Consider the following 115,343-nt stretch of genomic DNA (forward strand, 5'->3'; position numbering starts at 1 on the left):
TGGAGAACGGTAACATGGATTTAACCAGACGATATCGACACCAAGCGATGCGATGTAATCTAGCTTGTCGATGACACCTCGCAAATCACCGATGCCGTCCCCATTCGAATCCTTAAAACTGCGCCAATAGACTTGATAGACGACTGCTTCTTTCCAGCTAGCTCGCTTCATCTCCTCACTCCTCTCCCTACTCTCTATTCCCGCTCCACATATCTGTACCTGTTTATTGGACGATTTTTTTGAATTTCAAAAAAGTTCTTTTCTTTTGACTGAATATTCGTTATCCTTGACGACAATACTACGAAGGAGGCACACATCCATGAAACATTTCGCTCCATCTATCGCCATCGATCGGCTTCCTGCTCCCGTTTTCGCTGAACTTGCGAACCGAATCGGTGCTGTGAAAGCTGCCGGACATGATGTCATCACCCTTGGTCAAGGAACACCCGATCAAACGACGCCCGTACATATTCTCGACGCCTTGAAACAGGCGATCGATGAGCCAACAAACCTTCAATATCCACCATTTCGTGGACATGATTTTTTAAAGCAAGCCGTCGCGAGCTTTTATGCGAACGAATTCGGCGTCACGATCGATCCGGCAACCGAGGTCGCAATTCTTCTCGGTAGTAAAGCCGGAATCGTCGCCTTACCACAAACGATCGTCAATCCTGGAGAAGGTGTCATCGTCCCGGATCCGGGGTACCCGGATTACCTGTCTGGAGCAGCACTTGCTGGTGCTTACCCGATTACGCTTCCATTGCTTGAGAAAAATAACTTCCTGCCGGATTACGATTTACTTGATACGACAGATGTCGAGCGCGCCCGGATGTTGTTCCTCAATTACCCGAGTAATCCGACAGGTGCGACAGCGACAGCAGAAGCCTTCGAACAGACAGTTGCCTTCGCGGATGCCCATGATATTTGTGTCGTCCATGATTTAGCCTACGGTGGCATCAGCTTTGATGGTCCCACACGAAGCTTCTTGCAGACGGAAGGGGCGAAAGATGTCGGAATCGAGTTGTTCTCACTCTCGAAACGCTTCAACATGTCTGGCTTCCGAATCGCTTTCGCGATCGGAAATCCGTCCGTCATCTCAAGCATCGAGACGTATCAGGAACATCTCTACGTCAGTGCCTTCACACCGATCCAACATGCAGCGACCGTTGCCCTGACGAGTGACCAAACATGTGTCCGTGAGTTAAGTAGCTTATATGAAACACGACGCGATGCATTGTTTACGAAACTCGATGCAATCGGCTGGAGTGGACCACGACCGGGCGGTTCCTTCTTCGTCTGGCTCCCCGTGCCGGAAGGATACACGTCCCAAAGCTTCACGGATCATCTGCTTGACGAAGCACACGTCGCCGTGACCCCTGGATCATTCTTTGGTGAATACGGCGAAGGATACGTGCGGATCAGCTTAATTGCTGACGTCGAACGGCTAGAGGAGGCCGTCGACCGAATCGGAACGCTCAACCTGTTCCGGACACCTGTTGCGGAATAATTCTGAAAAAACATTTGACAGATGGGAATCATTTCCGTTAAAGTAAATCCCAACAGCATAACTACTTATCGAGAGCGACCGAGGGATTAGGCCCAACGACGTCCGGCAACCACCTATCAGGAACGGTGCCACATCCTACAGAATGGATTCATTCTGAGAGATAAGTTACGAAATCTTACACTTTCGTCGCTTTTTTCTGGTTGCTCTGCTACTAGGAAAAAGCGACTTTTTTTTGTACAAGGAGATGAGCAAATGATTGAATTCAAACAGATTACGAAACGGTTCGTCCGAGACCGGACCCCGATTTTCGCATTACGGGATGTCGATTTGACGATTCAAAAAGGAGAAATCTTTGGGATCATCGGCGAATCCGGTGCCGGTAAGAGTACGTTACTTCGTCTGATCAACGGTCTCGAGCATCCGACACAAGGAACGGTCAAGGTCGACGGTGTCTCGCTCGGTGGGATGTCAAAAGCAGATTTGCGTCAACTTCGTTTGCGGACAGGAATGATCTTTCAGCATTTCCAATTGATCCAGTCGCGTAATGTCGCAGATAACATTGCTTTCGCACTGAAGGCTGCCGGCGTCAAACGAGCAGATTTTCCAGAACGGATCCGTGAACTCGTCTCACTCGTCGGACTCGAAGGATTCGAAACGAACTTCCCGAGTCAGTTGAGCGGCGGACAAAAACAGCGCGTTGGGATTGCCCGGGCACTCGCGAATGATCCAACCGTCTTGTTATGTGACGAAGCGACCTCTGCCCTTGATCCGGTCACGACGCTGCAGATTTTAGATTTGTTGAAAGATTTGAATGAACGACTCGGATTGACGATTGTCCTCATCACGCATGAGATCGATGTCGTCAAACAGATTTGCCATCGTGTCGCGGTCATGTCGCAAGGGGAAGTCGTCGAAGTCGCCTCTACATACGATTTGTTCAGTCAAGCCAAACATCCGGTGACACAACATTACGTCGACACGGCACTCCAGATCGAGCTACCGGAACGCATCTTGCAAGCGACACCGGGAAAGATCATCCGCCTGCAGTTCACGGGCGAGAAGACCGGTGAAAGTACGTTATCGGAAGCCATCCGTCGATACGATATCTCGGTCAGCATCCTGCACGGAAAAGTCGATTACATCCAAGACGTCGCTTTTGGTGTCTTAATCGTCAGCTTGACGGGATCCTCCGATCAAATCGCACCTGCCCTCGACTGGCTTGCGGCGGAACTTCATACACTCGAGGTGATTCAGGATGTGGCTTGATCGTATACAAACGATGTTACCCGAGTTGTTGAAGGCACTTGGTGAGACGGCGTGGATGGTTGGCATTTCGCTTGCCTTCGCATTGGTCGTCGGGATTCCACTCGGGATTCTCCTGTTCGTCACCGACCGCGGTTTATTCTTTCAAAACATTGCCATCCGACGTGTCCTTGACTTCGTCGTCAACATCGTCCGGTCCTTGCCGTTCATCATCTTGCTTGTTGCCCTCATTCCATTAACGAAATTCTTGCTTGATAATACGATTGGTCCGACAGCAGCATCCGTCAGCCTCAGTGTCGCAGCGATTCCGTTTCTCGCACGACTCGTCGAAACATCACTGCGTGAGATTCCACCTGGTTTGATCGAAGCAGCGGAAGCGTGCGGAGCGAAACCATTACGGATCATCGTCAGTATCCTTTTACCAGAAGCACTCCCTGGCATCATTCAGGGCATCACGCTAACGACGATCAGTTTGATCGGCTTCTCGGCGATGGCTGGGATCGTCGGCGGCGGAGGTGTCGGTGACCTCGCGATCCGCTTCGGCTATTATCGCTATGATAATCTCATCATGATCGTGACGATCGTCGTCCTCATCGTCATCGTCCAGAGCATTCAAGCACTCGGCAATCAACTAGCGCGAAAAACAGACAAGCGCTAATCATACATATAAAGGGAGAGTTGAATCATGAAAAAACGATATGCCTTTTTAGCGACAGCCTTACTCGGTGCAGGAATCCTCGCAGGATGCGGAGACAGCAGCGCTGATGAAAAAGACAAGACGATCAAGATTGGGGCGACAAGCGGTCCTTATAGCGACATGGTCAAACAAGCGATTCAACCGCAACTCGAAAAGAAAGGCTATAAAGTCGAAATCGTCGAATTCAGCGATTATATCCAACCAAACATCGCACTCGGTAGTGGCAATATCGATGCTAACTTATTCCAACACTCGATTTACCTGAAGACGTTCTCTAAAGAAAAGAAGCTCGACCTTAAAGGGCTCATCACTGTCCCGACGGCACCGATGGGACTGTATAGTAAAACGGCGAAGACACTTGACGACGTCAAGACAGGCGCTGAAGTCGCGACACCGAACGATCCAACGAACCAGGCACGCGCGCTGAACCTCTTGGCAGAACAAGGCTGGATCGAACTGAAGCCAGATGTCGATCCACTGACCGTCTCAGAGAAAGATATCGTCAAAAATCCGAAGAAACTCGTCATCAAGCCGCTTGAAGCAGCGCAACTGCCACGTGCCATCGAAAGCGTTGATGTCTCAGCAGTTCCAGGGAACTTCGCGCTTGCTGCGAAATTCGATTTACTCGATGCGTTAGCACTTGAGACGATGGACGAGCAATACCGGAACCTCATTGCTGTCCAAACGAAAGATGCAGACTCACAAGTCGCAAAAGACCTGAAGACAGCTGTCGAATCCGATGCATTCAACACAGTCATCGAAAAATCATTCAAAGGTTTCAGCAAACCAAATTGGGCAAACTGATTTTAAAAACGACCGGAATTCAAAAGAGATCATCTCTCATTGAATTTCGGTCGTTTTGTGTTAGAACCGATACCACATGAGTTCTTCATCATGATAGGTACCATCGATTTTCAACGCCCGCGGTTCAATCGCGTACGATTCGAAGCCAAGCGACCGATACAAGGCTTTAGCGGCTTCATTCGTCCGAACGACCGAGAGATGAACCTGCTCGATCCAAGGACGTTCCTCTAATGCCCGTAATGCCTCTTGTACCAATTGCTGTCCGACCTGCTGTTTTCTGATGCTTGGAGTGACGTACATCGCAAATAAATTGGCTCGATGTCGCATCTTGTCCAGCTCGGAGCAGACAACGGTGACGACCCCAACGAGTTGCGCTTCATGAAAGGCACCGAACGTCGCTGCCTGTTCGCTCTGAAATCGCGTAGCATACTGGTCGACCGGTCGATCTTTTTCCGCTTCATAATCGGAGCCGAACGCTTCCGGGTGATTCTGTAATGCTTCTAATCGCAATGCTTTATAGAGTACTGCATCTTCTGGATTCAATCGACGGATTTCCAATCGCCCCACCTCCTGCCTTTAGTTTAAAACAAACAATCTCATGAAAAAGAGAACGACATCGTGAAATGTCATCCTCTTTTTTACATACTTAAGGTGTTCGGAAATTAATCGTGAAGTACGGTGCGTTGTCTCGGAATGCCACACCGACATCGGCTTGCTTGTACTCTTTTTTCAAAATATTTTCTCGGTGTCCTTGTGAATTCATTAGACCCCAATGCGCGGCAAAGACGTTCGGATACCCCATCGAGAGGTTTTCACCAGCATAGCTGAACGTGATTCCTCCGCGTTTCATCCGGTCGAACGGATCACGACCTTGTGGATCTGTATGCGAGAAGAAATTATGTTTCGCCATGTTTTCGCTGTGACCACGGGTGACCGGCTTCAATGCTGTGTACGGTGCTAACGGATTCAACTTATAATCAGCGCGTTCCCAGTTCATCAAGCGAAGCATCAGTTTCTCATCCGTCGTCCGTAGCGCATTTGACGATGTACCGTAGAAGCCTTTTTTCTTCGCTTCGACGTCTTTTGGAATCGCAAGTGTCGCTTTGACTTTATTGCCGTCATGTTGATCGAAGAAGTACGTCACATAGTTGCCTTTCTTCTCATAAACGGCGGCATGGTCCAGATTCAGCATGTAGTTTGTGTTGCCTTTACGATAGGATTTCACTGCAGTCCAACCCTTTTTCTTCAAAGAGGATTCCGTATCCTTATTCAATACTGCACCTTGTGTCGTCACACCGTTTTTGAAACGATATTTTCCGTAGTCCTTACCATCCTTCGTTAAGGCGACGAATTCTTCCGTTGAAGTCCGTCTGACTTCCCAGTCATATCCGGGATACTCACTGCTATATCGATCAATCAGCTTGCCGCCACTTTTCGGGTAATCGGCTTCTGCCTGTTCCATTGGAATGTTTTCGTAGCCGAAAAAGGCTACCGCTGCTACTCCGATGATCAACCATTTTTTCATGTCGTCGTTTCGCCTCCTTTAATCTCATTACCTTTATTTTAAAAGAAATTGTTTCCCCCGAACAGTCATTGACTCTCATTTGTCTAAATCACATCTTCTGTCCACAAACCTGACACATTTCATGAGAACGCTCTTCCTTTAGTGAAATGCTTTCTTTTAAACGATTCTTGAAAACATTTAGTACAGAGACTAAAGTATATTCCCCTTTTCTTAAAATGTGTGAACATTCTTTTATTTCATTCTCAGCGAATTTTGGTTGCTCTCCGAATCTTGACTCGGTATCATTAAAATTCGTAAGCCAAACTTTCAATGCTTTTCCAAATAACATAATGATATGAAGGAGCTGACCTATGGTTTTACTGTATTTCATTTATGAATCCATTGCCTTTTTACCCATTCAACAATACTTATTCTCCGGCTGGATGATCCTTGTCGCCTTGACTGTATCCTTTAGCTTAGCCAATGCCCACGAAGATGTTCGTCTCAATCAACGACTTGGATTTGAAATACTCGTTCCAGGTTCCGGTATGTTGCTCTCAAAACAATTCATTCCTGGTCTCGCTATCATTCTATTATTGATCATCATTCACTTCACGTATATGTTCCGTGCCATCCCGTTACCCGTTGCCTTAATTTCCACACTCTCGATCAGTACACTCTCACTTCTTTTACTCTTTATCCCAGCACGCAAAAAAGCGGACCGCTAAGTCCGCTTTTTTTGATTTTATTGGTATTTCGTTGTTTCAGCTAGTTTGTATTTGTTCGACAATTCAAGCCAGATCGTTTTGCCTTTGATTGTCTTCACTTGAATGTATGGACGCCCTTGTGACACGCGAAGTGCGAGCAATTCGCCTTGTTGATCGGCGTGTGTTTCACTGGCTTTATCCCAGTTGCGACCCAATTTACGTTCAATGAAGATGTGTTTTCCTTTTTGAACAGCACGCCAGATACCGACTTCTGCCGTTCCTTTGACCGGTACTGCCGTTTGTGCACCTTGAATCGAGATGATCGCTGGATCGTGGTCACTCGCGCTACCGTCTGCTTCCATGTAATCCGAGTTGATGTTGACGATATCCGATGATGTATACGACTTCAAGTTATTCGAAATTAAGATATGGTCGAGTACTTGCGCATTTCCGTTGTAGACGTACGAGTAACGCTCAGATTTCGGAAGATCATCGACTGTGTTCCAGAGATTTTTCCCTTTCAGGATGTCTAACGTTTCTGAGAACTGGAAGTCGTTGAGGTCACCAAGAACGACGACATTCGAATCTTTGACTTCCGTCTTCAATTCAGAAACGAAGTTTTGGACGATGTTCGCAATCGCATGACGCTGGACTTCACTCTTACGAACGACCGGTTGGTTTTTCCCGAAGTCAGCTCCATCGCCACCTTTTGAGTTGAAGTGGTTGACGATGACATGATATGAATCACCATTGAAGAGGAATTCCGCGACGAGCGGTTTCCGCGAACTCGCGAAGTTCGGATCCGTCGGCTGAATGCGACCCGGGTTTTTCGTCAGCTTGCCATTTTCAACTGCCACGGCTTCCGTCGCTCCACCTTTTTCTCCTGGTGCGAGTGATACACGCGCTGGATTGTAGAGGAACCCGACACGGATGTTTCCGCCTGGTTGCCCGCCGTCCTTTTTATCTTCTGGTGCGATGTCCGTATACGCATACCGGACACCTGTTTTTGCTTCGATCGCTGCGATTAATGTCTCAAATGATTTCGAAGCGTCGACTGTGCCGCTATCCGTTGCGCCGTCGTTATCCTGCATCTCTGTCAAACCAACGATGTCTGGTGTCTTCAGGAATGTCGCGATGCCTTCCGAGACACGATCAACTTTTCCAGCATCCGCTGTCGAAGCAAAGTTCTCGACGTTGTATGAAGCGACAGTCAGGCGTGATTCACCCGTTTCGATGTTCGTCGGTTGACGTTCCGCTTCGCTCGTAACGAGTTTCGGAAGGTCTGCTGCTTTTGCGAGTACTTTGTAAGCCGAATAGTTGTAGCTCATGACACCCTCAATCGTTCCATCGAATGTGTCTCCGGCTTTCGCACGATACGATGAACTTCCCATCTCCACGAACAAGCGCTCCGGATTGACGTTGTCCTTCGTCAGAATCGGTGTGCCACGTTTCGTGTAGACCTTGTTTGCGTCTGTTTGTGTACGAACTGGGATCGTCCGGTTCGCTTGTGGTCCTGTGACGATCGCGTTCGGTAAAGCAACACGCATGCCTTCTAAGCTTTCATATAAATCGATCGCATCTTCTTCCGGGTCAAACTGAGCGAAAGAATCGTTATCGACGACTTGAGTCGGAATCAAGACGCCTTTATCACCAAGGACGATGCTCGCTGGTAACCCTTCGTTGAGCGCACCCTTTACGAGATTGACCGTACTGATTTCCGTAACGGCTAGATCCGTATCGAATTTATCGCTGTATCCGCCAAGGATCCATTCCTTGACGTAACCTGTCGTCGCGACCTTTTGTCCAACGGCAGCACCGTGGTTTTTCGCGTAGACGAGAATACCTTCTGATGTCCGGCTGTCGTTATCCGGATTTGGATCCTGCATGTAGAAGTTGTTCGCATCAACGACATACGTGACGACACCCGTCGTCCGGACGAGTTGATCTGCGTATGGTGATGTGTGCGCGACGCCTTGGATACTGCTGATTTTAGTGATTGGTGGTGCGATGTAGTACTTGAATGTCGAGACAGCTGACGTTTTCCCGTCCTTGACAGCAACTGCTTGAATCGTCACTTCGTCATTGATCGTAATCGGTGATGTGTAAACCGGACTGTCAACAGTCGGTGTCGTACCATCAACTGTATAATGGATCGTTCCTTCACCTGACAGTGTCACTTGATCCCCACGCTCGACCTCACCGACTGGAGTAGTCGTTGGTGCAACGAGAATATCGCCGGCTTCCGTCTGATGGCTACCGAGATTCGTCAGTGTATCGACAGGAAAGCTCGTCCACTGTGATGGTTCATACGTCTTAACACCTGATGTAACACCTGATTTCCGAACAAGTGTCGTGTCTTTTGCGAAATCAACGGATGAACCGATCGGTCCGATGATATCAAGGACAACGTCGCCCTTTTTTAATGCAACCGGATCATTTCCGTTGAAGTTCAACGAACCCGTCGTCATTTGCGCTTTTGCTTTGATGTCTGCATTCGCACTTGAATTCGCGATAACGAATGTTTTACCTGGATCTACTTTCCCCGATAATGTGATTTTGGACTCAGATGGTCCACCGTTCGTGTATTGAACGAGTGTATAGTCTGCTAAATCAATGATTTGCCCCGATCCATTGTATAGCTCGATTGCCTTGTTGTTACTTGTTCCTTCTATGTATTCAGACAAGATGACGCCTTCGCCTTCTGCCCCGACAAGACCCGCTTGTGGAAGGATTCCTGCAGTCAATACTCCGGCCAATGCCCACTTTCCAAACGTACTGCCGTATTTCATGATGTGACCCCCTATTGAATTTTCTGACACTTCTTTATAATATCAGATTATATTCAAAAGAGTGTATATTTTTCGTAAAAAAAGATACCATCCTTCGTAAATGAAAGAAATGGTATCGCTTACAATATTTTATTGTTCGTCTTTGTGACTTTCGTACCATTTTTCAGCTTGTGATGTCGCAATCGGAATAGCGCGTCCCTCTTCATACCCTTCTTCTAACAAAGCGTTCGCGATCTCAATCGCTTTTTTTCGAAGCGGTGGATCAAAGTTCTTGAATGAATCCGGATAGTTGTTCTCATTCCATGGCATGTCGTCACCCCCTTCTTTCCGCTTTACCCGAAAAAAGGCATAAAAAAAACGCCTCATCAGCGTGTCGTTGTTTTTAGTTGTCATGAGAATCGAGGATTACAGGTGATCAAAACACCTGAAACGACGAAAGCCCTACCTCTCTTTCGTTGTTACGGCTCCTTGGCCGCGCCAGCTGAATCAAGCATTTTAGCGAGAATCGTGATGCGTCTGCAACGGACGCATGATACTGGGATTTTTAGAAATAGCTCGGGAATGAGCGGAAAAGTATCGATTGGAAGGTTTATCTTGCTGGGTCGACTTCTTCCCGTAGTATGAAGAAGGACAAAATAAAAGCGATGACTTATGTCTGACTCATTTGTCAGTAGCGGTCTAAAAATCCTGACCTGTCGATTTAATTGTATGATATGGATTGAAGATTCTCACATGAGTGATCATCCCCGATTCATGACTTATATTAATTTATCATACTTTCTTTTATAAAGTCAATCTTTCTTTTGGAAAATCGTTTTTCCTCGTCTTGGAATCAGAGTTGCACCTGCTACAAAAGCCGAGTATCGTGAAGAGGACTCATTACTATAGAAGAAACGAGGGAAATCCATCATGTCGAATCGACTTATCCATGAAACGAGTCCCTATCTATTGCAACATGCCCACCACCCTGTCGATTGGTACCCCTGGGGTGAGGATGCCTTCACTGCCGCGCGTGAGACTGGTAAGCCAATCTTTTTATCAATCGGGTATTCGACGTGCCACTGGTGCCATGTGCTGGCACACGAAAGTTTCGAAGATGAAGAAACGGCACGACTCTTAAATGAACGCTATATCTCGATCAAAGTCGACCGAGAAGAACGTCCCGACATCGATCATTTGTACATGACGGCTGCTCAAGTCATGAACGGACAAGGCGGCTGGCCGCTGAGCGTCTTCATGACAGCGGATCAACAGCCATTTTATATCGGCACGTATTTTCCAAAAACGCCTCAGTTCAATCGTCCGAGTTTTCGTCAAGTGACACTCCAGCTCAGCGAACAATTCCGCCGTTCACCGGAGAAAATCGCACAAGTCGGTCAGAATATGTCGCAGACGCTTCGCGACGTATTGCAGCCTGCGACGTCTACCCGTACTTGGGATGAATCGATCATTCATGACACTTTCGATCAAGCGATGCGACAATTTGATCGTCAACATGGCGGATTCGGAGAGGCACCGAAGTTCCCGTCGCCTGCCCTGCTCCGTTTCTTGCTCGATTATTATCAGTTAGCGGAAGACGAGACGGCACTTCATATGGTCATGCGATCGCTGATCGCGATGCGTGACGGCGGGATGATGGATCAAGTCGGCTACGGTCTTTTCCGCTACACGGTCGATGCCAAGTGGGAAATTCCTCATTTCGAGAAGATGCTCTATGACAATGCCTGGTTTGCGACCCTATGCATCGAAACGTATCAAGCATCGGGTCAAACTCGCTTCCGTCGCTACGCAGAAGAAGTGCTGACGTTTGTAGAACAGGAATTGACCGCACCGGACGGCACCTTTTATGCTGCACTGGATGCAGATAGCGAAGGGGGCGAAGGACATTTTTATACGTTCACGGAGCGTGAGCTCACCGACTTACTCGGGCCAAACGCGCTGTTCCCCCGCTTCTATCATGCTTCAGCATCGGGAAACTTTGAGGGACGGAACGTCTTTTACCGGACAGGACGAACACTCGAGGCATTCGCGCGTTCCATTCACTTATCGCTTGCTGAAACAGCGTCGCAACTCGAACACGAGCGCCAAATTCTTCTTCGTGCGCGAAATGAACGCATGCGTCCATTCCGTGATGATAAACGGTTGACATCGTGGAATGCGATGATGATCTCGACGTTCGCTAAAGCCGGTCGTGTGTTTGGCGAACCGCATTATACGCATGTCGCAACGCGTGCAATGACGTCCCTCGAACGATTCGTTCGTACCGAACAGCACCTTGCTGTCCATTACCGCGATGGACAAGCGACCGGTCACGGTTTCCTCGATGACTATGCGTACATGATTGATGCACATCTTGAACTATTCCAGTCTACACACCACGCTCTCCATCTAAAGGAAGCTTTAGCTTTCGCAGATGTGCTGCAGGACCAGTTCCAGACAGCAGATGGTTATTTTTATCTGACGTCGTCACGCTCCGACAAACTACTTGTTCGTCCACTCGATCTGTATGATGGCGTCACACCTGCCGGAAATAGCATTGCCTTGAACGCCCTTTTCACGCTCAGTCGTCTTACTGGTCGTCTCGTTTACCAAGAGAGTGCTGAACGGGCTCTCGCAACTTTAATAGAGGAAGTCGAGCAACAACCGACTGGATTCGCCTCACTTGTCAGTACCTTCACCTACCGGCAGATGGAACCGAAGGAATTGATTATCTTGCTTCCGGAAGAAGTAGACATCCCGCTCGAAATCAAGCAACTGCAACAGTTACGCTTACCGGAAGTTGCTTTGTTGATCGGTACGAAGCGCGACCTTCTTCCGCACGTCCCACTGCTTGCGGAGTATCCAGAACCAGACGCACCAACGGCTTATCTCTGTCATGATTTTTCCTGCGAACGTCCGACGACGCGTTTAACGGAAATCCTCGCACGTCTCCATATCTAACCATATCCCCTCTTGTTTAAAAAAACAGGAGGGTTTTTCAAAAAACCAGACCCCTTTTTTCAAAATTATTCAATCTTTTGTTCATAAAAATCCGATATTGTCGATAGTAAGGATAGGCAATAGATTTTACAACTTAGACTTAGACATCCTAGAAGCCGATTCCGTCCATCCGGACGAATATCTACTAGGAGGAAAGATACTTTGAACACGACATCATTCTCGAAGACCTTGAAGGTGTTCGCAAGCTTTCTCATCGTTTTTAGCATCGTTTTGACATCTCTTCCGATGGCTGAAGCAGCAACGACGAAAGCGACGACCTACCGTCTGTCTACCGATAGTTATCTGTACGATAAGACGGCATCTTCTCGGAAACGCTTGTTGACGATCAAGACCGGAACTGTCGTTTCATCTACGTATGCTTCTGGCTCGTTCAGAAGGGTCACATATGCTGGAAAAACGGGATATGTCGCGTCGAAATACCTCACGCTGTATGAAAAGAAACAAACCGTTTCAGGACAGCGCTACCTCGTCCTCAAAAAGACACCGATCAAAAAGACAGCAGTGGATACTGCAACGACGATCGGCACGTTGAACGAAGAGGATGTGTACTACACGTCACAACGTGTGACGAATCCATATGGCGAGACATGGTACCGCGTCAAATATGACGGCAAGACAGGCTATGTCGCAGCTGGCGCAAAAGCGGTCGCGTATAAAAAGGTGACGAACACGATGTTAAAAACGATCGATGCTTACATCTTGCGTCAGTACGCTGGAACAGGTTATCCCAAAGTTCAGACCATTCCATCTGGAAAAGACGTCAAAGTCGTCGGTCGGATCGAAAAATGGGTCAGTATCCAGTACGATGGGAAGACAGGCTACATGCATCAAGATGCGTTCGCCTCTTCTGAAAAGCAAAATGTGACATTAATTCCACAAACACGGTATCAGACAAAAAGTGTGACACCACTTTACAGTCAAGCCGAGGCAAAACAAAGTCTAGCGAGTCTACCAAAAGGTACGGTCGTCACCTCGAATGCTAAGACGGCAATCTATCATCAAGTCACATATGCCGGAAAGACAGGGTATGTCTTATCCGCTACGTTGGCAGAATACACAGAAAAAACAAAGCTTCCGTCTTCACGCTTCTTGTTGACATCACCACTCGTCATCAAAACGACACCTGCTGCGAATGGAGAAGCACTTGCGACACTGAGTGCCGGAAACGTCTATTATACGAAAACACGTGTGACGAATCCGCTCGGCGAAACATGGCATCAAGTATCGAAGGAAGGTAAAATCGGATTCGTACCAGCCAATCAAGGGACAGCGATTGCATACGAAACTGAATCAAACCTCTCTTTAAAAACGACGGCATCGACGGCGATTCGTTCGTATGCTGGTCCATCGTATGCAACAGTACAAACGATTCCGAGCAATACCGTCATCAAAATTTCTGGACGGATCGGGAATTGGTACCGTGTCAGTTATAACGGTAAAACGGGATATGCCGCATCAAACACGTTTACGACACTTGCGACGAAACAAACGATTTCAGGCGCCCGCTTCGAACTGGAAAACACGGTTTCCATCAAATCTTCACCCGACGCACAAGCATCGACACTTGCAACACTGCAGAGCGGTGACATCTATTACACGACACAGCTCGTCACGTCAAACGGACAGCAATGGCATCGTGTCAGTAAGGATGGAAAGACGGGCTACATTCCTGTCAACCAAGGCAAGAGTGTGCAGTACCAATCGGACAGGATCGTCATGCAGACGACGGCTTCGACTCCACTTCGCTCGTATGCCGGAAACACTTACGCGACCGTTAAAACGATTCCTTCTGGTACAAGCATTACTGTCACTGGAATGATCGATGACTGGTATCGTGTGACGTACAGCGGGAAGACGGGTTATATCGCTTCACGTTACGCCAAGGAAAAAGTCATGACGCAATCGATTCCTTCTTCTTATTATCGCCTTGAACGTACCGTCGAAGTGAAAGCATCGCACCATGCGACAGCAGAAACCGTCGTTCGCCTTTCTTCTGGAGACGTCTACACGACGAATCAAGTCGTCACGAATGGTCATTCCGAGCAATGGCATCGCCTGACAGTCGATGGGAAGACCGGCTACGTTCAAATCAATCAAGGTTCACCGGTCACCTATGAGAGCGTTAATAACCACCGCTATCAAGCAACGACGGATACGACACTCCAGTCGGATGCCGGTTCAGCCTATGCGACAGTGACGAAGCTACCAAAAGCAGCCGTCGTTCAAGTAACAGGCAGTCTCGATCAGTGGTTAAAGATCAGCTACGCTGGGAAAAATGGCTATGTCTTAAAATCAACACTGACACCGTATACCGAAACGAAAAAGATCACAGGTGCACGCTTCTTGGCGAATGAATCGCTCGTCGTCAAACAAGCACCGGACGATCAAGCATCGAATGTCACGACACTCGCGTTCGGAAATGTCTATTACACTTCTGCTTTGATCACGTCGTACACGAACACGTCGTGGCATAAAGTAACGATCGACGGGAAAACGGGTTATATCCGTACCGGACAAAATACGTCATCGATCAAATATGAATCAAAGGACAAAATGTATGTACGGGCAACATCAGACGCTGCCTTACGGTCTTACGTTGGTAGCTCCTATAATGTCATCAAGACGATTCCGAAAAACCTCGTCGTTACTGTCTCCGGTCAAATCGGTGATTGGTATAAGATTTCTTATGATGGAAAAAGTGGGTACGCGTATAAGGGGGCGTTCGTGACGACTTCTTCGAAATTAAACGTCTATAACTCTGTCGCGACACCGTATACGTTCGATACCTTCATCAGCGCCCAGATGAAACTGAACCCACCACCACAAACGGATATCTATAAAGATAAATTGATGTATGTCAGTACGGGTTACGTCCGTCTCGGCGGCGCACTTGATCCAGTCAATGGAACAATTGCGACTGTCACAGCGACGACACCACTTAACATCCGCTCTGGTGCTTCGACGGCGAGTCACGTCTACGGTCAGTTCCAACCTGGTCGAATGATTCGCGTCTATCAATCAGTCAGTGGCTTCTATACGACAAAGCCACGTGTCTACACGAGTGCGACAAGTGGTTACTCAACGATCCAATGGTTGAATGCACTGGAAACGGACGTCCGTGATGTTGCCGATCCACTGAAAGTCGACCGCAACTCTTCTGCCTTCTATCAGTTCCTCGATCTCTCGAAAACGACAGGAGCATCGGCTGCGACACTCGATGGAATGTTGGCCAAAGTTACCGAAGGTAAAGGCATCTTCAATAAGTGCAGCAACGGTAGTTGTGGTCAAGCCTTTATCGATGCCGGTCAAAAATACAGCGTCAACGAAGCTTACTTGATCTCACACGCTTTACTTGAGACAGGCAATGGACAATCGACACTCGCAATGGGTGTGACATGGAATGGACGTAAAGTCTATAACATGTATGGAATCGGTGCGTATGATTATGATGCGATCAACACCGGCGCTGCTTATGCCTATAAAATGGGCTGGTTTACACCAGAAGCGGCAATCGTCGGTGGTGCTGAATTCATCAGCACGAAGTACATCCATAATGAATACGGACAAAACACGCTCTACAAGATGCGTTGGAGTCCGATGCGTCCTGGTAGCCATCAATACGCAACAGACATGGGATGGGCCGTTAAGCAAACGTCTCGGATCTATTCACTCTATCAACAGATGGATAGCTACACAGCTGTCTTTGATATTCCAGTCTTCGCTCGTTAAGGAGACGATGAACCAACGTCTTTAAATCAATGAATGTGTTTCAACATCAAAAAAAGGAAAGACCGTTCTGGTGATCCCACCGGAACGGTCTTTCCTTTTTCATTAGTAGCGAACGAGCAGGATCATCCTCAACTCCTGCAGGAAAAGAAAGCGCGCTCGACGCTTTCGACAGGGATAGGTAAGACCCGGTAGACCGCATGAAATGCGAGGATGTCGCAGCTTACCTCCCGCCTGCGGAAAGGGAGGATGACCAACTGACTCGTTCGTCTTATGAAACGATAGACTGATGATGTTGCGAAGAAAACCCCTGCATTTACGCGGAAGGGCTCCCCTAGCGTTCCATGTCATCGGCGACGATTTGGATATCGATTCCGCGGACATGACGCATGATTTCATTGATGATCGATCCGCGTCGGATTTCCTGCCAGCGGGTCCGCGCGGATTGACCGAGGACGATTTGCGTGATGCGATGATGTTTGGCAGCGGCGGTAATCGCTTGAGCAATCGAACGTTCGCCTTGAATCCGGATCAGCACTTCTGTTCCGAACAAGGCACCACTCTCCCGCACCATCGCAAGCACTTCCTTCTGTTTCGCATTCAATTGATTTTCCGCTGCCGGTAAAATCGTCAGAACATACAGTTCCGCCTTTAATCGACTTGCCATGCGAAATCCGCGATAGATCAACTTTCTCGCGTTATCATTAAGCTGGATGCAGACGAGAATCCGTTCCTGTAACGTCGCTGGGTCTTTTTCAATCAACAAACGTGATTGATAGACTTGATCGTCGACTTCGTCCGCGACTTGTCGTAACGATAACTCCCGTAAGCTCGCGAGATTCTGAAGCGAGAAGAACGAATTCAGACTCTGTTCAATCTTTTCTTTCTTGTAGATTTTCCCTTGCTCGAGTCTCTCCCGTAACGTTTGCGGCGTCACGTCGACGAGTAAGATTTCATCGGCCTCTCCGAGAAATGGATCCGGGATTCGCTCCCGGACCTCGACACCTGTCACTTCTTTGACTTTAAAGAGTAAGCTTTCGAAGTGCTGGATGTTGACGGCCGAGTAAACGTTGATCCCGGCGTCAAGGAGTGCCGCGACATCTTGATAGCGTTTTTTCCGTTCTGATCCGGGAGCATTCGTATGCGCCAGTTCATCGATCAGGACAATATCCGGGTGACGGGCAATGATCGCGTCCACGTTCACCTCAGGAAACACTTTCTCTTTATAGACGACTTCAAGGAACGGGACTTGTTCGAGCTGGCCGACCATCTCCGCCGTCTCTTTTCGACCGTGCGTCTCGATCAGACCGATGACGACATCCTTGCCTTCAAGCGTCAAGGTTCGTGCATCAGCAAGCATCTTATACGTTTTTCCGACACCGGGAGCTGAGCCGATATAAAGCTTCAGCTTTCCCCGTGTCATGATTTGCTCCGATCAAGTGCTAGGTTCAAAAGGAGGACATTGACGTAATCATGCGTCCCGGCTTCTTTCGTGATTAGCTTGCGTACCTCGTCATGCGATAGGTCGCGTGCGGTTGCGATACGCTTCGCTTGATCCAAAGCATAAGCGACTGAGATATGCGGATCGAAACCAGAACCGGATGTCACGAGGGCATCGTCCGGAAGCGAAGCGCCGTCCTCTCGATTCTGTTTCTGCAATGCCGCTATCTTCGTACCAAGCTCCGGGTTCGATGCTGCCAAGTTATCCCCAGCAGATGATCCCGCTAATTGATCGACCGCTGATGGGCGTCCGTGAAAATACTGTTTCGACGTGAACGGTTGGGCAATCAATTCCGATCCAATGAATTTTCCGTTTTCCTGTACGAGTGAACCGGCTGCTTTATCCGGTACAAGAATCTGACCGAACAGCGTCAACAAGGCGGGAAAGACGATCCCGCATAATGCTGTGATGAAGATCGTCACACGAATGGCTTGTTTCATGATTCGTTTTCTCCTTAAAGGATGCTTGCAAGCAAGACATCGATGATTTTAATCCCAATGAACGGTACGATGACACCGCCAAGACCGTAGATGAGTAAGTTACGTCCGAGCAATTGATCGGCTGTCATCGGTTTATACGAGACACCTTTCATCGCGAGCGGGATCAGCATCGGGATGATGATCGCGTTGAAGATTAGAGCCGACAAAATTGCTGTCGTCGGGGAATCGAGTCGCATGATGTTGAGTACTTCCATCTGCGGAATCGCGACCATGAACATCGCCGGGATGATCGCAAAATATTTCGCGACATCGTTTGCAATCGAGAACGTCGTCAACGCTCCCCGTGTCATCAAGAGCTGCTTTCCGATTTCGACGACTTCGATGATCTTCGTTGGGTTCGAATCAAGATCAATCATGTTCGCTGCTTCTTTCGCAGCTTGTGTCCCACTGTTCATCGCTAGACCTACGTCCGCTTGAGCGAGTGCTGGTGCATCATTCGTACCGTCCCCTGTCATGGCGACGAGGTGACCAGCTGCTTGTTCTTGCTGAATGACACGAATTTTATCTTCCGGTTTACATTCGGCGACGAAGTCATCAACGCCTGCTTCGCGAGCGATCGTTGCTGCCGTCAACGGGTTGTCGCCGGTACACATGATCGTTTTGATCCCCATCTCACGCAACCGATCAAACCGTTCCCGCATTCCTGGTTTGACGGTGTCTTTCAAGTAAATGACTCCAAGAATCGTCGCATCCATCGCAACGACAAGTGGGGTTCCACCTAAGCGTGAGACGGAATCGATCGTTTCTTGCAAATCATTCGGAATCGTTCCACCTTGTTCTGTCACCCATTCTTGGATCGCTTGTCCCGCTCCTTTACGCACCCGGCGACCATCCGTCAAATCAAGACCTGACATCCGTGTTTCCGCGCGAAACGGAATGATTTCTGCGCCATCTAACCACTGGCGCTCGACTGGCATGTCTCGTAGTTCTGCGAGTTCTAAGACGGATCGTCCTTCTGGTGTCTCATCGGCTAACGAAGCGATGATCGCCCCTTCGAATGCTTGCTCGGAAGAGCGTCCACCGACAGGCGTGATTTCCGACGCCATCCGGTTCCCGAACGTGATCGTTCCCGTTTTATCTAAGATGATCGTTTGGATATCCCCTGCTGCTTCGACCGCCTTCCCGCTCATCGCGATGACGTTAAAACGGGTGACACGGTCCATCCCGGCGATGCCGATCGCGGACAGCAAGCCACCGATCGTCGTCGGAATCAAACAGACGAGCAAAGCGATCAAGATTGGACCAGAAAGATTGAATCCAAGATAGTTCGTAAAGACTGGTAACGTCATGACGACGAGTAAGAAAATCAATGTCAAGCTCGTCAATAGTGTTGATAAAGCGAGCTCGTTCGGTGTCTTTTGACGGCTTGCGCCTTCGACGAGCGCGATCATCTGATCGAGGAACGATTCCCCTGGATTACTCGTGATCCGGATTTCAATCTCATCACTAACGACGAGTGTTCCACCGATGACCGATGAGAAATCACCGCCCGCTTCCTTGATGACTGGTGCCGATTCCCCTGTGATCGCCGATTCATCAATCGAAGCAAGACCTTTGATGATCTCACCGTCACCTGGTACATATTCACCGGCCCGGACGAAGACGATGTCGCCTTTCCGGAGTGTCGCGGACGAGACACTCTCAATCAATTGTCCGACACGTTTACGTGCCATGACGTCCGCTTTCGACGCTTTTAGCGAGTCTGCTTGTGCTTTCCCGCGTCCTTCGGCGATCGATTCTGCGAAGTTCGCGAACAAGACCGTCAAGAAGAGTATGATGCTGACCGTCAAGTTAAAACCACGCATCTCATCAATGAAGATCGTATAGCCGATTGCGAGCAAACAACCGATCCAGACGACGAACATGATTGGTTGTTTGATCATGTTGACGGGATTCATTTTTTTTAAGGCATCAATTGTCGCCTGGCGGACAATCGAGCCGTTGATTGCTGATTTGGATTGGTGTTCCGGCTGCCCATTCGGTTGGTGTTCGTCGGACGTCGGATGCATGATACGTTCCATCATATGCTTTTATCTCCTGTTCACATCGTCAGCCAGTCCGCGACCGGTCCAAGTACGAGCACTGGCAAGAATGTCAATGCACCGACGAGTACGACCGTACCGAGGAAGACTGTTCCGAAGAGTGGTGTGTCTGTTTTGAATGAAAACTCATCTTGCGGCACGGATGGCTTCGCCTTCAGCGAACCAACGATCGCAAGCATTAAAATCAATGGGATGTAACGTCCGAAAAATAACGCAAACGATGTCGAGACGTTCCAGTAGACATTCGCGTCCCCGAGCCCTTCAAATCCAGAACCATTATTGGCTGTCGCCGACGTGAATTCGTACAAGACTTGTGATAGCCCGTGATAGCCTGGATTCGAGATGCCAGCGACGCCTGGTGCAACGTACATGGAGATTGCCGTTCCGACGAGAATCAAGAATGGTGGCACGAGAAGTGCGATAGCGATCATCTTCACTTCGAACGTCTCGATTTTCTTACCAAGGAACGTTGGTGTCCGACCGATCAAGAGACCTGTCAGGAAGACTGCAACGAAAGCATAAAGCAAGACATTCAAGAATCCAGCGCCGGCACCGCCGTACACGACGTTCAGCATCATGTTGCCGAGCTGAATCAAACCAGCAAGCGGATGAAGCGAGTCATGCATCGCGTTGACGGCACCCGTCTCGGCTGCTGTCGTAATCGAGCTGTAGAGCGCTGTACCGACTTGACCGAAGCGTAATTCCTGACCGTGCGCGGTCGGGTTCGCAAATAAGCTACCTGCCATGCCGAATGTCATCATGACGAACAAAATCGTCATGACGCCAAGGAAAAGACGTCCTTGTTTCGCAGAACCGATGATTTTTCCATACGCGACAGGAAGTGACATCGGAATCAATAACATTAAGAACATCTGGATGAAGTTGACGAACTGATTCGGGTTCTCAAACGGATGTGCTCCGTTTGCTCCGAAGAAACCACCGCCGTTGTTACCAAGCTGTTTGATGACCTCAAACGCTGCGACCGGTCCACGGTAAATCAACTGCTTCGCCCCTTCAAGCGTCGTGACGCTGATTGCGCCACTAAACGTCTGTGGTACGCCGAGTAAAATCATCAACATCCCGAAGAACAATGAAATCGGAAGCAGGATGCGGAAGATGAAGCGAACGAAGTCGGCGTAGAAGTTACCGAGCGGTTTATTCGCAAGACCACGGATGACAGCGATACAGACCGTGAATGCCATCGTCGGTGCAACGAATAACATCGTTCCGAGGACGAACGTTTGTGAGAGATACGATAAAGCTTCACCCGAATAGTGTTGTTGATCGGTGTTCGTCATGAAGCTGATCGTCGTATGGAGCGCTGTCGACCAGTCAAGATTAGCGGCGCCGTTCGGATTGAGCGGTAGACTTCCTTGAAAGCGAAGCAACAAATACCCACCGATGAAAAACAGTAGATTGACGACTAATAGACTTTTTGAATAGCCGACCCACGATTGATCTTGTTTCTTTTCATCGACACCGAGTAACGATAGAAGGCGTCGTTCGACCTTACCGATTGTATCGACCCGACGATCTGCGATTGGTGCAAAGTACATCCCGATGTAGCGACCGAGCAAGACCGCTGCACAAAGTGCAATGACGAGTAGGATCCAAAATTGGATCAGGAATTGAGTCCACATGTTTTTCTTTTCTCCCTATGCGATTAGAATTTTTCTGGATAGATCAGACAATAACCGAGATACAAAAAGACGAGACATCCCATTGCTAGTAAAAACCACGTCATTTCCGGTCACCTGCTCTCCACTGGACACGTTCGATCAGTCGAATCATTCCGAACGTCGTACCGAAGAAGAAGACGAGCAGTACGATACTCCATAGTTCTCCCATTATGAAATTACCTCCCATATTATTCAATATTTTTACAATTAAGCACGACAAAAAGACGATGTGAGGCGAAAAACGGCCCCAGCATCGCCTTTATAACTTGGCATACTGAAAAAGAGTCGTTCCCTCCTAAAAACGCCTGCGAGGTTAGCTGTCGGATTCGGGCATACCTAGGATTTCGCCCTACCTTTCCCGTTCGGAAAGGATTCACCCCGTGTCACGTGTCGTGACGATTGGGTCCCCCGCTTCAATCATGAATTCGGCGTACTTTGAGATCGAAGCATTAACATGTTAGTGTTCGTTGATGAGATGGATATTACTCCGATTTTTTAAGGATGTAAATAGAAAAAATGAAAAAAAAATAGTCTGATTTTTTAATGACTTACTTTCGAAAAATAGTGTTTTTTGACTCTATGCTATAGAAGAAAAAAAACCACAGAAATCGATTCTTTCATCTAAAATGGAGGAGCTCCTTTTTAGATCGAATCGCTCTGCGGTTTCATAAGCAAATCAGAATTATGATTGCTGATTCATTTTGGCATGGACCGTCAAAGGAGCTAGCATCGTCACCCATAGGGCAACCACTCCAGAAACAAGAATCACAATATCGCGTTCGAATCCAAGCGTCAGTAAGGTAATACAACTTCCGACGAGGACGAGACAAAGCGTCGCGATCATGACGAACCGCGATTGTTTCAACATTTTTCTCATGTGGCATCTCTCCTTTCCTTCCATATTCCTTTTCATCGTAACAAAGATTGACATCAAATGCGTCGTTGATACTTGATTGTGATGTTTCTGTCATCACGCAAGTAATGATAGCAGACGACAGGAAAACGGATTTGTTACACTAGAGAAGTACTTAAAAAGGGGGAATTGATATGTTACAAGATCATTCATTTCAACGCGTCGACGGAACGTCGGCATCCTTAAGTGACTACCCAGCTCAAGCATGGCTGATCGTTAATACAGCCAGTAAATGCGGCTTGACGCCACAGTTCGAAGGACTGGAACAATTGCATCAAGACTATCGTTCGCAAGGATTGACCGTACTTGGTTTCCCATGTAATCAGTTCGCGAACCAAGACCCCGGAACGGACGAGGAGATTCAGTCGTTCTGCCAAGTCAACTACGGCGTGACGTTCCCCGTTTTCTCAAAAATCGATGTCAACGGTGAGCAAGCACATCCGTTATTCGAAGAACTGAAAGCACAAGCACCGACGACGGACGGTACAACAGACATCGAGTGGAATTTCACGAAATTCCTCGTGACTCGTGATGGAGAAGTGACGCGGTTCTCTCCAAAAACGAATCCAACGGATTTGACGGCAGCGATCGAACGATTGCTCGTTCAAGTCTAAAAGGTAAGCTTCCCTCCTTCTCCCTTGAAGGAACGGAAGCTTATTTTTATGTTGTCCCCGGCTCAAGGTGACGACTGATCATCTCTTCCGCCAATCGTTTGACATCATCGATATCGCGCATTTCCGTGAACGGATGCCCCCAGACGATCAGCTCTTCGATTTCTTCAATCGGTTGCGTCGTGTATCGTGTACCATCGGCGACGAACTCTTGCGCAATCGTCGATTCAAAGGCAGCATACTTTAGGAGCCACGGTTTCTCACTCAAGATTTTGTGGGCATGCTTCACCTGCTTGAACGTCACATCGCCGACGAGGACGACGGGATCGAATCGTTCATGGAGAGGATGCGTATATTGAACAGAGATCAGTAATCCATGTTGGTTCGTTTTTTCCTGTTGTCGGACATACGTCCGCGTTAGGAAATGTGGAACGAGTGACTCAGCACTCTCTTTCGTCTGATGGATGCTCAAACCATGTTCCGTTTGGACGACATCCGGTAGGACTGGTTCGTATCCACGGTTCGCTAATTGTTGATCGAGCTCTTTGAATAACAGCAAAGTATGTTCGACAAGCGCTCGGACTTGGCGAAACGATAATTGGATCGATTGATTGATCATAGGATGACCTACTTTCTCTAAAAGTATGGCAATATACAGTTATTTACCCAAACTTTTCCGACTTCATCCCTGTTTCAGTGAAAGTTCCTCGAGCCATTTACGTGTTTGCTCCTGTAGGCGCGTTTTCGTCTGTTCCGGGTCGAGTGTGATCGGCTGATCGACATGAATCGATCGACAATCAAGTGCCTGCGGGATGTTTTCTTCGACGATTCCTGCAAGGATCAGACAAGGAACGCCAGCTGTTCTCGCCATCCGCGTGACCTCACCTGGCAACTTACCGATTTGGCTTTGACGGTCGACCCGTCCTTCCCCTGTCCAGACATAATCCGCTTGTTGCATCCGCTCTGCTACACGAAGGTGTTGCAAGATCGTCGATGCGCCCGGAACGATCCGTCCACCAAGCGCATACACGGCTCCACCGAGTCCGCCGGCTGCCCCTGCTCCTTTGACGCCCTCTAATCCAAGTAACTTTCCGATCTGTTCGAGTCGTTGATCGAGTTTTGTGATGTCATCCGCAAGTAGCCCTTTTTGTGGACCAAACAGATAAGCCGGACCATCTAGACCATGATAGGGAGCTGTCACATCTACGAGGGCTTCCAGCTGAACCGGATACGTTGAACAATGAATGGTCTGCGTCTCAAGTAATGGATTCGTATGGAACAAAATCGGCTTACCCGAGGCATCTTGAAGACGACAACCGACTTCCGCGAGTAATCCAAGTCCCCCATCCGTCGTACCTGTCCCCCCTAACGCCAGTCGGATACGTGTTATTCCTTGATCGCGTAACTGTTCCATCAAACGCCCGACACCACGCGTATTCACTCGAACAGGATCATCTCCGCTTTGTCGCATCGGCAGTCCACAAATACGCGCGACTTCGATGACGGCGTCTGAATCTTTTACGGCATACTGTACTTCACACGGACGACCTGCTAGATCAATCGTCACGGCCGTCTTTTCCTCATATCCAAGCGCGAGATAGACTTCAATCGTTCCTTCCCCACCGTCCGCGACAGGTGAGGAATCGATGATCGCAGTTAGTTCATGTGCCAGTATTCCAGAAGCGACGGCTTCTGCTGCCTCCTTCGAAGAAATACTACCTTTGAACGCATCCATTAAAATCAAGTGACGTGCCATCTGTAAGCTCTCCCTTCAAAAATCTCATATCAAGTTTTGATTGCGTTTCCAATTAATGTTACGATGATACTAATTTCAAATTACCATTACCTTATCTGACATTTCATTTTACATACACAGGAGGTCTTATCCCATGGAACGCTGTTCGTTATGTGGAACACCACTTCGTCAACACGATACGACTTGTTCGCATTGCCAACATCCTGTTATCAAGAAAGAACAACTCGCCGAACCACCCACTTCGTCCACTTCACGGACTTGGCTCATCAGTACCTGCCTTTTGCTCTTTCTCGTCGGAGGAGCCGGTTTCCTGTGGTATTCGCTACAAGATCCCGTTTCCCCTGAAGCGGGTCAGACACCCAGCGTCGAAGCACTCGCGCTTTCGGAATGGTCCGATGAACAAACAGCGTACAATCAAACGTACTCGAAAGACCGTCCTCCAACGTCCTATGATGTCCTTCGCTTCGTCCGTCAATATACTCGGACGATTCCGGAGCTTGCGACATTCTCGAAGAAATACGATTCCATCGAGACGTTTTCTGCGATCCAGTTCACGACTTTGAACGTCTTTGAATCAGAGTTCAAGCATCTCCATCGTATAACGAATGCCGTTGATGCCCCTGTCGCTCCAAGTGTTCTCGCCGTGACATTCCAAAAATTCACGTCAAAGGGAGTTACGTATCATTTACGTACACAAGAAACGTACCAAATTGCGACAGCAAACGGTTCAGAGCCTGTGACGTACCGCGTCCATTATCGTCTGAAAGTACATACGGATCATCTTCAAATCATTGATGTCAATCGAACGGAGGTGACTTCATGAAACGAGTGCTCCTTTGTCTGCCTCTTTGTCTTTTGATGGCGTGTTCGCCAGAAACATCTAGGATTCAAGAACAGCTCGAGCAGCAAACCTACACCCGTGCCGTTGAACGATCGGAACAAGATATCGATGAACCGGCTGCTCGGCTGATGGTTCAGCTTGAACGACAGCTTGCTGGTTATCAACTGCGTGATGTCTTAAAAACAGCGGAAGCAATCGAACGTCTTCAACTCACAACGGATCATCCTGTTCGAAAAAGGGCAGAAGCCATTGCCCTCAGTGCAAAAGAGATGTTGCAGCAAGTCAAACAGTTCGAAGGTACGTATGAAGTCGAACGAAGTATACTCGAAGACGAGCCGTTCGACGGAACCGGACGTATTCATGTGTCTTTTGACGAGCAGGACACATTCATCGCGATGATTCGCTTTGAGCAGTTCGGTCTCCCGGACGCACTGCGAAACGACGAAGAGATCATTCGTTTTGAACCGGATTTATCTGCTCGTATCAACTTATCCGAAGGACAAGTCAGTTACCGCTTCGCCCGCTCGACACTTCGTGTGACGTTCGAAGGACCGAGCGGTAAGCGGATTTATCAACTCAAACAACTATCAAAGAAGTAAATGCTAAAATGCCGCTCCACTCTGAGAGAATCTCCTCGAGTGAAGCGGCATTTTTGACGATTCCTACTCAGCGCGCAGCTTGAACGTGTTCATACACCTGTTGGCATAATTCATGTGTCGCGAGGCTATCAGACGCTACGACCGATTCGGAATGTTCCCCTTTGATCGTCCGAAGGAACGCGTCTAACATATCGACGAACCCGCGTCGCTTTAACGTCGCTTCCCAGTTATCGAGCGGATACCGGAGCGTCCCTTGCTTCGTCAATTGATCGAGTGTCGTCACGTCGGTTGCGACCCGTTTTTCTTCCGGTCCCATCACTTCGACGCGTTCTTCCGTCATACCGTTATCGCGGTTCATGACACCGATTGCCGTGATGCCGTTTGAGACGAATTGAATCGTCACGTGATGTAGCCCGCTTTCGTCTTGCTTACTCTTGACGTGTAAGTCTTCAATCTCACCACGTCCCGTCAAAAAGCGAAGCGTGTCCGCGACATGGATGAAATCATCGAACAGAAATGGCTTGGCGTCTTCGATGAACGACGTCCGATTCTTTTGCATGAGGACGAGATTCGGATCGTTCACTTCAAGTAAGCGCTGGTGTGCTGACGCAAAGCGACGATTGAATCCCGTGATGAACGGTAACTGCTTCTCTTCCGATAGACGAGTCAGTTCACGAATTTCTTCAATTTCCATCGAGACTGGTTTATCAACGTAGACGGCGATTCCTGCTTCTAGCGCTTGTCGCGCTTGCTCGGCATGGACGACGGTCGCTGAATGGATCATGACCGCGTCGATTCCTTCCTGTACAGCATCAGTAAACGTCGCGTATGTCCCCGCAAAGCGATAGTCTGCTTGCAATCGTTTTGCTTTCTCTTCATCTCGTGAAATCAAATATACCTCGATATCAGATCGTTCAGCATAGACCGGTAAATAGGCTTTTTGAGCGATATCCCCTAAGCCAATGACGGCTAATTTCATATGAACTCCTCCTTTTCCACTGTTGCTTATATTCCCTATGATACGTTAATTGACACGAAAAGATGAGAAACAGCCCTTTACAGGCATCAAATTCCTTTTTTTGAAAAGAAGTGAATTTCCTTTTTTTGTTTTATGATAAAACCATATTTGAACAAGGAGGGAATGAGTTTTTATGAAGCGCTTGCTCCGTACTAGTCTTACGCTCTTATTATTGTTCGCTTTGTGTCTTCCCGCCATTCCGGCTCAGGCAGCCAGTTACCAAGTCGTCGTCACTTCGACGATTGGAGCGAACATCCGCTCGAAGCCGAGTACCGCCTCGTCCGCAACGATTGTAAGACGTGCTGCGTACAAGGCAAAATTCACAGCCGTCTCGTATACGAATGGCTGGTACAAGATCAAGGACGGAGGTACATATCGTTATCTATCGAACCAGGTCGCTCAAAAAGTATCAAGTAGCTCAGTGAAGACGTACAAAATCGTCGTCTACTCGAAAGCTGGAGCGAACGTCCGAACATCCCCAAGCACGGCATCGTCAAAGAATATCAAGCGACTCGCACCTTACAACTCGAAGTTCAATGCGGTTTCGTATTCGAACGGTTGGTATAAGGTCAAAGGTACGACCAATTACTACTATGTGTCGAACCAAGTCGCTAGAAAAGTGACGACGAGCAGTCCAAAACCATCGAGTGGTAGTTATCCTGTTGCGTCGATGCGGTATTTTAAGCTTGGATCGTCAAGTTATCAATTGACGAAAGAAAGTTTCGTTCGCCGTTACCCAGCGAGTACAACGAAACTATTGACGGGGATCGTCGCTTATGACGAAGCAGCGCGTAAAGGCACACTCGATCAAACGTTCACCCTGACGTCTGCGATGTTATCTGTCCCTGCTGGCAGTAGCGTAGCGGGTTTCCGTGTTGGCGACAAAGTGACGATGCGCCAACTCTTGAACGGGATGCTGATCCGCTCTGGCAACGATGCAGCAAAAGCGATCGCCGTCCGGACAGCAGGTTCTGAATCGAAGTTCGTCTCGTACATGAATAACCGCGCCCGTTCAATCGGGATGAGTGCGAGCCATTTCATGAACCCACACGGCTTCTATCATCCAAGTCATTACACGACAGCTGCTGATATGCAAAAACTCGCGAATACATATGCGAAGTACAGCACGCTCATGACGATCAGTGGACGCAAGTCGTATCAGACGACCGTTAAAGGACCGTATGCACGGACATTGACGTGGTATCATACGAATACGTCGCTTCCAGGAGATACACGTGTTTATGCGAGCAAGACTGGTTACACACCGGAATCTGGTTACACACGTGTCTTCTTCATCAAAAAAGGATCGACACGATATGGTCTCGTCACACTGAAAGGAACGTTGTCCCAAACCGAGACGACACTTCGCTCCGTCTTAAATCAATAATCGACTCATCAACAGTCTGGTTTTCCGTTTCGGGAGCCAGACTGTTTTCTTTTTCCTTCAAATTATACTTGCGCTGAAAACGAATTCATCTTAGAGTTGAAATTAGAATCAGACGTCTGACGTCTTAATGAAGGAGAGTTTTTACGTGGGAAATGTCAGTTTATTATTTGGGGGCGTTGCGCTCTTTTTAAATAGTTTGACCTTGTTCGGAAAAGTCGATCTCCGTAGCGCTGGTGTCTTCAGTCTCATCACGGGTCTACTGCAAACGTTCATCGCAACGTATCTCGTCATCGGTGCTGCAGGTGATCCAGCGTTGACGTTCGGGTACGCGAGTATTTATTTGTTTGCCTTTACGTATGTTTATGTCGGGATCACGTTCTTATTTAACCTCGACGGAAGCGGTGTCGGTTGGTTTTCCTTGTTCGTTGCGATCGCCGCTTTATTTTATGCATTTGTCAGCTTCACGACAGCAGACATCATCGGCGGGGTGACATGGTTGTTCTGGGTATTGCTCTGGAGCCTGTTTTTCCTCGGGATGGGAATGAATCGTCCGATTGACGCGATTACTGCCCGCGTCGCCCTCGTATTAAGCTGGTTGACGTTGATCGTACCGGCATTGATCGGTCTTCGATTCGGCTACTTTAGTTCCGCATATCAATGGTTATGGAGTGGGGCTGCCGTTCTGACTGTTGTCTATTTCCTCTATACGATGATGAAATTCTCGATGCTTCGGACGATCCGCTCGTCGTGACATGCTAATCGATTCATCAAAAAAGATGTCTATTTCCGGTTATGAATCGGAGATGGACATCTTTTTTGATTGATGGAGAACGCTATCGTTCATCCGCGACTCCTACAGGAAAAGAAAGTGCCATTAGTACTTTCGTCAGGGATGAATCAGACCTGGCAAACAGCATGAAATGTTGGTTGCCGCGGCTGATTTCCCGCCTGAGGAAAGCGCGGATGAGAGTAGCGTTCGTTTCGTTATCAATCAGTCCTGATATCGCAATTTCCTCTCCATTCCAATCATTTGAGCGCTTCCTGCAGTTGAGCTTGAACTTCTTTTAACGACTTATCCGTCGGATGCCAGTAATAGATGCCGTCCGATTCGATGCCTCCTGATCCGTCAAGCGACAAGGTCTTGACGTTACGTAAGGCATCCCGGTAGTCCGTCGCGACCGTCCGGGCAACGGAAAATGGTACGTTCGTCTTGACGTTTTTCCCGAGGGCATCGAGGATAGCGTTGAAACGACGAATCGAGAAGTCTTCTGTCATTTTATCGGCAACTGCCTGAACGACTTGCCGTTGGCGGATTTGTCGTCCGAAGTCCCCACGTGGATCATCGTGCCGCATACGGGCATAGGCGAGTGCTTCCTTCCCGTTCAATGATAGTTCTCCTTTTGGGAACTGCATCTCATAGTACGAAAAATTGATATCGTTCTTGACTCTGACCCCATCCACCGCATTGACGAGATCCGTAAAGCCCGCTAGATTGATCTCAGCGAAATAGTCGATTCGAATCTTTAACAGATGACTGACCGTATCAAGCGCCATCTGTGAACCACCGAAGGCATAGGCATGGTTGATTTTATCATTCGAACCATTGCCGATGATGTCTGTCTTTAAGTCGCGCGGGATGCTGATCATCTGACTGGTATTCGTTTTCGGATCAATCGTCACGACGATGATCGTATCACTCCGTCCTGTCTCATTTTTTCGTTGATCGACGCCGAGTAAGAGAAACGAGAGTCCTTTTTTCTGCTCAACGGCTTTTTCCGTCTCAACGCTTGCTTTGACCGGTACCTGAACTTCTTTGAGCGTCTGACTCGCTTTATGATACACATATCCGCCTGAACTAAAGAGAAGGAGCAGGCAAATCCCCGTAAGTGTCAGTACGATCCATTTCCATTTCTTCATCACCCATTCTCCTTTTCTTCAATTTCAATTCAGGACGGTCGTTGTGCTTCGAGTACCAGTAAAGCATTGCGCCAGCTACCGAACAAGGCAGTGATGACTCCGATGCTTGGCGCATCACGTCCGATACTGAACCGTTGATAACTTGCGATCGTCAGATGCTCCGTCTCTTGTGCGGCTTCAGCAAGTACGTCGAGCACTTCTTCTTCCCGCCAGCGTTTCCGCGGGAATTCGATCCCAATGATTTCAAGTGCGTTTGACCAAGAGCCGTACCGGCGGGCAATCGTTGCGACAGTCGGACGATTTTGACCAGCCGCCCACTTCGTGTAGGTCTGACTCGTCAAGACCGGCAAGACCCCTTGCGCTTCCAGTAATGACTCGATGATCCGTTGTTCCATTTCCTGGACGCGTTCCTTTAAGATATCCGCTTCTGACAATGCCTGCTGCCACGAGTTGAATTGATGGACGATATCCGTCAGGCTTGGTGCTTGTTTCTGTTGTGCCCATTCGCGGTACGTCGCACTCGTGAAAGGATGGAGTTCCTCCCGTGCCTGACGCAAGGCGTCAATGATTTCCGATTTCTTGAACGTCAAGCGGGCATGCCCGATGCCTGCTCGTTCCAAGGCGATTTGCCACGATCCAAACAGCATCAGGATTTCCGCGACGCTTGGATGAGTGGTGTGGAGTTGCCAGCGGAAATAGGTATTGGCCGTCAATTCATTCTTCCCGTTCGCAGCGAGACGGAGTGCTTGGATCGCTTCCTCCATATCGCGCATGACGATGTCCCCTTCCCATATATTCATGACTGGACGTTCCTGCGTACGGTCGTCTGTAAAGCATGACGAACGTTTCGGATGACGACGGCTTGTTCAGTGAACGTCATTTGTGAAGCAGACGGAAGGCAGATACCGTCTTCAAATAAGCGACGGCTGACGTCAACCCCTTCTGCTGTGACGAATGGTACGTCGCGATAGACGGGTTGTAAGTGCATCGGTTTCCAGACCGGGCGAGACTCGGCATTCGCTTGTTGCAGTGTCTGAATCATCGCATCGCGTTGCGCTTGACCACCCGGTAAAAGAAAGGCACTGAGCCAGCGGTTGGCGAACGTTCCAGGCTGCTCGACTTGCGACGTGACGCCGTCCGGGGCAAAGGCACGGTCGTAGCGATCAAAAATTTTCCGCCGTGCATCGACGCGTTGATCGAGAACCTCAAGCTGTCCCCGTCCGATCCCAGCAGCGACATTACTCATTCGGTAATTGTAGCCGACTTCCGTATGCTCATAATGCAAGACCTGCTGTCGCGCTTGTGTTCCGAGATAAAAGGCACGTTCGATCAGAGCCGGATCATTTGCGACGAGCATCCCGCCGCCTGACGTCGTGATGATTTTGTTGCCATTGAACGAATAGATACCGAACGTTCCGAACGTTCCGGTCATCCGCCCGTTGACACGAGTCCCGAGTGATTCTGCAGCATCCTCGATCAACGGAACATCGTACTCTTCACAGATCGCAGCAATCTCCTCGATTTGCGCGGCGACACCGTACAGATGAACGACGATGACAGCCTTCGGAAGTCGATCACGCGTTGCCGCCTGGATCAAGGCCCGACGGAGTGCGACGGGCGACATGTTCCAGGTCTCTTCTTCCGAGTCGATCAATACAGGTCGCGCTCCGACATACCGAATCGGATTCGTCGAGGCAATGAACGTCAAGGACTGACAGAAGACATCATCCCCCGTCGTGACACCAAGTGTCGCGAGCGCCAGATGAATCGCTGCTGTTCCACTGCTCGTCGCAAGCGTTGCACCAGCACCCGTATACGCTTGCATATCTCGTTCAAAGGCATCGACGTTTGGTCCAAGAGGGGCGACCCAGTTCGTCTCGAGTGCCTCGGTGACATAACGGGCTTCTTGACCACTTAAATGCGGGATGGAGAGTGGGATGTGTTTCATGATGTTTCCTCCCTTCGAGATGACAGATGACGAATCGGTGTTCGGTAGAGCGGGAACCAGTGACCCATTTGAGTTTCCGGATGTTGTCGTTCGAATTGTCGCGTTAGACGCTCATAGATCGTGGCATCCAGAATCGACGTACCGAGTCCAAAAAACGTTTGATTCGCACTAAAGGATCGTTTGTAGGCAAGCAAGCTATCCGTATTCGATCGTGTCGTGCCTCCACCAAGATGAAGCGCTTGAAAACCGGCTTGTTTTGCCCAACAAATCATCTCAGCGAATAACAGATGGTTGGGTCGAAGGACTAAGGATGCGGGATCAGACGCACCGAGGTGATAATGCGCGAACTGGCGACCGGTCAAGACGATACATCCGGCGATGATCCGTCCGTCATGTTCAGCAAGCAACAGGACATTTTTGATTCGTCCGTCCGCGAAGTGATCGAAGTAGGTCTGATTAAAGTAATACCGGGCATCGGCTTGATGTTTGTCCATCGTCATCTGATAGAGACGCGCGAAGTCCCGGTATTCTTCCGGGCGTCCCAGACGAATCGTGACGCCTTCGCGACGCGCCTTCCGGATGTTGCGTCGCGTCATTTGCGAAAAGTCGCTTTCGATCATCTCGAACGGGTCCGTTAGTTCCAGTGTCACGGTCGGCTGCAGGATCTCCGTTTGATGGCACCAGTATTGACCCAGTTCTTGATTGTGCAAGAGTGGATGGAAGCGAACCGTCTCTGTGACGATTCCCGTCTCATTGCAATAGCGTTCGAATCGCTCGCGCGCTTCGCGAATCTGATCGAGTGACCAGATGCCTTTGAAGGAAGGACCACCGTAGCCGTAAGGTGTCGTGATATCTTCAAAGAGTGTGCCTGGAATCCGTCGCCGCAAGTACGGATAGATCAACGTCCCAAACTCCGTCGGATAATAAAATAACTCAGGAATCTCGTCGTGTTCCTTCGCGAGTTCGAAGTAAGCATGTTCGTAGTAACAATCGAGCTGATAGGTCGCAACGAGTGCATCCCATTCGTGCGGATCCCGGATCAACCGTTCATCGCTTAACGACATCATGGGGAACACCTCCGTCGAGACCCTTGAACTCACCCATTCCAGTCTGATGAGCCGTCGAGTTCCCTTCTGACGAGATGACCATTTTGAACGTCTTGATCAAAATGTAGAGATCGAGTCGGAATGTCTGATTCGCTGCGTACCATTGATCTTGCTCGAGTCGTTGTTGCCACGTCGTCGCGTTCCGTCCATGAATCTGCGCCCAGCCCGTCAGACCAGGAAGGACATCATGCCGTGTCATCTGCTCCTTCGTATAGTGGTTCAAGTAACTGACGAGTAATGGACGCGGCCCGACGAAGCTCATCTGTCCGCGAAGAATGTTAAAGAACTGCGGAATCTCATCAAGGCTTAAGCGACGAATCCACTCGAGTGATGCGGGAATCCGGTCTGCATCCGGGAGAAGTTTTCCCTCAGTATCCATTTCGTTCGTCATCGTGCGGAATTTGTAGATTTTGAACAACTCCCCCTTGTAACCTGGGCGGACTTGATTGAAGAAAATCGGACGACCGAGCTTCGTATAGATGACTAAGGCGACGAGGGCGTAGACGGGAATCAGGATCAAGATAGCGATAAGACTAACCGTGAAGTCGAATGTGCGTTTCATGATGACGTCCTCCTTTTACATAGCTGAAAAGAGATCAAGTTGTCGTTTGATGACGTCGGCTTCGTTGAAATGTTTCATGGCACGGTCAAATCCGTTCCGTCCCATCTCGTTGGCACGGTCAGGATGTTCGACGAGTGTGTTCATCCGGTTGGCAAGCTTCGTGATATCGCGGACTTCGATGAGATAGCCTGTCTTCCCCTCGACGACTTCCTCACGACAGCCGCGGATGTTTGTCGCGATGACCGGTTTTGCGCTCGCCATCGCTTCGATGATTGATCGTGGTACGCCTTCACGATGCGACGGTAAGACGAAGGCATCGACTTGTTGGAACAAACCCGGTACGTCTTCGACGAATCCAAGGTAGTCGACGTTTGGAATCTCGCGGATCCGCCGTAAGAATAAGTGTTTCGTCGTCTGATCGCGCTCGCTTGCCATCATCTCACCGGCAATGACGAGACGGGCTTCCGGGTGACGATAGACGACATCCTCGAATGCATCGAGCAGTTCGAGAATTCCTTTCTCTTCGACGATCCGACCGATGAATAAGAACGTAAACGGCGCTCCGGCTTCACGTGGTCGTGGGTAGAAGCGGGTCAAGTCGATTCCATTTCCGAGATGCATCAGCCGGGTATTCGCTTTAAAGCGTTTGCGCTGGGCGAGTTGATAATCTTCCTCGCTTTGAAGGAGCAGATAATCGGTCGCGAGACGTGCCAACCACTTTTCGACTGAATACGTTAGCTGATACGTCATCCGCCCCATCTTCTCGTGGAAGTAAAAACCGTGTGCCGTATAGACGATATGCTTCGTCCCGGCACGTTTGGCGGCGACTCGTCCAAGGGCAGCGGCGACTGGTGTGTGGACATGGACGGCGTCGTAACCATCCTCTTTCAAGATTCGCGTGATTTCACGGATCGTCCGCCAGTTACTCGTCCAGTCGATTCGCCGCTCGATCGGAATGTCATGCATCCGGAATCCCTTTGCTGCCAGTTTCACCGAGGCACCCGTGTCGGCACAGGCGATGCCGACGTCGTGCCCCGCATTTTGCAAAGCGAGTAAGAGCGGCTGCAACATCGTCTCTGCCGTCGTATCGAGAGCACAGACTTGAAGGATTTTTAGAGGCGCCATACGTGGACCCCCTCCGGTTGTTCTGCTCGTGGCAACGTGCCTTTGATGTCGACGACGATGCCGCGACCGACCTTCAGTAAGTGTTGTGCCAGATTCCAACCACCTTCAACGTATTCTTCGTGTGAGACGGCAAAGATGACGACGTCGGCTGGTTTGAGTTCACTCATCTCGAGTAAGTCGATCCCGTACTCACGTTTTGCCTCACTCTTTTCGACGAGTCGGTCCGTCACTTGGACGTCGATTCCGAACTCTTCGATTTCATGAACGAGGTTCGCAACTTTCGAGTTGCGGATGTCGCTGACGTTTTCTTTGAACGATAATCCAAGAATGGTGACCCGGGCGCCGAGCACCGGCATGTTCTGTTTGATCAAGTTCTTAACGAGCGCTGTGGCGATGAAACGCCCCATCGTATCGTTGATCCGGCGACCGGCAAGGATGACTTCCGGATGGTAGCCAAGTGACTCCGCCTTCATCGTCAGATAGAACGGATCGACACCGATACAGTGACCGCCGACGAGACCCGGACGGAACGGGAGGAAGTTCCATTTCGTACCGGCTGCTTCGAGGACTTCGAGCGTATCGATGTTCATCCGGTCGAAGATGATTGCGAGTTCGTTCATCAAGGCGATGTTGAGGTCGCGTTGTGTGTTTTCGATGATTTTTGCTGCTTCCGCGACCTTGATCGATGAGGCACGGTGGACACCGGCTTCGACGACGGCTTCATAAACTTCCGCGACGATATCGAGTGTCTGTTCATCTTGGGCGGAGACGATTTTTTTAATCGTTTTAAACGTGTGCTCATGGTCACCCGGGTTGATTCGCTCCGGTGAATAGCCGACGAAGAAGTCGACACCAGCGCATAAGCCGGACGCTTCTTCAAGAACCGGGATACAATCTTCTTCCGTAGCTCCAGGGTAGACGGTCGACTCGTAGACGACGATGTCGCCTTTATTGAGCTGGCGACCCACGAGGTGCGACGCCCGTAAGAGTGGTGTCAGGTCCGGCTGGTTCTGTGCATTGATCGGGGTCGGAACGGCGATGATGACGAAGTCGCTCGCCTGCAGTGCCGATGGATCTGAGACATAATCGACGGTTGCGTTCTTCAACGTGAAGGGACTCAGTTCGAGTGTCGCGTCGATGCCTTCTTGAAGTTCTTGGATTCGTTGTTCCTTGATGTCAAAGCCGATCACGCCCGTCTTTTCACCGAACGCAACGGCAACGGGAAGTCCGACGTAGCCGAGTCCGACGACGGCAATCGAACGGTTGGCAATGGGAAGTGCACCAGTATGGGCTGCTGTCGTATCTACGATGTGTTTGACTGCCTTGTTCATGTTGGGTTCCTCCTATTTCATCGACTGTTTGACGATCAACGTTTTTCCGTTTGGCTCTTGTTTGACGTGTTCGACTGGTTCGAGGACGATTTTCATGTCGGAGCCGAGTAACTTGCGCATCTCGTTCAAGAGAATCTGTTCGTGCTTCGGTTGGAAACGTTTCGCATCCGGAATATAGCGGAGTGTCACATGATTAAGCGCATGCTGTTCGACTTGGAGTCGTAGAACTGAGTTCGGTAGCTCCCGGGCAATCGTCGTGATGTCTCCTTCGAAGACTTTGCCACGCTTCTCGCTGACGATGTAGCTCGTTCCCCGACCATCGATCGAGGCGATGACGGGACCATTTAATCCGCAGCCGCATGTCTCGTCACTGAGTGTCATCCGGTCACCGATCCGGTAACGAATCAGCGGTGTGCCGCGTGTCGTAAAACATGTGACGACGACTTCTCCGTCCTCTCCATACGGTTCGATGATGCCAGTTTCGTGGTGCAGATGCAGTTTATGATGGCGGCACTCCGAGATGATTGGTGCTCCTTCCGAGGAACCGTATTGATCAAAGACCGGGACACCGAATGCTTCCTCGAGGATGGAGCGCATCTCCTCCGTCACCGTTTCGGATGTCGGGAAGATGGCGATCAGCGGGATATCCAGTTGAATGTGGTGCTTCAGCATATAACGGGCGATTTCGACCATCGCCGTCGGTGTTCCGTCGAGTGCGCGTGGTTGAAAACGATTCAGCTCTTCAATATAGGCTGGGAAGTTCTCTTCTTTCATATGAAAAATCGAGAGTAACAATTGATTGAGTGGTCGATTCATCCGCCAGAAGATCGGTTTCGTTTGATCGATGGCTGTCAGCGTCCGACCGGTGAAGCTTGCCCGGCGCATTCCGGCCTTGAAACCGTGGAGTTCCTTGAAATAATCAAGATGGGCCATCCGTTCCTGGACATCTTCTCGCATGAAGGCGACTTGGAGTGACTTTCCGCTCGTCCCTCCCGTCCGTCCGCGAACCGGCGCATCGACACGGGACATGAACGCATCATTGTTTTGGCGAAGCGTCTCTTTTTCAAGGATCGGAATCGTCTTCAGCTGCTCGAGTGACGTAAACGGTAACTGGATGTTATGTTCGTGAAAGAGTTGGGTGTAATACGGTGTATGCGCCACGGCGAAGGCAAGGAACGCATTCAGACGGTCGAGTTGTTCCGCTTGGTAATCCCGCGTCCGGTCCTTCATCCGAAGTTCCTTCATCTTTTGCTCATAGAAGCGACCGTAGCGTTCTTGCATCAACTTCCGACCGTATAACGAGGTCAGCCAATTTTGGATGAAAATTGGAGAGCGATAGTAGATATTTTCTTTAAGCGCCATCTTGGATTTCCTCCTTCATCAAGTAATGGCTCTCGTACCAGTCGATGAATGCATTGACACCAGCTTCGACCGTCGTCTGTGGTCGGTAGCCGATTGTCTCGAATAGTGAGGAGACATCGGCGAAACTTTCCGGGACGTCACCCGGCTGTAACGGCATCCCGTTCTTGATCGCCGTCTTACCGAGGCGTCGTTCAATCAAGGCGACGAATTCACTTAAGCGAATCGGGCTATGACTACCGATGTTGTAGACGCGATACGGGACGTTGCTACGATCCGGTAAGGGATTTGACGCGTCAAACGTCGCGTCGACTTCCGGTTCAGTCTGGAACAGACGATAGATGCTTTCGATGATATCGTCGACGTAGGTGAAGTCTCGTCCCATCTCGCCGTAGTTGTAGAGATCGATTGGTTCGCCCTTCGCAATTGCCTCTGTGAATTTGAACAGTGCCATATCCGGGCGCCCCCATGGACCGTAGACGCTAAAGAAGCGAAGCCCTGTCGTCTTGATGCCGTAAAGGCTGCTATACGTGTGCGCCATCAGTTCGTTCGCTTTTTTCGAGGCGGCGTAAAGACTTAGCGGATGGTCGACGGCATCCGTCGTCGCGAATGGCATCTTCGTATTCGATCCATAGACGGAACTCGATGAAGCGTAGATCAACTGCTCGACGGGATGATGGCGACAGGCTTCTAGAATCGAGAGAAAACCGACGATGTTTGATGTCATGTAGACATCGGGTCGGTCGATGCTATAGCGTACGCCTGCCTGCGCTGCCAGGTGGAGAACGAGATCAATTGATTCTTGTTCAAAGATTCGCGCGACGACTTCCGTCTCTTCGAGTGAGACCCGGTAAAATGTATAATTCGTGCCGAGTTCAGCGAGCCGGGCTTCTTTTAACGTCGGGTCGTAATAGTCGTTCACTTCATCGAGTCCGATGACCCGGTAACCCTCCCGGATGAAACGGCGTGCGGCATGAAATCCAATGAAGCCTGCGATACCAGTGATTAAGATCGTTTTATTCGGCACGGTGTTCGACCTCCTCGAAGTAGTGGCGCGCTTGCAGGCGCATGTAGTGAACGGTTGTGTAGACGATGAGTAACATCGGGAACAACTTATACCGGTGTCGGATGGCCGTTCCGACGTTGCCGGTTCCAAGACCGAAGATCAACGCGTTGAGTGCAAAAAGAAGGAAAAAGAAGAAGAGGACGCTGCCGAACGGATGCTGACGAATCAGTTTGAACGACCGAACGATGGCAAAACAACCGATGAAGTAGAAGATGGCGTCAAGGAAGAAAATCAGGATGTTCATGACACTCGACCATTGCCACGGGAATGGTGAGAACAGGAAGTAGATCATCCGGATCGGTGAGTAGAGAATCATGTCGCCTGGACCTGTCACCGTCAATCCATTCAAGTAAGCGGAGCCGCCACGATCGTAGCTCATCCCGCTGAACAACTGTCCGTTTTCCGATACGTGGGTGAACTTCGCGAACAAGACGTCTTGGAAGCTGTAGACGATGAAGCCGACGACGAGTACTTGGAAAATCAGTCGCTGTACCTTCGTCGGTTCAAAGTCCATGCGTCGTGTCTCATGGCTATAAAACGAGAAGTAGACGAGTAAGACGGCGATTCCAACGGCAAGACCGGAGTGGAACATCGTACTGACGAAGTAGCCGAGATACGCGAGAACCATATGTCTGCTGGACTTCTCTTCCGTCCAGCGGACCATGTAATAAAGCGTATAGACGATTCCAAGGGCGACGATCTGATCCCGTAAGAGAATCGGTGAGAGCAACAATCCTTGCGGGAAGAACGCGAAGATGAGTGTTGCACCAAAGACGTATCGTTCCGGTAAACGTAATCGCTGTAATGTCTTTGCTAGAATGACGACGGCGACGACGCCAAGGATGACGTTGAAGAACTGAGCTAGGATTCGTTCCGGTCCGAACATCAGATAGAAGATTCCGAGAAACTTGGAATAGGTGCCGCGGACGACATCATTGAAGGTCGACGGGTCGGTGAAGATTTGGACACCTTCGAGATGAAAGGCTTCCGTATCGTCCCCACTGTGCGGTGGTAAGCGGAACAGTTCGAGATCGATGAACATCAAAACCAATCGGACGAAGAAAGCGGTGATGAAGACAAGATAGAGCGGCGTCGTCTCGGCTTGGCGGAGTAGGTAACAGAGAAACAACACCGAGTTGATGAGCAGCAAGGCGGTCACGTACGTGTCCGGGAAGAGCGACCGGGCGAATTGACAAACGAGCGCTTCAATGACGATGAGTAAGAGAATTGGTCGCATCTTCTTCCCTCCTTAACTGCTTTGTTCGACGACGAAGGCGACGTTTCGTGGATACAAGGAGCGATAGAGCGCGGGTAACAGTAGGACGATCTGAGTGACTGCGCAAAGTGTGTATGCAATCGTCGCTCCGTATAGTCCGTACAACGGAATCAAGAGGCTACAAGCGACGAGATTGACGACGACACTGCCGAAGATCGAGAGTGTCTGGATTCGAAACTGCTGGAAGCCGGTCAGTAGTGCTTGAATGACGGTCGAATTATAGAAGAACAACGACGCGACCATCATCAAGACGAAAATCAGATGATATTTGACGAACGACGCATTGTAGAAAATCGTCAAACCCCACTTTCCGAAGAAGATTGCTCCAAGAATCAGGAGGATCCCGACGACGTTCGTCATCAGTAACATCGACCGTGTCAGCTTGCGCAGTTCCGGTAAACTTTGGCGTTCTCCAGTCTCTGACGAGAAGTTCGGCAATAAGACAGCAATCAAGGAGTGGATGAACAGACTACCGAGTACGAGTAGATAGGCAATGCTTGCATAATATCCGAGCTCTTCCGTTCCGATCGCATGTCCAACGAATAATCGTGGGATGTTTGCGTTCAAGGCGATCAGGAGAGCGACGAACCCGAGTGGCATCGCTTTAAGGAACAGCTCCTTACCGGATCGATATCGTAAGTCGAGCGCTTGATTGTCAAAACCACGACCGACCCGGCGAATCGTCGGGAGATCGTAGACGAGTAACATGATCAAGTTACCAGTGATCAAGGCGATGACGAATCCCTGGATCGAATGGGTCGTAAAGAGGACGAGTGCTGCGCCTGAGACATTCAGGAGACTGCGAAAAATCTTCGAGATGGCGACTTCCTTGAAGGCAGTGTGTCCCTGTAAGAAGCCGTATCCGAGATCAGCGAACGACTCCATGTATTTATTGAGATAGACGAGTAACGTCAGCAGTAAGATGTTCGCTTCACCGAAGAAATAATAGACACCAAGGAGGACGAACACACCTGCCGAGAGGAGCGAAAAACGGGTCTTGATGAAGAGCCAGAAGTTCGTCAGTCCAGCCCGTTCTGCCGTCAGGATCGTACTGGCATTCAGCCAACAGAACATGACGATTGGTGCGGTGATGGCAAGGGCGTAATTGAAGTAGCCGATATTGAGCGGCGTACTCCATTTGATCAGGAGCGTCAAAATCATCCATTGATGCAACGAATATGCTGTATCCGCAATGAAGATGAGATTGAAGCGAGACAGCCGGACCGTTTTCATCGTTCTCCCCCTCTCTATTTACGAGCGATCCGCATCGTTGGTGCGACTGGATCGGCATCGGTCTCGTTCGTCGCTTCTAATAAATACTGGCGAAGTGTATCATCCCGATCGAGCGCTTGGGCGATCTCACGCAAGTACGGATCGACGGAGCCGAAGGGGCGTGTCTTTCCGACGAGGATCTTATCGAAGACGAGTTCGTCATGCACCTCATCACGAGCGAGCAGTTCCTCGTAGAGTTTCTCCCCTTTTCGAATCCCGCTGTAGACGATCGGGATCTGTTCTTCCGTAAATCCACTCAAGTGAATCAAGTTTTTCGCAAGTGTCGTAATGTGGACCGGTTCACCCATATCAAGGACGAACACTTCGCCTCCTTTTGCGAGGACACTCGCTTGAATGACGAGACGACTCGCTTCCGGAATCGTCATGAAGTAACGTGTCATCCGAGGATCGGTGATCGTGATCGGCCCACCTTTCGCGATTTGTTCCTTGAAAAGTGGGATGACGGAACCGCGGCTCCCAAGGACGTTGCCGAACCGGACGACGGCGAACGTCGTTTCGCTATTTCTTGCCATCTGCTGGATGACCATTTCAGCGATTCGTTTCGTCGCGCCCATCACGCTCGTCGGGTTGACTGCCTTATCGGTCGAGATCATGACGAAGCGTTTGACTCCAGCCGCTTCTGCTGCTCGGGCGACGTTACGTGTTCCGTAGATATTATTCTTGACGGCTTCGCTCGGATTATCCTCCATCAGTGGGACGTGCTTATGGGCTGCCGCATGATAGACGAGGTCCGGTTCGAAGCGTCGCATGACTTCAAGCATCCGGTCACTGTCCTGTACATCGGCGATGACGGATTCGAACTGGATGTCCTGGCTGAGACACTCGAGTTCCCGGCGAATCAGGTAGATACTGTTTTCACCGTGTCCAAGAAGAACAAGTCGTTCAGGACGAAAACGAATCAGTTGCCGGCAAATCTCGGAACCGATTGATCCACCGGCACCGGTGACGAGGACCGTCGCTCCATGCACACTTCGTTCGATTTCTGTGATATCAAGCTCGACTGGTTCCCGTCCGAGTAAATCAGCGATTGAGACTTCACGGATTTGTTGAATCGAGACCTTACCGGAAGCGAGTTCAACGAGCATCGGTAACGTATGCGCCTCGACTTGCGACTGTTTAATTCGATTCAACAGTTCGATTCGTCGCGGATACGGTAAGGACGGGATCGCGAGGACGACCGCTTCAATCTTTTGTTCCTCGATGATGCATTCAAGTTGCTCGATCGCTCCGATGACAGGAACACCGTGAATTCGCATCCCGCGTAGTTCAAGCGAGTCATCGAGTAATCCGACGACGTTTAAGATATGCGATTTCTTTTGTTTCAGTTCTTTCGTGATCATCTGCCCGGAAGCTCCGGCACCGATGATTAGCGTCCGTTTGCCGAGCGTCTTATGCTCCGGAACGAGTCTGAGACTACGGCCACGAATCAACAACCGGACGAATAAGATACCGTTCAAGACAAGTCCTGTCTGCAAGAAGATCGCCCGTTCGACCGCAAAGTCGAACAACGCATATTCAAGACCAAGTAAAACGAAACTGCTGGCAAGGACGACGACGAGGAGAACGGCGAGATCACGTAAACTCGCGTAGCGCCAGATGATTTGATAGAAACGCATCCAATGAGCGACGAAGGTGAGGGCAATCCACTGGATGAGTGCGATTTCGAGCGCATCCTGTAACTCGAAATTGACGGTGAGATGGAGCGGATTAAAGAAGTAGAACGTTACTACGGTTGCGAGTGCGATGACTCCGGCGTCGATCAGGCGAAGGAGTCCAATCTTCAACTGCCGACGATACGGGGTAAGCGGGGAATGCTGCATGATGGTGTCTCCTCTCCTCTCTCATGAGTGCGTCCGGGGAATGACTTTCGGATAACTGTCGGTCGCTTCACGTGTCACTTCCTTTTTGCTTAACGAGCGCGAATAGACGATCAGGAGTCCGAGCATTAAACCAAGGACACCACCGATTCCCGTATTCATCAAAATGTTCGGGGATACGGGCTTCGTTGGAATTCGTGCACTGGAGAAGACTTCCGTCTTACTCGTGTTAATCAGTTGCGGAAGATAATCCTGGAAGACTTCCGTCATCGTATTTGCCTGAATGGCTGCCTGCTCCGCTGAACGATCTGTGATGGATAAGGCGATGACTTGCGAATCGAGATTGCTCGAGACCGTCAGACGATCCGTCAAATCGAATAATCGCTTGTCGGTGACGTTCATCTTTTGGGCAACCTGATCGACGACCTCTGGGCTTCGCAAGATATCTTGATAGGTACTGACGAGTGTCGGCGTCGATGTCGCCTCTGCGTTTGCTTGAGGAACGACGAGGATGTAGGCCGTCGCTTCATATGTCTTCGGAATGACATACGTGCTGAGTGCATATCCGGCACCTGCGAAGAGCATCGTGAAGAGTGCCAGTAGCCACCAGCCGCGTCGGAGTGTCGTCAGATGATCTCTAAAGGTTTTTCTTTGATGCATCGAGCTCACTGTTGTTCACCTCTTTCTAGCTTGACCGAATGGATGGACATTGGTTATGTCTACACCTTATTTCCAATCGAATTCCAAAACAATTAGAGCTTGGTGAAAATGATTATATTTTTTTCGGTAGCTATCTCGTTTGCGTGACGCGAGTTCACAGCAGGAATTCATGTCACAAAAAAAACGCGATTCACGAAAAAATGATTGCGTTTTTCTTAATATTTTTTCATTGGTATGCATGATTTTTTAAAAGATGAGGGTAAATACAAATTTGACGATTAAAAAGTATTTGAATCGGTAATAAGTCCTATATGAAGGGTGGATAGTCTTTAGAAATCATGTTAAAATCAGTCAATATACCTACATCGTTTGCCTTATCCATCCTAGTCATTTGGATCATGCTCGATGCTTGGATTCGTCCTCTATCCTTTACGGACGAAGTGTTACCGAAACAGTGGTCACTTTGGTTGCTTCCTGCCTACATCATTCTGTTCAGCGTCTGTTGGTTCATCTTACGACCGTTCTATCGCGTCAATCGCACAACTGGACATCAAATCGGATTTATTTTTCTGATTTATCTGACATTTCATATCGTATTTTTCTTTTTTAACGCGAATACGGATCGTGTCCTTGCTTCGCTTTACCTCATTTCGACTTGGCTTTTCGTCGGCATCGTCTCTTCGCTCTCACGTACATCGATCGATCAATGGCATCGTCTTCTGTATTACTTCCTTTACGGACAAGCCGTCTTTCTCGCTTCCTACGCACTCATCGTCTCGTTTGGCACAGAGTATGTTCCGGTCGAAAACCTACAATGGCTTCGAATCGGTCCTTTGTCGTTTCCTCAGCTGTATGTCGGAGAGCAAGGTTCATTCCTTCGCCTTGCTGGACTGATGAACAATCCGAATACGTTCGCAGCGTGGCTCGTTCCGGGAGGACTGCTTGCTTGGGTCTATCTACTGCGACAGTTTCCACGTTGGCAAAGTCTTCTGCACGCTGTTTTCTTACTCCTGATCGTCATTGCTTTGCTAAGGAGCGGTTCGCAGACAGGAATCTACTCCTTCGTCCTCCTAGCACTCTTGACGAGTATTCGAATGGTTCCGGGAACGAGACGCCGGATGCAGGTCGCTGCCTGTTACGTGACAGGAAGCCTGATCTTATGTGCCGTCTTCGCATTTCAAGGTCTGCTTCCCCGTTTGCTCAGTCTTAACGGACGATTTACGCTTTGGCAAGCAGGATGGCACGCTTCCGCTGACGCGCTCTGGTTCGGTCACGGGATTGGAAGTGCCCCGCGTGGACTGCAGGAACAACTCGGGGAACGGATTCTTTATACATTTCACAGCACACCGATCACGTTTCTCTACGAATTTGGTCTCATCGGTTGTCTGCTGTACGGTGCAGTCTTTCTGTATCTGTTTTATCGACTGCTTCGCATTCAGACGACGGATCTCGCTTTCCTCGCGCTCTTGCTAGCCAGCTGGCTCGGGTTACTCCAATTCACGGAAAGTGTTCTCGTCAGACCGAGTGGATTTTATTTCATTTGGCTCAGCCTTCTTGCTTATGCGTCGCTTCGTCGACTTCCACCTCACGACAGTACCCACACCTAGACGCACCTACACGAAAGGGGTATGACATCATGAAGAAATGGACAGAACAACAAGTCATCGATAGCCTGATCGAAGCTAGTATCGAATATCCCTCTCTCGACGCAAAGACATATGCGCGCTGGTCGGTCGGAAAAGACATTCCATCGATCACGACGATCATCAATGTATTCGGCTCTTGGCGTGAAGCACTCCAAGCTGCTGGTCTCTCATCAATTCGTCCGTATTTTTCAGATGAAGAGATTCTTACTTTCATCAAGGAAGCATCGACACGTTTACATCCCTTCCATAGTAATAGCTACCGGGAGTGGGCAAAAGCCAAACACGGACCATCCTTGACGCTGATCAACTTACGTTTCGGTTCTTGGTCACGTGCGCTTGAAGAAGCACAGATCGAGATGACACGCTCCATCTCGATGACGGAAGAACGGATCATCACTGCTTTACTTGAAGCTTCCGATGTCCTTTCGCGTCTGACAACACAGACGTATGCGATTTGGGCACAGGAAAATGGACATCCGACAGTCGCGACGATTGCCCGTAAATATGGTTCGTGGGCAGATGCTCTCGCTTGCCTTGACATCGCTCCACCTCGACGGAAATGGGTCGAAGAAGACGTCCTTGAAGCACTGCGGCAGGCACAAGAAGAATTACCTTCTCTCAGCATCATCCATTACCGAAAATGGGCAGAAGGTCGCTCGGTTCCGAGCACCTCGACGATCAACGCCCTCTTCGGCAGCTGGACCTCCGCCGTGCAATGCCTCAAGCGTGCACGCGTTTCTCTTTCCTAATCCTTTTCCTCCATCTAAAAAAGAGTGACCCGGTATGTTACCGGATCACTCCTTTTTCGTGCGTATCATGATTTTTCGATCTGCTCAAGTAGAGATGCCGGCAATAGTGTCACCGTATCGTGCTTCAACAAATAGATGTCTTCCGTATACGCCCCGATGCGTCGAGGATTGCGTTGCCCGTGGAGATTGTTTCGGATCGCTTTCGGAAAATTGACCCCACATTCATAGGCATGAAGATACCCCCCACCAAATCGTGGATTGATTTCCGATAAGTAGAGCGTTCCGTCCACATCGAACAGATCAAAATCTAGTGGACCGACGAGACGAGTTCCCGCTAAGACCTGCTCAATCAATTCAAAGACGTCGTCGCGTTTGACGGAGCGACTCTTATCCGTTTCTCCTGCGCGCATGACGAGTTTCTCCTTAATGAAGATATCCGTCACTTCATGCGTCAGCCAATCGACATACACATCAACGCCAAGTTCTTGTCCTCTTAAGTATTCCTGAATCAATAAATTCGGATGGACAGCGAACAATCCTTCGACGACCTGAAGGGAGGAGACAACCTGGACATGAAGACTAGCACTGCCGTTACGTGGTTTTACGAAGACTGGAAATGCGACTTCCCCTTGCGCGAGCGCATTTTTAAATGCGTCGAGTGTCGCATATGTTCGTGCATGGGCAATCCCTTCCGTGACACAATACGTATACATAGCGTATTTATCAAAGCATAACTGGCACGCATCCATCGGTGAGACAAGGACCGTGACACCGATCGCTTCAAATCGTTCTGTTGCCGCTGCGAGCAACTCCAATTCGGGATCGATCAATGACAACAGCGCCGTTACGCCTTCCCGCTGACACAACTCTAGTAGATGATCGATATACCCCGGTGCGTCGATGCGCGGGACAAGATGATGACGCTCCGTCATATAAAGACCCGGTGCAAGTGGATTACAATCCGCAGTACTGACGTGACCGTCCGGCATCTCACGAACGAAGTACTCGACCAGTTTCGTTCGGCGACCAACGCTTGTCATCAACAAATGGGCAGTCTTCATAGGGCCATCTCCTTCGTTAAAAGTGATGCCTTTTCTTTTCGTGCCAGAAAGAAAGACTTCCTGCTTGGCGCTGTACTTTTTTCCTACGAACGAGCAGATAGCATCCGATTCCGATCAATGCTCCGGTTCCATCGAGTAGCACATCTTGGACAAGACCAGTCCGGTCACCCGTTAAAATTTGATGAAACTCATCAAACACAGCGATGGTGATTGCTAATGAGTAAGCGAACAAGACGGCAAGACCCGGTGTCAAACGACGACGCGTCAAATCAATCAAGCCGATACCTAATACGAGAAACGTCGAGACGTGGGCTGCTTTACGAATGAAAAATTCAATGAATCCACTGCGTCCGAGCGCCGCTACACTGACTTCTCCATGATACGAGAAGGAGATGAATCGTAGATGATCGACGAATCCTAATGGGATATAGCGAGATAGATCAGGTTTGATCGATTGTGCCTGATAGGGCATCGAACTTGAGATGAAGAGGATCAATAGGACGGTAAAGACGACATAACCGGACCAGGTGATTTTTTTCATGAAGACACTCCCTTATGTGATATCACTTTAGAATAGCACGGACAGAAACGATAGGCGATTTTCTCCGAAAATCAATTTCTATTTTAACCCAGTTCATTTTTTTAGTTTCCTTGAAAAACGATATTTTACATTTATCAGGTTTCTTTTATAATGAAAGTGGTTAATTAGTACTATAAAGAATGAGCTGAAGAATAGGAGTGGAGTGCCATGAATCGTGCACTAGGAAAAAAAATCATGCAATTGCGCAAACAACACAAGTATACTCAAAAATTTTTAGGTGAACGGTGTGGTGAATCAGCAACGGACATTTCCGCTTACGAACGTGGTCAGCGCATTCCCTCTGCTCAAGTTTTGGAACGATTGGCTCTTGCTTTAGACACGACGATCATTGATCTCATCGATCCGAAGTATGTACAGCATCCTTCATTGAGTGAATTCATGCAACAAGCGCTTGAACCATCGCAACCGCTTGATCTAAAGCTCATTCTTGAAGATTTACTGGTTCATCTCAGTCTATCGAAGGAAATCTATTTTGATGGTCGACTCGTCTCATCACCTGTCCGGGATGAGATGGCAACGTTCATTGATCAAGCATTAAAGCGGGGTCTTTCTTCTATCGAAGCGTAAAAAAGAGATCAAAATCAGCTGATTTTGATCTCTTTTTTTATTCTGTTTGGACGATATGATCGATGTATAATTGATTGTCGTCATATGTTGCTTCTAATAACTGACGAAAAAACGTATTTTCGCTTGTTTTCTCGGATACGAATACACGTGCGTAATGCTTATGCGCCTGCTCGAGTACAGTGAATTTCAAAGTACGGGCAGATGAAGAGAAAAACAATTGACGACCGGGATAACCAAAGGCGTCCATCGCTTTCGATTCTTCTAAGAAATGAAAAGGTTCGTCTGGAAACAAGGTCTCAATGAACGATAGACAACTTTGTTGAAAGGTACTTCCGCTCTGATTTTCCATGATACATCCGGCTCCTCTTTCTTATGATGTACTTTGAATCGTGCAAAGGAAACTACTGTATCTCATTACCCAGTCTTTAGACCTATTCAAACCAATATATTACATATATTTTTCATTTTATTATTACATTATATTTTGTACTTATTGTTTTTCGAACTCTAATACCATCATTGTCTTTCCTTCATATAGAAATTGTCCATGATAACGCGATAACGTCGCAAATTCAAACAGCGTTTTTGGTTCGTATAGATATTCGACCGCATAACTGACTTTTTCCTCTTGTCCGGATTTGAGATAAGCGTTGAACAAAAGACGCTCCCCATCGATGTGATAGCCATAGAAAAGTAATGTCTTTTGAAAGCGTCGTGTCGCAATCGGATGGACAATTGATTTCAGATGATCGATGTGATACAAGGACACGAGCAAGCGTCCTCCCTGTCGCAGCAGTTGACGGATGTTTCGGAAGAACAACAGCAGTTCCCCACGCGTATAACGTAAAATCGTCGTTCCCGGTAAGATGATCCGGTCAAAATACTCAGGTCCGACGACGTCCGTCACGTCATGACTCCAGCCGTAAATCTTATGCTGATACTCCTCCGCGATTTGCTTCGTCCGCGCAGCTTCTGGTTCAATCAGATAAAGGTCATACCCCTCGTCCGATAAAAGATTAAACAGGGATGGATCAAACGTTCCATGAAACAGGATCCGCTCCCCCTTTTGTAGATAACGTCGATAGAGCATCAGTTCATCGACCTCATTTAACTGTTGTGCTTCTTGGTACAGTTGACCAAATCGTTCATCTGCTTGGACATGATCAAGCACTTGAACGCGGGAGTAGCTACCTTTACGCAAAAACGGACCAAATAAGACCTCACCCATGATACATCAACTCCTTGTAATGCTGAATCGCTTCCGCATAGTCTGCGCCGAGTCGCTCTGGCAACACGTCGAATTGTTCCTTTTGATCCGCTTCTAAAATCCAGAGGAATGCTTCGTTCGTCTCGAACAGGCGTAACGTCGTTCGATCGAACGCAAAACACCCTTCCTCATTTTGAATGCCAATCAACGTCAACGGTCCGATTCGCCCGGATGTCCGAGGTAGTTCGAGATCCGAGTAAGGGGTGATGAAACGACTCGTCCCTTCAAACGATCCTGCCAGTTGATACAACAACGGAAACAACTCCAGTTCCGTTTGCGACGCGAGCGCCTCCGGTTGAGGTTGCTGTTCTCGAAGACATTCAATATCGATTGAAATATCCGCACTCAACTGAATCGTTTTTTGTCGATCAGCGTAAATCCCGTCCGCAAAAAAGAACAGGCGATGCGAGACGCGTAATCCGCTTAATGTCGCATAATCGAGAATCCCCATCGATTGATCGTTTTGAATGCACCCCGTTTGCTGCCAGTCTTGTAACCGCTCCGCAAGGGCATCGCGAGATAAAACCGTCAGCTGTGACGCAAGTGACGGAGATAAACCATCTGAGAATGTCAACAAAATCGGAGTCCGACTCATCAGTTCGATGATCGGCAGATCGTGCCGCATCGGATGGTCAAAATAGATGACACTATTGATCGTCATCATTTGAAAACTGTCTACTGGAATCCGGTCCAACAATGAGCTGTCCTCGATGTAGACATGACGCAGCGGTTGCGGATGGTGCGGCACGGATGCGGGATAGACACCCGTCATCAACGAAAGGAGAGCATGATGGACTGCTGGAACGGATGTCGAAACCCGTATCTCTTCCTGCGGTAAGAAGAGACCGTTTAGGAAATCCGGTTGACCGAACAGAACCTCCCCGTTCTGCCGGATCAAATGAAACTGGACGTGTAGCATCTCGTGTTGCAAATACGCGACGAGACGCAACGTACGCTCCCCTTCTCCTTGGAGGACGAAGACGTAGTGCTCATATTCCTGAAAATCCATGTAATCGAGTAAATCATGAAACGTATGCGTATCATAATCAAAGGCATCGATTGAAATACGATGTGTCTCACAAAAAGTCTGCATCGCGGTAGATGGCAAGGAACGTTGTAACCAGCCGTCTTGTTCCGATAAAAGTGATAATCCGATCATGTCCTCTCTCCTTTCTCGTCAAGTGATTGAAAAAAGGGCTTCATTCTCTACGATCCGAATGAAGTCCTTTTTGTGTGTATTAAGCCGATTTGATAGTTGCTTTTGGTTTCGTATTAGTCCGGTCCATTTCCCGATGAGCGAGGGGGGCGACGGAGACGGTAGCAGGATTGAGACACCAAGCGCAAGAAGTCATGTTACGTCGCGTTTCTTTTAAAATGAGTGTCATGGTTGTACCCCTTTCTGAATCAAGTGAGATGGTCGTTGAAACATTGATACGAAATCAAGTAAATCAGTGGTATCCCGTTCCATTCGCTTCTATAATAGAAATTGGTACCCTGTACCAGTTCAATCTTTACGAAAGGACGAGGAGCCGATGGATCAATTCATGTCACCGCAAATCGGCTTAGCATTACGCCGACTGCGAAAGAAACATAATCTGACACAAAAAGATTTAGCAAACGGAATTTGCAGTCAAGCTGAGATCAGCAAGATCGAGAGTGGTACGCATTCACCAACGGTTGAGCTTCTCTTTGCACTATCTAAAAAACTACAAGTTCCTTTTTCTTCATTCTTTGATCATGCCAATTATCGTGAAGCGTTTTATCAATTAGATGAACAATTATTAAAAAAGTTTCGAAATAACGAATTTGATAAAATTTACTATGAGACCAAATCTAAGTTAGAGCAACCAAATATAGATGAAGAAGTCATATTGTTGCTTAACTACTATAATAGTATTTCAGCTCATAAGTTAAATATGACTGACTACAGAACTTGTATTGTAGTCTTACGTCAACTGTCTGAAAAATACTCTTCAATTTTTTATTCACCAAGTATGATAATTCGAATAAAATCAGCAATTGCGAATCTATATTCTGAAAATAAAAACTTCACTCATAGCAGGAAAGTTTATGAAGAATTAATTGATTTAGACTTTGAAAATGAAGAATTAGTTTTAGATCGTATTCGTATTTTATATAACTTCTCTAAAACACTTTTACAATTGAAAGAACCTAACTACGCTTTAAAAGTCATTGAAGAAGGCATTGAACAAAGTTTGAAATATAAAGACATGTCAATGCTTGGACAGCTTTATTATCAACAAGGCGCTTGTTTAGAGCGCTTTAATGCGCATGAACATCATCAACGAATAAAACTTTCATATCAGCGTGCTCTCGTTTTTTTCGATTTACTAAAGATGAAGGAATATCAGTATTTCATACTAGAAAACAAATCAGAATATCTAGTCTAAATTTTATGCTTTATTGCTAACGATTCTATATTCATATGGCAAATCTTTTGCTACTTGCTTTACAGAGTATTCATACGGCAAATCTTTTGCTACTTGCTTTACAGAGTATTCATACGGTAAATCTTTCGCTACTCGTTTTACAGAATATTCATATGGCAAATCTTTTGCTACTTGCTTTACAGAGTATTCGTACGGTAAATCTTTCGCTACTCGTTTTACAGAATATTCATATGGCAAATCTTTTGCTACTTGCTTTACAGAGTATTCGTACGGTAAATCTTTTTTAGCAAATTGATTTTGATCATTTGTAAGGTTAGTATTCGCAACGCCGACACTCAATAGGAGTGCCCCTAATCCTATAACTATTTTGTTACTCAATTTCATATAGTTAACCTCCTATTATTTTTCGTATGGCTTCGTAACAACATCATATAACCTTAGACCCCCTCTGAATATTCGAATACGAATATTCATGGTATTTCACACATTATTTTCACTTTCTATTACTTTTGGCGCGGGTCATATGTCCCGAATACTGCATTTTTTTTACAAATCATCCATCAATATGTCGAACTTGTGTATGAAAATAGATTTTTTTGAATATTCCATCATGATGAAATTTCGTAACAAACAAAAAAGAGAGCTGGTTCAACTCACACGAGTCGAACCAGCTCTCTTTATTTTGATGATTGTCGTAACGCGATGACATAAAATATACCGAGTATGAGAATCACACCTAGTAGTATCGAACTAATTGTTGTCCGAGTCGACGTATCCGGCATCCATATCCCAAGTCCCAAATTGATTGCTGCGATAATTAGGACGAGCCAAACGATCGTACGTGGTCGCATACCGATCTCCTTCCTGGTCTCCTCTGCCGTCCGCTCACCGAATATGCTATGGTGACAATAACAAAGGAGGTTCTGTTCATGAATAGACTTGCAGTATTTTGTGGTTCTAAAGATGGTGCGCATCCAGTCTTTCGCGAGGCAGCGGGCACACTTGGTCAAGCGCTCGCCGCACGCGACATCGGACTCGTATACGGCGGTTCCCGCGTTGGAACGATGGGAGCTGTCGCGGATGCTACGCTTACGGCTCAAGGTCAAGCGATCGGTGTCCTTCCCCACTTTCTACAAGAAAAGGAATTAGCACACCCGGGATTGACTGAATTGCATCTCGTCCACTCGATGCACGAGCGGAAAGCAAAGATGTCAGAGCTGGCCGATGGCTTCATTATTCTTCCTGGCGGACCCGGGACGATGGAAGAGTTTTTCGAAGTCTTCACATGGGCACAACTTGGTCTGCATGAAAAACCGTGTGGTGTACTCAACATTGACGGGTACTATGACTCCTTAATTACCCTGTTCGACACGATGGAACATCAAGGATTCTTGATTCCCGAACACCGAGCGATGCTGATCGTCGAGTCGGATCCGGATCGTCTCTTAGAACGCTTCGCCACGTATGAAGCGCCACGCGTTAAAACATATATGGATCGCTCACAAACCTGATGAAAACGGAGTCCTCGACTCCGTTTTTTTTATGAATTCGCATCCTCTTCCGATATTTCTTCTCTCACTTACTAGTTTTCTCTATTACGTTTCAGGATTCCTACTCTTTTGACACAAAAAAACCAGATGCACAGAGGCATCTGGTAAAACGTTAGAAGAACTTCATGATTGCGTCACTAAGATTCGTCAAAGACGGTGTCTCGTCAATGACCATCAAACTACCTGCCGCAATCGCGAGTAATCCGAGACCAGATAAAATCCAGCCAGGATGTTTTACGTTGACGTCAGCATCGACGTTTTCTTTTCCGGACCGCGCATTCGCTGCTTGTTCCTTCAAGCGATCGCGACGGTACTGGTGTTGTTCCTCTTTTGACCATTTCTTATATTCTGCGAGGAACTTCTTATATTCCGGTAAGACATCCTTCGTCGTCCCGTCGAGTCGAACTTGACCGTATTCGAGCCAGACGACACGCTCACAGAAACTCTTGATTTGTGAGAGCGAGTGACTGACGAAGATGATCGTCTTGCCTTCGTCTTTGAATTCGTTCATCTTATCGATACAACGGTTATAGAAGGTTTGGTCACCGACCGATAATGCTTCATCGACGATCAAGATGTCGGCATCGACATTGACGGCGATTGCGAAGCCAAGTCGTGACTTCATCCCACTCGAGTATTTCTTGATCGGCTGATCAATGAAGTCACCGATATCGGCGAAATCGATGATTCCAGGCATCCGACGTTCGATTTCCGCGTCGTCCATCCCAAGCAGGAGACATTTCAAGCGAATGTTCTCGCGTCCTGTCAGCACGTTCTTCAATCCTTGGGATACGGCGATGATCGCGACTTCTCCGTTGATCGCGACGTTTCCTTCGTTCGCGTAGATGATCCCTGAAATCAGGTTCGAGAGCGTCGATTTACCCGAACCGTTGATTCCGACGAGACCGACGACTTCTCCTTTTCCGATCTCAAGTGAGATATCGCGTAAAGCTGTAAATGTTTTAACGCTCTTGCTTTGATTTTTGAACAAGAGCTTGAATTTTTCTTTCGTAGTCGTGACCATGTCGAAGCGTTTCGTGACATGGTCGAGTTTAATCATAGACATGGCGATTTCCTTCCCTTAAACGAGCTCAGTGAATGATTTACGGAACTTGATGTGCAAGAACGTTCCGGCTGAGAATAAGAGGAGCGTGATACTCCAGAAGTACAGACCCGTTGGCCATTCTTGCCAGACCCAATGTCCGCCAAGCAAGCTCGCCCGGTATCCCTCGACGAGATAGTAGACCGGATTCAAGCGGAGGACCCCATGTAAGACGTCCGGGAACCGCTCGATGTTCCAAAGGATCGGTGTCATATAAAAGAGCATCCGCATCATCGATTGCAAGAAGAGCTGGATGTCCTTGACGAGTGTGACGAGTGTCGAAAAGCAAAGCGAGAATGCATAGACGAAAATGTATGTGGCGATCATATAATACGGCAATTGAAGCAGTTTCCATGTGATCGGAATGCCGTTTGCAATGATGACGACGATGACGATCGCAAGCATCGCAAAATGTTGATACATCCGTGACAAGATGACATACGATGGAATCGCACTCATCGGGAAACGCATCTTTGTTACCATTGCGAGACGGCTGTTGATCGAATTCGACCCCCGAAGCAACGCATCGTTGATGAAGAACCAGACGACGATCCCGCAAAGGAGCCAGACGATGAACGGAATGTTTCCATCGACGTCCTTATTTCCGCGAAGACCGACCCCGAAGACGAACCAGTAGATGAAGATTTGGAGACCCGGATTGAGGAGCTCCCATAAAAGGCCAAGGCGTTGCTCTGCATGCGCTGATTTGATTTCATATCGCGCCAACCGGCGAATCAGGGGGAAATTATCGACCTGTTCCCGGATGATACTTCTCATTTCTTTCAGCATAAGTGTAAGTTCCTTCCGATTCATGATACATGTATTTTATTTTCATATTCGTTGATTCCACTCAAAAAAGACGGATGCCGTCCGCGATTGCTCAAACGAACGCTCCCTCCGCGTGAACGGGACCTTGCCCGGTCGATTCTGACTCGCCTCCTTCTTCGTTTACTCGTGCATGATAGAAGCAATACTTCCTATATACACTTAATCAATTCTAGCCATCGGGAAAAAGCGTGTCAATGTATTGGACGAACCGACACCAAACTGTAGTTTTTCAGGCACGAAAAAACCGGCGGGTATACCACCGGTCATCTCCTAGTTTGTTTCCTTTACGCATGATTAAAATGTGGAAATTCGATCGTCGTCGGTGGAGAAGCGAGTCCCCATACGAGGAGAACCGTAATCACAAAAATAATGCCGACGAGGACGCCTCCTCGAACCTTATCATTCATCCAGCGTTGCCCCTTTTCATCCGAACTACTTGTATACTGACATCATACAATATTTAGCAATTTCCGACTACTAAAAAATCGACATTTAATGGGAATGTTTAACGATTGTTCATATTCTTTCGTTTCATTTTTATTCGAGACAAGATATAATGAAAGCGTTATCATTTAATCAAGAAAGCGAACGTTCGGATTTGAATCCTATCAAACGAACGACTCCCGTAGGTTGTCATGTTGTCGGACCTAAGAATTTACGTTATTTACAAAAGGTTCATCCCACGAAGCTTTCCGAACCCTTTATAGTAGAAGAAGAGGTCAACGATCGCAGCTCGACCTTGCATTCATACCCCACTCTTGAAGGAGGATTTTTACGTATGTACAAATCAAAACCGCTTTACGCGGCAGCTGTGGCTGTCGCCCTGACGACATCGGCAATCGTGCCGGTTGCCCAAACGACAGTTTCGGCTGCAACGCATGTCAAAGTCAAAACGGTCAAACTCAAGTCACTCGTCTTCACGAAAGGTGCTCCGGTCAAACTCCCTGCTACATATAAAGGTGAGAAGATCACATGGAAATCTTACGATCGCCATGCGTTCAACCGTTACCAAACGGTCAAAGGCACATACGGTAAGAAAAAGAATCCAATCGAAGTCAAGATTTACATCCAGAACTATGCAGTGAAGTTCGTCGAGAAAGTCGCGGATCAAACGATTTACGTTGATCAAAAGCCAGAATTGCCAAAAACATTGGCTGTTCTCTACGCGACAGGTCGTATCTATGACAAACCAGTCCGTTGGTCGAAGGTCGATACGAGCGAAGCAGGTGTGAAATACGCGGTCGCAAGTTATACACGCCTCGGAAAGACAATTACATTAAAAGCAAAAATCACAGTTCTCGACGTCAACACGGATGACTTCTCGATCGGTTTGATGCACACTAACGATACGCACGCGAACCTCGATAAGACACCAAAACGTGCGACAGTCATCAAAGAACTTCGCGCAGCTTACCGTGCAGAAGGTAAACCATCGCTTCTCTTAGATGCAGGTGACGTCTTCTCTGGAACACTCTACTTCAACAAGTTCCTCGGTCAAGCAGATCTTGAACTGATGAACTACATGAAATACGACATGATGACATTCGGTAACCACGAGTTCGATCTTGGGGATACTGACAATAACATCGCCTTGAAAAACTTCGTCACGGCTGCAAAATTCCCGTTCATCACAGCGAACGTCGATTTCAGCAAAAATAAGTCGTTCAATGGTCTACAAAAGAAAACAATCACTGCAGGACCGGAGCGCGGCAAGATTTATCAAGGCATCATCAAGGAATACAAAGGTCAAAAAATCGGTTTCTTCGGTCTGACGACAGAAGAGACGAAAGATATCGCAAGCCCAGGTACGGTTGCGTTTGCAAACTATATTGCTAGCGCTAAAGCTGCTGTCAAAAAGCTTGAAGATCGTGGCGTCAATAAAATCGTTGCGTTGACACACATCGGTTTTGATGACAATGAAGCAATCGATAACGATCAATTGCTTGCACGTAATGTTGACGGGATTGATGTCATCGTCGGCGGTCACTCGCACACGAAACTTGAAAAACCGGTCGTCGTTGATGAGACAGTCGTTCCAGGCAAAACAGAACCGACAATCATCGCTCAAGCCTACCAATACGGTGATTTCCTCGGAAATCTTGATTTGACGTTCGACTACAAAGGAAAATTGACTGAGTATAACGGTTCATTGATTGATGTTTCTACAGCAAAAGAAGATGTGCGTGCGGCTGAAATCCTTAAGCCATATGCGGATCAAATCGCTGAGTTGAAGAACGAAGAAGTCGGTGCGAATATCGTTAATGCCCTTCCAAACCCACGTGGCGAAATCAGTGTCCGCAACAGCGAAACGGCTCTCGGAAACTTGATCACGGATGGTATGCTCAAAAAAGCAAAAGAATACAATAAAGACACAGTCATCGCGATGCAAAACGGTGGAGGGATCCGTGCTGCCATTGATGCTGGACCACTCACTGTCGGTGAAGTCTTAACGACGCTTCCATTCGGTAACACACTTGCGACAGCGAAAATGACAGGTGAAGAAATCAAGAATCTTCTTGAAATCAGTGTTGGGGTTGCGCCAAAAGAAAACGGTGGTTTCCTCCACGTCTCTGGTATGAAGTTCGAGTACGACAGCACAAAAGCTGCAGGTGAGCGCGTCACGAAGATGGAAGTCAAAAATGGTGACACGTACGATCTTATTGATCCAGCGAAGACTTATGTTCTCGCAACGAATGCCTTCACGGCTAAAGGCGGCGATGGTCTCACACCATTCGCGACGGCTTATGAAGAAGGCCGTGTCACGGACCTCGGTCTCTCTGACTGGGAAAACCTACGTGATTTCACAAAATCACTCGGTGAAGTCAATTACAACATCGAAGGTCGTATCGTCGACACATCAAAATTACCAAACTAATTCAATACAACAAACAACCGCAGGCCTTCTCGATCCATTCGAGAGAGCCTGCGGTTGTTGTTTTATAACGTTTGCGCTGAGTGTTGTTTCAACAGATCAATGATTTCATCGAGTTCATACTCCTGTGCCATCATCAGTGGTGTGAAGCCATCCGCATTTTTGATCGACGGGTCGGCACCGCGCTCGAGCAATAGCTTGACTGTCTGTTTCCCTTCGCCCTCGACAGCATGATGAAGCGGCGTGAACTGATCGTCATCTTGTTGGTTGATTTTCTCGCCTCGTTTCAAATACAGATCGACGAGTTCATCGTTATTGCTGAAGACAGCTGTAATGAATGGTCGCTCGCCAAAGTCATTGACGGCATCGACATCACTCCCTGCTTCTAGCAGTTCCTTGAAGATCGATTCAAGCCCCTTGCTCGACTTCCGGTAACCGAGATAATGCAATGCCGTATCCCCATCTGCATCGACTGCTTTCATATCACTTTCCGGGATCAAGCGATGGATATCTTCAAGCTTTCCTTTTTGAATCGCTGCCATCAATTCCGTCTCATTTAAATCCTGATCGTTTGTTTTTGCCGTCGACGCGTCGTTACTGGCTACCGTTTGCGTTCCCGCTTCGTTCAGCAAGATCCCTGCCCCTGCACTAACGAAGAACATGACCGTCAGAACACTAAGCGTGATGATGATTCCTTGACTATAACGTAGGAAAGGACGGGGTTGATCGAGCGGTTCACCCGTCAAGCAAAGCCGTTCCAGCATGGATAGATTGGTCTGTAGCTTCTCATACAATAAGACAGAAAACGTCCGTTGCTGACGCTTCTCCGCTGTATAGGAAACGATATCCGTCGCCGCAAGAAGTGTTGGTCCGAGAGTATCCTCAAAGATCGCTTGCCGGGCACATTGGTTGGATACAAGCGGTAGAACCATCTGATAACGAGTCCGTTCGCATGCCCGCGTGTAAGCCGGACGTAAAAATGGAACCCAGCTTCCGATCCAAAGCAACACCTGCTTTTCTTGATGATTTCGTTTAATGCGTGCAAGTTCAAGCAGTAACTGGAACCGTCGTACCTCTGTCAATTCCAAATATGACGTCGGAAGGACGATCAAATATTTTTGAAATAATCCGATGACATATGGTCGTTTCACATCGTTCTGGAAATAGATTTCTGGAATCCGCCACAGCTGCAATTGTTCTGTATGCATGCCGATTTGCTCGAATAACTCCGGGAACTGCTTCGCACTCAAGCGAACCCCTTCACTTCGAATCCGCGATACTCGTCGCCATTGACGTAACCACAGTAATAACAGCAGGATCACGAGCGCGAACATAGCATAAATACCGCTCTCGCCTGTTTCAAATACTAAGCCGATGATGCCACCCACTGTCAAAATAGCGACGCCTAATAACAAACTGAAATAAGCGGTCTCTTTTCGTGTCACTGCTTTCCTGATCCGTTGTGCGGGATCGATTCGTTCATTCGTCTCCTGCTCCATACGTCATCTCCTTCATTTATCGTTTGGTTCATTGTATTTTTTTATCCCTTCTTATCTTAACGGTTATTCCATCAAAGTTCCAAGGGAATCCTTTCCTGACATACCAAAAGAATATTCAGACAACTTATATTTTCAAACATATCTTGATAACGTAACTTTTTTTCCTGAATATTCATTATTTATGTAATAAAATTTCTAAAATTCTATTTTAGAGTGATTTTTGTTGATTTTTCAGCATTTATACGCAATTCACACAATAAAGCAACCTGTCATTCGAACCACTAACTATTTATGGATAGGTGGTACAATAGTCACTCTTTTATATTGCAGAAAAATTTGGAATCCCATATAATAACTAACAGGAAGAAGAATATGGGAGTGAAGAACTTGGGATTATTTAATTTCATGAAAAAGGACTATACCGTCCAGTATCACGTATTACGCGGAGATGAGATCATCGACACGGATCGATTGAATGTTCGAGCAGGCGATCATAAGACAGCACGAAAAAAAGCCGACAACATGTTAAGAAGAGAATACGGACGCACTCAGTACAAAATCGAGTGGGTACAACGGTTCTAATCGCTAAAATAACCCATCGCCTCAATCCTAGGATTGGGACGATGGGTTATTTTCATGCGTGCTGTTGTTCTTGTTCGCGAACGATCCGATCGGCTTTCAAATAGAGACGGATGACAGTGTATAAGACGATGCCGACGAGTGCACCACTACCATCGATCAGTACGTCTCCAACGAGTGGTGTTCGTCCGCCCGTCAACAATTGATGGAACTCATCCAACACACCGATCGTCATCGCTGTCGTGAAGGCAAAGAAAGCAGCTGGTAACGCTGCGTACCCTCGACCGCGCAAAAAATGAACGAGACTGACCCCGAGGACGAAGAACAGACTGGCATGCATGCCTTTCCGAATGAAGAATTCAAGGAAGGCTGCAGGTCCGAGTGACGCGACGCTGATCGGAACTTCATAATGGAACGACACGAACGAAAACGCATAGACCCAGTCAAGCGGCATATGTTGCGTCAAAAATGGAATCAGGGATTGTTGCTGATAGGTCATCGAACTGAAAACGAATAAGGAAAGTAAGATGGCTCCTCCTACATAAGCAGCAATGGGTATACGGCGCATCATGCACGCTCCTTTCTCTTTGTACATCCTACCATGGATGCTTATCGTGAACATACGCCAAAAGACGGACATACACTGCTCTCATTTATTTTTCATTCCCTCTTTTACAACTGATACAACAAAAACACCCCATCCAGATGGATGAGGTGAAAAGCTTACAACGATGACGGTTTCGGCTCGCGTAAGAGGTGTTTGATATCTTGGAACGTCACGAACGTTTTGTTTTTCGCATCGTATAGCTTATACCGAAGCGATTTCAGACTTGAGAAGAGACCGATTTTCGTCGCCTTCTGAAGCGGTGGCGTCGAGACATGTGCTTTTTCAAGATGATAATTTGGTACACGTGGACTGAGATGGTGAACATGATGGAATCCAATGTTTCCGGTCACCCATTGTAAGACCTTCGGTAGCTCGTAATACGAACTGCCTTCGATTGCTGCCTTGACATAATCCCATTCGCTCTCATCCTCAAAGTACGAGTCTTCGAACGTATGTTGGACGTAGAATAACCAGATTCCGAGGACACCTGCTGTGAACATCGTCGTGCCTTGGATGATCAGGAAGGCTTGCCAGCCGATGAAGTAGATCAGGATACCGTATAAGACGACGAGCGACGCATTGATGACGTGTGTGTTGATACGTTCTTTTTTGCGAGCATCCTTCCGGTTGAAGCGGCTCGAGACAAGAATCAACAAGAGTGGTCCAAGACCAAACATGACGAGTGGATTCCGGTACAGACGATACTTGAGACGTGTGAAGCGTGATGCTTCGATATACTCCTCAATCGTCATGACCCAGATGTCGCCGACACCGCGTTTGTCGAGATTCCCACTCGATGCGTGGTGGATCGAGTGCTCCCGTTTCCATTTCTCATACGGAAATAACGTCAAAATCCCCGTGATCGTTCCGACGATAGCGTTCGCCTTCTTATTTTTGAAGAATGAACCATGGGTACAATCATGGAAGATGATGAACATCCGGACGACGAATCCTGCAGCGAGGATCGCCAACGGGATCGCGAGAAACACAGATAGTTTCAGGGCCTCATATGCCAGAAACCATAGGACGAGAAATGGCAGGATCGTGTTGATCATCTGCCGGACGCTGGCTTTGATGTCCGCCTTCTCAAACGGCGATACATGTTTGCGCAGCTGGGCAATCTTTTCTTTACTCATAGTGGTGCTTCCTCCTCGGGTTGTTTCAGCGTTCACGACGCTAATTAAAATAGTGAAACTAAAGTATGAAACCAGTGAGCGGTGGTCGTGACGGTGCCTCTACAACACGATTCAAAAGCGGCACTCTAATTGTTTAGCGCTAAAATATTTTTGTTACCAGGTAATTATATCACATATCATAAATCGTCCACGGTTTATTTTTAAAATTAAAAAAGCAGAGACAAGCGTCTCTGCTTACTCGATCGATTTGAGTGGGTTGACGGCTGGTCCTTCTAGCACCTCTCCTGTCGGACCGAATCGTGAACCATGACACGGACAATCCCATGATCGTTCCGCCTCATTCCATTTCGTATCGCATCCCATATGGGTACAGGTCGTCGAGACGAGATGAAGCTTTCCTTCCGGATCCCGGTAACCACCGACCGTTTTTCCGTGATGCGTGACGAGTCCACCTTCGTCCGGTTGTAACTCGTCGGCACTGCGACGCGCTTTCGTCAGCTTTCCTTTGACCAGTTCGATCGCGACGTCCGCATTGTTCTTGACGAACTGCGTCGCATCCTTCGTTTTTAGCTTTGAACGGTTTGGGTCAAACAGATGCCGAAAACGGTTGGGTGTTCCCGTCAATAAGTCGCTGAGCAACAGTCCGGCCGCGATACCATTCGTCATCCCCCACTTCGCAAAACCGGTCGCGACGAACACGTTCGGATCATTTGCCGTCATCTGTCCGATGTAGGGGATCTTGTCGAGCGTGATCAAGTCTTGCGCTGACCAAAATTGTCCGAACGATTCGACGTGGAATTCACGCTTTGCAAAATCCGCAAGGTGCTGATACCGCTGCATCGTCTCTGTCTCGTGACCAGATAGATGATTCTCGCCCCCGAAGAGACCAAGCAGACGACCTTCTTCTGTCCGCGTGTGACGCAGAGAACGACTCGGTTGATCGGCACTCATGAACATCCCGTCCGGAAACGTCTCATCGACCTGACCCGATACGATATACGAGCGATGGACTTCAAGCTTTGAAAAATACAACCCTTTAAAATCATGGAACGGAAAATGGGTCGCGATGACGACCTTCTTCGCCTCGATCCGGTGACCGTTCTCAAGGATGACTGTCGGCGTCCGATTCGATTCGAGCGATACAGCACGTGTCTGTTCGTATAAGGCCCCCCCTTGGTGGACAATTTGTCGGGCGAGTCCTTGAAGATATTTGACTGGGTGGAACTGCGCTTGATCGCGCAAGACGACAGCTTTTTTTACATCGTACGGCAACTTACTTCGAACTTCTTGCGTCGCTTCTCCACCGTTCAATCCCAAACGTTCATAGGCTTTTACTTCTCGTTCCATTGCTTGCTCTTTTGATGTCGCAGCATAGAGATACGCGTCCTGCGTTTCAAGTTCACAAGCTATGTCGAGTCGTTCCACCTGATGACGTAAAAATGTGATGGCTTCTTCATTTGCTTCATAATACAGTCGCGCCGATTCTTCACCGACCGTTTTGATTAACGTGTCGTAAATTAAACCGTGCTGCGAGGAAACTTTCGCCGTCGTATAACCCGTCGTACCAGCAGCGACGTCACCGGCTTCGATCACAGCGACATCATACCTCCGTTCAGTCAGTTGCATAGCCGTGACGAGCCCAGCAATACCAGCCCCGATGATGACAACATCATGCTTCGCATCTTGATCCAAAGGGGGATAAGAAGTGGCAGGTGTACTTTGCTTCCAATAAGATGACGGAAATCCGGATAAGTAAGACATCATAAAACTCCTTTCGGAAAACACGATAGGTCGACATGTTAAAAGTTCCCTGAACGATGCGAAAACATGCGTGAATCGTATAGTTTTAAAAAGAAGCTCTAATTAAGAGGGATTAATTTACTTTAATAAAAAATAAAATGGAATAAATAGGTTTATAATCCTTTATACTAAGGTTAAGAATAACAAGAGAGGAGTCCATTTTATGAAACTAGGCCGCCATATCATCGAAACCTTTCGTCGTTTTACCCTTGCAGCGAGTATGGATGAGTATGACTTAGCAAGCGTTCTAACAAAGGAGATTCCAGAGCTGACAGCTATCTGTGTCACGATTCGACCGACACATCTTCACCTTCAAGCCGCTGTACCGTTGACCCGTTATGGTTTAGAACGCGACTTATCCGTCGAGTTGACACTCCAATTGCGGTCCGTCGATAAACGCACTGTCACCTTTGAAGTCTTTGACGTCTGTCCTCATGACACCGAATCCTTTAATGAAACCTACCTTATTCGTCCACCTTATCTGCGTTATGCAAACCGACTTCTGACCGTCGATCTTTCCTTCTATTTTCCTTTCCGTCATGCCCGTTACCGTTCGATTCGTCACGTTAAACTGGAAGAAGGTTTTCTGCTTGCTTATTTGTCTCATTAAAAAAGGGCACCCTCTCCTAAATAAGGCGAGGGTGCTCGTGTCTGTTACGAACTCAACTTATCCGCTTGACTCTCCAGCAGTCCGAGGCGACGAATCTTTTTCTCCTCGACGACAGCGACGATCGCAAGGGCGATCAAACCAAAGAGTAATGCTGCATTGAAGATGACAAACGTGTCGCTCCAGCCGTGTAACGTAACCGAACCAATTGTTAGACCGTTCGTTTCCGGATCAGCGATTTTCGCTAGACCGACTTTTGCGATTGAATCACCGAACAAGTAACCGAACGTACCGACCATCCCGTTCGTGACCGTCGTCGCTTGTTTTGGTGCGAAGCTGATGACCGAGACACCGATCAAGAGCTGTGGTCCGTAGATGAGCGCACCGAGTGCAAATAGTGACGCGTAAATCATAAGTTCACTCGTCCCGTAACGATAACCGAGGACCGCGACGGCCGTCAGTAAGAGACAGATCGCTGCGACGAGCGCTCGGCGTCCTTTCAGTAAATCGGACACGTAACCCCAAATCATACTGCCGCATAATGCGCCGATCTCAAAGAAGAAGATCGTATTGACAGCACTCTCCGTGCTGAAGTGTAAGTGTTCCGTGACGTAGAGTGGTGCCCAGTTATCAATCCCGATTCGGACGATGTAAACGAAGACGTTCGCGATACAGAGCGTCCAGATCCAGGGGTTCGAGATGACGTACGTTTTGAAGATTTGCCATTTTGTCATGCTTTCAGCAGCGATGTTTTCCGGTTCAATCGGTTCCTCGAAGATTTCTTCACTTCGATTCCATCCGAGTTCCTCCGGATCATCCTTCCCGATGAACAGACCGACGATTCCGATGACGAGCGCGATTACAGCAGGGAAGATGAACATCCCGACGACACTTCCGTTGAAGAAGACGTTCGCTCCCCACAGTGCGAGACCACCGGCAATTGCTCCACCGATGTTGTGCGAAACGTTCCAGAAGCCGAGGTAGCGTCCGCGTTTTTCAAACGGTGTCCAGCGGGCGATCGTCGAGTACGACGATGGTCCCCCGACCGATTGGAAGAACCCACTGAGTCCCCATAAAACCATCAAGAGACCGACCGGACTTCCGCCGGCACTCATCAAGAGTCCCATCGCCGTGACGATCAAGGACGAGAGAATCAATAAGAACGAGATGACGCGTTTCGTATTTTTCCCGTCAACGAAGTAGCCGAGCAACGTTTTCCCGATTCCGTATGTAATCGAGAAAGCGAAGCCGATATAACCAAGTTCCGTCGTCGTAAAGCCAAGTTCCTCTTTCAAGAGCGGTTGCGCTGCTTTGAAGTTGTTTCGGATGAGATACATTGCCATATATGAGAAGAAGACGACTAAGAAGGCCTTTAAGAATTGTTGTAACCACTGTTTCCGTTGTACTTCGATTGGTATGCCGGCATTCGGCAATTTTTTGATGCTGAAGAAGCCCATCTTCCATTTCCCCTATCCTGAATCAGAGTCTTCGCATCATTTGTCCTGGAGCTGATTGAATCGCCGGAGATAGTCCCGGTAATCGGCGACGATATCCTGACCGACGTTTTGCTGGATCGGTTGCGTCTTTGCGATCGCATAGGTCGGTGTGCCAAACGAGACTTTCCGCAGGATTGCCTGACCGTCCGCTGAAAGCACGAAACGCATGAAGGCATTCGCCTGCTTCTGTTGCGTCCGACCCTTCAGCTTTGAGATCGCGTTGATCGAGTACGTATCAAGCGGAATGCTTTTGACCGGGTAATACTTTTCGCGTAGCGATTGTTGATCCCCGATGAAGTTGACCCCAAGCATCGCTTCCCCACTCGCGACATACGACGTCGGTGCAAAGCCGTTCGCCGTGAATAGCCGCGTTCGCTCGATCAGTTGTTGTAAGACGCGTTCCGCCTTCGTCCCGTATCCATCAAAGATCGCTTGCAGGATCGTCGCACCGGTACCGGAATGGTTCGGATCCGGCAAAATTAACTCGTCCTGATACCGTTTCGCTGTCAAGTCAGCAAGCGTCTTCGGATACGGTGCCGCCTCGAATCGGTTGTTCCAGACGTCCGTATTGATGACGATTGCGAGGCGTTCGACTTCGTAGCCGATCCAGTAGCGATCCGGATCCTGTAGTTCCGCTTGATTCATGTCGCTCGGGAACGGTGTCGACAACCCGCGTTGCTTGAGCGTCTGGTGGGCATCCCACGTTCCACCGATGATGACGTCAGCACGCGGATGATCCGCTTCCTTCGTCACACGCCGGACGAGTTCTTCCGTCGACAGGCGGACGAACTCGTACGTACAGCCTGCTTGTTCACAATATGATGACAGCAAGGCGCGACCGATATCCTCTTTCGCAGAGACATACGCTGTCAAATGCGGAACGGTTTCCCGCGCAGCTGTTCCCTGCTTCGTCTGTTCATTGTTGCGGACGATCCAAATGCTCATGAGACAAATGATACTCAGCAAGAAGAGCATTCCTTTTCTCATCGTTTCGCCTCCTTCCCGGTCGGCAGGAGTTGTCCTTTTAAATAGAAGGTGTTTCCATTGTCATCATCCATGTACTGGACGCTGAACAATGTCTCATACACAGTAATATTCATTAAGTTGGCACGCGTATTCTGCTCATTCTTGAAGCGCTGGAGCTTGAGAATGCGCGGCTCCCCCTGACTGGCATCGAGTGCCTGACCGACTTCTTCATAGTCCGTCATCGGTTCTGCCTGCGTCAGGCGACGCTTAACGTCTTCACGCTCACGCGCGGTCAAAGGACGAGATCGCCCTCCCGCGTACCCCGTCACGACTTCCGCCTCGGCGAACTGGCGCGCGAGCTGTTCCGGTTCGTGATAGGCGTTCAAGAATCGTGCTTTCAGTGACGTCGTTTGGGTGCTAGGACGTTTTGCGACACATTGCCCGTTTAGTGTCATGCCTTCCCCGAGGGAGAACGTCCATGTCGTCCCGTTTAAGAAACGGAGCGTCCCATTAAATGTCGCTGTACCTGCCGGACAGGTCCCCTTTGCCACCGTCTTCATTTGCTTCAATAGCGTCGTGATGCGCTGGACTTCCGTTCCATCTTCTACCGTCTGCTCACCCCATGCCCGGTGACGTAACGTCAACTCGGTCGGGAGTGAGTCATCGGAAGCATTCAGTCGTTTCGGTCCATCGAGGACGTGTAAGCGTCCAAAGACCGTCTGCTGAAGCAAAAGAAGACTGAGGGCAAACAAGATGCCCATCAAGAAGAAATAAGCGATAGTCGATGCTTTCATGATTCCTCTCCTTGCTTGATTCTTAGATTACGGGGCAATTGTTTCGTAAATCCGGTCGAATTGTTTCGTAAATGTATCATTTGTAAGCGATTACATTAAGTCTGATTCGCTAATCGGAAAGTTAATGTGATACGTGTGCCGCTCGCATCACTTTCAAGTGCGAAATCGCCACCTTGTTCCTGCATCAAACGTCGACAGAGCGGTAGACCGAGCCCATTCCCACTCGCTGTTGTCAGACTATGTTGCTCGTCCTCCCATTCGGTTAGGACGGCTGGATCCATACCAATTCCGTCATCCGTCATGATAAGTCGGAGGGTCGTATCCGTACTGACGGTCGAAAACGTCACCGTCATCGCGTCACTGTATTTGACGGCATTCTCGAGAAGATTCAACAAGACTTGTTTCGTCTGGTCCGGTTGCCCGAGCACGTAGATTGGCGGAATATCCTGTTCAACTTCAATTCCTTGTCCATCAAGACGCAATTGCATGATGAATAAGGCGTCGGCGAGCAAGGCATCGAGCGCGAACATCGTCGACGTCACGTGGCGTTCGTTGCGTTGTTGTTTCGCCTGTTCGAGATTATGCGAGACCAGTCGTAACAAGCGCTGACTCTCGACTTCGATGTAGTGATAACAGTGCGCCGCTTCCTCCGGTGGCAGCTTCGGAATCAACTCGACATAGCCCATGATCGCCGTCATCGGTGTCCGGAGCTCATGAGTGATGTGATCGATGAACGTCTGTTGGTCGCTTCGTTGTTGTTCGAGCTGCCCGATGTTGTGCTGAATTGCGTCAGCAAGCGTCGAGAAGTCCGCTGCCAGTCGGTTCAATTCCTCATATGGATATGCCGGTAGCGCATGCGCATAGTGCCCTTTCGTCAAGGCGTGCGAAACGCTCCGTAAATCATCGATTGGTCCGATCAATGTCTTCGCCATCCGACGCGCCGTCCAGACGGCGATCACGATCAAGATCAGAAAGACGCCAGTGAAGACATAGGTGAATTGCCGTAGCAGTTCAGCTTCCGTCCGCAGATCAACAAGAAAACGGACCGAGCCGATGACGCCCGTTTTGCCATACAGCGGACTCGAGAAGAACAGCACCGGAACATCGGTTTCTTTCAGAAAGAGATAACTCGACTTCCCTTTTAACGCTTGATCGATGTCTCCCGCGAGGAGCGGCAATTGATCGCGTTCCGAATCAGCGAGCAGTTCTGCGTTTGGTCCAAACAGCTGGACACGCGCGTCGAACCGGTCTGCTAAGTAAGAAGCGATCGGGACTGCTGTATCAGCGAGCGAGTCCGTCTCTTCACTTGCGAGGTAATTCGTCGTGTAGAGTTCCGCTTCCCGACTCAGTTTTTGGACAGAATCGACAGCGTTCTCATACAGATTCGATTGAATGAAGGCATAAAGAAACAAGAACAGAACGAGCAGTGCCGGAACAAGGAGTAAGACGAAGTTTTCCGTGATGACCTGGCGTAGCTTCATGCGTCGACCCACTTGTAGCCGACACCGTAAATCGTCTTGATCCGTTCGCCTTGCGCTCCGAGTTTCTTCCGCAAGCGTTGGACCATGATATCGACGGCACGGGTCTGACCGGAGAAGTCAAAACCCCAGACTTGTTCGAGCAGTTCATCTCGCTCGAAGACCCGTTTCGGATGCGCTAAGAAGAGCGCAAGTAAGGCGTACTCCCGGTACGTCAGTGGTAACGGTTGTCCATCGAGTCGAATGACGCGTTCTTCGGGATCAACCGATAAGAAGGGATCAGTCACGACAGGCACGGGTGGTGCGACCGCCTTCGTGCGTTTCAACAGATTTTTGACACGCAAGACGAGTTCCGTTCCATTAAACGGCTTGGTCATATAGTCATCCGCTCCGAGCTGCAGCCCGATGATTTTATCGTTCATCTGATCACGCGCCGTCAGCATCAAGATCGGTAAGTCAGGTGTCGTCTGTCGAAGCTTAGGAATCAAGTCGAAACCGGTCGTATCCGGTAGCATCAAATCGAGGACGATCAAATCAAAGGGTTGTGTTGCCTGCAAGGCGAGTGCTGCTGCTCCATTGGCTGCCGTCTCGACCGTCTGACCATCAAGCTCGAGTTGCAGTTTGACGAGATGGCGAATGCTCGTCTCATCATCAACGACAAGAATATGCATAGGGATTCCTTCTTTCTAGACTAATTTTTTCTGTTCCCTAGCGTATCATGAAATCGTTTGCAAAATCATCCAATATATAATACATATTTTCTCGTCACTTTTCTACAAATGCGGTCTTACAAATATAAACGAAAGTTTCAATCCATAAAAACAGATATTCCACTGAATTTATAAAAAATCATAAACACGAAATCTATCGTATAAAAAAATAAGTTTTAACTTCATTAAAGTCAAAAAACTATTTACTTGGTTCTTCACTTATAAAAGAATACTTGTGAAGTCTTCATTATAATTTACATATAAAACCATTGATACGAAGGAGAATAGTGATATGAAAAGAATCGGTCTCACATTACTTACGTTGACACTCTCGACCGTTCCAGTCGATGCTTCTTCAACTGACAAGAAAATCGAACAACTAAAAAAGGAGTCGATTCAGGGGCATACATATTTAATGCATCGTACACTACAGATGAATCAGTCCTCCCCCAAGGAAATTGTCTCCATCTTTAAAAAGAAAAGAGATTCATTTTTTAATGACTATATCATCCGGGTTCACGAATTAAAAAACGGAAAATGGAAAGATTCTTATAAAAAAGTCATCAAAGAACAATATGATGTAAAGTTCATTACGGCTGGCCTTATCGGAAAATATGAACATACTGTCGTTGGCTACAAGTCAGGGAGTAGAAATTTCTTGAATTCCTATCTCATTGGATCACCAGACGGAGAAACACTAAAAACGATTCAAACGAAGGGAGGACTTTTGATGGGAAATGCGAAAATCGCAAAAGGAAGCCTTTACTATCTCAATCGTTCCATCACCCTCAGCAAATACAGCTATAAAAAAAATAAACTGGTATCGACTGGTCAACCAACGGGTCAAGACGATCGGATTGTAGCAGAGCAACCGGAAGTTTGGTTAGGACTGGAGCAGCTATCAGGAAGAGCGAAATATATCGGTAAACATACTTATACGGTTCATGTTGGAGATCGAATCGGAATAGGACGTAATCAATTGAACGATGCGAAAGACTATGAATATAGTCTTCATTCAAAAGGTCATTCCACGATGGACTGGGATTTTTCAAAAGTAAGCTTGTTAACGAAAAAACCAGGTACAACGTATCTCATTCTTTCACCAGGACCTGGAGAAAAAACAGTAGACATCGAAATCATCGTTAAAAAATGATCTAAAACCATATACCTCGTATCTGCTATACAAAACGTAGATAGGCAATTTTTTAAACGAGGCTGTGACACAACTAACTGAATTTCACGAAAAGAAGGAATTGCCATCATGATATGCTCCCCAAAAAGTAGACAGTTGAAATATCAAAAACTGTCCATTTTTTGAAGGGAGCTTTTTCTATGTCTAAATCTAAGTTTTCGCTGTATGAAAAACTACGGATCATTAAGGTGTGCGAATGAAGATGCAACAGATTCGATAATATCGATTGCCTCGCTCTTCGAGCTTTCAGTCACGACCTTAAATAGATGGGAGCAAAATATCGTATATACGGCTCCTTGACACTTCATGATCGAATAGAACGGACAGTTTATCCAGAAGAACTAAAAATGTATAAAAGAAAAAAATCAATAAAAAAACCCTTACTTCTATGTTATTATTATATAAATTATGGAATTAAACGGAGGACAAAATATGAATATTTTAGTAACTGGAGGCGCTGGTTATATTGGCAGCCATACGTGTCTCGAACTTTTACGAGAGGGTCATGAAGTCATTGTCGTCGACAATCTAAGTAATAGTCATCGAAATGCCCTCGAACGTGTCGAACAGCTCGCGAAACGGTCTGTCACATTTTACGAGATGGATGTTCGCAATGAATCGTTATTAGGAGACATCTTCCAAAAGCATTCGATTGATGCCGTCATTCATTTTGCTGGTTTAAAAGCAGTTGGTGAGTCTGTATCACAGCCGTTATTCTACTATCAAAATAATCTGATCAGCTCGCTTGTTTTGATAGATGTGATGAGTCGTCACGACGTTAAGAAGCTAGTCTTCAGTTCGTCCGCGACAGTCTATGGTGTGCCTGAGACGACACCGATTACGGAATCTGCTCCGCGATCTGCAACAAATCCTTATGGTGCGACGAAACTCATGATTGAGCAGATCCTTGAAGATATCGCTCAAGCTGATCCAACGTGGGACATTACGTTACTCCGCTATTTCAATCCAATTGGCGCGGATGTGAGCGGTCTCATTGGTGAAGATCCAAATGGTATTCCGAACAACCTGATGCCTTACGTGACGCAAGTTGCTGCAGGTAAATTAGATACTCTCCAAATATTTGGAAATGATTATGACACCGAAGATGGCACTGGTGTCCGAGATTATATCCATGTTGTCGACTTGGCAAAAGGGCATATCAAGGCGCTTTATCATGATCATTCTGGTATTGAGGCATTCAATTTAGGAACGGGTCAAGGAACAAGTGTTCTTGAACTTGTTGCGACATTTGAAGACGCGACTTCCCTGCAAATCGACCGAAAGATCACGACAAGACGACCGGGAGATGTTAGTTCATGTTATGCGGATGCTTCAAAAGCAGAACGTTTACTTGGATGGAAAGCGGAGAAAAACTTATTTGAGATGTGTAAGGACGCTTGGCGCTGGCAATCAAATAATCCAGACGGTTATCAAAAACAATGTAGACGATAAAAGATTTCATTCTACACACATAAAAAGGAGATCAATTTCCGAATCCATTTCGGAAATTGATCTCCTTTTTAAATAGATGAACGGATGTTAGAAAGCTTTTTACGGGCAACTTTCACATCCAAAAGCGGTTCAATCGGTCACTCCGCTGGGTGAAGCGCATCGATCCTGGCAGTAAAATCATTCGACAAAATGTATGATAATTAATATCTGAGACGTACCGGATAAGTCGCATCATCGCAAACGCGAACGTCAAGGTCGATTCGATCGAAAAGCTAAGACCGTATTCAGAAAAGCCGAACGGCGAGATCAACAAGGCTAAGATTCCATTAGCAAAGAAGAAGATGAACAAACTCCATCTTATGTAGGGAAAACCGTCCAGCGTGTAAAATGGAGTTTTTGTTGTGATTTACGGTTAACAAAAAATTGGGAACTTTCTTTTGGATATACACACCTATTTCACCGAAATCGCTTAAGTATTCTTAAACTTCTTCACGTATTTCAGTATTCCTCATCTTTATGCAATCATTATCTAGGCGCAACCGAGTGTTTCTTATCAATATTATTATGAAGATTTATTTCGAAAGTAACAGCGCATCGTTCGTTTCGTCGCCCAATCTTCACTAACCTTTTCCCTTGTTGTTTAATCGCTTCGTCATGTGTGACGAGGATGATCGTTTTTCCTTGATCGTTCAGCTCTTGTAACAGCGCCATCATCCGCTCCGCGTTCGCTTGATCAAGCGAGCCCGTCGGTTCATCCGCAAAGATGATGTCACATTGCTTCAGCATCAATCGAGCTAATGCGACCCGTTGCTGTTCCCCACCTGACAACATAAAGACTTTTTGATCGATTTTGTCGCTTAATCCAACAGCAGTCAGCACTTCTTCAATCGTCTTATCCGAGCGATAGCGTTTTTGAACGATCTCGAGATTCTGCCGAACCGTTTTTTGGTCGACGAGTGCGAAGTTCTGAAACAAGAAGCCAAGCTTCGTCCGGAAGTATGTCAGTTGATTGCGCTTGTTCGTGATGTCCTTTCCATCAACGACAATTGTTCCTGTATCAATTGGCTCTAGCGCCCCAATCATGTTGAGTAGCGTTGTTTTCCCGCATCCACTCGGACCGGAAAAGATGACGAAGTCACCCTGAGAAATCGTCAACGATAGGTTTTCGAATAAGGTTTTTCCTTGAAATGATTTAGTCAGTTGTCGGATTTCAATCATAGATTTCCCCCCTTTAAGATGCGTTGGACATTCGCCCGTCCAATCTTTCGAATCAGCCAAATCAGTAAGATTCCTTCGGCCAGTAGCAAGAGTGCTCCTCCAGCTAACAGTAGCCCTGGTGAAGAAAACTCAAGGATATAGGCAGTAAGCGCTACAGCTAGTGTACTGACAAGCGTAATCCCCATCGTCGACACGATCAGGCGTCGGTTTTTCTGCCAGATACTATATCCCATCACTTTCTGAACTGATAACTTGATCGCATTCACTTGATACTCGAGTCGTAGCACCGTCCAGATGACGAGTAACTCCAGACTAAGAATCAGAATGACAAAGATCAGGTTCATATTCATCAATCGTTTCGCTGCTTCCCAAACACCAAGATACTTCTCCCACGCATTCGTCTGCAAAACGAGTTCATTCGTCATCTGTTTCTTCACGACATAGTCTTGAAAGGCTTCTTGGTCCAGGATGTCAGCGAATAAGACATTTGACAGTTGTTTCGGTACTTTCGATTGCTTTGCTTCATTGACGACGATGAGTAACGGATCATCGATGAGTGTACTCCCGCTAGTAAGATTTTGATCAATCGCGACGGTTTCGAAATCTTCCTGATAGCGGACGACTGGATAGAAATCTGCCAGATACGCCCCGAGTCCGAGTTCACGAAGTCCACTATCAATGGTCGCCTTCGCTGGAATGAACACCCCCTCTGGCGCAAAGAACGTCAGCTCATGCTTCAAGACGGAAGAACTATTCTCAAATTTCCCGGCAACTTCATTAAATGCTGTCCGGTTCATCAAGATGGTCGGTTGGTCTGCCGTCGTGAAGCTGTTAATCGGGGTACTCAATGTCACTTTTAAGTCATCATAAAAGCGTTTGTACAGTTCTGTCTAGATTCGTTCCGAAATGTCGGAACTTTTTTCATCCGAAAAGCGCGGAGACGTTACTTTGTGACCGATGTAGGTATACGAATAGTTTTTCTTCGCTTCAAAGAACGGACGTTGTTCATAGATCGTCACGGCTTCGGCGATGACCGTGATACTGCTCGAGAGCATCAAGATCGTCAAGAACGCTGTTGCGAATTTCATTCCATATGTAAAGCCTAGTAATTTGTTCGAACGCTGACCATTCGAAAATGCTTCTTTGATCGTCAAGCGTCGTAAGCGGAGATAGACGAGTCCGTTTACGACAATCAATCCAACCATCAAGCCACTGAACAGCATCAGGTACGGATCAATCGGTGTGAACAAACGGAGTGTCAAAAAGCTAACGATGAACGCAAGCGACAAAATGCCGGAGTCTATCATAATCGAACGTGTTAGCCAACGGGCTAACGATTCGCCCATCGATAGACGAACAAGTAGTTCCTTTCTGACGACAGCCAGCTCATAAAATGTCAGTAACACGGTGATGATCGCAACAAGTGCGAATACGCCTAAAATGCGGTACAGTTCTGCCGACTCGTTATAACCAGGTTGCGGATGATTCCCCGCGTATGTATCGATCAATTCCATCTTAAACGCCTTTACGGCAGCGACTGAACCAATCCCGTAGAAGTTTGGTGTATAAGCAACGGCAGGATGCTCGGATAACGGCTTGAACTGGAACGTGATATCACCGAGAAAGACGCTTTGATAGACCTGCTCTTGGATCGAGCGGGTAGCAAACATCGCTTCGGTATCAGCCGTCCCGTAAATCGTCTTCGTACTGGAAAGCGTTCGATTAGGCGTCTCTTCATAGGTGAAGACATCGACCTGATGTTTCGTCGCGGCTCGCTCGATATCTGCTAGCATCTGTTGTTCCGAAATCTTCGGATTCGGATAGATTGTCGTCGACACGAACGGTTCTCCGAATCCTTCAAGTGTCAGCATCCGACTCTCTCCAATGATGAACAGACTCGTAAACACCATCACGGTTAGAATCATTAACTTCAAGCGTTTCATCCGGTTTCCTCCCATCTTTTAGTAATCCGTTCAGATTACCTTGAAACATGAATAACCAAAAGATGTAATTTTATCAATCAATCCGACAGAATGCGTCTTTTAAAAACAATAGCCATCTATTCCTTAAAATCAGCAGACTCGCTTCTCTTTTACAACTAGGAATCTAAGGACTATAAGTGAATTAGGAAGACTTCCTCCTTAATTATCTTTTTTTCCATGACTTACTCCCTATCTTTCGATTGGTAGAACGATACTGATTTCTTTTTTTCCGAACACCCCAGCGGATAAGTAGAGTTATCCGCTCGACGCAACGCCTCATTTCTTCAATCATGCCAACGGTTTCTTCAACTTTTAAGTAGCGTAGGTGATGCAATTCCTTGTCAATCTACCAGTTCTCTTCAGTTAAACCCGCATTCTAGCGCGATCGCTTTCAGGATAACTCTACTTATACTAAAACTACCGCGGAATACATAACAGATATGCATATCTGAAGAAACGGATACCCATGAATGACTTACTACGTAACTGGATTCCCCTCGTCAACTCCCTCCTGTCCCGCCTCTCGATCCACCCGAATGAACATGATGAATGCCGGCAAGCCGCCCTACTCCGACTTTGGAAATCAATCGAAGAAGGAAAGGTCATGACTGTCACCTTCGCTCGGATCCGGGCAAAAGGCGCGATGCTCGATTACTTAGCGACTCGGAACCGGACGCTTGCGACTGAAGTCGCAGTCGAGACGATGCCGGAGCTTCCTCGCACACCGAACGTCTCCTTTCATTATCTCCTCAGTGAACTCAAACGAGATCTGTCGAATAAAGAGTACACGTTTCTCGAAGCCTTGATGCACGGCACGGAAGAGACGCTCGGTTACTCACCGGCACGACTCCGTTCATTGAAGTCGGAACTCCGGCAGAAAGTCCAATTCCTTCTCGGATGATGATCTATTACCAAGAACGTTTACTCGCGATCATCGAACAGGCGGACTATCGTCCCTTGACGAAAAAAGCCTACCGCTCGGACGTACGGCATCTCTGTCGCCACGTCGAACGGATCGATTTTCCGTCGCTCCAACGCTATGGTAAGTTCCTACGCGACACTTATGCTCCAGCAACTGCCGCACGACGACTACATGCCCTCTCAATCCTGTTCGATCAACTGGTCGCGGAACATTCGCTCCCAACGAATCCGTTAGCACGCGTCAAAAAACCGGTTCCTGCACCTCATCGACGACTTGCCTTCACGTACGACGACGTCCACCGTGTCCTCGAGACGATTTGCGACGAAACTGTCTATGCCTTTAGCTTTCTTCTTTTGCATACGGGACTGCGGTTTTCAGAAGCCCGTGACTTACGGCTCGTAGACGTCGACTTTGCGCGCGATCAAGTGCTCGTCCGAAGCGGTAAAGGTGATCAATCACGTCAGGTTCCACTGCATCATGCGTTGCGCGATGTCCTGACGCGCTATATCGAGACGATTCGTCCTAATGCACTTCCATTATTTTGCGAAGACAGTGGACGACCGGTCAATCCAGCAAAGTTTCGTCGTGTCCTAAAAGAAGCAAGTGAACAATGTCTCGGACGGATCCTGCGACCGCACGATATCCGGGTCACGTTCGCGACGACACTCTATCACGTGCATCAGACGGACATTCTGACCATCATGCGCTTGCTTGGTCACAGCGATGTCCGGACGACGCAGCACTACGTCTTACCATCGCACGACATTGCCCATGCGTCAGTCAATCGACTCAAGCGGACAGACGATTGAGGACGTCCCGGACGTGATTCGTCTGACTGCGGATGTATCCTTCCGTCGTTGCGATGCTGGCGTGACCAAGCAGACGTTTTATATCAAGCAGCTTCAAACCGGCTTGTTGATAGAGATAGGTCGCATAGGCGATCCGGAGCATGTGCGGACGGACGTGACGCCCTAGATGTGTGAATCCCACCTCGCGAAGTGCCTTTCTCGCTGCATGTTCGTTAACCATCCGTCCAGTAACGGACTGAAATAAGTAGCCGGTCGTGCGCTCCGCTAAAAATAGACTGATCTTATCGCGGAGTGCTTCCCCGATCGGAACGGTTCGTGTCCGCCCGCCTTTGCCGTAACGAACGTACAGTTCACCTTTTACTAAATCGAAATCCTGAACCGTCAACAAACGGGCCTCCATGAAGCGGAGGCCCGTTTGGCTGAGCACCTCGAAGAAGAGGCGATAGGTTGGATCTTGAATCTGTCGGATTACCGGAATCAACTCTTCACTATCGTGGTAGGTCTCGTCTTGAAGACGTTGATGGACGATCGGACGGATCTCGACCATCGGATTCTTTTTGATCCGTCGTCGCTCGACGAGGACGTTTCCGAGTCGGTGTAAGACATGATACCGTCGCAGGATCGTCGACGGCTTATAATGTGCTTTCATCCAGTGAAAGTAGCGTCGTAAGGACGCGACTGACCAATCAATCTGATACAAGCGCATTTGTCGAAGATCACTCCGATATGCCTTAATCGTATGGGCTGACCGCGAGCAGTCGGTCATTAAATACTGATCGAGATAGTCATAGTGGGTCATAGCTGGTTCCTCCTTTTATAGGGACTGACATGACAGCCGATGGAGTACACGATTGATTTCCGATAAAATATCAAGAATCGCTTTCCCTAAACAATCAATGCACGAAAAACAAAAATAAGGAAAAAAGTTACAATCGTATTGAATCTATTTTCTGTAGAGCAGGAGAGAACACATACCTTTCTTTACCCTGAACGACAGCGCATTGATTCCCTCCAATAATCGATAAAGGAGCTTACATATGAATACGGATAACGACTATCTTGGCAATCCATCAGATATTCTCGTCACGACGTATGTGACGGAAGAAGAATTGCGCGACATCATCGCAATCGAATTCAGAGACTTCTGGCACCCGAAATTACGAATCACCCCCAACGAGCTCGTCATCACCGGTTCGACTGTTTCAACAAAACAGCGATTTGCTCATCATAAGCCGTTCATCCTCACGATCGCCCCGTTTCGTATCTGTCATAACATCATCTCTTTCCATATCTACGACATCAGCCCAGAATCCCAAGAACAAACGATTTTGAACCTGCTAAAGGCAAACCCCAACTTGTCATACAGCTATCACATGATTCATGTCCATCTCCAACCATGCGACTTCGGAAATCCATTTTTTCATACGCTCCAGTATACGAAATTAATGGATCATAAAATCCTCGTCGGTCTCCACCTCTAGTCGATACGCTTTGATTTTTCCTCACCCGTCAGATGTTATTTGAAAAAAATGTATATGATTGAATGAAAAAGGGTATCTACATTACACCTTTACCATTCGATTAAACATTCCAATCTGCCGAGGTGACTTCTTCCATCATGCCAACCCATACGATGCATGCTCATACTGACTTTTTACTCGTCACGCTCTCCTATCTGATTGCCGCAACATCCGCCTATATCGCAATCGAACTCGCGGGACGCGTCAAGACAGCGACCAATCGTTCGAAACATCTCTGGTTGATTGCCGGTGGATCGATTTTAGGTCTTGGTATTTGGTCGATGCATTTCGTCGCGATGCTTGGTCACGGTACATTGAAGGATGCGACCTACTCGTTCCCACTCGTCTTCTTGTCGGTCATCATCGCGATGACGGGATGTATCCTCGGCTTTTATCTCGTCGCGCGCCAGATGTCTCGTGAATCATTCGTCCTCGGTGGTTTTTTGATGGGCAGTGCGATTGCTGGCATGCATTATGTCGGGATCGCCGCTTTACAAGGGATGAAACTGCAGTATCACACGGGTTACGTCTTACTCTCGATCTTGATTGCGATTGCTGCTTCTTGGACCGCACTCTGGATCGGTTTCTTTTCGCGTTACGCAAAACAACAGATGCTGGTGCAAACGAAAGTCTTTTTTGCTCTCATCATGGGCATCGCGATATCCGGGATGCATCACGTCGGAATGCTCGGTTTAGAGTTTCAAATGATTCCATCGTTTACGAGTGATCAAGTCATCGAACCGACGATGCTGTTGAGGCTTGTCTCGATCGTCACGCTCTTTTTGTTCATCGTTTTCTTCGCTTCCGTCTTGTTTGACCTCCAGTTACGTAAGCGTGATTTCATCCAAGCGACGATTCTTGGATCAACCGAAGATGGTGTCGTGACGACGAATCCTGATGGTCTAATTCAATATGCCAACTCGCTGTTCCATGATTTTTTCCCGAACCGTCATTCATACTTAACGGAACATGACTCGACGTTACGTCTCGATGTGCCCGAACATACGAAACAGATGCTACACGTCGACGAACGTATCCTTGAAGTCGTCAATCATCCGCTAAAAGGCGAGAACTTGAATCAGACATTGTGGTTCTTCCGCAACGTCACCGATCAAGTTTCGTCGCAGCAACAACTCGAACACCTTGCCTTTCATGACCGGTTGACGGATTTACCGAATCGAGACAAAATCACGCTGTATATCGAGGATCAGATCAGACAAGGAATTCCGATTTCGTGTCTCGCGCTCAGCATGGATCGCTGGTGTTCTCTAAGTGATATGCTCGGACATAAAGGCGTCGAGAGTCTGTTGCTGCAAATTGCAGAACGTCTGCAAGCGACGATTCATGCCCGTGATGTCCTAGCACGCCTTGATTCATCCGAATTCCTCGTTCTCCTGGTTGATGAGCGGAGTCAGCTAGCGACACAAAAAGCCGAGAAGTGCTACGCTGCCCTATCGCAACCATTTGATATCAATGGAACGGTCATTACGCTGACGATGCGCGCTGGAATCAGTCATTACCCAGAAGACGCCACAACAGCGGAAGAACTGATCGAGTATGCAAAACTGGCACTACATGCTTCGTTTACTGAAGCGCAAAACACGATCAAGGAATTTAAGATCGAGAACCGAAACGATATCTTACGGACTGTCCAGATTGAAAAATTCATGACGGAGGCACTCGAAGCAGAAGCGTTTGAGCTCGTCTATCAACCAAAGATTGCAGTAGTTACGGAATGCATGACCGGTGTTGAAGTGTTGGCACGCTGGACGCATGATGAGCTTGGATTCGTCTCACCAGCTGAGTTCATTCCCGTCGCTGAAAATACGGGAGCGATTCATGCCCTAGGTGACTGGGTGTTACGTACTGCCTGCTTGCGCTGGGTCGCGTGGCAAGACCTGACACCAGAACCGTTCTCGATTGCTGTCAACGTCTCGCTACTTCAGTTCGCGAGTCAAAAATTCTTACGTCGCGTCGAAATGATTCTCGCGGAGACAGGAATGAATCCGGCGTACTTGGAACTCGAAATTACGGAGTCCGCTGCTTTATCCTATGAGACGGCGACCTATGAAAAATTAGCGCGACTGCAGGAACTCGGTATTCGTGTCTCACTTGACGACTTCGGTACCGGTTACTCGTCCTTCAAGCATCTTCGTTCATTACCAATTCAGTTGTTGAAGATTGATCGTTCATTTATCGGTTCGTTATTTGACGGTAAGAATCTACAAGCTATCGTTCAATCGATGATTCAACTTGGACATAATCTAGAGATGGAGGTCTTAATTGAAGGGGTTGAAACGTCGGAGCAGGCAGATTGGCTCGCGCAAGAAGGCTGTGATTATTTCCAGGGCTATTATTTCAGTCGACCGTTGAAAGAAGAGGATCTGTTTGGATATTTAAATTTATTACGATCGAGCGGAAGTGCTTAATTTTTTCGTCATGAATTCCATGTAACCGCTAGAAATAAGTTGAGGGTTTTTGTTCGATAGTACTTTACACTTTTGCTCAAATTATTTGAACTCTAGTAAAATGGTGAGAGTCTATATTTGATCTGAAGGGAAAAACGTTGGAGGAAAAGTTAATGTTAAGTATCAACGTATCAAAATCTATCAGTTATACTAAAGAAAATTCAAGATGGCTCAAATTGTGAAAGAGTTAAAAGTTTCTATTCCTACGGTCTATAAGTATTTGAACATGACTTTCGACGAAATGAAGAGACATTAGAAAGTATTATCGTAATCCAGTTGGATTTCTATAAAGATTGGAAAATAGCTTAGTTAGAAGATTTCCCGCATCTCATTAGCGCTCAAATCAACGATTGGTTATTGGAAAAGATATCCGCAGCTCACATTAGGCGAAAGCATCGTCAAGACATACGTCAGAAAAATACGCGAAGTGTATCGAATCGATAAAAAACGAAAGGTACGTCAATACGAAGCGATTCCTGAACAACCAATGGGAAAGCAACTCCAAGTCGACTGTGGAGAAACGAAGCAAAAGAAGAAAAAGAACAAGGAAATCAAGTTATACTTAATCGCTTTCGTACTCGCCTACTCTCGCATGAAATATATAGAGTAGCAGAACAGACCTTTCACGACACAAGATTCCATATGTTTCCATGAAAGCCCTCCAGGTTCTATGGGGAACTGACAACCGAAATCGTCTATGATCAGGACTATCTCATTACGTTGAGTGTAAACGCAGGAGAAATCCTAATGTCCACCAGACAATGAAAAAAGAGCAACAGAAGTGTTCTCCTTTGAAAAATAACACTTACAACCGGTCCATTCGTTACTTTCATATGAAAATACCTATGTGTCGAATATAGCAAGGAACGTGATTAAGAACAATACGATTCGATATCATTTCAATCGTTATTTAGTTCCTCCCGAGACCTGTTCTTCCTATGCGACCAATAATGTTTTTATTGAGTTGACCGACGCGAACCGACTACTCATTCGGACACAATCGGATGGGAAAGTGATTGTAGATCACCCCGTCAGTTCAAAAAGAGGAAAGTTGATCCAAAGTCGTCATCATCTAAGGGACCGTTCATCCGGTTTTGACGAGTTCGAACAACGATCGGTCGGTCACTTTAAGGATATGGAAAAGCCACGCATTACTTGGGGGAACTTTGCAAAAAATTCCCGCGCTACAAGCTTGACCAGTTAAATGTCATCCAAGATTTCATCCATGACTATAGTGCGCAATTAGACCAGTCGTTGAATCACGTATCCCTATTAGAGAACACGTTTCTGATATCCAAGTGAGCACTCGTCCGCTCAGCATATATGTCAGTATCTTGAGAAGAGACGTGTGATGAACCAGACCGTGACCGACTCACAACAGTAGTTCAAACAATTAAGGTTGGCAGAAACCGCCGATGCGCTTCCATAGATCTTACTAGAAGTGACGAGTCTAGAACGACGTATGAAATGGACTCTCTTGCCTTTTTTGAAGCAGTTATCTGAATTTAGAATTGATGAACAAACGGCTCTGATGGACCGATAGTTGATTGAGTTGAGTTTGCTTGAGCAGCCAGCATTACAACTTAATCCTACTCGGATCGCTTGGCGTCGATAAAATGTTTTTAGCGGGCGGCTTGGGATTAAAACCTGCTAGACGTGGATACAGAGTATTTTTCGTTACGATGGGTGAATTGGTACACTTATTGTTTTCGAAAAAGCCTAAAGTTCAACTAGAGCGTTTAAGGGAAGCCGATCTCGCCATCTTTGAAAACTTGATGTATATGCGATGGATTAGAGAGAAGCTAAGCTATTTTTACATCTCATCAATCATCTTGACCTCGAATAAAAATCCAGATCAATGGGGCGAGCTAATTGGGGATCAAGGAATCACGACTTCCATATTGGATCGTCTCTTACATCGCTATGAGAAATCGAAAGAACTTATTTTCATCAGAACTGTAAAAATTAAACGAGAAAAAAGTCAAATTCTATTTGACGTCGACACTATTTTACGGCACATGTAAAATGATTAAACAGTATTGTGCTTAAATCATCGCGAAATGACTTTTCTTCTTGACGGTCACACTATGTTTTGACTTGCGATTTATTTTTGATGCCGTACTTCTCTATGATCTCTTTCGTCATTAAATCCCCACTCAGCTTACCTTTGACTAATGCCCATTTCACTTCGCTTAAATATACGTTTTGCCCAAGCAAAACACCTCCGATGTTAGTACATTTAAAAAAGTGCACAACTCCGAAGATATTTTATATTATCTCAAAACTTCAGATTAATTCATTATAATAAATAGACCTTCGCCTTTTCTAAATAATCCTTCCAGATTTAAAAAATAGTATTTAAGTAAACATTTTTTTATTAACTTTTAGAAATATTTAAATCAAAGCAAATTTTATAACTTTCAAAAATCCATTTCCAAAAATTATATAAAATTTGAACTACAATCATCCAAATTAAAACACCTACAAAGTTTACTTTAATAAGTAGTAATACAACAAGTCCAATACTAGATATAATACTGCAAATAATCAAACTCGTTACAAATTTTTGATTATTTGATAACGAAATAATAGAAGTACTTCTTTGTACTATTTGATATACATATACGTAAAGTAATAAAGCAGACAATTCACTGAATGGAAGTATATTTAGATTTGAGCCTATAATATTTAAAATAGTATCTCCAAACATTATTAAAGCAATTGAAAGAATTGAATAGATTATAGTAAAAGACGAGAATGTTTTACTATATATATTTTTACTAGATTTTATATTTTTAGTGATTATGGAGTTCCCTAACTTTATATAATAGACCGAAAACAAAATTGAAGCCAAGGCTGATATTGTAGTAATCAATTGATAACTTAATGTGAACTCAGATATAGTTTTTAAATTTAAAAACAGAGGCAACAAAAAAATAATGAACTGAGTTTGTAAAAACTGACTAATCAACATACCACCCATGCCTTTACTTTTCTCATTAATAAATTTAAACTCAGTGATAAATTCTTTATCGAAATTTCTTTTAGATAATTTCATTACTTCACTAATCTCAGTATACAAACCAGATAACTTTCTTTTATATTGAATTTTTAAAAGAATCACAGTCAACAAGCTCGATATTGATAAACCTAAAATACCAAAATTCATAATTAATAATATTACTTTAGAAACCATAATCAATATAGAATTTATTATAGTTATCTCCTGTAGTTCGTAAACTTTATTAAGTCCTTTCATTATAGCAGCATCTTTCATTGAGGATATCGTTACTAGAATACTAATAGCAAAAACAATCCAACTTGTAATTGATTTCAAATATGAAATATCTGAAGAATCTTTCCAAATTATATATATTATATATAATGTCAAGATACATAAAATTATAAAGGATAGTTTTATTAACTTACTATAAACTTTTTGCGCAGAAATTATTATCATACTCATTAAATAATAATTTGATGAGCTAGCTGTATTTTTATTTTCTACGATTTCAGGCTTAATTATGCTTTTCGATCCGCTATATGCATACATTACAAATCTTGAAAAAACTGCTCCATATCCAAAATCCATTAATAGTAAAAAAGAGTTTATAGATAAAAATATTGACCATAAAGCAAATTCATTTGAAGAAGTATTAGTTACCATAAAAGGCAAAATAATAATGTTACTTCCGTATTTAACGAAATAACCAAAAAAACTTATTACTATATCCTTTCTTTTAATAATAAAAATAATTACCTCTCCTTTTTAAATCAATTTTATAAGATTTATTTAACACACTATAATAATACATGCATAACAATCTCTGATATTTGAACATACAATTTTTTTGCATAGCAATAACAAATTTATTTTATTGATTAAGTATAAAATTTTATATCTTATAATATTTTTTTCTAGTTACTGTAGCTAATAAATGATTAAATTCTTATTTTCCCACCAAATTCACTCCAATCAATTGAACGATAAAATTTATTTTCTTCGATTAATTTATCAATAATTTCTATATTTCTATATTTAATTATTTTAGCAGGATTTCCTCCTACAATCGCTCCTTTAGGAACATCTTTGGTAACAACTGCTCCAGCAGCGACGATCGCACCATCATCAATTTTTATACCAGAAAGAATAATTGCAGACTCAGCAATCCAAACTCCTTTTCCAATTACTATGTCATTTACATAGTTAATATTATCAAAAGGTAAAGCTTTTAGGTTGTTGTTATAATTATGATTAGTTGCAATCATTTTACATCTAGGAGCAATTATTGTTCCCTCACCTATAATTATTTTCGAAGATGGTGTAGCTTGTAAAATAACATCTTTTCCGAGAGAACAATAGTTGTCTATATAAATATTTTGAGGATAATCAAAATTATTCGAAGTATACGGTAAAATAACGTTTTTACCTATCTTTCCTAATTTAGGCTTTTTCCGTTCGAATATTAAATATCTTAATGTTTTTTTAATAAGGGCTTTTATCTTCATCGGTATACCTCTTTTCGTATTGAATAATATAAGCAATAGACGGAAAAATAATTCCGATCCAAAACATAAAGTTATTGATGTTATTATGTGTGATTGAATAAGTTATAGTTACAAAAAATAATGATGAAGATAAATAAAACATCATATTGTTTTTAATCAAAGACATTTTGTTTATTTGTAAGAATATATAAAAAATAAAAATAATAGCTGAAATCCCACCCAATTCTGCAGCTATTCTTAGATAATCATTGTGGGTTACGAAGTACATATTGTTCCATGGCGATCTAAATGTATTATACTCATGACCTATCCATATATTTTCTTTAATCGATTCCCAAGCATATTGCCATATGTAAACTCTTGACAAATCATCTTTAAGAAATATATCCATTATTCCCCCAGTAATTGATACTTTTATTGTTTTGTATATAAAATAAAAAATAATAAAAACGTATACAAATCCTAAGATATTAATTGTCCATTTCTTAATCTTTAGTATCACAAAAATTGTAATTAGACTCAGTAAAATAATGCTGATTTTTCCACTAGATGAGTCTGATAAAAATACTAAAATAACTGAAAGAAAATATAAAGAGATATTTTCACTTAAGTTTTTGTTATTAGAGTACACATGAAAAACCAGTAAAATAATTAACATTTGAGCGTAGTAGTTTGGATTCACGTCACTACCTACTCGTTCCCATTTGTTAATTAAAAAATCATATAGTCCAAAAAAAATCAACATATATAAAGATAATTTTGTTGAAGATAGTATATTCAATAAAGTTTTTTCACTCCGTAAAACTATAAATACAAATGATACTAATAAAGTTATATACGAAACATTTATTAATCCTTGAATATACAGAGAATCAATGTAACCTTTATAAAATGCATTATAAAATCCGTTTAAAATAACCATTACACAGAATATAATCATAAAAATAGGAGTTCTAATCAAGTGCAATGTTATTCGGTTATTTTTGTATAGAAAAGAGAATAATATCAAAAATATCCCTAATATAACAAAAAGAGTGATTGAAGCATCTAATATATTTGCAAAATCTTCAATATAAGGTTTAATTGCATACGAAGAAAAAATTAAAAATAGTACAATCCCCTTTAAACTTTTATCTTTTCTATAAAAAATAAGTATCTGACAAAAAAATACTATAATTATTACTAATAACTTGATATCCAAATCATCGCTCCTTAATAGCTTCACTAAATAAACTACGATAAAGATTCTCAATTTTTATAATTTCTGCTGTTACATCTTTTTTTAGACTTCTCATCGTTTTCTCCATGTCGTACCTTAAACTAAAATTTATATTATCTTGTTTAATTTTCTCAAGATTTACTATCCACTCTTCTGTATTATTAATATTGCTAATATAATATCTTGGGGAAACTATAACTTCTTTAGTAATATTATTTGATACGATTATTGGAAGACCATTAGTTTGAGCTTCTAAAACTACATTTGGATATCCCTCATAATGAGACGGAAAAATCATTGCATCCATTGCAGACATATACGATCCTATTTGAGAAGTATTTTTTATAATTATAACATCTTTTTCTAAATTTAACTTTTTAATGTCTTGTATAATTTCTTTCTTTTTATCTCCATCCCCAATCAGTAACAATTTAGATTTCTCATTATTTTTTTTAAATTCATAAAATATCTTGATTATTTGCTTATGATTTTTAGCATATGTGAAAGCTCCTACATGACCAACCAAAAAATTTTCGTTTATATTTATTCGTGATCTATATTGATTACGATCATCTAAATTAAATTTGAATTTCTCTATTTCAATTCCGTTATTCAATATTTTAAATTCTTCATTTCTAAACAACCATTCTCCAGCTTCTTTAGAAACAGCAATTTTTTTTATATTATTATGATCTAAAAACTTAAAATTAACGTTATGAAGTAACTTAGTTACTAGCGAATCGGGTGCATTTGAACTTCTGCTATGCAGTATGACTTTACAACCATATTTTAAAGCTATACTAATTGGAGAAATGTAACTCAAAGTATTAGCATGAAAATGAAGTATATCGAATTTATTTGTTTTAAATAATTTATTTAGTTCACGTCTATTTTTTAGAAAACTATCAGTTCTAGGAGTAATTTTATGAATTTTCATTCCTAAATCCTCAAATGAATCTTTATATGCTACTCCTTCAGAAGTCATATCTAAAAATGATAATTCAAAATCATCCTTATTTATATTATTTGCGACTTTTAAAAGATAGGTTTCTATTCCACCTGAATTACTACTCAATCCGTAATGGAGTATTTTCACAGTATTAACACCTCATACTTTTTATTTCGTTTCTATATTTTGTGAATACTTTATTCCATTCATAATTTTCTAAAACATCTTTATACGCTTCTTCAGACATTTTTTCTCTTAATATTTTATCATTTATTAAATCAATAATTTTATTTTCTAGCACTTCAGAATTATTATTTTCAACTAGAATACCATTTACATTATTTTTTATAATACCTTTAATTGCTCCTACATCAGTTGAAATAATAGGTAACTTCAATGCCATTGCTTCAATTATTGTTCTCGGAACACCTTCACTCTTAGAAGTTTGAATATAAATATCGCTTTCTCTTAAAAGTGGAACCATTTCTTCTTGATTTTTCCAAGAAATCAAATTTACATTTGCTTTCTTAGAAGCAATTTGATCTAAATATTTATTTTTAAGAGGTCCATCTCCAATCAAGGTCAAAGAAATTCCGTTGTATTTTTTCTCTAGATTAGATATAACTTCAATCGCCATTTCATAATTTTTTTCCCAAACAAATCTACCTATGCTTATAATTTTTATTTCAGAGAAATCAATATTATAGTTTGATTTTGGAGGATTAAACAACTTTATGTTTACACGATTAGGAATTTCGACAACATTTTTAGTTATATTAAAATTAGATAGCATTTCCGTCATTGCTAAAGATAGTGATCTTATTTTTTGTGAATTATTAAAAACATAATACATTATCTTTTTTACTGGATAGTGTCTCCATTTTTTACTTTCCAAATATCTAAAATACTCCATACCATGAATTTCAACCATTAGTGGTATAGAGTATTTTTTACTATAATAAGTTGCTAGTGGTCCTCCTAAAATAGAACATTGGGAAAGCATGAAATTTATATTATATTTTTTTATAATTTTTTTCATGTATATACTTGTGAAAAAAAATAACTTTGTATTTTTAAGATTAGGAATTAAATGTAAATGAATGTTATTATCTTTTGTATACGAGTATTTATTGTTTTCTGACCTTGCTAAGATATGATACTCATCAAAACCTTTTGCTAATTCTTCCCATATTTTCCTTGTCGCATGAAAGTTATTTAAATCTTTAAATACATTTGAACTAATATGTAAAAGATTATTCATAAAAAATCTCCTTTATATACATTTCACTTACTTTTTTTGTAGAAAAACGCTTTACTCTTTCTAAATTCTCATTTTTAAGTTCAGTATAATCAATTTTTTCGTTTAACATGATGTTAAGCTTGTCCTTCAAGTCATTTCTACTATCCTTGAAAACAATATATGGAAGCTGCTTTTTGCCAAATAAATCTTTTGTACCTCCTGCATCAGTAGAAACAATCGGTAAACCAGTAGCCATTGCTTCAATAATTACTCTAGGAAATCCTTCTGTATAAGAGGGATTTAAAAATACATCAGCTATTTTATAATATTTTTCTATATCAGAATTTTGTTTAGAACCTAAAAATTCTATAAATTCCTCTTTATCTTCTTCTTTGATATTTTTTAATAGTTCGTTTTTTTCTGGTCCATCGCCTATAACTAGTATTTTTGCATTATTTTTTTTAAAAATACCTTTATCAATTATATATGGTAAGTAGTAATTGGTTTTTCTAACTGGAGATAATCTATGAACAATTAAAATTATTTTTTGATCTATTGGAATATCCATACTTCTTCGTAACTCTTCTTTTTCTTTTGTAGTTGTGCTATTAAACCTTTTAATATCAATATCATTATAAAGAATTTTAATTTTTTGTTTTTTTATGCCTACTACTTTAGAGTAATAATTAGCCATACTTTCTGGTCCAGTAACAAAATAATCAATGTTATTCGTTAAAAGTTTAAATGGAAGATACTTCTTTAGAAACCACGAAAGCTTATTCCCACTGTTCATTTTATCAATTTCATATGTAGTACCACTCTGCCAATAAAAAACTTCTGCTTTTTCTAATTTAGATGCTAAAATTGCTATCAAAGTAGAGCTTACTGATATTCTAATGAAGATTTTATTAAATCCTTCCTTTGTAAACTTTTTTAATAATTTAAAAAGCTCGATCGATCTTTGAATTTTTTTTGTTTCTTTTTGACATACTACTGTTATGTTGGAATTATTAATTTTCGGTATACTATCTGATTTTTCTATAATTAATACAATTTCTACACCATTACTAGCAATTTCATCTAATAAATTTACAACGTGGAAAAAGTGTTCGGTAGATTTTGAAGAATAATGATTTAGAATATATATCATTTTTTTCATAATTAAATCCTTTCAATTCTTTTGAATAAATTCACAAATCACAAATGATCTAATTTAATAATTAAATATAAAATTGTTAATTAGATCATTTGTTTGCTTATTATTTAAAGATTAATGATTTACAGTATAAAGTTCTTCTTTATACCATTTAATACAAGCATTTATTCCTTCATCAAAAGACCAATTAGGATCATACTTCAATGCTTTCTTTGCTTTAGAAATATCCGCATTACTATGCTTAATATCTCCTTGTCTTTCTAACATATAAATCGGTTTAATATTTTTTCCTAATATACGTTGTATTTTATTTAAAACATCAATTAAATACTCCTGTCCTCCAAATGCAATGTTAAATGCTTCTCCAGCATTTTCGGATGATGCTTTACAGGCTTTAAGATTCGCTTCAATTACATTTTCAATATACGTAAAATCTCGACTTTGTAATCCGTCACCATTAATTATTGGCGCTTTATCATTTAATAATGAGCTAATAAACTTTGGGATAACTGCAGCATAATCTCCATTAGGATTTTGTCTACGTCCGAATACGTTGAAATACCTTAAACCATAAGTGTCTAAACCATATAGTTTAGTATATAGAGCAGCATACTCTTCATTAACTTTTTTTGTAAGTGCATATGGAGAAAGGATTTTTCCTAGACGATTTTCTATTTTAGGTAAAGCAGGCTCATCTCCATATACAGAAGAACTGGAAGCATATACAAATTTTTTCACTTTGTTTTGATGAGCAGCCTCTAACATATTTAAAGTGCCCTTTATATTTATTTCTTCATATAATAAAGGCATCTTAATACTTCTTGGAACGCTTCCCCATGCAGCTTGATGTAAAACGAAATCAGCATCTTTACATGCAATCATGCAAGTATCAAAATCCCTAATATCTCCTTCAATAAACTCATAATTTTCGTTAGTGCTAAACATTTCTACATGCTTTTTGTTTCCTGTAGACAGGTTATCAATACAACGCACACGATAACCTAGCTTTAATATTGCCTCACATAAATTAGAACCTATAAATCCCGCTCCTCCAGTAACTAAAAATAATGAATCTTTTTCAAAATCTAATTCTCTATAATTCATATTTTCACCCCTTATAATCTCCAATAACTAAAGTTATTATTTTCAAGATCATTTTTATTTAATACACCTTTTATATCTACTATAACTTTAAGTTTATTATTCTTATTAAACCAATTAGAAATTTGATCTAAATTAAGTGACTTAAATTCATTATGTGATACAGCTAAAATTACAGCATCAACATCTTTTATATTATCAATTTCATCAATCACTACATTATATTCATCTTTTGCTTCTATTTTATCAGCTATAGGATCTGAAATCTTTGGAAATATACCATATTCTTTAAGTTCATTCACTATGTCAATTACTTTAGTATTTCTTATGTCTGGGCAATCTTCTTTAAAAGTAAATCCTAATATTGCAACTTTTGCTGATTTAACTGGTATATCAGCCTTTATAAGGTTTTTGATTGTATTTTCTACAACATACTTACCCATATCATCATTTATTCTTCGACCAGATAAAATTATTTGAGATCTATATCCTAATTGTTCTGCTTTATATGTTAAATAATAAGGGTCAACTCCTATACAATGACCACCAACGAGCCCCGGAGAAAAATTAATGAAATTCCATTTAGTTCCAGCCGCTTCTAAAACAGCTTTTGTATCAATGTTCATTTTATTAAATATTATGGATAATTCATTCATAAATGCGATATTAATATCTCTTTGTGAATTCTCAATTACCTTCGCAGCTTCAGCTACTTTAATTGAGCTAGCCTTATAGACTCCAGCGTCAACTACCAATTCGTAAATCTTAGCAATGGTATCTAATGATTCACTGTCCATTCCTGAAACAACTTTAACGATATTTTCTAGTCGATGCAATGTGTCACCAGGATTTATTCTCTCTGGAGAGTAACCAACTTTGAAGTCTACTCCACACTTTAAACCAGATTCTTCTTCAAGAATTGGTACACATACTTCTTCAGTTACTCCAGGATATACAGTAGATTCATAAACAACAATTGTACCTTTTTTTAAATTTTTCCCCAAAGTACGACTTGCAGAAATTATTGGTGTTAAATCTGGAGTATGATCTTCGTTAACAGGTGTAGGTACTGCCACTATATGAAATTTTGCTTTCTGAAGATCATCGCTATTTGAAGTAAAGTTTACAGACGTGTTCTTTATTATTTCATTTCCTACTTCTTTAGTAGGATCTATTCCATTTTTATATAAATTAATTTTTTCATTACTTATATCAAAACCTATTACGTTTACTTTTTTTGCAAATGCAACAGCAATTGGCATCCCAACATATCCTAACCCGATCAAAGAAATACTTGCTTCTTTTGTTAGTATGCTTTTATATAAATCTTTATATAAAATTTGTGTAGTCATATCTTCATCTCCAAATATTTATTTATTATTTATTATTTATTGCATTCCAATATACTTTTTCTAACTTTTCATTATACTTTTCTGAATTCATTAACTCGTTTTCTATTTGCTGCACTTGAAGATTTTCATTAAAAATTCGAAATGCATACTTTTCAAATTCCGAATCATTTTTAGCAAAAAATCCATTTTTCCCATGAACAATAAGTTCATTCAAGCCATCAGTTGGATAAGTAATTATGGGTACTTTTAGATGAATAGCTTCAATGGCAGCCATCGGAGTTCCCTCAAATTTTGAACACATTATCATAAATTTACTTGTACTTAAAATTTTATAGGGATTTTCTACAAAACCTATAAATTCAACTTGACTAATTACACCGTTATGTCTGAAAATATTCTCCATTTCATTTTTATATGGTCCTTCTCCAATAACTGCAAATTTCACTTTTTTATCTATTTTTAAAATAGACGCAGCAACTTCAGCAATCTTCATTGGATTTTTTTCAAAAGATAATCTTCCTAAATATACAAAATCAAAGTTATAAGTTTTTTTATCTTTATTAACATAATTAAGTAGGTTTTTTTTATCTATAAAATTGTATAAAATCGATGTTTTTTTATAGATGTATTTAGAATATTTATAATCTCTTAAAACACTATTAGAAACAGCAATTATATGTTTCACAAAAAAGCTAGAATATAAGTACATAATTGATTTTATTGATATTTTTTTCATTTTATCGGAATTTCCATGTAAATGCGAAATTACAGGAATTCCCTTTGAATACAGTACAGAAAAGAATGTTGCTCGAATATCATGTGCATGAATAACGTCTGGTTTTATTGAGTTTATTGCTTTTCTAAAAGAATCTTTTGATTTTAAAGAACTCAATTCTACATGCTTGATGTTATTTTTTTTTAATACTTTATTTATTGATCCATTAGGTGAACAATAATACATTTCAAAAGAACCAGAACTATTGTTTATAACTTCAATAACTACTTTTTCAGCACCCGAAAATTGATTAGTGTTCAATACGTGCATCACTCTAATTTTTCTCTCTCGCATTAAATATTACCAACTTTTCCTAATGAATTTCTATTTTTAATCCCGTATACATTTAATAGTTCTTTATTTACATTTTCTACATTAAATTTCATAACTTTTTTAAAATTGTAATTTCCGAATTTATTCAAAATTTCTTCATCTTTTAAAAGATGATTTATTTTAAATAAAGTTTCACTTTGATTATATAGATTTATATATATACCACCTTTGTTCTCATCAATTAGATCAATATTTCCTCTTATATTTGAGCATAACACCGGTAATTTGTTGCTCATTGCCTCCATTATAGATACTGGTAATCCTTCTCTTTTAGATGGGAAGACAAACAAATCTGCCATTAAGTACATCTCTTTTACATCCTCTCTAAATCCAAGAAGAAATACTTTATTCGTCAAATTCAATTTTTTTATTTTTTCATTGTAATAATCAAACATTTCTCCCTGTCCACAAATAACGTAAATTATATTTTTGTCTATAATATTGTTGCTCATTATATCAATTATATATTCATGATTTTTATTATCATTTAATTCACCAACAGATAACATAACTTTAGAGTCTACAGGAATGCCTAATTCTTTTCTTATTTTCATTTTAATATTCTCATTAAAATTATGATGCGAATTAATATTTACACCTACTCCAGGTATATATTTAACTTTATTAGGATTCAATTTTCTCTTTGCAAAATAATAATCTTCAAGATTTATCGTAATTAGTGTATCAGTGTATTTAGCTAATATTTTTTCTATCGGATAATAGATCAACCAATTTTTTTTAGGGGCTCCTTTAAAAAAGTGAAATCCATGAGCTGTATAAATCACCTTGTTTTTACTTAAAGTTCCTATAATTCTTGCACACACTCCCCCAATAGGCGAATGAGCATGTATATAATCAAATTTAATTTTTTTTGTTATTTTTAATAGCTGCAATATAGCTTGAAAGTTACTACTAAAATTAAAAACATTCCTATCAAAATCAACTTGGTAAAAAAGAACATTCATTTGAACAAGTCTTTCTTTTAAAGAAACAATTCTTTCTTCGGTACAAGTATTTCCCTTTATAAAATTAGTTGCTATATGAACTTCTACATTCTGATTTTTTAATAATTCAACATTTGACATAATAAATTGATCTATCATTGATGCTACAGAAGAAACAATTAGAATTCTCTTCATTTTATTTTCCCTTTTTTTCTGTTAAATTTATTGACTCGTAAAAACTAAATAAATTGTACTTTTCCTTATACTCACTAATTTTTTTTTCATAATATAAATCACCAAATATTTTAGAGAAAATTTCAAATTTATTTATCAATTTATTAAAAACATAATCATTAATTTCTATATTCAGAACTCTCTTTGAATTAACTTTTGCTATAGTATTGAAAAGAATAGATGATCCTACTAATTCATTATTTTGAGGATGAAAAGTTCCGTATTCATTATTTTTAATAAGCAGATATAAGAATTCGCAGAGATTTTTAACATAAATCATACTTTTCTTATTATTGTTTTTTAAAAATAATGGTGAAAATTTAGCTAGTTTTGATAACTTTGGATAATTACCTTTGGATCCTTCTCCATAAATCATTGGTGGTCTTACTATAACAATTTTAAAAGTATCGTCTTCAAGTTTTAACAGTTCATTTTCTGCTTGTAATTTACTTTCGCCATAAAAATTATCTGGTTTAATACAAGTTTCACTATTAATAGAACTTCTTCTATATTTAGAGTTTCCAAAGACAATTATGCTACTTAAAAATATAAATTGCTTCACTCCAGATTTTTTAGCTTTTAATGCAACTTCTAAAGTAAGATCTCTATTAACTTTAAAATATTGTTCTTTCATTTTAGGGTTGGTTGAGACATGTGCAATTCCTGCAGTATGAACAACTGTATCTACATCATAAAAGTTCTTTTTTCTCCATTCGTTATCTCTCATACCTACTAATTCAACTTCGTAATTCATATTTTTCCTTACTATCCACTCCGATAGTTCATTTCCGACATAGCTATTTTTACCTGTAATCAATATCTTTGTCATTTTTTTACTCCTTACTACTAGCGGCTTCTTTAGAAGCTATAGATCCTGTTCCACCTTCAATAACACCATCGCTCTTTAAAACGTTAAATACTGTCATAATGAAACAACGCACATCTATCAACAAACCAATATTTTTTGCGTAATCTCCATCTAGTTTTGCTTTTACTTCTATTGGTAGTTCATCGCGCCCATTAACTTGAGCCCATCCTGTCAATCCTGGTAATATATTATTTGCTTTATATTTATCTCTTTCATTTATCAAGTCATATTGATTCCATAAAGCAGGTCTTGGGCCAACAAAACTCATTTCACCTTTTAAAATGTTAAAAAGTTGTGGTAGTTCGTCTAAACTAGTTTTACGTAATATTTTACCAACACGCGTAATATACAAGTCTGGATTAGCTAAAAGATGTGTAGGCGTGTCGTTTGGTGTCTCAATATACATTGTTCTAAACTTAAAAATATTGAAATATTGTTTATTTAGACCAACTCTTTTTTGTTTAAATAATACAGGACCACGTGACTCGAGTTTAATCGCAAGGGTAATACATACAAGTAAAGGTATTAAAATGATACAAGCAATACATGCTAGTATGAATCCTAACGGTCTTTTGATCATTTTATAGTTCATACTAAGCCCTCCTTATGTTTTAAACTAAATTTTCTTCTCTAACTTCAATGTCATTTGCAATATCAAGTAGTATATTTCTTAAATGTATCGCAGAATTTTTATGACGATCTATTAAATGAAGAGTATTCATGATTGGTTCTTTTTGTTTTGTTCTTCCCACAAAAATTTTGGGGTAGATTGCTTCAGGATCTACTTCTCCTTCTTTTAACAACTCTTCATACATCTTTTCACCTGGTCTAATCCCGGAAAATGCAATCGGCATTTCATCTTCTGTAAATCCACTTAGTTCAATCATATTTTTAGCTAAATCAACAATTTTTACCGGTTCACCCATATCAAGCACAAAAACTTCTCCGCCATCTGCTAAAATTCCTGCTTGGATGACTAAACGGCTTGCTTCCGGAATCGTCATAAAGAAACGTGTCATATCAGGGTGAGTTACCGTAACCGGACCGCCCGCTAAAATTTGCGACTTAAATAGCGGAATGACTGATCCACGACTTCCTAATACATTTCCGAATCGAACTACAGCAAACTTGGTGTTGCTTCGTTGTCCTAAGTCTTGCACAATCATCTCTGCGATTCGTTTGGTTGATCCCATGACATTAGTAGGATTAACTGCCTTATCAGTCGATATCATGACGAATCGTTCGGCTTCAAAAATATCGGATACTTCTGCGATATTTTTAGTTCCATAAACATTATTTTTAACAGACTCAAACGGATTTGCTTCCATTAAAGGTACATGCTTATGTGCTGCCGCATGAAATACAACATGAGGTTTATGTAGTGCAAAAACGTGCTCCAACCGCGAACGATCTTGAACATCCGCAATGATTGGTACTAAATTAATCGGAAGTTGTAAACCCCTCAGTTCTCGCTCAATTAAATAAATACTATTTTCTCCATGACCTAATAACAATAATGTTGTTGGATTGAATTGAATAATTTGTCGACAAATTTCAGAACCAATTGATCCACCAGCCCCAGTCACTAACACCGTTCGACCTTCAATTTCCGACTTTATACCCGAAATATCTAATTCAACTGGTTCTCTACCCAATAAGTCTTCGATTGAAACATCACGAATCGCATTAACAGAAATCTTTCCAGTTACTAACTCTTCAATCATTGGTAGTGTCTGAACATCTTTACACAATGATTTTGCTTCAGTAATCAATTCAATTCGCTTTTGTTGATTTAAAGAAGGAATCGCCAACACTATAGCCTCTATGTTGTGTTTATCAATGATCAACTTTAAATCATTCGTCGTACCAACTACTTCTATTCCCTGAATTCTAAAGTGCATATTCTTAGGGTCATCATCTACAAAAGCAATAGGCTTCAGCTCGTGAAAAGGTGACAAATATAACTGACGGACAAGCGCTCTTCCCGCTCTTCCTGCCCCGATTACCAATGTCCGTTTCCTTACTTTAACTAAACGACGCGGCAAGGCATATTTACGCCAATGTTGGCTAATTCCGAGCAACCGTAGTGCTAATCGAATTGCACCTAGTAAAAGTAACGCGATACAAAAACTTAAAATGGTGATCCGCTCAAACACCTGTCCAAAAAACATTTTTTGATAAAGTATTAGTCCAATCGAACTAGAAACTAAAGATAAAGAAAGAATCAATGCTTCTTGAATACTGGCATATTTCCAATTAACTCGGTATAACTTCATAAAAAATGCAATCGTCACAAACAATAAAGAAAATAGTACGGCTGATTGAATTAGGACATGACTATCAATGAGATTGAATAGCTCTCTTGGATACAAGAAAAAGTATGTAAATGCAATTGCTATACAAAGAGCTACCGCATCAATACATGCTAATGTCAGCGTTCGATAATAGTAGTAAAATTTCATTAATTACACTTCCTTTCTCTTCAAGATCGAAGTTGTATTTATCATATTTTTTAGAATTCATTAATCATGTTTTGATTGAGTCTATTTCAAATCCCTTTCAATTACTCAAATTAAGTAATCATACTAATGAGCATTCATTTTCTCACTACCAATTTATAAATATAATTCCATACTTTATGTAAATTAAGATACCATACAACTTATTGCATTTTCTATAAAGTTTTCCATAATTTCATAATGTAAGCGTTAACATAGAAAAAAGAGAGTGCTGTTTCACTCTCTTTCCCTTACCTTAACAAAAAATGTTATACCCATTGTCCTTTCCAATTCTTTTCAATTGGGTTTGGTGGGTTAATCGTAATTAGCTGATTCAACAAAACTGCTTCATTGTTTTCATAAATTTCATCAATCAGCCAGTCTTCTAATTTTTTTTCAAGCACTCGTTCACATTGCTTCCAGTAAAAAGGGCGTTTCTCGATATGGTGTGCATCACTAGCAATAAGATGGGCTTGTGCATTTTCTAACAGAGCCAACGCAAAGCGTTGCACATCCTTACCGTACGTTCCAACTAAACTAGCACATGTGACTTGACTGATTGCACCATTCGAAATCAATTCAAATAATAGGGACGGATTTTGAATGATTGCCTTGTTCTTTTCCGGATGCGCAACAATCGGAATGTAGCCATCTGAAATCAATTCAGCGAATACTTGGCGCGCGTATGATGGAATCCCACTTGACGGGAACTCAATTAAGATGTAGCGCGACTCATTCAACGTTAATGCTTGCCCTGCTTCTATAGCTTCCATCAACTCACCAATCAAACGAATCTCATGTCCTGGATAGACAGTGATTGGAATATCACGTTGTTTCAATAGCACGTTGAATTCATTCACTGTCAATTGTACGTCGACGTCTTCTGTCTCGAATTGCGGATGATAGAGATGTGGTGTCGCGATGATCCGTGATACCCCCTCGACAGCAGCTTGTTCTGCTAACTGTAACGCGTGCTCGACACTAGACGGACCGTCATCGACGAGCGGCAAGATATGACAATGGATATCAACCATGAGAATGTCCCTCACTCATAAGAATAGTAGTATTGATACGCTGAATCATCTGTCAGTTCACGACGGTTCAAGACGACTCCAAGGATCTTTGCTTCAGCGAGATCGAGTTGTTCTTTTGCTTTTAAGACACGTTGACGATCGGACGTCGTACAGCCGACGACGAGTACGACACCATCCGTCAATTTAGATGTAATGCGACTATCTGCCACTTGTAGCAATGGTGGTGCATCGAAGATAATCACATCAAAGTCTGCTCGTAGTTGTGATACAAGGTGCTCCATTGCACGTGATGATAATAACTCTGCTGGGTTCGGTGGAATCGGACCTGCTGTCAAAATGGATAGGTTATCGACCTTTGTCGGTAAAATGGCTTTTTCTTTTTCTGCCTGACGTGTCAAAAGACTTGATAAACCTAAACCATTTGCAACTTTGAACGTATAGTGTACTGTTGGACGACGCATATCCGTATCGATGATCAAGACTTTTTTTCCTTGTTGCGCGTAAGCGACTGCAAGGTTTGACGCTGTAGTTGACTTACCTTCTCCTTGTGTGGCTGATGTAACAAGGATAGATTGAATTTCACGATCGACGGCCATGAACTCAATGTTCGTCCGGATTGTTCTGTATTGCTCAGCTATTGGCGATTTTGGTTGTGTCAAAGTTATTAATTTACGAGCATCTTTATTCATTTTACTTTTCTTAGCCATATTGTTTGACCGCCTCTCGTTTGGCTGCTTTTGATGAAGACTTGAATACTTTACTATCAATATCTGGAATACTACCAAGGACCGGTAGATCAAGGATTTGCTGCACTTGATCCTCTGTACGAATCCGACGATCTAGTAATTCGCGCAAGAAAGCAAGACCAATACCAAGAACGAAACCGATTACAGCTGCAATCGCTGTATTTAAGATGATATTCGGACTAACCGGTGATGTTGGAATACCTGATACCGATAGGACTTTGACATTGTCTACATTCATAAGATTTGTAATTTCGTTACTAAATATTTTAGATACTTCGTTTGCTACATTAGAAGCAAGTACTGCATTAGTACTCTGTACAGACACATTAATTACTTGAGAATTTTGTTCACTTTCAACTGTAATCATGCTATTTAAAGCACTGACACTATTTGGTGCATTATCAACCTTTTCTTGGACTTTTTCTAAAATTGCGGGACTTTTAATAATAACCCGGTATGTATTAACTAATGTGACAGATGACTGGACTTGTTGCGCATCAATGATGTTGTTCTCTTGTTTCTTCGGTGTGACGAGGATTTGCGTTCCTGCTTGGTAGGTCGGCTTAATTAAAAAACTACTGACAGCAAACGAAATCAAGGCTGCTACAATCGTTAGCGCTAGAATCCGCCAAAACGATTTACGTAAAATTGAAAATAATTCCTGCAAGCTAATCGTTTCATTCATGGTTTAATTATTCTCCTTTATTTGTCTAATTCAACGTTTTCTAACACAACTAAAAGTTATTATAACAAATTTTTGGGAAATGGTTGATGTTTTTTTAGGAAATGTCATACGTTTTTTGAAAAACATTGCGTATAATAAAATATGAATTGTTCCAATTTTACATTCATTCCTGCAATCAGACATAGGAGGATTTTTTATGCACCGCTCGCTTCAAGCCTTACAATTTTATACCTCTCACTCTGCTGAGGATATTTCTCGGCTGCATGAACGGATCCGTTCAAGTCTTTCTTCGACGGAATCCCTGACCGATACGATGATTCGCATCACAGGTCAACCGCCACTCATTCCCTACGAAGAAGATACGGTGACTGCGGCGGAATGGGAAGCATTTCTCAGTGGAAAACATCATCCCGTTCTCGCTGATTTTTATGGTACGCTCGTTGCTCGTCCTCTACTAGATGAAGATGGTCCGCTTCCAGATGAAGAGGAAGAAGTAATTCCGACACTCTCACGAAGTCATCGGGAACCTGAATCCAAACGTCGTAAAAAAGAGAAGGATATTCCACATGCTGGTGCTAAAAAACCAGTTCCATGGGGCTGGATTACACTATTGATTCTTTGTTTCTTGCTCGGTGCCGGTGGAACATACGTCTACTCGACATACTTCGCTCATTCGGCAGATACGACACCAAAAGCAACGGTGGAAAAACCAGTTACCGTCGAGAAAACAAAGGAAAAGAAACCAAAAGAAACTGCTTCTCCTGTCGATGATGTACTGTATGTCAAAACACGTTCGAGCAATATTTATCAAGAAGAATCAATGACGACGTTACTCTACGAAGCTGACTTTGGAGACGGATACCGCATTGTTGAGAAGAAAGACGGTATCACAGAAGTGGAACTATCCGATGACTTAACAGGATTTATCAAAACAGCTGATACAACGAAACGTTTGGAAGGTGAACCGCTCGCTGACGAAACACTCCTAACTTGGGTGAACGATCAACTCGATACAAGCTTCGTTACAGGTACACTCATTGACCTTATCGGTAAAACAAGTGCAGAGTTGAATAGTCTTTATGGACCAGCTGATCGGACATTCGAAGATGAATTACACGATTATGTATTTTATGGTGATCATTTCTTTGTTTTAAAAGATGACCGCGTCATTGCGATCGATTGGACGAACACGGATATCACGAATGCGCAACTCGCTTCGCTTGCTCCGCTTCAACTCGAAACAGAAACAACGGGCCTCATCACGAGTAACTCATATCGACTGCAACGCTTTGAAAAAGAAGGTACGGTTAGTCGCATTCGCTTAGCTGAACAATCGTTCTAAAAGAAAAGCACCAAATCCTCGTGGATTCGGTGCTTTTTATCATTCCATATCAAGTGAATAACGCAATGCTGTTTGTGTTTCTTTCAATGAATCGTCTGTCGGATGCCAGTAGTAAATGCCGTCTCCCTCTTTTCCACCCGTTCCTTCAAGCTGCAAGTTCTTTTGGTTACGGAAGGCATCCATATAATCAAAGGCAAGCGTCCGCATCGGTTTGAAGGAGACGTTCGTTTGAGCGTTCTTTCCGACGACATCCATGATCGCATTGAAGTTTCCGACTGATACATCAGATGACAATTTGTTCGCAACTTGGGCAATGACTTCACGTTGTCGCATCTGACGACCGAAGTCACCACGTGGATCTTCGTAACGCATCCGCGTGAATTTCAATGCAGCTGCTCCATCTAAGTTATTTTTTCCGACAACAAAATGCGTTCCATCCACAGTAAAGTCGATATCATTATTGACCGTCACCCCACCGACTGCATCAACTAGCGACGTGAACCCTTCCATGTTGATCTCCGCGTAGTAGTTAATCGGGATATTGAGGAACTTTTCGACTGTCTTGATTGCCATTTCCGGTCCACCGAATGAATAGGCATGGTTGATCTTATCATTCGTTCCCTTACCGACGATATCAACCTTCGTATCCCGAGGAATACTGATCAACCGGCTTTCGTTTCGTGTCGGGTTCAGGGTCATGACCATGATTGAGTCACTACGTCCGCGCTCGCCTGGTCGTTGGTCGACACCAAGCAATAGTACGGAGACTGGCTTTTGTTCTTCGACGACCTTGTCTCCCGTGTTCTTAACCGGCGACTGAATTTTTTTTACCGTCTGGTCGACTTGATAATATGTATAGCCGATGAATCCGCCGACACCGACAATGAGGACAAGTGCGATTAATAGCATGATCTTCAGTGGTGTCCAGCGTTTTTTCACTTTACGTCTTTTTTTAACTCGTTCCAACTGCGTCCATTCCCTTCTGTGTTTTGCTTCTCGTTAATATCGGTTGTGTATAAAAAGACTTACAGTCCGAGTATAACGAAATTTGAGAGTGATTTGTAAAAAACGGGAAAAGATGAAAAAAAGAGCCTATCGGAAGATAGACTCTCTTACTTTTTTATAAAGAACTTTGATTTGCTACGATATATGTTTTTTTATCGTAATCATAATTCATATTGACGTATTTCAATTCTTTTGTTGAAGTTGGAAACACATATGTTTTCATTAATGACTTAATAGCAAAGCCCATTTCTATTTCTTTTTTATCTTGAATTGGTGTCCAATCCACAGAGGTAACTGATGTCCATTCTCCTAATCCATCACCTGTTAAAATAGCATCAAGTTGCTTTTCTGTCATGTCTGTTTTTATTTTTTTACCTTTTACTAACTTCATTTTGCTCTCTCGGTATCCTGATTCTTTAAAAATGGTCAACGTCTTCTGTGTTAAAAGGTATACAGAACTTTTCTTTTTAGTCATAAAAATTAATCCTGTGACATCCATATCTGTTTTTTCATTTAAAAATCTATACATCTTAGTTTTATATCCTTGATTAGTAGTTGACATATCTGGATCTATCTTAAAAACTGTTGATCCACCTTTTGTTGTGATTTGTTTTTTATAGTCTTTCCCATATATGACTTTTGCTACTTGTTCAATTGTCATCCCCGCCTTTAAAGCTGTGTAACGATCGGTCACTTTTTTTTCCTCTTTCGTCGCAGCAGATGCTACGCCTCCGAATAAAGTCGTTCCTGCAAGTACCGTCGCTACAGCAACCTTCGTGAATGTTGTTTTCATCTGTAAGTCCCCCTTTTAAAATGTCTCAGTCTTGTGATCCACAACGACGTGCGTTCTCTTTTTTGTATCATATGCCAAATCAACATAAATCCGTGATTTCGTCGATTTTTGGAAGACATAAAGCTTTCCTTTATGAGTCTCGATCTTATACTCTTTGATTTCCTTTGTACTGAAGACGCTCCGCGCATCTCCCTCACTTAGTCCAGCCCATTCACCAAGACCTGAACCCGACAGCACAGCATCCAGTTGCTTCTCCGTCATGCCCGTCTTGATTTTAGCGCCCGCGCTTAACTTCCGTGTACTCTCGCGATATTCGGAATACGTCTTACGTCCTGTTTCAATATTTTTCGAGACGAGACGATAGACTGAATCGTTCTTTTTCGTCATGAAGCCGAGCGATGTTTCGGTAGGCGGGATTTTTGCTTTCGGATCATAGATTTCGTAATAGATTTGTTTACGATGGTCTGCTGTGAATTTGAGATCTTCTTTCATCTTCAATACTTGTGAACCACTTTTCGTCGTTAATTGCTTTTTATAATCTTTGCCGTATAAGATTTTTGCGACTTGCTCCATCGTCATACCCGCTTTAAGTGCCGTGTATTGATTCGTCGCTGTCGTCTCGACTTTCGTCGCCGCCGATGCCGTTCCACTAAAGAGTGTTGATCCCGCGATGATTGTCGCCACCGTGATTTTCATGAAGGTCGTGTTCATACTCTACTCTCCTTTTTAATACTGACTATGATCTTCGACACGATACGCTTTTTCTTTCGTTTACCGACTGGATATACTTCGTTAAAACTCAGGCGCCGTATCATTCGGTCCTACTATACGGATATTATCTACGACAAACTTTTTTCGTTCGTGACTGTAGGCGAAATTGATTTCTTTCCACTTATTTTTTTGTGTAGTCGGAAATACATAAGTCTTAATCCGATACAATTCCTGAAAGCCTCGACGAACTTCCTCTTTCGAATAGCCTGACGTCGTATTCATATTGGCAACAGTCGTCCAGTGACCTAGTCCTTTGCCCGTGAGCATTGCGTCGATTTGTTTTTCCGTCATTCCATTTTCCGGCTTCGCACCGTGTTTCAACTGACGTGTACTCTCACGGTACCCCGTCGTTGACTTCCGCTCGATGAACACGGCTTTGATGACCAATCGATAGACGTTACTTCTTTTCTTTGTCATGAAATGCAGGACAAGGCTTGGACCTTGCTTCACGGAGCGATCCTCCATCACTTGAATCAATTGCTTATGCCCTTCTTCGACTGTTTCGTCATTGATCGGCACGCGTAAAATCGTCGGCTGTCCTTTCCGATATCGAATGTGTTTTTTGGCTTCTTTTCCATAAAGTGTTGTAGCGACCTGCTCGATTGTCATCCCATGCTTTAAATCCTTATACAAGTTTGTTAGGCGCGTTTCTTCTTTTGTTGCTGCTAATGCTGTATCCGGAACTAAAAACGCTATCGCCAATAGTACGATCACCAACACTTTTCCTAGTGCTTTCATCATTCGCCCCACTTTCCTTATTTCACGAGCTGGACGGCACGATCAGCATTCAAGCGACCGTATCCGTACGTCGTGTCATAGCCCTTTTTGCCGAGGTCTTTCGCTGACTTGCGGAGGATCGATTCGACGTCCGTCACTTTGATACTTGGCTTTAAGCTATAGAGGACACTCGCGACGCCAGCGACATGCGGTGTCGCCATCGATGTACCACTCCAAAAGATCGATTCGCCGTCTTGTAAATAACTCGCGATATCTTGCCCTGGTGCGACGAGATCCAGTCCTTCACCATAGTTCGAGAACGAGGCCCGTTTATCGGACCGGTTCGTCGCTCCGACCGAGAAGGCATATTTCGACCGTGCCGGATAGGACAGTTTCGACGCCCCTTCGTTCCCGGTCGCTGCCGCGACGAAGATCCCTTTCTTGCGTGCTTCCGCTAAGGCATCTTCAATCGCCAGGGAAACACCACCACCGCCAAGACTTAAGTTGATCACTTTCGCCTTTTGTTTCACGGCGAACAGGATCCCTTTGGCGATATTCGAGTTCGAAGCATAGTTATTGCGCGAGATAACTTTGATCGGAATGATGCTCGCCCGGTCGTTGATCCCCATCATCCCGTAACCGTTGTTCGACGCTGCGGCGATGACACCGGCGACGTGTGTCCCGTGACCATGATCGTCATAGGCAAGCTGACGCTTATGAACAAAATCGTACCCGAGATCCATCCGGACACGTCCGGCGAAATCCGCATAGGTCGGATTGATGCCCGTATCGACGACCGCCACACGAACGGTTGAACGTGATTTGTTGGCAATCCGCTTGACCATCGCGTGATAACCGATGTCCGCTCCCTTAACGCCTCCACGCTGTCCGGTGTTTTTTAATGCCCACTGGACGGACTGGAAGGGATCGGTACTGAGTAACTTCATCGGTTGATCGAGTTCGACGTACCGGACGCCCTTCGTTTGTTCAAGTTGACGTTTGACTGCTATGGCTTGAATGAAGCTGTTGTAGGAGAACTTCTCGAGTCGTAACGTACTGTCGATCGTTTCGTGATGAGCGGCGCGCGACGTCCGTGATAACGTGCTCGCTTTCGTCGCCCCATTCAGACGGACGACGAGACTCGTCGCTTGTCCGGTCGTCGTCGATTTGGTCGCGTATTCACGAATTGGTTCGAGACGTTCGAGCTTATAGGGAATCGTGAACGCCTTATTCTTCGCTCCCGTCACTTCGATGTATTGTCGCCCACTCCACGTCAGTGGGAAAAAGAGCGTCTTTTTACTGTTCGCATACCGCGCATACGGATCTTTTTGTTTATATTCCGTCTGCGACGTATAGACCGTCGCTTTTTTTGAAGTATCGAAGGCGAACTTCAAATGTGTTCCACCTGATAAATAGGTCTTCGTATCAAAATAGAACAAGGCTTTCCCGCTCGCGTCGTACTTGCCTTTGATGTAGCCTTTTTTTGTTTTTGCTTCGATCGCCGGGACTTTTTTGGCAGTCGTAGCGGCTTCGGTCGCACTAAATGTATATGTACTGCACGCGCTCACGATGAGGGTGCTGACGATGAGTTTTTTCATACAGTTTCACGCTCCTATCGATGTATCCTTTTTCATTATAATGGAAAAAATTGATTTTTCTAGTTCTTTTCACCTTCATCAATCAATAAATTGATCGAAAAAAAGAAGCCCTGCTAGCGCAGGACTTCTCGACTACATCAAGGAATCAATTTGACGGCGTTATCGGCGTTCAAACGACCGGCACCATAGCTAGTATCATAGCCTTTTTTACCGAGATCTTTCGCTGATTTCTTGAGAATACTTTCGACGCTACTTGCCTTTAAGGATGGCTTCAGACTGATTAAGAGACTGGCGACACCGGCAACGTGTGGCGTCGCCATCGATGTGCCGCTGCCATACAGCAACTCCCCATCCGCGAGGTAACTTGGAATCGAGACACCCGGCGCGACCAAATCCAGTCCTGTTCCGTAGTTCGAGAACGATGCTTTTTCGTCCTTGCGACCCGTCGCACCGACGGATAAAACATATTTCGAACGTGCCGGGTATGCGATCGTTCCGCGTCCTTCGTTCCCGGATGCCGCAACGATCAAGATGTTCTTTTTCACCGCTGCCGCTAATGCCGATTCGATCGATTTCGAAGAGGAATTGCCACCGAGACTCATGTTGATGACCCTGGCACCTTGTTTCGTCGCATGCTGGATGCCTTTGACCAGTCCCGATACTGAACCAGCCCCTGACTCATCGAGGACCTTGATCGGAATCAACGTCGTCATCGGATTGATGCCGGTCATCCCGTATGTGTTATTTCCACCCGCCGCAATGATCCCGGCGACATGTGAACCATGTCCGTTATCATCCCAGGCCGTCTTATCGCCATTGATGAAATCGTAGCCGAGATCCATCCGGACTTTTCCCGCAAAGTCGGCATACGTCGGATTAATACCGGAATCAAGTACTGCAACTTTTATCGCAGACAGCTTCTTTCCTTTGATCCGTTTTTGCATGGCGACGAAACCGATGTCAGCTCCTTTGAGACCTTTCTTTTGTCCTGTGTTCTGCAGCGACCATTGATGTTTCTGATAGGCATCGACTCCGAATGCTTGAATTGGTGCATCGAACTCTGCGAACGCGACAGCTGATGAGCGTTCGAATTTCTGTTGCGCTGCTTTCGCTTCCGCATAGGAAGCATAGACGAGTCGCTCGATTCGAAGCTCTGACGCGACCGACTCTACTTTTAAGGCGCCGAAGGCTTGCGCTCGCATTGCACCTGAGCGCGTCTGCACGAGCAGTGCCGGTTTAACCGATTGAACGGCTGCCGTCATCGATTCCTCGATCGGTTCGTAACGTGAGATATAGGCAGGAACGGAGTAGCGGTCGCCCGGATACCCTTCGAGCACTAAGTACTGTCGTCCACTCCAACTGAGTGGGAAGTAGAGCGTATCATCCGTGACTTGGTAATAGCGATTGTAGACCCGTCCCGCTTCAGCATCCGCTTTGCTCGCGAACATCGTCCCGTACGTGTTGTAATCAAGCTCGAACTCGAAGTGTGTACCTTTCGCCACAAAATCCTTCGCGTCAAAATACCAGACTGCTAATCCTTTTGAATCAAATCGTCCTGTTAAGGCACTCCCCGCTTGTTTCGAAAAGGCTGGTACTTCTTTTGCTTTCGCCAATGTCGCAGGACGAATCGCCTCTTTTTTCTCGATCGCATTGACCGGTACCGTACTAAAGATCAAACCAAGTGCTAGACTCCCTGCTATCCATGTGCGCATCATCGTTCCTCCCTCTAGGTCTTTCTTACTAATACCCAGATTAGATGGAATTATGTGGAATATAGTGAAACATTGACGCAAATCATAAAAAACACCACTCTCGTGTTGAGAGTGGTGTTTGATGTTACTTGACGGTGACTGTGAATGTTTTGACGACTTTATAGTTTCCAACTGTCGTGTATGTGACACGAATAGTCGTTTTGCCTGCTTTAATACCTCTAACGTTACCGCGTGACGAGACTTGTGCGACTTTTTTGTTTGCTGACGTATACTGAACGGCTTTGATTTTATCCGTTGCTGAAGTATAGGCAATCCGTGTCGTCTGGTTCTTCTTCAGTGTTGCTTTTGTTGCTTTCAGCGTGACGCTGTTTGCTTTTGTTTCGATCGGCAAAACCGTCTTCAAAACAAAACCATCTTTTAACGTAACCGTTGCTTCAACCGTCGTTTTCCCTGTTGCTTTACCTGTCAGGCGACCTTTTGAATCGACTGTCGCTTTTTTTGTATCGAGGACACGGTAGCGAGTCGAAGCGATTGCTGATTTTGAGTTTGCAATTGTCGTTTTCAAGTTCAACGCTTTCCCTTGGTAGACTGCACCGGCTTTGATCGTTGCGACTGGTGCTTTTATTGCTTGCGGAACGAAGACGCCGACGTACCCGTTGACTTCCGCCGTCTTGATACCCTTGACCGGAACTGTCAAGATACCGTTCTTATCCGTGACGAGTTTCGTGTTCGTGACACCACTTGCATCAACGAAGACTTGGTTCGCGTGTGTTTTACCCATGTTGACTGGAATCGTCGTATTTAGACCTGCATTTTTCCCGATGACGGTCGCGACACCCGTGTTACGGTTCTTCCCGAAGCGAACGCTTGAAATCAAATCTTTCCCAGCTTCTTTTGATGTGTTCGATGTATGGTAAGCCACGAACTGTTTACCGTACGCGTATTTTTTACGTACTTTTAAGAGATTCGTGATTTCGTCATAGTACGGTGTCGTTTTTGACATGTACGATGCATCGGTCTGGTAGAGATCACCGTAGTAGACCGTCGGAACTGTATTTTTGTTCGAAAGAAGGAACGCATACTGAGCGACGATGTTTTCCGTTGAGTATTTCTTCGTCGGACTAGCAAGCTCTTTGTTGTAGATTGCGAGTGCTTTTGCTTCTTTTTCTTTCGTGTACAGCTTCTCAAACGACTTCGGCTGATCCGTTTTACTGTACTGGGCACCCGCCTTGATGCCAAACATATCGAGCATGATTTGGTTGACGCGGTTTTTCTCTTGGTCGTGGTTATTGACAAACGACCAGTTTGGTTGAACATCTGTCGCGCCATACCCTTCACGGTCTACGACTGAGAGTTTCGCAAGATCACGAAGTGGACGTTTTTGCGAAGCTTTTAGCGCTGAACGCAATGTGAAGTACAAATCAGAGTCCATGATGAGTTGTTCGTTGTTGTTTTCCTTCATGTACGAACGTTGAGACACTTTATAGCTTTCGATATAGCTCAAGTAATCTTGTTTTCCGAAATGCGCTTTCGAGATCTCTGCTTCTGCTTTTAGAATCGCTTTATCATAGTGCGACGCCGCATCGATTCGGAATCCGTCGAACTTATACGTTTCAAGCATCCACTTCATCCAGTTCTTCTGTTCCTTGATGACTTCCGGGTTCGAGTTCGCGAGGTCAACACCGACTAGGAATTCATCATTTCTTGCCATCGTGTTATTGATCGTCTGCGTCGGCGTGCCCTTTTCATCGACGAAGAGGAACTGATCTTCTGTATCGATACCAGAGTTATCGTTTTGGAACGAACGTTCTTCTGAACCATAACCATACTCCGCTTTTGTACTCATGTATTGATTGGTTAAGTCTGCAATTTTCTTATCTTCACTAGACGTCAACAAATCTTCTTTTGATGCAAAGCCATTCTTGAGCATGAACGGAAGATAGCCTGTGTCTTTTGTGTATTGCGTCAACATCGGTTTCCAGTTATCCTCTGATACTTCATACCAGCCATCTGTCGCGAGATACGAATCGACCGTGTTGATGTGTCCCGTTTTTGCTGCTTCAAGCAACCATTCTGGCAAGTAGTTGTCCGCGTGATCGACACCAAAGAAACGGTAGGCTTTCCCGTCTTGGTCCGTCATGATCCGTCCAAGTCCCTGACCTTGAAGAGAGGTTCCGTTGAGATACGACTTGTTCCATTCTTTGATGTAGCCGTATTTCGCTTGTCCCATACCGCCACCTTTTGTGTAAGCGAGGTAAGGAGTCGCGAGGGTCTTCGTCGTTTCGCCACCTGTGAATGGATTTGCGAATGGTTTACCTGAACCCGTCGCACGACGAACATAAACTGCTTCCCGTTGACTTAGACCAAGCATTTGGTTCGGTACGAGATCCATTTGGACTTTGATGTGATCGTCATGCAACATATCGACCATCATCTCGAGTTGTGAGGCTTTTCCGTACTTCGTCGGAATCGTACCACCCGGTCCTTGCGGGAATTCACCAAGGTCATATCGATCGGCAATCGCATATCCTTCTAAATAACGAGCCATGTCAAATGAACGATAGGCAGGTGGAAGCCAGACATCCGTCACGCCCCATGTGTTCAATAAATCTCCTTTTTTCGCAAGCGTCCTGTACATGTTGCTTTCATACGGCTGGAAGAGGCTAAAGCTTTGGAAGATGACACGGTTGTCGAGTTTCTCACCTGCTGTGAATGCTTGTGCGCGTTCTGGTGCATAGGTGAGTCCACTTGTTGCGACGACTGCTGCTAACAATCCAACAGATACTTTTTTCGTTCTTCTCATGGATTAAATCTCCTTTATCTATATATGTTTTTTAATATTTCCACCTGAATTTCCAAATAACATCACATAATTTAACATTTTATTACGATGAATATAAGCCTGATTTTTCAAATTAAGTAAATAGATTTTCCAAAATGCAATCGATTGCGCTAATTCCTCGAAAAAACCTCCTTCTACCGAAGTAGAAAGAGGTTCACATTCCTTAGTTCAATCCGAGAAGAACAGCTTTCTCGTAACCACCAGTCAAGACAGAGTTGTCATACGACTGAAGATCTTTATTGACGACGATGACGTTCGACAACGTTTTCAGCGTACCAGCTGGGACTTTGATCTTCACGATATCAAGTCCGTTCGATACGATGTCATCTGAGTCAGCAAGCGAAATCGTTGTTCCGACCGGAAGTGCTTTTCCGTTCAGGACATAATTCGCTGTACTTGTCGCATCGTACATACCAGAGTACTGAACGCCCTCTGTGAATTTGATGCGAATGACATCTTTCTCGTTTTTCTCATTAGCAGTGACCTTAAGGATTTCAAATGGTGATAAGACTGGTGTTGGTGGTGTTTTCATGAGTTTGAAATCATGTGTCGCTGTCGCAACTGTGTTGCCGACATCATCAGAAAGTGATTTGACGACGACTTTCCACTCTTCACCGTAACCTTCCATGTCAACAAGCTTTTGTAGATTCTCGTTTGCTGCGACGCGGAAGTTTTTGTCTGTTGTATCCGTGTAATTAAGGACCGAACCATCGATTGTAACGATTTTTCCGTCTTTGTTTTTACCAATGAATTCAACAGTTGTCTTCGGAGGTAAGACTACACCATCACTATTAATGAGTGGCGTGTTGTACTCATCGAGATCGCGGATTTTAACAGGCTCACTCATCATAACAACGAAATCATTACTTGGTGCTAAGCGATCAATCGTGTTAATCTCAGCACTCTTCAGATCTGGTGAATTAAGAGGAGACCCATCATAGTTCAAATCAAGCACGAGTGCGTCATTCTTCTCTCCATTCGCTTCAGCCTGAATCGCATCTTTCGCGAGTGTGATGCGGAATTTATCGTTGTAGTAGTTTTCTTTCGTGTTGACGGTATCATAGATTTCCGTCCAGTCCTTCATCAACTCGATGACTGCTTCGCCCGTCTCTTTGTTATACGACGTGACGTCCACATATTTGCTGAAGTCTTCATATTTCTTCGTATTCGAGTTGTAACGCTCAAACTTCAATTCATTATCAAGCAATGCTAAGATGTTCGCTTTTTTAAGACCTTTACTGAACATGATACGGAATTGTTCAGGCGACTCAACTACAACACCAGCTGTCGGTTTAACCGTGTCTGCTGCAACTGTGAAGTCAAGGTTTTGAGTCGTACCGATATTCGTTTCATCAGAAAGCGCTGCATAGTCGTAAATGCTTGATACTTGAAGTGAGTGTTTACCCGCTGCGAAGTAACCTTGTTTAAGACCTGGATAGTTATCTTTTAAAGTGATTTTGACTGTATCACGGCGATCGATACCCATTTTATTATCAAATCCATAATGGAGGACGTCGAAGTACTTCCCGCCGTACTGACCGTCGATTTTGAAATCAGCTGTAGCAACAGATTCAGAGAATTTCACTTCGAGTTGATTCAACCCTACAGCCTTAACAGAAGTGACTTCAGGCTGACGAGCATCTGTTAACTTGAAGCTTGCTTTTGATTTGACTTCTGTATCCGTGTTGCTCGTGATTTTCGCTGTCAGCTTAACGACTGCGTTATCTTGGAGTGGTGTTTCTTTGTCCAAGATCAACTCGAATGCTTTTGGATTCGAAGGAACTGCTTTGACACCGATGACACGTTTTGTTCCCTCGAATTGTTCGATTTGGATGTTATCGTTTGCGAGGTAATCTTCTTCATGAAGACCTTGCATGACTTTATCGAGTCCAAATGATTTAAGCAGAAGTTCACGTGAGACGGCTTTATCAAGGAAGATCGTTACGCGATCTGCTTGGTTCGACTCAGCTGCAAGAACATTGATCATCTCAATTGGAGCAGGCGTCACAGCGATCGTGCTGAATTTGACTTTCGTTTCTCCAGCAATCTTACCGATTAGGTTTTTGTAATCTCCAGCTGCCGTTTCAATGATTTCTGCTTTGATGATTGCTTCGATATCTGTATTACTGAATTCAGACGTCAACAGAACCGTCGCTTTACCGTCCTGGATCGTGACACGATCTTTCGCGAGAGCACCGAATGATGTCGACAATTTCAAGACGATATCATCTGCATTTTTATCGACTTCACCCGTCGATTTGTTTTTAAGAGCGAATGTCACTTCCGTGTTATCTGCTCCGTTCGCAACGATTGTCGAAGCTTTTGGTGATACTTCTAGCATCCAAATATCTTCAACACTTTGTGTCATGAAGCTGAGCGAACCGAGATCCTTCACGACGCCACCGACCATGATTCCTTTCGCGTCAACTGAGTAGTCTTTGCCATACTCGAGTCCTTCCACTTCAAGAACGGCTGATTTCTTGTCTGGGCTAAGTGTCGCGGATTTAACTGTCGCACCTTCGATTTTGAAGTTGTCTGCTGTGACAGAGTCAACGGCACGCGAGAATGAAACTTCGACTCTCTCTTTGCCGATTGCTTTTGCTGAAGCGAGGACTGTGCTTGCAATCGTGAAGTCCATCGCAGCTGATTTGACAGCGCCGACTTTGACGACATAGCTGTGTGTTCCTTCTGGAATACCACCTTGCGATGCCATGAACTTCCCTTTCG

The 115,343-nt window shown here is 44.7% G+C and carries 105 protein-coding genes, 1 pseudogene and 2 riboswitches (2 of these 108 only partly in view); of the genes and pseudogenes, 29 read left to right on the plus strand and 77 right to left on the minus strand.

What is annotated here, in order from left to right; all coding sequences use genetic code 11:
* Window positions 1–171 carry the 5' portion of an alpha-glucosidase gene (locus Q7C19_RS09900; protein WP_035410303.1) on the minus strand. Its footprint begins 1,440 nt before the window's first position, so only the first 171 of its 1,611 coding nucleotides appear in the window; it begins with the start codon at window positions 169–171; its stop codon lies off the left edge, out of view.
* A gap of 148 nt (window positions 172–319) precedes the next feature.
* Between Q7C19_RS09900 and Q7C19_RS09905 the strand changes: the two genes are divergently transcribed.
* The 4 genes from Q7C19_RS09905 (at window position 320) to Q7C19_RS09920 (ending at window position 4,271) form a co-directional block, all read left to right on the plus strand.
* On the plus strand, window positions 320–1,507 hold the full coding sequence (locus tag Q7C19_RS09905) for an aminotransferase class I/II-fold pyridoxal phosphate-dependent enzyme (protein WP_290785714.1): 1,188 nt from the start codon (window positions 320–322) through the stop codon (window positions 1,505–1,507).
* A 62-nt stretch (window positions 1,508–1,569) separates the two neighbouring features.
* Window positions 1,570–1,674: riboswitch (SAM riboswitch) on the plus strand.
* 85 nt (window positions 1,675–1,759) lie between these two features.
* A complete protein-coding gene (locus tag Q7C19_RS09910) occupies window positions 1,760–2,773 on the plus strand; it encodes a methionine ABC transporter ATP-binding protein (RefSeq protein ID WP_035410309.1) in 1,014 nt (337 codons plus the stop codon).
* Window positions 2,763–3,428, plus strand: coding sequence for a methionine ABC transporter permease (locus tag Q7C19_RS09915; RefSeq protein ID WP_035410311.1), 666 nt, complete (start codon window positions 2,763–2,765; stop codon window positions 3,426–3,428). Before Q7C19_RS09910 ends, Q7C19_RS09915 begins: the two co-directional genes overlap by 11 nt.
* 27 nt (window positions 3,429–3,455) lie before the next feature.
* The gene (locus tag Q7C19_RS09920) at window positions 3,456–4,271 is read left to right on the plus strand and encodes a MetQ/NlpA family ABC transporter substrate-binding protein (protein WP_056063203.1); all 816 of its coding nucleotides are present in this window, start codon (window positions 3,456–3,458) and stop codon (window positions 4,269–4,271) included.
* A 60-nt stretch (window positions 4,272–4,331) separates the two neighbouring features.
* On the opposite strand, the gene Q7C19_RS09925 is transcribed toward Q7C19_RS09920, so the two are convergent.
* The 3 genes from Q7C19_RS09925 to Q7C19_RS09935 form a co-directional block, all read right to left on the minus strand.
* Window positions 4,332–4,829, minus strand: coding sequence for a GNAT family N-acetyltransferase (locus Q7C19_RS09925; protein WP_056063206.1), 498 nt, complete (start codon window positions 4,827–4,829; stop codon window positions 4,332–4,334).
* An 88-nt stretch (window positions 4,830–4,917) separates the two neighbouring features.
* Window positions 4,918–5,796 (minus strand): CAP domain-containing protein, encoded by an 879-nt coding sequence (locus Q7C19_RS09930; RefSeq protein ID WP_290752658.1) that lies wholly within the window; start codon window positions 5,794–5,796, stop codon window positions 4,918–4,920.
* Window positions 5,797–5,884: 88 nt separating this feature from the next.
* A complete protein-coding gene (locus Q7C19_RS09935; protein WP_035410324.1) occupies window positions 5,885–6,166 on the minus strand; it encodes a hypothetical protein in 282 nt (93 codons plus the stop codon).
* On the opposite strand from Q7C19_RS09935, the gene Q7C19_RS09940 reads away from it, so the two are divergent.
* Complete coding sequence (locus Q7C19_RS09940) at window positions 6,147–6,503, plus strand: hypothetical protein (protein WP_035410328.1); 357 nt, start codon at window positions 6,147–6,149, stop codon at window positions 6,501–6,503. The genes Q7C19_RS09935 and Q7C19_RS09940 overlap by 20 nt on opposite strands.
* A 17-nt stretch (window positions 6,504–6,520) precedes the next feature.
* Here the strand turns inward: Q7C19_RS09940 and Q7C19_RS09945 are convergent, their stop codons facing one another.
* Together Q7C19_RS09945 and Q7C19_RS09950 are read right to left on the minus strand one after the other, a co-directional pair.
* A complete protein-coding gene (locus Q7C19_RS09945) occupies window positions 6,521–9,271 on the minus strand; it encodes an FN3 associated domain-containing protein (protein WP_375092029.1) in 2,751 nt (916 codons plus the stop codon).
* A gap of 129 nt (window positions 9,272–9,400) precedes the next feature.
* The gene (locus tag Q7C19_RS09950; protein WP_035410333.1) at window positions 9,401–9,580 is read right to left on the minus strand and encodes a DUF2188 domain-containing protein; all 180 of its coding nucleotides are present in this window, start codon (window positions 9,578–9,580) and stop codon (window positions 9,401–9,403) included.
* Window positions 9,581–10,180: 600 nt separating this feature from the next.
* Here Q7C19_RS09950 and Q7C19_RS09955 point away from each other — a divergent pair.
* A complete protein-coding gene (locus Q7C19_RS09955) occupies window positions 10,181–12,211 on the plus strand; it encodes a thioredoxin domain-containing protein (RefSeq protein WP_375092030.1) in 2,031 nt (676 codons plus the stop codon).
* Window positions 12,212–12,412: 201 nt separating this feature from the next.
* Window positions 12,413–16,000 (plus strand): SH3 domain-containing protein, encoded by a 3,588-nt coding sequence (locus Q7C19_RS09960; RefSeq protein ID WP_375092031.1) that lies wholly within the window; start codon window positions 12,413–12,415, stop codon window positions 15,998–16,000.
* A 331-nt stretch (window positions 16,001–16,331) separates the two neighbouring features.
* Here the strand turns inward: Q7C19_RS09960 and Q7C19_RS09965 are convergent, their stop codons facing one another.
* The 6 genes from Q7C19_RS09965 to Q7C19_RS09990 all read right to left on the minus strand — a co-directional run bounded on the left by Q7C19_RS09965 (window position 16,332) and on the right by Q7C19_RS09990 (window position 22,596).
* Window positions 16,332–17,420, minus strand: a complete 1,089-nt coding sequence (locus tag Q7C19_RS09965) for a universal stress protein (protein ID WP_375092032.1) — start codon at window positions 17,418–17,420, stop codon at window positions 16,332–16,334.
* A complete protein-coding gene (kdpC, locus tag Q7C19_RS09970; protein ID WP_290752674.1) occupies window positions 17,417–17,938 on the minus strand; it encodes a K(+)-transporting ATPase subunit C in 522 nt (173 codons plus the stop codon). The genes Q7C19_RS09965 and kdpC overlap by 4 nt, the downstream gene beginning before the upstream one ends.
* Before the next feature lie 14 nt (window positions 17,939–17,952).
* Window positions 17,953–20,019 carry a potassium-transporting ATPase subunit KdpB gene (gene kdpB / locus Q7C19_RS09975; RefSeq protein WP_375092153.1) on the minus strand — a complete coding sequence of 689 codons (2,067 nt, stop codon included), beginning with the start codon at window positions 20,017–20,019 and terminating at the stop codon, window positions 17,953–17,955.
* Between the two features lie 20 nt (window positions 20,020–20,039).
* Complete coding sequence (kdpA, locus tag Q7C19_RS09980; RefSeq protein WP_375092033.1) at window positions 20,040–21,680, minus strand: potassium-transporting ATPase subunit KdpA; 1,641 nt, start codon at window positions 21,678–21,680, stop codon at window positions 20,040–20,042.
* A 23-nt stretch (window positions 21,681–21,703) separates the two neighbouring features.
* Window positions 21,704–21,784 (minus strand): potassium-transporting ATPase subunit F, encoded by an 81-nt coding sequence (locus tag Q7C19_RS09985; RefSeq protein WP_081780413.1) that lies wholly within the window; start codon window positions 21,782–21,784, stop codon window positions 21,704–21,706.
* Between the two features lie 222 nt (window positions 21,785–22,006).
* Window positions 22,007–22,160: riboswitch (cyclic di-AMP (ydaO/yuaA leader) on the minus strand.
* 241 nt (window positions 22,161–22,401) lie between these two features.
* A complete protein-coding gene (locus Q7C19_RS09990) occupies window positions 22,402–22,596 on the minus strand; it encodes a hypothetical protein (RefSeq protein ID WP_023469379.1) in 195 nt (64 codons plus the stop codon).
* A 170-nt stretch (window positions 22,597–22,766) separates the two neighbouring features.
* On the opposite strand from Q7C19_RS09990, the gene Q7C19_RS09995 reads away from it, so the two are divergent.
* Window positions 22,767–23,246: a glutathione peroxidase gene (locus tag Q7C19_RS09995; protein ID WP_035410348.1), complete on the plus strand. Its 480-nt coding sequence runs from the start codon at window positions 22,767–22,769 to the stop codon at window positions 23,244–23,246.
* A 46-nt stretch (window positions 23,247–23,292) separates the two neighbouring features.
* On the opposite strand, the gene Q7C19_RS10000 is transcribed toward Q7C19_RS09995, so the two are convergent.
* Together Q7C19_RS10000 and Q7C19_RS10005 are read right to left on the minus strand one after the other, a co-directional pair.
* On the minus strand, window positions 23,293–23,862 hold the full coding sequence (locus tag Q7C19_RS10000) for a hypothetical protein (protein WP_290784492.1): 570 nt from the start codon (window positions 23,860–23,862) through the stop codon (window positions 23,293–23,295).
* A 63-nt stretch (window positions 23,863–23,925) separates the two neighbouring features.
* Window positions 23,926–24,999 (minus strand): glycerate kinase, encoded by a 1,074-nt coding sequence (locus tag Q7C19_RS10005; RefSeq protein ID WP_375092034.1) that lies wholly within the window; start codon window positions 24,997–24,999, stop codon window positions 23,926–23,928.
* Between the two features lie 133 nt (window positions 25,000–25,132).
* Here Q7C19_RS10005 and Q7C19_RS10010 point away from each other — a divergent pair, with 133 nt between their 5' ends.
* Window positions 25,133–25,822, plus strand: a complete 690-nt coding sequence (locus Q7C19_RS10010) for a hypothetical protein (protein WP_375092035.1) — start codon at window positions 25,133–25,135, stop codon at window positions 25,820–25,822.
* Complete coding sequence (locus tag Q7C19_RS10015) at window positions 25,819–26,439, plus strand: hypothetical protein (RefSeq protein WP_375092036.1); 621 nt, start codon at window positions 25,819–25,821, stop codon at window positions 26,437–26,439. The genes Q7C19_RS10010 and Q7C19_RS10015 overlap by 4 nt, the downstream gene beginning before the upstream one ends.
* A gap of 67 nt (window positions 26,440–26,506) precedes the next feature.
* On the opposite strand, the gene Q7C19_RS10020 is transcribed toward Q7C19_RS10015, so the two are convergent.
* Window positions 26,507–27,418 carry a Gfo/Idh/MocA family protein gene (locus Q7C19_RS10020; protein ID WP_035410358.1) on the minus strand — a complete coding sequence of 304 codons (912 nt, stop codon included), beginning with the start codon at window positions 27,416–27,418 and terminating at the stop codon, window positions 26,507–26,509.
* A 172-nt stretch (window positions 27,419–27,590) separates the two neighbouring features.
* Between Q7C19_RS10020 and Q7C19_RS10025 the strand changes: the two genes are divergently transcribed.
* Window positions 27,591–28,844, plus strand: a complete 1,254-nt coding sequence (locus Q7C19_RS10025; RefSeq protein ID WP_290774658.1) for an SH3 domain-containing protein — start codon at window positions 27,591–27,593, stop codon at window positions 28,842–28,844.
* Between the two features lie 145 nt (window positions 28,845–28,989).
* Complete coding sequence (locus tag Q7C19_RS10030; RefSeq protein ID WP_290752698.1) at window positions 28,990–29,595, plus strand: AmiS/UreI family transporter; 606 nt, start codon at window positions 28,990–28,992, stop codon at window positions 29,593–29,595.
* Between the two features lie 275 nt (window positions 29,596–29,870).
* Here Q7C19_RS10030 and Q7C19_RS10035 read toward each other — a convergent pair whose 3' ends face one another.
* From Q7C19_RS10035 to Q7C19_RS10095, 13 genes are read right to left on the minus strand one after another with little or no spacing between them, the layout of a single operon-like run.
* Window positions 29,871–30,761, minus strand: a complete 891-nt coding sequence (locus tag Q7C19_RS10035) for an LCP family glycopolymer transferase (RefSeq protein WP_375092037.1) — start codon at window positions 30,759–30,761, stop codon at window positions 29,871–29,873.
* 29 nt (window positions 30,762–30,790) lie between these two features.
* Window positions 30,791–31,561 carry a hypothetical protein gene (locus tag Q7C19_RS10040; protein ID WP_375092038.1) on the minus strand — a complete coding sequence of 257 codons (771 nt, stop codon included), beginning with the start codon at window positions 31,559–31,561 and terminating at the stop codon, window positions 30,791–30,793.
* Window positions 31,558–32,709, minus strand: coding sequence for an aminotransferase class I/II-fold pyridoxal phosphate-dependent enzyme (locus Q7C19_RS10045; RefSeq protein ID WP_375092039.1), 1,152 nt, complete (start codon window positions 32,707–32,709; stop codon window positions 31,558–31,560). The genes Q7C19_RS10040 and Q7C19_RS10045 overlap by 4 nt, the downstream gene beginning before the upstream one ends.
* A complete protein-coding gene (locus tag Q7C19_RS10050; protein ID WP_375092040.1) occupies window positions 32,706–33,776 on the minus strand; it encodes a lipid II:glycine glycyltransferase FemX in 1,071 nt (356 codons plus the stop codon). Before Q7C19_RS10050 ends, Q7C19_RS10045 begins: the two co-directional genes overlap by 4 nt.
* A complete protein-coding gene (locus Q7C19_RS10055) occupies window positions 33,757–34,377 on the minus strand; it encodes a sugar transferase (protein ID WP_375092041.1) in 621 nt (206 codons plus the stop codon). The genes Q7C19_RS10050 and Q7C19_RS10055 overlap by 20 nt, the downstream gene beginning before the upstream one ends.
* A 15-nt stretch (window positions 34,378–34,392) precedes the next feature.
* Window positions 34,393–35,502 carry a glycosyltransferase family 4 protein gene (locus Q7C19_RS10060; protein ID WP_375092042.1) on the minus strand — a complete coding sequence of 370 codons (1,110 nt, stop codon included), beginning with the start codon at window positions 35,500–35,502 and terminating at the stop codon, window positions 34,393–34,395.
* Entirely contained in the window at window positions 35,490–36,833 is a 1,344-nt protein-coding gene (locus Q7C19_RS10065; RefSeq protein WP_375092043.1) for a nucleotide sugar dehydrogenase, read from the minus strand. The genes Q7C19_RS10060 and Q7C19_RS10065 overlap by 13 nt, the downstream gene beginning before the upstream one ends.
* A 12-nt stretch (window positions 36,834–36,845) precedes the next feature.
* Window positions 36,846–38,195 carry a phenylacetate--CoA ligase family protein gene (locus tag Q7C19_RS10070; protein ID WP_375092044.1) on the minus strand — a complete coding sequence of 450 codons (1,350 nt, stop codon included), beginning with the start codon at window positions 38,193–38,195 and terminating at the stop codon, window positions 36,846–36,848.
* Window positions 38,185–39,219: an NAD-dependent epimerase gene (locus Q7C19_RS10075; RefSeq protein WP_313490503.1), complete on the minus strand. Its 1,035-nt coding sequence runs from the start codon at window positions 39,217–39,219 to the stop codon at window positions 38,185–38,187. The genes Q7C19_RS10070 and Q7C19_RS10075 overlap by 11 nt, the downstream gene beginning before the upstream one ends.
* A complete protein-coding gene (locus tag Q7C19_RS10080) occupies window positions 39,209–40,495 on the minus strand; it encodes a hypothetical protein (RefSeq protein ID WP_375092045.1) in 1,287 nt (428 codons plus the stop codon). Before Q7C19_RS10080 ends, Q7C19_RS10075 begins: the two co-directional genes overlap by 11 nt.
* A gap of 12 nt (window positions 40,496–40,507) precedes the next feature.
* Complete coding sequence (locus Q7C19_RS10085) at window positions 40,508–41,767, minus strand: oligosaccharide flippase family protein (RefSeq protein ID WP_290752728.1); 1,260 nt, start codon at window positions 41,765–41,767, stop codon at window positions 40,508–40,510.
* A gap of 14 nt (window positions 41,768–41,781) precedes the next feature.
* A complete protein-coding gene (locus tag Q7C19_RS10090; protein ID WP_375092046.1) occupies window positions 41,782–43,647 on the minus strand; it encodes a polysaccharide biosynthesis protein in 1,866 nt (621 codons plus the stop codon).
* A gap of 21 nt (window positions 43,648–43,668) precedes the next feature.
* A complete protein-coding gene (locus Q7C19_RS10095; RefSeq protein WP_375092047.1) occupies window positions 43,669–44,304 on the minus strand; it encodes a YveK family protein in 636 nt (211 codons plus the stop codon).
* A gap of 338 nt (window positions 44,305–44,642) precedes the next feature.
* Between Q7C19_RS10095 and Q7C19_RS10100 the strand changes: the two genes are divergently transcribed.
* Both Q7C19_RS10100 and Q7C19_RS10105 read left to right on the plus strand, forming a co-directional pair.
* Entirely contained in the window at window positions 44,643–45,911 is a 1,269-nt protein-coding gene (locus Q7C19_RS10100; RefSeq protein WP_375092048.1) for an O-antigen ligase family protein, read from the plus strand.
* Window positions 45,912–45,940: 29 nt separating this feature from the next.
* Window positions 45,941–46,699, plus strand: a complete 759-nt coding sequence (locus tag Q7C19_RS10105; protein ID WP_290752739.1) for a homing endonuclease associated repeat-containing protein — start codon at window positions 45,941–45,943, stop codon at window positions 46,697–46,699.
* A gap of 65 nt (window positions 46,700–46,764) precedes the next feature.
* On the opposite strand, the gene Q7C19_RS10110 is transcribed toward Q7C19_RS10105, so the two are convergent.
* Together Q7C19_RS10110 and Q7C19_RS10115 are read right to left on the minus strand one after the other, a co-directional pair.
* Window positions 46,765–47,760: an ATP-grasp domain-containing protein gene (locus tag Q7C19_RS10110; RefSeq protein ID WP_290752742.1), complete on the minus strand. Its 996-nt coding sequence runs from the start codon at window positions 47,758–47,760 to the stop codon at window positions 46,765–46,767.
* Window positions 47,761–47,776: 16 nt separating this feature from the next.
* On the minus strand, window positions 47,777–48,301 hold the full coding sequence (locus Q7C19_RS10115) for a VanZ family protein (RefSeq protein ID WP_290756613.1): 525 nt from the start codon (window positions 48,299–48,301) through the stop codon (window positions 47,777–47,779).
* A gap of 207 nt (window positions 48,302–48,508) precedes the next feature.
* Here Q7C19_RS10115 and Q7C19_RS10120 point away from each other — a divergent pair, with 207 nt between their 5' ends.
* Complete coding sequence (locus Q7C19_RS10120) at window positions 48,509–48,928, plus strand: helix-turn-helix domain-containing protein (protein ID WP_290785787.1); 420 nt, start codon at window positions 48,509–48,511, stop codon at window positions 48,926–48,928.
* Between the two features lie 37 nt (window positions 48,929–48,965).
* Here the strand turns inward: Q7C19_RS10120 and Q7C19_RS10125 are convergent, their stop codons facing one another.
* The 4 genes from Q7C19_RS10125 to Q7C19_RS10140 all read right to left on the minus strand — a co-directional run bounded on the left by Q7C19_RS10125 (window position 48,966) and on the right by Q7C19_RS10140 (window position 51,580).
* Window positions 48,966–49,277: a hypothetical protein gene (locus Q7C19_RS10125; RefSeq protein ID WP_290752749.1), complete on the minus strand. Its 312-nt coding sequence runs from the start codon at window positions 49,275–49,277 to the stop codon at window positions 48,966–48,968.
* Between the two features lie 141 nt (window positions 49,278–49,418).
* The gene (locus Q7C19_RS10130) at window positions 49,419–50,156 is read right to left on the minus strand and encodes a hypothetical protein (protein WP_375092049.1); all 738 of its coding nucleotides are present in this window, start codon (window positions 50,154–50,156) and stop codon (window positions 49,419–49,421) included.
* The gene (locus Q7C19_RS10135) at window positions 50,149–51,354 is read right to left on the minus strand and encodes a hypothetical protein (protein ID WP_375092050.1); all 1,206 of its coding nucleotides are present in this window, start codon (window positions 51,352–51,354) and stop codon (window positions 50,149–50,151) included. Before Q7C19_RS10135 ends, Q7C19_RS10130 begins: the two co-directional genes overlap by 8 nt.
* Before the next feature lie 79 nt (window positions 51,355–51,433).
* Window positions 51,434–51,580, minus strand: coding sequence for a hypothetical protein (locus Q7C19_RS10140; RefSeq protein WP_290756601.1), 147 nt, complete (start codon window positions 51,578–51,580; stop codon window positions 51,434–51,436).
* Window positions 51,581–51,727: 147 nt separating this feature from the next.
* On the opposite strand from Q7C19_RS10140, the gene Q7C19_RS10145 reads away from it, so the two are divergent.
* Window positions 51,728–52,606 carry a helix-turn-helix domain-containing protein gene (locus Q7C19_RS10145; RefSeq protein ID WP_035410425.1) on the plus strand — a complete coding sequence of 293 codons (879 nt, stop codon included), beginning with the start codon at window positions 51,728–51,730 and terminating at the stop codon, window positions 52,604–52,606.
* Window positions 52,607–52,609: 3 nt separating this feature from the next.
* Here the strand turns inward: Q7C19_RS10145 and Q7C19_RS10150 are convergent, their stop codons facing one another.
* Window positions 52,610–52,990, minus strand: a complete 381-nt coding sequence (locus Q7C19_RS10150) for a hypothetical protein (protein ID WP_375092051.1) — start codon at window positions 52,988–52,990, stop codon at window positions 52,610–52,612.
* A 293-nt stretch (window positions 52,991–53,283) separates the two neighbouring features.
* Complete coding sequence (locus tag Q7C19_RS10155; RefSeq protein ID WP_200934380.1) at window positions 53,284–53,457, minus strand: hypothetical protein; 174 nt, start codon at window positions 53,455–53,457, stop codon at window positions 53,284–53,286.
* Between the two features lie 78 nt (window positions 53,458–53,535).
* On the opposite strand from Q7C19_RS10155, the gene Q7C19_RS10160 reads away from it, so the two are divergent.
* On the plus strand, window positions 53,536–54,117 hold the full coding sequence (locus Q7C19_RS10160; protein WP_375092052.1) for an LOG family protein: 582 nt from the start codon (window positions 53,536–53,538) through the stop codon (window positions 54,115–54,117).
* A gap of 151 nt (window positions 54,118–54,268) precedes the next feature.
* Here the strand turns inward: Q7C19_RS10160 and Q7C19_RS10165 are convergent, their stop codons facing one another.
* From Q7C19_RS10165 to Q7C19_RS10175, 3 genes are all read right to left on the minus strand, one after another.
* Window positions 54,269–55,222, minus strand: coding sequence for an ABC transporter ATP-binding protein (locus tag Q7C19_RS10165; RefSeq protein ID WP_035410435.1), 954 nt, complete (start codon window positions 55,220–55,222; stop codon window positions 54,269–54,271).
* Window positions 55,223–55,237: 15 nt separating this feature from the next.
* Window positions 55,238–56,035 (minus strand): ABC transporter permease, encoded by a 798-nt coding sequence (locus Q7C19_RS10170; RefSeq protein WP_308101990.1) that lies wholly within the window; start codon window positions 56,033–56,035, stop codon window positions 55,238–55,240.
* A 335-nt stretch (window positions 56,036–56,370) separates the two neighbouring features.
* Window positions 56,371–56,493: a hypothetical protein gene (locus Q7C19_RS10175; RefSeq protein ID WP_290752773.1), complete on the minus strand. Its 123-nt coding sequence runs from the start codon at window positions 56,491–56,493 to the stop codon at window positions 56,371–56,373.
* Window positions 56,494–56,864: 371 nt separating this feature from the next.
* Between Q7C19_RS10175 and Q7C19_RS10180 the strand changes: the two genes are divergently transcribed.
* Window positions 56,865–58,961 (plus strand): 5'-nucleotidase C-terminal domain-containing protein, encoded by a 2,097-nt coding sequence (locus tag Q7C19_RS10180; protein ID WP_375092053.1) that lies wholly within the window; start codon window positions 56,865–56,867, stop codon window positions 58,959–58,961.
* 62 nt (window positions 58,962–59,023) lie between these two features.
* Here Q7C19_RS10180 and Q7C19_RS10185 read toward each other — a convergent pair whose 3' ends face one another.
* Complete coding sequence (locus tag Q7C19_RS10185; RefSeq protein ID WP_375092054.1) at window positions 59,024–60,457, minus strand: ankyrin repeat domain-containing protein; 1,434 nt, start codon at window positions 60,455–60,457, stop codon at window positions 59,024–59,026.
* A 387-nt stretch (window positions 60,458–60,844) separates the two neighbouring features.
* Here Q7C19_RS10185 and Q7C19_RS10190 point away from each other — a divergent pair, with 387 nt between their 5' ends.
* On the plus strand, window positions 60,845–61,039 hold the full coding sequence (locus Q7C19_RS10190) for a hypothetical protein (protein ID WP_197026233.1): 195 nt from the start codon (window positions 60,845–60,847) through the stop codon (window positions 61,037–61,039).
* 52 nt (window positions 61,040–61,091) lie between these two features.
* Here the strand turns inward: Q7C19_RS10190 and Q7C19_RS10195 are convergent, their stop codons facing one another.
* From Q7C19_RS10195 to Q7C19_RS10205, 3 genes are all read right to left on the minus strand, one after another.
* Window positions 61,092–61,604 (minus strand): VanZ family protein, encoded by a 513-nt coding sequence (locus Q7C19_RS10195; protein WP_035410449.1) that lies wholly within the window; start codon window positions 61,602–61,604, stop codon window positions 61,092–61,094.
* Window positions 61,605–61,759: 155 nt separating this feature from the next.
* Window positions 61,760–62,779: a Delta(5) desaturase DesA gene (gene desA, locus Q7C19_RS10200; RefSeq protein WP_035410452.1), complete on the minus strand. Its 1,020-nt coding sequence runs from the start codon at window positions 62,777–62,779 to the stop codon at window positions 61,760–61,762.
* A 234-nt stretch (window positions 62,780–63,013) separates the two neighbouring features.
* A complete protein-coding gene (locus tag Q7C19_RS10205) occupies window positions 63,014–64,540 on the minus strand; it encodes an FAD-dependent oxidoreductase (protein ID WP_375092055.1) in 1,527 nt (508 codons plus the stop codon).
* Window positions 64,541–64,742: 202 nt separating this feature from the next.
* Between Q7C19_RS10205 and Q7C19_RS10210 the strand changes: the two genes are divergently transcribed.
* Window positions 64,743–65,189, plus strand: coding sequence for a hypothetical protein (locus Q7C19_RS10210; RefSeq protein ID WP_375092056.1), 447 nt, complete (start codon window positions 64,743–64,745; stop codon window positions 65,187–65,189).
* Between the two features lie 44 nt (window positions 65,190–65,233).
* Here Q7C19_RS10210 and uhpT read toward each other — a convergent pair whose 3' ends face one another.
* From uhpT to Q7C19_RS10235, 5 genes are all read right to left on the minus strand, one after another.
* Complete coding sequence (gene uhpT / locus Q7C19_RS10215; RefSeq protein ID WP_375092057.1) at window positions 65,234–66,643, minus strand: hexose-6-phosphate:phosphate antiporter; 1,410 nt, start codon at window positions 66,641–66,643, stop codon at window positions 65,234–65,236.
* 36 nt (window positions 66,644–66,679) lie between these two features.
* The gene (locus Q7C19_RS10220) at window positions 66,680–67,669 is read right to left on the minus strand and encodes an ABC transporter substrate-binding protein (protein WP_375092058.1); all 990 of its coding nucleotides are present in this window, start codon (window positions 67,667–67,669) and stop codon (window positions 66,680–66,682) included.
* Window positions 67,666–68,442: a DUF3919 family protein gene (locus tag Q7C19_RS10225; RefSeq protein WP_375092059.1), complete on the minus strand. Its 777-nt coding sequence runs from the start codon at window positions 68,440–68,442 to the stop codon at window positions 67,666–67,668. The genes Q7C19_RS10220 and Q7C19_RS10225 overlap by 4 nt, the downstream gene beginning before the upstream one ends.
* Before the next feature lie 95 nt (window positions 68,443–68,537).
* Window positions 68,538–69,923: a sensor histidine kinase gene (locus tag Q7C19_RS10230; RefSeq protein ID WP_375092060.1), complete on the minus strand. Its 1,386-nt coding sequence runs from the start codon at window positions 69,921–69,923 to the stop codon at window positions 68,538–68,540.
* Window positions 69,920–70,591 (minus strand): response regulator transcription factor, encoded by a 672-nt coding sequence (locus tag Q7C19_RS10235; RefSeq protein ID WP_375092061.1) that lies wholly within the window; start codon window positions 70,589–70,591, stop codon window positions 69,920–69,922. The genes Q7C19_RS10230 and Q7C19_RS10235 overlap by 4 nt, the downstream gene beginning before the upstream one ends.
* Window positions 70,592–70,922: 331 nt before the next feature.
* On the opposite strand from Q7C19_RS10235, the gene Q7C19_RS10240 reads away from it, so the two are divergent.
* Window positions 70,923–71,783, plus strand: a complete 861-nt coding sequence (locus Q7C19_RS10240; RefSeq protein WP_375092063.1) for a hypothetical protein — start codon at window positions 70,923–70,925, stop codon at window positions 71,781–71,783.
* A gap of 471 nt (window positions 71,784–72,254) precedes the next feature.
* A complete protein-coding gene (galE, locus tag Q7C19_RS10245) occupies window positions 72,255–73,274 on the plus strand; it encodes a UDP-glucose 4-epimerase GalE (RefSeq protein WP_375092065.1) in 1,020 nt (339 codons plus the stop codon).
* 112 nt (window positions 73,275–73,386) lie between these two features.
* On the opposite strand, the gene pelG is transcribed toward galE, so the two are convergent.
* From pelG to Q7C19_RS10265, 4 genes are all read right to left on the minus strand, one after another.
* Window positions 73,387–73,623, minus strand: a complete 237-nt coding sequence (gene pelG / locus Q7C19_RS10250; protein ID WP_375092066.1) for an exopolysaccharide Pel transporter PelG — start codon at window positions 73,621–73,623, stop codon at window positions 73,387–73,389.
* A 176-nt stretch (window positions 73,624–73,799) separates the two neighbouring features.
* A complete protein-coding gene (locus Q7C19_RS10255; RefSeq protein ID WP_375092067.1) occupies window positions 73,800–74,492 on the minus strand; it encodes an ABC transporter ATP-binding protein in 693 nt (230 codons plus the stop codon).
* Window positions 74,489–75,346, minus strand: a complete 858-nt coding sequence (locus Q7C19_RS10260; RefSeq protein ID WP_375092068.1) for a DUF1430 domain-containing protein — start codon at window positions 75,344–75,346, stop codon at window positions 74,489–74,491. Before Q7C19_RS10260 ends, Q7C19_RS10255 begins: the two co-directional genes overlap by 4 nt.
* 36 nt (window positions 75,347–75,382) lie before the next feature.
* Entirely contained in the window at window positions 75,383–76,435 is a 1,053-nt protein-coding gene (locus Q7C19_RS10265) for a hypothetical protein (RefSeq protein WP_375092069.1), read from the minus strand.
* A gap of 505 nt (window positions 76,436–76,940) precedes the next feature.
* Between Q7C19_RS10265 and Q7C19_RS10270 the strand changes: the two genes are divergently transcribed.
* Both Q7C19_RS10270 and Q7C19_RS10275 read left to right on the plus strand, forming a co-directional pair.
* The gene (locus Q7C19_RS10270) at window positions 76,941–77,375 is read left to right on the plus strand and encodes a sigma factor (protein ID WP_029342674.1); all 435 of its coding nucleotides are present in this window, start codon (window positions 76,941–76,943) and stop codon (window positions 77,373–77,375) included.
* Window positions 77,372–78,205, plus strand: a complete 834-nt coding sequence (locus Q7C19_RS10275) for a tyrosine-type recombinase/integrase (protein WP_375092070.1) — start codon at window positions 77,372–77,374, stop codon at window positions 78,203–78,205. Before Q7C19_RS10270 ends, Q7C19_RS10275 begins: the two co-directional genes overlap by 4 nt.
* On the opposite strand, the gene Q7C19_RS10280 is transcribed toward Q7C19_RS10275, so the two are convergent.
* Window positions 78,186–79,004, minus strand: coding sequence for a tyrosine-type recombinase/integrase (locus Q7C19_RS10280; protein ID WP_375092071.1), 819 nt, complete (start codon window positions 79,002–79,004; stop codon window positions 78,186–78,188). The two genes, Q7C19_RS10275 and Q7C19_RS10280, sit on opposite strands and share 20 nt — an antisense overlap.
* A gap of 238 nt (window positions 79,005–79,242) precedes the next feature.
* On the opposite strand from Q7C19_RS10280, the gene Q7C19_RS10285 reads away from it, so the two are divergent.
* The 4 genes and pseudogenes from Q7C19_RS10285 (at window position 79,243) to Q7C19_RS10300 (ending at window position 84,217) form a co-directional block, all read left to right on the plus strand.
* Window positions 79,243–79,686, plus strand: coding sequence for a hypothetical protein (locus Q7C19_RS10285; RefSeq protein WP_375092072.1), 444 nt, complete (start codon window positions 79,243–79,245; stop codon window positions 79,684–79,686).
* A 137-nt stretch (window positions 79,687–79,823) separates the two neighbouring features.
* Window positions 79,824–82,154: a bifunctional diguanylate cyclase/phosphodiesterase gene (locus Q7C19_RS10290; protein WP_375092073.1), complete on the plus strand. Its 2,331-nt coding sequence runs from the start codon at window positions 79,824–79,826 to the stop codon at window positions 82,152–82,154.
* A 205-nt stretch (window positions 82,155–82,359) separates the two neighbouring features.
* Window positions 82,360–83,393: pseudogene (locus Q7C19_RS10295) on the plus strand (transposase); the annotation flags it as partial.
* Between the two features lie 416 nt (window positions 83,394–83,809).
* Window positions 83,810–84,217, plus strand: coding sequence for an ATP-binding protein (locus Q7C19_RS10300; protein ID WP_375092154.1), 408 nt, complete (start codon window positions 83,810–83,812; stop codon window positions 84,215–84,217).
* A 353-nt stretch (window positions 84,218–84,570) separates the two neighbouring features.
* Here the strand turns inward: Q7C19_RS10300 and Q7C19_RS10305 are convergent, their stop codons facing one another.
* The 16 genes from Q7C19_RS10305 to Q7C19_RS10380 all read right to left on the minus strand — a co-directional run bounded on the left by Q7C19_RS10305 (window position 84,571) and on the right by Q7C19_RS10380 (window position 101,836).
* Complete coding sequence (locus Q7C19_RS10305; protein WP_375092074.1) at window positions 84,571–85,860, minus strand: hypothetical protein; 1,290 nt, start codon at window positions 85,858–85,860, stop codon at window positions 84,571–84,573.
* 275 nt (window positions 85,861–86,135) lie between these two features.
* Window positions 86,136–86,702, minus strand: a complete 567-nt coding sequence (locus Q7C19_RS10310) for an acyltransferase (RefSeq protein ID WP_375092075.1) — start codon at window positions 86,700–86,702, stop codon at window positions 86,136–86,138.
* Window positions 86,680–87,903, minus strand: a complete 1,224-nt coding sequence (locus Q7C19_RS10315) for an O-antigen ligase family protein (protein ID WP_375092076.1) — start codon at window positions 87,901–87,903, stop codon at window positions 86,680–86,682. Before Q7C19_RS10315 ends, Q7C19_RS10310 begins: the two co-directional genes overlap by 23 nt.
* A 1-nt stretch (window position 87,904) precedes the next feature.
* The gene (locus Q7C19_RS10320; protein WP_375092077.1) at window positions 87,905–89,017 is read right to left on the minus strand and encodes a glycosyltransferase; all 1,113 of its coding nucleotides are present in this window, start codon (window positions 89,015–89,017) and stop codon (window positions 87,905–87,907) included.
* 4 nt (window positions 89,018–89,021) lie between these two features.
* Window positions 89,022–90,131 carry a glycosyltransferase family 4 protein gene (locus Q7C19_RS10325; protein WP_375092078.1) on the minus strand — a complete coding sequence of 370 codons (1,110 nt, stop codon included), beginning with the start codon at window positions 90,129–90,131 and terminating at the stop codon, window positions 89,022–89,024.
* The gene (locus Q7C19_RS10330; RefSeq protein ID WP_375092079.1) at window positions 90,124–91,269 is read right to left on the minus strand and encodes a glycosyltransferase family 4 protein; all 1,146 of its coding nucleotides are present in this window, start codon (window positions 91,267–91,269) and stop codon (window positions 90,124–90,126) included. The genes Q7C19_RS10325 and Q7C19_RS10330 overlap by 8 nt, the downstream gene beginning before the upstream one ends.
* 111 nt (window positions 91,270–91,380) lie before the next feature.
* The gene (locus Q7C19_RS10335) at window positions 91,381–92,370 is read right to left on the minus strand and encodes an SDR family oxidoreductase (protein WP_375092080.1); all 990 of its coding nucleotides are present in this window, start codon (window positions 92,368–92,370) and stop codon (window positions 91,381–91,383) included.
* A gap of 11 nt (window positions 92,371–92,381) precedes the next feature.
* Complete coding sequence (locus Q7C19_RS10340; RefSeq protein ID WP_375092081.1) at window positions 92,382–93,719, minus strand: nucleotide sugar dehydrogenase; 1,338 nt, start codon at window positions 93,717–93,719, stop codon at window positions 92,382–92,384.
* Between the two features lie 25 nt (window positions 93,720–93,744).
* On the minus strand, window positions 93,745–94,788 hold the full coding sequence (locus tag Q7C19_RS10345; protein ID WP_375092082.1) for a glycosyltransferase: 1,044 nt from the start codon (window positions 94,786–94,788) through the stop codon (window positions 93,745–93,747).
* On the minus strand, window positions 94,788–95,966 hold the full coding sequence (locus Q7C19_RS10350; RefSeq protein WP_375092083.1) for a glycosyltransferase: 1,179 nt from the start codon (window positions 95,964–95,966) through the stop codon (window positions 94,788–94,790). The genes Q7C19_RS10345 and Q7C19_RS10350 overlap by 1 nt, the downstream gene beginning before the upstream one ends.
* Before the next feature lies 1 nt (window position 95,967).
* Window positions 95,968–96,834, minus strand: coding sequence for an NAD-dependent epimerase/dehydratase family protein (locus tag Q7C19_RS10355; protein WP_375092084.1), 867 nt, complete (start codon window positions 96,832–96,834; stop codon window positions 95,968–95,970).
* A 4-nt stretch (window positions 96,835–96,838) separates the two neighbouring features.
* Entirely contained in the window at window positions 96,839–97,465 is a 627-nt protein-coding gene (locus tag Q7C19_RS10360; protein ID WP_375092085.1) for a sugar transferase, read from the minus strand.
* 19 nt (window positions 97,466–97,484) lie between these two features.
* Window positions 97,485–99,335 carry a polysaccharide biosynthesis protein gene (locus Q7C19_RS10365; protein WP_375092086.1) on the minus strand — a complete coding sequence of 617 codons (1,851 nt, stop codon included), beginning with the start codon at window positions 99,333–99,335 and terminating at the stop codon, window positions 97,485–97,487.
* Window positions 99,336–99,640: 305 nt separating this feature from the next.
* On the minus strand, window positions 99,641–100,405 hold the full coding sequence (locus tag Q7C19_RS10370; RefSeq protein ID WP_375092087.1) for a tyrosine-protein phosphatase: 765 nt from the start codon (window positions 100,403–100,405) through the stop codon (window positions 99,641–99,643).
* Window positions 100,406–100,416: 11 nt separating this feature from the next.
* Window positions 100,417–101,112, minus strand: a complete 696-nt coding sequence (locus Q7C19_RS10375; RefSeq protein ID WP_375092088.1) for a CpsD/CapB family tyrosine-protein kinase — start codon at window positions 101,110–101,112, stop codon at window positions 100,417–100,419.
* The gene (locus Q7C19_RS10380) at window positions 101,105–101,836 is read right to left on the minus strand and encodes a YveK family protein (protein ID WP_375092089.1); all 732 of its coding nucleotides are present in this window, start codon (window positions 101,834–101,836) and stop codon (window positions 101,105–101,107) included. The genes Q7C19_RS10375 and Q7C19_RS10380 overlap by 8 nt, the downstream gene beginning before the upstream one ends.
* Window positions 101,837–102,032: 196 nt before the next feature.
* On the opposite strand from Q7C19_RS10380, the gene Q7C19_RS10385 reads away from it, so the two are divergent.
* Complete coding sequence (locus Q7C19_RS10385; RefSeq protein ID WP_375092090.1) at window positions 102,033–103,178, plus strand: hypothetical protein; 1,146 nt, start codon at window positions 102,033–102,035, stop codon at window positions 103,176–103,178.
* 39 nt (window positions 103,179–103,217) lie between these two features.
* Here the strand turns inward: Q7C19_RS10385 and Q7C19_RS10390 are convergent, their stop codons facing one another.
* The 8 genes from Q7C19_RS10390 to Q7C19_RS10425 form a co-directional block, all read right to left on the minus strand.
* A complete protein-coding gene (locus Q7C19_RS10390) occupies window positions 103,218–104,117 on the minus strand; it encodes an LCP family glycopolymer transferase (protein WP_375092091.1) in 900 nt (299 codons plus the stop codon).
* Between the two features lie 181 nt (window positions 104,118–104,298).
* Window positions 104,299–104,976, minus strand: coding sequence for a hypothetical protein (locus Q7C19_RS10395; protein ID WP_375092092.1), 678 nt, complete (start codon window positions 104,974–104,976; stop codon window positions 104,299–104,301).
* Window positions 104,977–104,991: 15 nt separating this feature from the next.
* Window positions 104,992–105,687, minus strand: coding sequence for a hypothetical protein (locus tag Q7C19_RS10400; RefSeq protein WP_375092093.1), 696 nt, complete (start codon window positions 105,685–105,687; stop codon window positions 104,992–104,994).
* An 81-nt stretch (window positions 105,688–105,768) separates the two neighbouring features.
* On the minus strand, window positions 105,769–106,488 hold the full coding sequence (locus Q7C19_RS10405) for a hypothetical protein (RefSeq protein WP_375092094.1): 720 nt from the start codon (window positions 106,486–106,488) through the stop codon (window positions 105,769–105,771).
* Between the two features lie 14 nt (window positions 106,489–106,502).
* Window positions 106,503–108,062: a S8 family peptidase gene (locus tag Q7C19_RS10410; RefSeq protein ID WP_375092095.1), complete on the minus strand. Its 1,560-nt coding sequence runs from the start codon at window positions 108,060–108,062 to the stop codon at window positions 106,503–106,505.
* A gap of 137 nt (window positions 108,063–108,199) precedes the next feature.
* On the minus strand, window positions 108,200–109,774 hold the full coding sequence (locus Q7C19_RS10415; RefSeq protein WP_375092096.1) for a S8 family peptidase: 1,575 nt from the start codon (window positions 109,772–109,774) through the stop codon (window positions 108,200–108,202).
* Between the two features lie 124 nt (window positions 109,775–109,898).
* Window positions 109,899–112,577 carry a glycoside hydrolase family 70 protein gene (locus tag Q7C19_RS10420; RefSeq protein WP_375092097.1) on the minus strand — a complete coding sequence of 893 codons (2,679 nt, stop codon included), beginning with the start codon at window positions 112,575–112,577 and terminating at the stop codon, window positions 109,899–109,901.
* A 202-nt stretch (window positions 112,578–112,779) separates the two neighbouring features.
* Window positions 112,780–115,343, minus strand: the 3' portion of a protein-coding gene (locus tag Q7C19_RS10425; RefSeq protein WP_375092098.1) for a hypothetical protein. Its footprint extends 736 nt past the window's final position; only the last 2,564 of its 3,300 coding nucleotides appear in the window; its start codon lies off the right edge, out of view; it ends in the stop codon at window positions 112,780–112,782.

Origin of the sequence: Exiguobacterium sp. PHA03 (assembly GCF_041945985.1) — a bacterium.
GTDB lineage: Bacteria > Bacillota > Bacilli > Exiguobacteriales > Exiguobacteriaceae > Exiguobacterium_A.

Bases quoted from the DNA above. Each gene is read 5' to 3' on its own strand.
- Q7C19_RS10105 (WP_290752739.1), top strand. From the start codon at position 45,941: ATGAAGAAATGGACAGAACAACAAGTCATCGATAGCCTGATCGAAGCT.
- Q7C19_RS10060 (WP_375092042.1), bottom strand. From the start codon at position 35,502: ATGGCGCCTCTAAAAATCCTTCAAGTCTGTGCTCTCGATACGACGGCA.
- Q7C19_RS10110 (WP_290752742.1), bottom strand. From the start codon at position 47,760: ATGAAGACTGCCCATTTGTTGATGACAAGCGTTGGTCGCCGAACGAAA.
- Q7C19_RS10350 (WP_375092083.1), bottom strand. From the start codon at position 95,966: ATGAAGAGAATTCTAATTGTTTCTTCTGTAGCATCAATGATAGATCAA.
- Q7C19_RS10370 (WP_375092087.1), bottom strand. From the start codon at position 100,405: ATGGTTGATATCCATTGTCATATCTTGCCGCTCGTCGATGACGGTCCG.
- Q7C19_RS10205 (WP_375092055.1), bottom strand. From the start codon at position 64,540: ATGTCTTACTTATCCGGATTTCCGTCATCTTATTGGAAGCAAAGTACA.
- Q7C19_RS10220 (WP_375092058.1), bottom strand. From the start codon at position 67,669: ATGAGAAAAGGAATGCTCTTCTTGCTGAGTATCATTTGTCTCATGAGC.
- kdpC (WP_290752674.1), bottom strand. From the start codon at position 17,938: ATGAAACAAGCCATTCGTGTGACGATCTTCATCACAGCATTATGCGGG.
- Q7C19_RS10360 (WP_375092085.1), bottom strand. From the start codon at position 97,465: ATGAACTATAAAATGATCAAAAGACCGTTAGGATTCATACTAGCATGT.
- Q7C19_RS10135 (WP_375092050.1), bottom strand. From the start codon at position 51,354: ATGATCGGATTATCACTTTTATCGGAACAAGACGGCTGGTTACAACGT.
- Q7C19_RS10310 (WP_375092075.1), bottom strand. From the start codon at position 86,702: ATGAAGATAAAAGCCCTTATTAAAAAAACATTAAGATATTTAATATTC.
- Q7C19_RS10050 (WP_375092040.1), bottom strand. From the start codon at position 33,776: ATGATGTCGTTAAGCGATGAACGGTTGATCCGGGATCCGCACGAATGG.
- Q7C19_RS10175 (WP_290752773.1), bottom strand. From the start codon at position 56,493: ATGAATGATAAGGTTCGAGGAGGCGTCCTCGTCGGCATTATTTTTGTG.
- Q7C19_RS10305 (WP_375092074.1), bottom strand. From the start codon at position 85,860: ATGGTAACTAATACTTCTTCAAATGAATTTGCTTTATGGTCAATATTT.
- Q7C19_RS10355 (WP_375092084.1), bottom strand. From the start codon at position 96,834: ATGACAAAGATATTGATTACAGGTAAAAATAGCTATGTCGGAAATGAA.
- Q7C19_RS10385 (WP_375092090.1), top strand. From the start codon at position 102,033: ATGCACCGCTCGCTTCAAGCCTTACAATTTTATACCTCTCACTCTGCT.
- Q7C19_RS10165 (WP_035410435.1), bottom strand. From the start codon at position 55,222: ATGTCTATGATTAAACTCGACCATGTCACGAAACGCTTCGACATGGTC.
- desA (WP_035410452.1), bottom strand. From the start codon at position 62,779: ATGAGTAAAGAAAAGATTGCCCAGCTGCGCAAACATGTATCGCCGTTT.
- Q7C19_RS10160 (WP_375092052.1), top strand. From the start codon at position 53,536: ATGAATAGACTTGCAGTATTTTGTGGTTCTAAAGATGGTGCGCATCCA.
- Q7C19_RS10080 (WP_375092045.1), bottom strand. From the start codon at position 40,495: ATGCGACCAATTCTCTTACTCATCGTCATTGAAGCGCTCGTTTGTCAA.
- Q7C19_RS10000 (WP_290784492.1), bottom strand. From the start codon at position 23,862: ATGATCAATCAATCGATCCAATTATCGTTTCGCCAAGTCCGAGCGCTT.
- kdpA (WP_375092033.1), bottom strand. From the start codon at position 21,680: ATGTGGACTCAATTCCTGATCCAATTTTGGATCCTACTCGTCATTGCA.
- Q7C19_RS09935 (WP_035410324.1), bottom strand. From the start codon at position 6,166: ATGAAATACAGTAAAACCATAGGTCAGCTCCTTCATATCATTATGTTA.
- Q7C19_RS10085 (WP_290752728.1), bottom strand. From the start codon at position 41,767: ATGAAAACGGTCCGGCTGTCTCGCTTCAATCTCATCTTCATTGCGGAT.
- Q7C19_RS09915 (WP_035410311.1), top strand. From the start codon at position 2,763: ATGTGGCTTGATCGTATACAAACGATGTTACCCGAGTTGTTGAAGGCA.
- Q7C19_RS10005 (WP_375092034.1), bottom strand. From the start codon at position 24,999: ATGGCACGTCACTTGATTTTAATGGATGCGTTCAAAGGTAGTATTTCT.
- Q7C19_RS10410 (WP_375092095.1), bottom strand. From the start codon at position 108,062: ATGAAAAAACTCATCGTCAGCACCCTCATCGTGAGCGCGTGCAGTACA.
- Q7C19_RS10155 (WP_200934380.1), bottom strand. From the start codon at position 53,457: ATGCGACCACGTACGATCGTTTGGCTCGTCCTAATTATCGCAGCAATC.
- Q7C19_RS10400 (WP_375092093.1), bottom strand. From the start codon at position 105,687: ATGAACACGACCTTCATGAAAATCACGGTGGCGACAATCATCGCGGGA.
- galE (WP_375092065.1), top strand. From the start codon at position 72,255: ATGAATATTTTAGTAACTGGAGGCGCTGGTTATATTGGCAGCCATACG.
- Q7C19_RS10055 (WP_375092041.1), bottom strand. From the start codon at position 34,377: ATGAAACGCACATTCGACTTCACGGTTAGTCTTATCGCTATCTTGATC.
- Q7C19_RS10040 (WP_375092038.1), bottom strand. From the start codon at position 31,561: ATGAATATATGGGAAGGGGACATCGTCATGCGCGATATGGAGGAAGCG.
- Q7C19_RS10025 (WP_290774658.1), top strand. From the start codon at position 27,591: ATGAAGCGCTTGCTCCGTACTAGTCTTACGCTCTTATTATTGTTCGCT.
- Q7C19_RS10365 (WP_375092086.1), bottom strand. From the start codon at position 99,335: ATGAAATTTTACTACTATTATCGAACGCTGACATTAGCATGTATTGAT.
- Q7C19_RS10265 (WP_375092069.1), bottom strand. From the start codon at position 76,435: ATGAAACGCTTGAAGTTAATGATTCTAACCGTGATGGTGTTTACGAGT.
- Q7C19_RS10255 (WP_375092067.1), bottom strand. From the start codon at position 74,492: ATGATTGAAATCCGACAACTGACTAAATCATTTCAAGGAAAAACCTTA.
- Q7C19_RS09910 (WP_035410309.1), top strand. From the start codon at position 1,760: ATGATTGAATTCAAACAGATTACGAAACGGTTCGTCCGAGACCGGACC.
- kdpB (WP_375092153.1), bottom strand. From the start codon at position 20,019: ATGGAACGTATCATGCATCCGACGTCCGACGAACACCAACCGAATGGG.
- Q7C19_RS10020 (WP_035410358.1), bottom strand. From the start codon at position 27,418: ATGAAATTAGCCGTCATTGGCTTAGGGGATATCGCTCAAAAAGCCTAT.
- Q7C19_RS10340 (WP_375092081.1), bottom strand. From the start codon at position 93,719: ATGACTACACAAATTTTATATAAAGATTTATATAAAAGCATACTAACA.
- Q7C19_RS10270 (WP_029342674.1), top strand. From the start codon at position 76,941: ATGAATGACTTACTACGTAACTGGATTCCCCTCGTCAACTCCCTCCTG.
- Q7C19_RS10285 (WP_375092072.1), top strand. From the start codon at position 79,243: ATGAATACGGATAACGACTATCTTGGCAATCCATCAGATATTCTCGTC.
- Q7C19_RS10300 (WP_375092154.1), top strand. From the start codon at position 83,810: ATGTTTTTAGCGGGCGGCTTGGGATTAAAACCTGCTAGACGTGGATAC.
- Q7C19_RS10280 (WP_375092071.1), bottom strand. From the start codon at position 79,004: ATGACCCACTATGACTATCTCGATCAGTATTTAATGACCGACTGCTCG.
- Q7C19_RS10170 (WP_308101990.1), bottom strand. From the start codon at position 56,035: ATGAGAAGTATCATCCGGGAACAGGTCGATAATTTCCCCCTGATTCGC.
- Q7C19_RS10225 (WP_375092059.1), bottom strand. From the start codon at position 68,442: ATGAAAGCATCGACTATCGCTTATTTCTTCTTGATGGGCATCTTGTTT.
- Q7C19_RS10185 (WP_375092054.1), bottom strand. From the start codon at position 60,457: ATGGAGCAGGAGACGAATGAACGAATCGATCCCGCACAACGGATCAGG.
- Q7C19_RS10045 (WP_375092039.1), bottom strand. From the start codon at position 32,709: ATGAAACACATCCCACTCTCCATCCCGCATTTAAGTGGTCAAGAAGCC.
- Q7C19_RS10375 (WP_375092088.1), bottom strand. From the start codon at position 101,112: ATGGCTAAGAAAAGTAAAATGAATAAAGATGCTCGTAAATTAATAACT.
- Q7C19_RS10010 (WP_375092035.1), top strand. From the start codon at position 25,133: ATGGAACGCTGTTCGTTATGTGGAACACCACTTCGTCAACACGATACG.
- Q7C19_RS09930 (WP_290752658.1), bottom strand. From the start codon at position 5,796: ATGAAAAAATGGTTGATCATCGGAGTAGCAGCGGTAGCCTTTTTCGGC.
- Q7C19_RS10275 (WP_375092070.1), top strand. From the start codon at position 77,372: ATGATGATCTATTACCAAGAACGTTTACTCGCGATCATCGAACAGGCG.
- Q7C19_RS10240 (WP_375092063.1), top strand. From the start codon at position 70,923: ATGAAAAGAATCGGTCTCACATTACTTACGTTGACACTCTCGACCGTT.
- Q7C19_RS10345 (WP_375092082.1), bottom strand. From the start codon at position 94,788: ATGCGAGAGAGAAAAATTAGAGTGATGCACGTATTGAACACTAATCAA.
- Q7C19_RS09950 (WP_035410333.1), bottom strand. From the start codon at position 9,580: ATGCCATGGAATGAGAACAACTATCCGGATTCATTCAAGAACTTTGAT.
- Q7C19_RS10325 (WP_375092078.1), bottom strand. From the start codon at position 90,131: ATGAATAATCTTTTACATATTAGTTCAAATGTATTTAAAGATTTAAAT.
- Q7C19_RS10035 (WP_375092037.1), bottom strand. From the start codon at position 30,761: ATGAAGAAATGGAAATGGATCGTACTGACACTTACGGGGATTTGCCTG.
- Q7C19_RS10420 (WP_375092097.1), bottom strand. From the start codon at position 112,577: ATGAGAAGAACGAAAAAAGTATCTGTTGGATTGTTAGCAGCAGTCGTC.
- Q7C19_RS10140 (WP_290756601.1), bottom strand. From the start codon at position 51,580: ATGACACTCATTTTAAAAGAAACGCGACGTAACATGACTTCTTGCGCT.
- Q7C19_RS09905 (WP_290785714.1), top strand. From the start codon at position 320: ATGAAACATTTCGCTCCATCTATCGCCATCGATCGGCTTCCTGCTCCC.
- Q7C19_RS10290 (WP_375092073.1), top strand. From the start codon at position 79,824: ATGCCAACCCATACGATGCATGCTCATACTGACTTTTTACTCGTCACG.
- Q7C19_RS10065 (WP_375092043.1), bottom strand. From the start codon at position 36,833: ATGAACAAGGCAGTCAAACACATCGTAGATACGACAGCAGCCCATACT.
- Q7C19_RS10235 (WP_375092061.1), bottom strand. From the start codon at position 70,591: ATGCATATTCTTGTCGTTGATGATGAGACGAGCATTCGCCATCTCGTC.
- Q7C19_RS10125 (WP_290752749.1), bottom strand. From the start codon at position 49,277: ATGGAAAATCAGAGCGGAAGTACCTTTCAACAAAGTTGTCTATCGTTC.
- Q7C19_RS10130 (WP_375092049.1), bottom strand. From the start codon at position 50,156: ATGGGTGAGGTCTTATTTGGTCCGTTTTTGCGTAAAGGTAGCTACTCC.
- Q7C19_RS10145 (WP_035410425.1), top strand. From the start codon at position 51,728: ATGGATCAATTCATGTCACCGCAAATCGGCTTAGCATTACGCCGACTG.
- Q7C19_RS10180 (WP_375092053.1), top strand. From the start codon at position 56,865: ATGTACAAATCAAAACCGCTTTACGCGGCAGCTGTGGCTGTCGCCCTG.
- Q7C19_RS10015 (WP_375092036.1), top strand. From the start codon at position 25,819: ATGAAACGAGTGCTCCTTTGTCTGCCTCTTTGTCTTTTGATGGCGTGT.
- Q7C19_RS10210 (WP_375092056.1), top strand. From the start codon at position 64,743: ATGAAACTAGGCCGCCATATCATCGAAACCTTTCGTCGTTTTACCCTT.
- Q7C19_RS10395 (WP_375092092.1), bottom strand. From the start codon at position 104,976: ATGAAAACAACATTCACGAAGGTTGCTGTAGCGACGGTACTTGCAGGA.
- Q7C19_RS10090 (WP_375092046.1), bottom strand. From the start codon at position 43,647: ATGCAGCATTCCCCGCTTACCCCGTATCGTCGGCAGTTGAAGATTGGA.
- Q7C19_RS10405 (WP_375092094.1), bottom strand. From the start codon at position 106,488: ATGATGAAAGCACTAGGAAAAGTGTTGGTGATCGTACTATTGGCGATA.
- Q7C19_RS10115 (WP_290756613.1), bottom strand. From the start codon at position 48,301: ATGAAAAAAATCACCTGGTCCGGTTATGTCGTCTTTACCGTCCTATTG.
- Q7C19_RS09955 (WP_375092030.1), top strand. From the start codon at position 10,181: ATGTCGAATCGACTTATCCATGAAACGAGTCCCTATCTATTGCAACAT.
- Q7C19_RS10380 (WP_375092089.1), bottom strand. From the start codon at position 101,836: ATGAATGAAACGATTAGCTTGCAGGAATTATTTTCAATTTTACGTAAA.
- Q7C19_RS09990 (WP_023469379.1), bottom strand. From the start codon at position 22,596: ATGAGAAAAATGTTGAAACAATCGCGGTTCGTCATGATCGCGACGCTT.
- Q7C19_RS10120 (WP_290785787.1), top strand. From the start codon at position 48,509: ATGAATCGTGCACTAGGAAAAAAAATCATGCAATTGCGCAAACAACAC.
- Q7C19_RS10330 (WP_375092079.1), bottom strand. From the start codon at position 91,269: ATGAAAAAAATGATATATATTCTAAATCATTATTCTTCAAAATCTACC.
- Q7C19_RS09940 (WP_035410328.1), top strand. From the start codon at position 6,147: ATGGTTTTACTGTATTTCATTTATGAATCCATTGCCTTTTTACCCATT.
- Q7C19_RS10100 (WP_375092048.1), top strand. From the start codon at position 44,643: ATGTTAAAATCAGTCAATATACCTACATCGTTTGCCTTATCCATCCTA.
- Q7C19_RS09920 (WP_056063203.1), top strand. From the start codon at position 3,456: ATGAAAAAACGATATGCCTTTTTAGCGACAGCCTTACTCGGTGCAGGA.
- Q7C19_RS10335 (WP_375092080.1), bottom strand. From the start codon at position 92,370: ATGAATTATAGAGAATTAGATTTTGAAAAAGATTCATTATTTTTAGTT.
- Q7C19_RS09965 (WP_375092032.1), bottom strand. From the start codon at position 17,420: ATGACACGGGGAAAGCTGAAGCTTTATATCGGCTCAGCTCCCGGTGTC.
- Q7C19_RS10415 (WP_375092096.1), bottom strand. From the start codon at position 109,774: ATGCGCACATGGATAGCAGGGAGTCTAGCACTTGGTTTGATCTTTAGT.
- Q7C19_RS10150 (WP_375092051.1), bottom strand. From the start codon at position 52,990: ATGAAATTGAGTAACAAAATAGTTATAGGATTAGGGGCACTCCTATTG.
- Q7C19_RS10230 (WP_375092060.1), bottom strand. From the start codon at position 69,923: ATGAAGCTACGCCAGGTCATCACGGAAAACTTCGTCTTACTCCTTGTT.
- Q7C19_RS10070 (WP_375092044.1), bottom strand. From the start codon at position 38,195: ATGGCGCTTAAAGAAAATATCTACTATCGCTCTCCAATTTTCATCCAA.
- Q7C19_RS10095 (WP_375092047.1), bottom strand. From the start codon at position 44,304: ATGCATCAAAGAAAAACCTTTAGAGATCATCTGACGACACTCCGACGC.
- Q7C19_RS09985 (WP_081780413.1), bottom strand. From the start codon at position 21,784: ATGACGTGGTTTTTACTAGCAATGGGATGTCTCGTCTTTTTGTATCTC.
- Q7C19_RS10195 (WP_035410449.1), bottom strand. From the start codon at position 61,604: ATGCGCCGTATACCCATTGCTGCTTATGTAGGAGGAGCCATCTTACTT.
- Q7C19_RS09945 (WP_375092029.1), bottom strand. From the start codon at position 9,271: ATGAAATACGGCAGTACGTTTGGAAAGTGGGCATTGGCCGGAGTATTG.
- uhpT (WP_375092057.1), bottom strand. From the start codon at position 66,643: ATGGGCTTCTTCAGCATCAAAAAATTGCCGAATGCCGGCATACCAATC.
- Q7C19_RS09995 (WP_035410348.1), top strand. From the start codon at position 22,767: ATGTTACAAGATCATTCATTTCAACGCGTCGACGGAACGTCGGCATCC.